The organism is Arthrobacter sp. 9V, assembly GCF_902506065.1.
Taxonomy (GTDB): Bacteria; Actinomycetota; Actinomycetes; order Actinomycetales; family Micrococcaceae; genus Arthrobacter.
Genome location: NZ_LR732912.1, coordinates 3,558,717 through 3,673,804, shown reverse-complemented (window position 1 = coordinate 3,673,804; position 115,088 = coordinate 3,558,717). Strand labels below are relative to the sequence as shown.

At 62.3% G+C, this 115,088-nt stretch carries 104 protein-coding genes, 1 tRNA gene, 2 pseudogenes and 5 riboswitches (1 of these 112 only partly in view); of the genes and pseudogenes, 65 read left to right on the top strand and 42 right to left on the bottom strand.

Annotated features, from left to right (window positions below; all coding sequences use genetic code 11):
- Positions 1–4: 4 nt before the first annotated feature.
- Together BACI9J_RS16825 and BACI9J_RS16820 are read right to left on the bottom strand one after the other, a co-directional pair.
- Positions 5–310, bottom strand: a complete 306-nt coding sequence (locus tag BACI9J_RS16825; RefSeq protein ID WP_159735380.1) for a pore-forming ESAT-6 family protein — start codon at positions 308–310, stop codon at positions 5–7.
- A gap of 4 nt (positions 311–314) precedes the next feature.
- Positions 315–653: a hypothetical protein gene (locus BACI9J_RS16820; RefSeq protein ID WP_159735379.1), complete on the bottom strand. Its 339-nt coding sequence runs from the start codon at positions 651–653 to the stop codon at positions 315–317.
- A 465-nt stretch (positions 654–1,118) separates the two neighbouring features.
- On the opposite strand from BACI9J_RS16820, the gene BACI9J_RS16815 reads away from it, so the two are divergent.
- From BACI9J_RS16815 to BACI9J_RS16790, 6 genes are all read left to right on the top strand, one after another.
- Positions 1,119–1,382 carry a hypothetical protein gene (locus tag BACI9J_RS16815; protein ID WP_159735378.1) on the top strand — a complete coding sequence of 88 codons (264 nt, stop codon included), beginning with the start codon at positions 1,119–1,121 and terminating at the stop codon, positions 1,380–1,382.
- Positions 1,379–2,728, top strand: a complete 1,350-nt coding sequence (locus BACI9J_RS16810) for an EsaB/YukD family protein (RefSeq protein ID WP_159735377.1) — start codon at positions 1,379–1,381, stop codon at positions 2,726–2,728. The genes BACI9J_RS16815 and BACI9J_RS16810 overlap by 4 nt, the downstream gene beginning before the upstream one ends.
- 265 nt (positions 2,729–2,993) lie before the next feature.
- Positions 2,994–3,767 (top strand): hypothetical protein, encoded by a 774-nt coding sequence (locus tag BACI9J_RS16805; protein WP_159735376.1) that lies wholly within the window; start codon positions 2,994–2,996, stop codon positions 3,765–3,767.
- 4 nt (positions 3,768–3,771) lie between these two features.
- The gene (gene eccCa / locus BACI9J_RS16800; RefSeq protein ID WP_159735375.1) at positions 3,772–7,746 is read left to right on the top strand and encodes a type VII secretion protein EccCa; all 3,975 of its coding nucleotides are present in this window, start codon (positions 3,772–3,774) and stop codon (positions 7,744–7,746) included.
- Positions 7,736–8,116: a hypothetical protein gene (locus BACI9J_RS16795; RefSeq protein ID WP_159735374.1), complete on the top strand. Its 381-nt coding sequence runs from the start codon at positions 7,736–7,738 to the stop codon at positions 8,114–8,116. Before eccCa ends, BACI9J_RS16795 begins: the two co-directional genes overlap by 11 nt.
- Positions 8,113–9,048 carry a DUF6177 family protein gene (locus BACI9J_RS16790; RefSeq protein ID WP_159735373.1) on the top strand — a complete coding sequence of 312 codons (936 nt, stop codon included), beginning with the start codon at positions 8,113–8,115 and terminating at the stop codon, positions 9,046–9,048. Before BACI9J_RS16795 ends, BACI9J_RS16790 begins: the two co-directional genes overlap by 4 nt.
- Before the next feature lie 14 nt (positions 9,049–9,062).
- Here the strand turns inward: BACI9J_RS16790 and BACI9J_RS16785 are convergent, their stop codons facing one another.
- The 5 genes from BACI9J_RS16785 to BACI9J_RS16770 all read right to left on the bottom strand — a co-directional run bounded on the left by BACI9J_RS16785 (position 9,063) and on the right by BACI9J_RS16770 (position 12,212).
- Positions 9,063–10,340 carry a MinD/ParA family ATP-binding protein gene (locus tag BACI9J_RS16785; RefSeq protein ID WP_236558736.1) on the bottom strand — a complete coding sequence of 426 codons (1,278 nt, stop codon included), beginning with the start codon at positions 10,338–10,340 and terminating at the stop codon, positions 9,063–9,065.
- A gap of 77 nt (positions 10,341–10,417) precedes the next feature.
- Positions 10,418–10,801, bottom strand: a complete 384-nt coding sequence (locus BACI9J_RS24440; RefSeq protein ID WP_236558735.1) for a hypothetical protein — start codon at positions 10,799–10,801, stop codon at positions 10,418–10,420.
- Positions 10,798–11,190, bottom strand: a complete 393-nt coding sequence (locus BACI9J_RS24435) for a glycosyltransferase family 2 protein (RefSeq protein WP_236558734.1) — start codon at positions 11,188–11,190, stop codon at positions 10,798–10,800. Before BACI9J_RS24435 ends, BACI9J_RS24440 begins: the two co-directional genes overlap by 4 nt.
- Positions 11,191–11,402: 212 nt before the next feature.
- Complete coding sequence (locus BACI9J_RS16775; protein WP_159735372.1) at positions 11,403–11,621, bottom strand: hypothetical protein; 219 nt, start codon at positions 11,619–11,621, stop codon at positions 11,403–11,405.
- 132 nt (positions 11,622–11,753) lie between these two features.
- A complete protein-coding gene (locus BACI9J_RS16770; RefSeq protein ID WP_159735371.1) occupies positions 11,754–12,212 on the bottom strand; it encodes a MarR family winged helix-turn-helix transcriptional regulator in 459 nt (152 codons plus the stop codon).
- Between the two features lie 139 nt (positions 12,213–12,351).
- On the opposite strand from BACI9J_RS16770, the gene BACI9J_RS16765 reads away from it, so the two are divergent.
- The 12 genes from BACI9J_RS16765 to BACI9J_RS16710 all read left to right on the top strand — a co-directional run bounded on the left by BACI9J_RS16765 (position 12,352) and on the right by BACI9J_RS16710 (position 22,846).
- Positions 12,352–13,290 carry an SDR family NAD(P)-dependent oxidoreductase gene (locus tag BACI9J_RS16765; RefSeq protein WP_159735370.1) on the top strand — a complete coding sequence of 313 codons (939 nt, stop codon included), beginning with the start codon at positions 12,352–12,354 and terminating at the stop codon, positions 13,288–13,290.
- A gap of 2 nt (positions 13,291–13,292) precedes the next feature.
- A complete protein-coding gene (locus BACI9J_RS16760; protein WP_159735369.1) occupies positions 13,293–14,183 on the top strand; it encodes an amidohydrolase family protein in 891 nt (296 codons plus the stop codon).
- Position 14,184: 1 nt separating this feature from the next.
- Positions 14,185–15,402 (top strand): acyl-CoA dehydrogenase family protein, encoded by a 1,218-nt coding sequence (locus BACI9J_RS16755; protein ID WP_159735368.1) that lies wholly within the window; start codon positions 14,185–14,187, stop codon positions 15,400–15,402.
- A 33-nt stretch (positions 15,403–15,435) separates the two neighbouring features.
- Complete coding sequence (locus BACI9J_RS16750) at positions 15,436–15,891, top strand: MaoC family dehydratase (protein WP_159735367.1); 456 nt, start codon at positions 15,436–15,438, stop codon at positions 15,889–15,891.
- A 55-nt stretch (positions 15,892–15,946) separates the two neighbouring features.
- Positions 15,947–17,272, top strand: coding sequence for an MFS transporter (locus BACI9J_RS16745; protein WP_159735366.1), 1,326 nt, complete (start codon positions 15,947–15,949; stop codon positions 17,270–17,272).
- 12 nt (positions 17,273–17,284) lie between these two features.
- A complete protein-coding gene (menE, locus tag BACI9J_RS16740) occupies positions 17,285–18,835 on the top strand; it encodes an o-succinylbenzoate--CoA ligase (RefSeq protein WP_159735365.1) in 1,551 nt (516 codons plus the stop codon).
- Positions 18,832–19,302, top strand: coding sequence for a DUF3237 domain-containing protein (locus BACI9J_RS16735; RefSeq protein ID WP_159735364.1), 471 nt, complete (start codon positions 18,832–18,834; stop codon positions 19,300–19,302). The genes menE and BACI9J_RS16735 overlap by 4 nt, the downstream gene beginning before the upstream one ends.
- Positions 19,303–19,484: 182 nt before the next feature.
- Positions 19,485–19,979, top strand: a complete 495-nt coding sequence (locus BACI9J_RS16730) for a DUF805 domain-containing protein (RefSeq protein WP_159735363.1) — start codon at positions 19,485–19,487, stop codon at positions 19,977–19,979.
- 170 nt (positions 19,980–20,149) lie between these two features.
- Positions 20,150–21,364 carry an L-2-hydroxyglutarate oxidase gene (lhgO, locus tag BACI9J_RS16725; RefSeq protein ID WP_159735362.1) on the top strand — a complete coding sequence of 405 codons (1,215 nt, stop codon included), beginning with the start codon at positions 20,150–20,152 and terminating at the stop codon, positions 21,362–21,364.
- A gap of 64 nt (positions 21,365–21,428) precedes the next feature.
- Entirely contained in the window at positions 21,429–21,656 is a 228-nt protein-coding gene (locus tag BACI9J_RS16720) for a hypothetical protein (RefSeq protein ID WP_159735361.1), read from the top strand.
- Positions 21,657–21,781: 125 nt separating this feature from the next.
- Positions 21,782–22,084: a DUF4193 domain-containing protein gene (locus tag BACI9J_RS16715; protein WP_024819766.1), complete on the top strand. Its 303-nt coding sequence runs from the start codon at positions 21,782–21,784 to the stop codon at positions 22,082–22,084.
- A 216-nt stretch (positions 22,085–22,300) separates the two neighbouring features.
- Positions 22,301–22,846, top strand: coding sequence for an AMIN-like domain-containing (lipo)protein (locus tag BACI9J_RS16710; RefSeq protein ID WP_159735360.1), 546 nt, complete (start codon positions 22,301–22,303; stop codon positions 22,844–22,846).
- A gap of 102 nt (positions 22,847–22,948) precedes the next feature.
- Here the strand turns inward: BACI9J_RS16710 and BACI9J_RS16705 are convergent, their stop codons facing one another.
- From BACI9J_RS16705 to map, 3 genes and pseudogenes are all read right to left on the bottom strand, one after another.
- Positions 22,949–24,487, bottom strand: a complete 1,539-nt coding sequence (locus BACI9J_RS16705; RefSeq protein ID WP_159735359.1) for an APC family permease — start codon at positions 24,485–24,487, stop codon at positions 22,949–22,951.
- Between the two features lie 11 nt (positions 24,488–24,498).
- Positions 24,499–24,603 (bottom strand): annotated as a pseudogene (locus BACI9J_RS16700) (agmatine deiminase family protein); the annotation flags it as partial.
- Between the two features lie 474 nt (positions 24,604–25,077).
- On the bottom strand, positions 25,078–25,851 hold the full coding sequence (gene map / locus BACI9J_RS16695; protein WP_159735358.1) for a type I methionyl aminopeptidase: 774 nt from the start codon (positions 25,849–25,851) through the stop codon (positions 25,078–25,080).
- A gap of 66 nt (positions 25,852–25,917) precedes the next feature.
- On the opposite strand from map, the gene BACI9J_RS16690 reads away from it, so the two are divergent.
- Entirely contained in the window at positions 25,918–26,220 is a 303-nt protein-coding gene (locus tag BACI9J_RS16690) for a helix-turn-helix domain-containing protein (protein WP_159735357.1), read from the top strand.
- A gap of 10 nt (positions 26,221–26,230) precedes the next feature.
- On the opposite strand, the gene BACI9J_RS16685 is transcribed toward BACI9J_RS16690, so the two are convergent.
- Positions 26,231–26,812, bottom strand: coding sequence for a helix-turn-helix domain-containing protein (locus BACI9J_RS16685; RefSeq protein WP_201296600.1), 582 nt, complete (start codon positions 26,810–26,812; stop codon positions 26,231–26,233).
- Between the two features lie 102 nt (positions 26,813–26,914).
- On the opposite strand from BACI9J_RS16685, the gene BACI9J_RS16680 reads away from it, so the two are divergent.
- Both BACI9J_RS16680 and BACI9J_RS16675 read left to right on the top strand, forming a co-directional pair.
- Positions 26,915–27,919 carry an NAD(P)/FAD-dependent oxidoreductase gene (locus BACI9J_RS16680; RefSeq protein ID WP_236558733.1) on the top strand — a complete coding sequence of 335 codons (1,005 nt, stop codon included), beginning with the start codon at positions 26,915–26,917 and terminating at the stop codon, positions 27,917–27,919.
- Between the two features lie 85 nt (positions 27,920–28,004).
- Complete coding sequence (locus BACI9J_RS16675; RefSeq protein WP_159735354.1) at positions 28,005–28,217, top strand: hypothetical protein; 213 nt, start codon at positions 28,005–28,007, stop codon at positions 28,215–28,217.
- 90 nt (positions 28,218–28,307) lie between these two features.
- On the opposite strand, the gene BACI9J_RS16670 is transcribed toward BACI9J_RS16675, so the two are convergent.
- Positions 28,308–29,531, bottom strand: coding sequence for an amidohydrolase (locus BACI9J_RS16670; protein ID WP_159735353.1), 1,224 nt, complete (start codon positions 29,529–29,531; stop codon positions 28,308–28,310).
- A gap of 90 nt (positions 29,532–29,621) precedes the next feature.
- Here BACI9J_RS16670 and BACI9J_RS16665 point away from each other — a divergent pair, with 90 nt between their 5' ends.
- Positions 29,622–30,281, top strand: coding sequence for a cyclodeaminase/cyclohydrolase family protein (locus BACI9J_RS16665; protein WP_159735352.1), 660 nt, complete (start codon positions 29,622–29,624; stop codon positions 30,279–30,281).
- An 84-nt stretch (positions 30,282–30,365) separates the two neighbouring features.
- Here the strand turns inward: BACI9J_RS16665 and BACI9J_RS16660 are convergent, their stop codons facing one another.
- Positions 30,366–31,916, bottom strand: coding sequence for an MFS transporter (locus tag BACI9J_RS16660; protein ID WP_159735351.1), 1,551 nt, complete (start codon positions 31,914–31,916; stop codon positions 30,366–30,368).
- A 71-nt stretch (positions 31,917–31,987) separates the two neighbouring features.
- Between BACI9J_RS16660 and BACI9J_RS16655 the strand changes: the two genes are divergently transcribed.
- The 9 genes and pseudogenes from BACI9J_RS16655 (at position 31,988) to BACI9J_RS16615 (ending at position 44,323) form a co-directional block, all read left to right on the top strand.
- Positions 31,988–32,527 (top strand): TetR/AcrR family transcriptional regulator, encoded by a 540-nt coding sequence (locus BACI9J_RS16655; RefSeq protein ID WP_159735350.1) that lies wholly within the window; start codon positions 31,988–31,990, stop codon positions 32,525–32,527.
- Positions 32,528–32,620: 93 nt separating this feature from the next.
- Positions 32,621–32,718, top strand: a riboswitch (glycine riboswitch).
- A 1-nt stretch (position 32,719) separates the two neighbouring features.
- Positions 32,720–32,847, top strand: a riboswitch (glycine riboswitch).
- A gap of 52 nt (positions 32,848–32,899) precedes the next feature.
- A complete protein-coding gene (gene gcvP / locus BACI9J_RS16650) occupies positions 32,900–35,746 on the top strand; it encodes an aminomethyl-transferring glycine dehydrogenase (protein WP_159735349.1) in 2,847 nt (948 codons plus the stop codon).
- A 14-nt stretch (positions 35,747–35,760) separates the two neighbouring features.
- Positions 35,761–36,894: a glycine cleavage system aminomethyltransferase GcvT gene (gcvT, locus tag BACI9J_RS16645; RefSeq protein ID WP_159735348.1), complete on the top strand. Its 1,134-nt coding sequence runs from the start codon at positions 35,761–35,763 to the stop codon at positions 36,892–36,894.
- A 206-nt stretch (positions 36,895–37,100) separates the two neighbouring features.
- A complete protein-coding gene (gene gcvH, locus BACI9J_RS16640) occupies positions 37,101–37,487 on the top strand; it encodes a glycine cleavage system protein GcvH (RefSeq protein ID WP_026542540.1) in 387 nt (128 codons plus the stop codon).
- Between the two features lie 411 nt (positions 37,488–37,898).
- Positions 37,899–39,311 (top strand): L-serine ammonia-lyase, encoded by a 1,413-nt coding sequence (locus BACI9J_RS16635; protein ID WP_159735347.1) that lies wholly within the window; start codon positions 37,899–37,901, stop codon positions 39,309–39,311.
- 38 nt (positions 39,312–39,349) lie between these two features.
- A pseudogene (locus BACI9J_RS16630) lies at positions 39,350–40,171 on the top strand (DNA/RNA non-specific endonuclease).
- Positions 40,172–40,289: 118 nt separating this feature from the next.
- Positions 40,290–41,378 carry a lipid II:glycine glycyltransferase FemX gene (locus BACI9J_RS16625; RefSeq protein WP_159735346.1) on the top strand — a complete coding sequence of 363 codons (1,089 nt, stop codon included), beginning with the start codon at positions 40,290–40,292 and terminating at the stop codon, positions 41,376–41,378.
- 113 nt (positions 41,379–41,491) lie between these two features.
- A complete protein-coding gene (locus BACI9J_RS16620) occupies positions 41,492–42,808 on the top strand; it encodes a peptidoglycan bridge formation glycyltransferase FemA/FemB family protein (protein ID WP_159735345.1) in 1,317 nt (438 codons plus the stop codon).
- Positions 42,809–42,835: 27 nt separating this feature from the next.
- On the top strand, positions 42,836–44,323 hold the full coding sequence (locus BACI9J_RS16615; RefSeq protein ID WP_159735344.1) for a threonine/serine ThrE exporter family protein: 1,488 nt from the start codon (positions 42,836–42,838) through the stop codon (positions 44,321–44,323).
- A 122-nt stretch (positions 44,324–44,445) separates the two neighbouring features.
- Here BACI9J_RS16615 and BACI9J_RS16610 read toward each other — a convergent pair whose 3' ends face one another.
- Positions 44,446–45,285: a siderophore-interacting protein gene (locus tag BACI9J_RS16610; RefSeq protein WP_159735343.1), complete on the bottom strand. Its 840-nt coding sequence runs from the start codon at positions 45,283–45,285 to the stop codon at positions 44,446–44,448.
- Between the two features lie 152 nt (positions 45,286–45,437).
- The gene (locus BACI9J_RS16605; RefSeq protein WP_159735342.1) at positions 45,438–46,208 is read right to left on the bottom strand and encodes a uracil-DNA glycosylase; all 771 of its coding nucleotides are present in this window, start codon (positions 46,206–46,208) and stop codon (positions 45,438–45,440) included.
- 106 nt (positions 46,209–46,314) lie between these two features.
- Here BACI9J_RS16605 and BACI9J_RS16600 point away from each other — a divergent pair, with 106 nt between their 5' ends.
- From BACI9J_RS16600 to BACI9J_RS16580, 5 genes are all read left to right on the top strand, one after another.
- Complete coding sequence (locus BACI9J_RS16600) at positions 46,315–46,650, top strand: DUF3263 domain-containing protein (RefSeq protein ID WP_159735341.1); 336 nt, start codon at positions 46,315–46,317, stop codon at positions 46,648–46,650.
- Between the two features lie 49 nt (positions 46,651–46,699).
- Positions 46,700–47,332, top strand: coding sequence for a LytR C-terminal domain-containing protein (locus BACI9J_RS16595; protein ID WP_159735340.1), 633 nt, complete (start codon positions 46,700–46,702; stop codon positions 47,330–47,332).
- 173 nt (positions 47,333–47,505) lie between these two features.
- Positions 47,506–47,709 carry a cold-shock protein gene (locus tag BACI9J_RS16590; RefSeq protein ID WP_011773737.1) on the top strand — a complete coding sequence of 68 codons (204 nt, stop codon included), beginning with the start codon at positions 47,506–47,508 and terminating at the stop codon, positions 47,707–47,709.
- A 313-nt stretch (positions 47,710–48,022) separates the two neighbouring features.
- Entirely contained in the window at positions 48,023–49,648 is a 1,626-nt protein-coding gene (gene groL / locus BACI9J_RS16585; protein ID WP_089593895.1) for a chaperonin GroEL, read from the top strand.
- A 214-nt stretch (positions 49,649–49,862) separates the two neighbouring features.
- Positions 49,863–50,912 (top strand): ribonuclease HI family protein, encoded by a 1,050-nt coding sequence (locus BACI9J_RS16580; protein ID WP_159735339.1) that lies wholly within the window; start codon positions 49,863–49,865, stop codon positions 50,910–50,912.
- Between the two features lie 173 nt (positions 50,913–51,085).
- Here BACI9J_RS16580 and BACI9J_RS16575 read toward each other — a convergent pair whose 3' ends face one another.
- The 3 genes from BACI9J_RS16575 to BACI9J_RS16565 form a co-directional block, all read right to left on the bottom strand.
- Positions 51,086–51,376, bottom strand: coding sequence for a WXG100 family type VII secretion target (locus tag BACI9J_RS16575; protein ID WP_159735338.1), 291 nt, complete (start codon positions 51,374–51,376; stop codon positions 51,086–51,088).
- 154 nt (positions 51,377–51,530) lie between these two features.
- On the bottom strand, positions 51,531–52,994 hold the full coding sequence (locus tag BACI9J_RS16570; protein ID WP_159735337.1) for a sensor histidine kinase: 1,464 nt from the start codon (positions 52,992–52,994) through the stop codon (positions 51,531–51,533).
- Between the two features lie 3 nt (positions 52,995–52,997).
- Entirely contained in the window at positions 52,998–53,708 is a 711-nt protein-coding gene (locus BACI9J_RS16565) for a response regulator transcription factor (RefSeq protein ID WP_159735336.1), read from the bottom strand.
- Between the two features lie 146 nt (positions 53,709–53,854).
- Between BACI9J_RS16565 and BACI9J_RS16560 the strand changes: the two genes are divergently transcribed.
- Entirely contained in the window at positions 53,855–54,076 is a 222-nt protein-coding gene (locus tag BACI9J_RS16560) for a hypothetical protein (protein ID WP_159735335.1), read from the top strand.
- 35 nt (positions 54,077–54,111) lie between these two features.
- Here BACI9J_RS16560 and BACI9J_RS16555 read toward each other — a convergent pair whose 3' ends face one another.
- From BACI9J_RS16555 to BACI9J_RS16535, 5 genes are all read right to left on the bottom strand, one after another.
- Positions 54,112–56,160, bottom strand: coding sequence for a multicopper oxidase family protein (locus tag BACI9J_RS16555; RefSeq protein WP_159735334.1), 2,049 nt, complete (start codon positions 56,158–56,160; stop codon positions 54,112–54,114).
- A 12-nt stretch (positions 56,161–56,172) separates the two neighbouring features.
- Complete coding sequence (locus BACI9J_RS16550; RefSeq protein ID WP_159735333.1) at positions 56,173–56,646, bottom strand: hypothetical protein; 474 nt, start codon at positions 56,644–56,646, stop codon at positions 56,173–56,175.
- A 211-nt stretch (positions 56,647–56,857) separates the two neighbouring features.
- The gene (locus BACI9J_RS16545) at positions 56,858–58,516 is read right to left on the bottom strand and encodes a DNA repair helicase XPB (protein WP_159735332.1); all 1,659 of its coding nucleotides are present in this window, start codon (positions 58,514–58,516) and stop codon (positions 56,858–56,860) included.
- A gap of 13 nt (positions 58,517–58,529) precedes the next feature.
- The gene (locus tag BACI9J_RS16540) at positions 58,530–60,995 is read right to left on the bottom strand and encodes a helicase-associated domain-containing protein (RefSeq protein ID WP_159735331.1); all 2,466 of its coding nucleotides are present in this window, start codon (positions 60,993–60,995) and stop codon (positions 58,530–58,532) included.
- 52 nt (positions 60,996–61,047) lie between these two features.
- The gene (locus tag BACI9J_RS16535; RefSeq protein ID WP_159735330.1) at positions 61,048–61,263 is read right to left on the bottom strand and encodes a hypothetical protein; all 216 of its coding nucleotides are present in this window, start codon (positions 61,261–61,263) and stop codon (positions 61,048–61,050) included.
- A gap of 237 nt (positions 61,264–61,500) precedes the next feature.
- On the opposite strand from BACI9J_RS16535, the gene BACI9J_RS16530 reads away from it, so the two are divergent.
- From BACI9J_RS16530 to BACI9J_RS16520, 3 genes are read left to right on the top strand one after another with little or no spacing between them, the layout of a single operon-like run.
- Positions 61,501–61,884, top strand: coding sequence for a cold-shock protein (locus BACI9J_RS16530; RefSeq protein WP_026543217.1), 384 nt, complete (start codon positions 61,501–61,503; stop codon positions 61,882–61,884).
- 8 nt (positions 61,885–61,892) lie between these two features.
- On the top strand, positions 61,893–62,504 hold the full coding sequence (locus BACI9J_RS16525) for a DUF3027 domain-containing protein (RefSeq protein ID WP_159735329.1): 612 nt from the start codon (positions 61,893–61,895) through the stop codon (positions 62,502–62,504).
- Positions 62,505–62,547: 43 nt separating this feature from the next.
- Positions 62,548–63,855: an MFS transporter gene (locus tag BACI9J_RS16520; protein ID WP_159735328.1), complete on the top strand. Its 1,308-nt coding sequence runs from the start codon at positions 62,548–62,550 to the stop codon at positions 63,853–63,855.
- A gap of 83 nt (positions 63,856–63,938) precedes the next feature.
- On the opposite strand, the gene serC is transcribed toward BACI9J_RS16520, so the two are convergent.
- Complete coding sequence (gene serC / locus BACI9J_RS16515) at positions 63,939–65,069, bottom strand: phosphoserine transaminase (protein ID WP_159735327.1); 1,131 nt, start codon at positions 65,067–65,069, stop codon at positions 63,939–63,941.
- A gap of 293 nt (positions 65,070–65,362) precedes the next feature.
- Here serC and BACI9J_RS16510 point away from each other — a divergent pair, with 293 nt between their 5' ends.
- The 10 genes from BACI9J_RS16510 (at position 65,363) to BACI9J_RS16465 (ending at position 78,784) form a co-directional block, all read left to right on the top strand.
- The gene (locus tag BACI9J_RS16510) at positions 65,363–66,058 is read left to right on the top strand and encodes a metal-dependent transcriptional regulator (RefSeq protein WP_159735326.1); all 696 of its coding nucleotides are present in this window, start codon (positions 65,363–65,365) and stop codon (positions 66,056–66,058) included.
- Between the two features lie 212 nt (positions 66,059–66,270).
- A riboswitch (cyclic di-AMP (ydaO/yuaA leader) is annotated at positions 66,271–66,483 on the top strand.
- Between the two features lie 4 nt (positions 66,484–66,487).
- Positions 66,488–67,324 carry a M23 family metallopeptidase gene (locus BACI9J_RS16505; protein ID WP_159735325.1) on the top strand — a complete coding sequence of 279 codons (837 nt, stop codon included), beginning with the start codon at positions 66,488–66,490 and terminating at the stop codon, positions 67,322–67,324.
- 145 nt (positions 67,325–67,469) lie between these two features.
- Positions 67,470–67,631: riboswitch (cyclic di-AMP (ydaO/yuaA leader) on the top strand.
- A gap of 52 nt (positions 67,632–67,683) precedes the next feature.
- Positions 67,684–68,379: a C40 family peptidase gene (locus tag BACI9J_RS16500; protein ID WP_268891976.1), complete on the top strand. Its 696-nt coding sequence runs from the start codon at positions 67,684–67,686 to the stop codon at positions 68,377–68,379.
- 98 nt (positions 68,380–68,477) lie between these two features.
- Positions 68,478–69,275 carry an NlpC/P60 family protein gene (locus BACI9J_RS16495; protein WP_159735323.1) on the top strand — a complete coding sequence of 266 codons (798 nt, stop codon included), beginning with the start codon at positions 68,478–68,480 and terminating at the stop codon, positions 69,273–69,275.
- A gap of 217 nt (positions 69,276–69,492) precedes the next feature.
- On the top strand, positions 69,493–69,993 hold the full coding sequence (locus BACI9J_RS16490; RefSeq protein ID WP_159735322.1) for an HNH endonuclease: 501 nt from the start codon (positions 69,493–69,495) through the stop codon (positions 69,991–69,993).
- 43 nt (positions 69,994–70,036) lie between these two features.
- Entirely contained in the window at positions 70,037–70,981 is a 945-nt protein-coding gene (locus tag BACI9J_RS16485; protein WP_159735321.1) for an NTP transferase domain-containing protein, read from the top strand.
- Positions 70,978–72,336 (top strand): molybdopterin molybdotransferase MoeA, encoded by a 1,359-nt coding sequence (locus BACI9J_RS16480; RefSeq protein WP_159735320.1) that lies wholly within the window; start codon positions 70,978–70,980, stop codon positions 72,334–72,336. The genes BACI9J_RS16485 and BACI9J_RS16480 overlap by 4 nt, the downstream gene beginning before the upstream one ends.
- A gap of 51 nt (positions 72,337–72,387) precedes the next feature.
- Positions 72,388–74,694 (top strand): FdhF/YdeP family oxidoreductase, encoded by a 2,307-nt coding sequence (locus tag BACI9J_RS16475; protein WP_201296599.1) that lies wholly within the window; start codon positions 72,388–72,390, stop codon positions 74,692–74,694.
- A gap of 1 nt (position 74,695) precedes the next feature.
- Positions 74,696–75,607 carry a formate dehydrogenase accessory sulfurtransferase FdhD gene (fdhD, locus tag BACI9J_RS16470; RefSeq protein ID WP_159735318.1) on the top strand — a complete coding sequence of 304 codons (912 nt, stop codon included), beginning with the start codon at positions 74,696–74,698 and terminating at the stop codon, positions 75,605–75,607.
- A 129-nt stretch (positions 75,608–75,736) separates the two neighbouring features.
- Positions 75,737–78,784: an alpha-mannosidase gene (locus BACI9J_RS16465; RefSeq protein WP_159735317.1), complete on the top strand. Its 3,048-nt coding sequence runs from the start codon at positions 75,737–75,739 to the stop codon at positions 78,782–78,784.
- Positions 78,785–78,819: 35 nt separating this feature from the next.
- Here BACI9J_RS16465 and BACI9J_RS16460 read toward each other — a convergent pair whose 3' ends face one another.
- From BACI9J_RS16460 to BACI9J_RS16430, 7 genes are all read right to left on the bottom strand, one after another.
- On the bottom strand, positions 78,820–79,830 hold the full coding sequence (locus BACI9J_RS16460) for a hypothetical protein (RefSeq protein WP_159735316.1): 1,011 nt from the start codon (positions 79,828–79,830) through the stop codon (positions 78,820–78,822).
- A gap of 2 nt (positions 79,831–79,832) precedes the next feature.
- Entirely contained in the window at positions 79,833–80,729 is an 897-nt protein-coding gene (locus BACI9J_RS16455) for a hypothetical protein (RefSeq protein ID WP_201296598.1), read from the bottom strand.
- An 81-nt stretch (positions 80,730–80,810) separates the two neighbouring features.
- Positions 80,811–81,617 carry an amino acid ABC transporter ATP-binding protein gene (locus BACI9J_RS16450; protein ID WP_159735314.1) on the bottom strand — a complete coding sequence of 269 codons (807 nt, stop codon included), beginning with the start codon at positions 81,615–81,617 and terminating at the stop codon, positions 80,811–80,813.
- On the bottom strand, positions 81,604–82,263 hold the full coding sequence (locus BACI9J_RS16445) for an amino acid ABC transporter permease (RefSeq protein WP_159735313.1): 660 nt from the start codon (positions 82,261–82,263) through the stop codon (positions 81,604–81,606). Before BACI9J_RS16445 ends, BACI9J_RS16450 begins: the two co-directional genes overlap by 14 nt.
- Complete coding sequence (locus BACI9J_RS16440; protein ID WP_159735312.1) at positions 82,264–83,079, bottom strand: amino acid ABC transporter substrate-binding protein; 816 nt, start codon at positions 83,077–83,079, stop codon at positions 82,264–82,266.
- A 228-nt stretch (positions 83,080–83,307) separates the two neighbouring features.
- Positions 83,308–84,015 carry a hypothetical protein gene (locus tag BACI9J_RS16435; protein ID WP_159735311.1) on the bottom strand — a complete coding sequence of 236 codons (708 nt, stop codon included), beginning with the start codon at positions 84,013–84,015 and terminating at the stop codon, positions 83,308–83,310.
- The gene (locus tag BACI9J_RS16430; protein WP_159735310.1) at positions 84,012–84,734 is read right to left on the bottom strand and encodes a hypothetical protein; all 723 of its coding nucleotides are present in this window, start codon (positions 84,732–84,734) and stop codon (positions 84,012–84,014) included. The genes BACI9J_RS16435 and BACI9J_RS16430 overlap by 4 nt, the downstream gene beginning before the upstream one ends.
- Before the next feature lie 210 nt (positions 84,735–84,944).
- Between BACI9J_RS16430 and BACI9J_RS16425 the strand changes: the two genes are divergently transcribed.
- Together BACI9J_RS16425 and BACI9J_RS16420 are read left to right on the top strand one after the other, a co-directional pair.
- The gene (locus BACI9J_RS16425; RefSeq protein WP_159735309.1) at positions 84,945–86,612 is read left to right on the top strand and encodes an ABC-F family ATP-binding cassette domain-containing protein; all 1,668 of its coding nucleotides are present in this window, start codon (positions 84,945–84,947) and stop codon (positions 86,610–86,612) included.
- On the top strand, positions 86,609–88,522 hold the full coding sequence (locus BACI9J_RS16420; RefSeq protein ID WP_159735308.1) for an ABC transporter ATP-binding protein: 1,914 nt from the start codon (positions 86,609–86,611) through the stop codon (positions 88,520–88,522). The genes BACI9J_RS16425 and BACI9J_RS16420 overlap by 4 nt, the downstream gene beginning before the upstream one ends.
- An 11-nt stretch (positions 88,523–88,533) precedes the next feature.
- Here the strand turns inward: BACI9J_RS16420 and BACI9J_RS16415 are convergent, their stop codons facing one another.
- The 3 genes from BACI9J_RS16415 to BACI9J_RS16405 all read right to left on the bottom strand — a co-directional run bounded on the left by BACI9J_RS16415 (position 88,534) and on the right by BACI9J_RS16405 (position 89,476).
- Entirely contained in the window at positions 88,534–88,947 is a 414-nt protein-coding gene (locus BACI9J_RS16415; RefSeq protein WP_159735307.1) for an NUDIX hydrolase, read from the bottom strand.
- Positions 88,944–89,402 (bottom strand): DUF6314 family protein, encoded by a 459-nt coding sequence (locus BACI9J_RS16410; RefSeq protein WP_159735306.1) that lies wholly within the window; start codon positions 89,400–89,402, stop codon positions 88,944–88,946. Before BACI9J_RS16410 ends, BACI9J_RS16415 begins: the two co-directional genes overlap by 4 nt.
- A gap of 1 nt (position 89,403) precedes the next feature.
- Positions 89,404–89,476 (bottom strand) — tRNA-Arg (locus BACI9J_RS16405).
- A gap of 109 nt (positions 89,477–89,585) precedes the next feature.
- Here BACI9J_RS16405 and BACI9J_RS16400 point away from each other — a divergent pair.
- Positions 89,586–90,389, top strand: a complete 804-nt coding sequence (locus tag BACI9J_RS16400; RefSeq protein WP_159735305.1) for a DUF998 domain-containing protein — start codon at positions 89,586–89,588, stop codon at positions 90,387–90,389.
- 138 nt (positions 90,390–90,527) lie between these two features.
- Here BACI9J_RS16400 and BACI9J_RS16395 read toward each other — a convergent pair whose 3' ends face one another.
- Positions 90,528–91,154 (bottom strand): hypothetical protein, encoded by a 627-nt coding sequence (locus BACI9J_RS16395; RefSeq protein WP_159735304.1) that lies wholly within the window; start codon positions 91,152–91,154, stop codon positions 90,528–90,530.
- Positions 91,155–91,366: 212 nt separating this feature from the next.
- On the opposite strand from BACI9J_RS16395, the gene BACI9J_RS16390 reads away from it, so the two are divergent.
- The 5 genes from BACI9J_RS16390 to sucD all read left to right on the top strand — a co-directional run bounded on the left by BACI9J_RS16390 (position 91,367) and on the right by sucD (position 97,887).
- Complete coding sequence (locus BACI9J_RS16390) at positions 91,367–92,212, top strand: inositol monophosphatase family protein (RefSeq protein ID WP_159735303.1); 846 nt, start codon at positions 91,367–91,369, stop codon at positions 92,210–92,212.
- A gap of 75 nt (positions 92,213–92,287) precedes the next feature.
- Positions 92,288–94,825: a DNA helicase PcrA gene (pcrA, locus tag BACI9J_RS16385; RefSeq protein ID WP_159735302.1), complete on the top strand. Its 2,538-nt coding sequence runs from the start codon at positions 92,288–92,290 to the stop codon at positions 94,823–94,825.
- 23 nt (positions 94,826–94,848) lie between these two features.
- Entirely contained in the window at positions 94,849–95,529 is a 681-nt protein-coding gene (locus BACI9J_RS16380; protein ID WP_159735301.1) for a hypothetical protein, read from the top strand.
- A gap of 273 nt (positions 95,530–95,802) precedes the next feature.
- Positions 95,803–96,972: an ADP-forming succinate--CoA ligase subunit beta gene (sucC, locus tag BACI9J_RS16375; RefSeq protein ID WP_089593935.1), complete on the top strand. Its 1,170-nt coding sequence runs from the start codon at positions 95,803–95,805 to the stop codon at positions 96,970–96,972.
- 12 nt (positions 96,973–96,984) lie between these two features.
- A complete protein-coding gene (gene sucD, locus BACI9J_RS16370; protein ID WP_159703364.1) occupies positions 96,985–97,887 on the top strand; it encodes a succinate--CoA ligase subunit alpha in 903 nt (300 codons plus the stop codon).
- A 150-nt stretch (positions 97,888–98,037) separates the two neighbouring features.
- Here sucD and BACI9J_RS16365 read toward each other — a convergent pair whose 3' ends face one another.
- On the bottom strand, positions 98,038–100,977 hold the full coding sequence (locus tag BACI9J_RS16365; RefSeq protein WP_159735300.1) for a DUF7402 domain-containing protein: 2,940 nt from the start codon (positions 100,975–100,977) through the stop codon (positions 98,038–98,040).
- Between the two features lie 192 nt (positions 100,978–101,169).
- On the opposite strand from BACI9J_RS16365, the gene BACI9J_RS16360 reads away from it, so the two are divergent.
- Entirely contained in the window at positions 101,170–102,303 is a 1,134-nt protein-coding gene (locus BACI9J_RS16360; protein WP_201296597.1) for an LOG family protein, read from the top strand.
- A 3-nt stretch (positions 102,304–102,306) separates the two neighbouring features.
- Here the strand turns inward: BACI9J_RS16360 and BACI9J_RS16355 are convergent, their stop codons facing one another.
- The 3 genes from BACI9J_RS16355 to BACI9J_RS16345 all read right to left on the bottom strand — a co-directional run bounded on the left by BACI9J_RS16355 (position 102,307) and on the right by BACI9J_RS16345 (position 105,535).
- Positions 102,307–103,308, bottom strand: a complete 1,002-nt coding sequence (locus tag BACI9J_RS16355) for a matrixin family metalloprotease (RefSeq protein ID WP_159736518.1) — start codon at positions 103,306–103,308, stop codon at positions 102,307–102,309.
- 54 nt (positions 103,309–103,362) lie between these two features.
- Positions 103,363–104,199, bottom strand: coding sequence for a matrixin family metalloprotease (locus tag BACI9J_RS16350; RefSeq protein WP_159736517.1), 837 nt, complete (start codon positions 104,197–104,199; stop codon positions 103,363–103,365).
- 142 nt (positions 104,200–104,341) lie between these two features.
- Entirely contained in the window at positions 104,342–105,535 is a 1,194-nt protein-coding gene (locus tag BACI9J_RS16345) for a VIT1/CCC1 transporter family protein (protein WP_159736516.1), read from the bottom strand.
- A 268-nt stretch (positions 105,536–105,803) separates the two neighbouring features.
- Between BACI9J_RS16345 and BACI9J_RS16340 the strand changes: the two genes are divergently transcribed.
- Positions 105,804–105,995 carry a hypothetical protein gene (locus BACI9J_RS16340; RefSeq protein ID WP_159735299.1) on the top strand — a complete coding sequence of 64 codons (192 nt, stop codon included), beginning with the start codon at positions 105,804–105,806 and terminating at the stop codon, positions 105,993–105,995.
- Positions 105,996–106,030: 35 nt separating this feature from the next.
- On the opposite strand, the gene BACI9J_RS16335 is transcribed toward BACI9J_RS16340, so the two are convergent.
- On the bottom strand, positions 106,031–106,408 hold the full coding sequence (locus tag BACI9J_RS16335) for a hypothetical protein (protein WP_159735298.1): 378 nt from the start codon (positions 106,406–106,408) through the stop codon (positions 106,031–106,033).
- A 15-nt stretch (positions 106,409–106,423) separates the two neighbouring features.
- A riboswitch (SAM riboswitch) is annotated at positions 106,424–106,543 on the bottom strand.
- A 234-nt stretch (positions 106,544–106,777) separates the two neighbouring features.
- The gene (locus BACI9J_RS16330; protein WP_201296596.1) at positions 106,778–108,313 is read right to left on the bottom strand and encodes a sodium:solute symporter; all 1,536 of its coding nucleotides are present in this window, start codon (positions 108,311–108,313) and stop codon (positions 106,778–106,780) included.
- Positions 108,314–108,579: 266 nt separating this feature from the next.
- Here BACI9J_RS16330 and BACI9J_RS16325 point away from each other — a divergent pair, with 266 nt between their 5' ends.
- Positions 108,580–109,155, top strand: a complete 576-nt coding sequence (locus BACI9J_RS16325; RefSeq protein WP_159735296.1) for a helix-turn-helix domain-containing protein — start codon at positions 108,580–108,582, stop codon at positions 109,153–109,155.
- A 120-nt stretch (positions 109,156–109,275) separates the two neighbouring features.
- On the opposite strand, the gene BACI9J_RS16320 is transcribed toward BACI9J_RS16325, so the two are convergent.
- Positions 109,276–111,249 (bottom strand): amino acid transporter, encoded by a 1,974-nt coding sequence (locus BACI9J_RS16320; RefSeq protein ID WP_159735295.1) that lies wholly within the window; start codon positions 111,247–111,249, stop codon positions 109,276–109,278.
- Positions 111,250–111,478: 229 nt separating this feature from the next.
- On the opposite strand from BACI9J_RS16320, the gene speB reads away from it, so the two are divergent.
- From speB to BACI9J_RS16300, 4 genes are all read left to right on the top strand, one after another.
- Entirely contained in the window at positions 111,479–112,549 is a 1,071-nt protein-coding gene (gene speB / locus BACI9J_RS16315) for an agmatinase (protein ID WP_159735294.1), read from the top strand.
- The gene (locus BACI9J_RS16310) at positions 112,546–114,246 is read left to right on the top strand and encodes a thiamine pyrophosphate-binding protein (protein ID WP_159735293.1); all 1,701 of its coding nucleotides are present in this window, start codon (positions 112,546–112,548) and stop codon (positions 114,244–114,246) included. Before speB ends, BACI9J_RS16310 begins: the two co-directional genes overlap by 4 nt.
- Before the next feature lie 208 nt (positions 114,247–114,454).
- Positions 114,455–114,937 carry a MarR family winged helix-turn-helix transcriptional regulator gene (locus BACI9J_RS16305; protein ID WP_159735292.1) on the top strand — a complete coding sequence of 161 codons (483 nt, stop codon included), beginning with the start codon at positions 114,455–114,457 and terminating at the stop codon, positions 114,935–114,937.
- Between the two features lie 8 nt (positions 114,938–114,945).
- A protein-coding gene (locus tag BACI9J_RS16300) for an MFS transporter (RefSeq protein ID WP_159735291.1) crosses the window boundary here: on the top strand, positions 114,946–115,088 show its beginning. It continues 1,996 nt past the right edge of the window; only the first 143 of its 2,139 coding nucleotides appear in the window; its start codon is at positions 114,946–114,948; its stop codon lies beyond the right edge, outside the window.

Here is a 115,088-nt window from a genome sequence, read left to right as displayed (position 1 = left end):
CGGGTTAGCCGATGCTCTGCACGGCGTTGCGGGCAGAGGTGGTGGCGGTGGTGGCGGTGTCGTCGTTGGTGGCCAGGGTGGTGCGGACCAGGGCGATGATGGCTTTGACTTCGTCGGCTGCTGAGCTCCAGCGGGTTTCGACTGCCTGGTATTCGGTGTCGACGCCGTCGGCGCGGAAGTCGGCCATGGCCTGGTTCACGTCGGCTTGGCGGGCGGCGATGAGGGTTTCGAGGTGCGCGGCGAGGGCTTGGATGTCGGATTGGACTTGGGCGGAGACGTTGGTGTCGTAGGCGATGCGGTTGGTGGTCATGGTGTTATGCCCGTCCTTGGAATCGTGCGGCGTCGAAGTTCGCGGCGCCTTCGGAGCGGCGTGCGTTATCCGAGGCGGTCTGGTCGCCTTGGGTGAAGGCGGTGTTCATGCCGGATTGGCCGGTCACGATCGCGGCGAGGGCGGTGTTCAGTTCGGAGGCGACGAGGTCGGAGCGGTTTTTGAAGGAGTCGAACGCGGCTTTGCCGGCGCCGCTGAATTTTCCTTCGAGCGGGGTGACGGCGTCCACGAAGCGCCGGACGAGGGCGCCGAGGTCCTGGTGGGATGCGTCGGTTTGTTTGCTCAGGTGCCCGAGTGTTTCGGCGCCCATGTCAAAGATGGCCATTGGTTCCCCCAAAAAGTAAGTGGTTCGGTGGTGCCTGAGTACTTTAACAGCATGCTGAACACGGCTTGTTATGTCCAGTCGATGCACTAACAAGAAACGAGGTCTCCTGTGACGGCTTAGTCACAAACCCGAAAAGGTTACGGAACGAAGCCCCACAGGCTTCACCTTGCACCACCGCAGGGGACACCTAGGGTCGGAAAGGCCCATCTAGGTACCGTTTCGAGGCCTTCTAGGTGCTGAAAACACCAAAAATGAGTGCTCCCCACCACCACCTAGGTGCTCCGGTGTCAAAAACAAGGACCTGGCCTTCGCGCAAGTGCGAGTGCCGCAGCCATTGCACGAGAAGTCCTGGAGCAAACATTGTCACGGGCAGATGCTAGGGTCTGGACCGTATTGAAACCGGCCCATGGAATAGGGTTGATGGCACTATGACGCCGTACAGGAGCCTGATGGGGGAGGCCGCACATGGCTGAAGATTATGATTCCCGGCTGCTTGAGTCCGCCCGGGTAAGGAAGCATAGACTCGACGATTCACTGCTGTTCGGCCAGAACCCGCAGGAACGAAACTATAAGACGGCAACTGCGCGGCTCATGCAATCACTACTGATCGCAGCGCTCATCGCCGCCATTTGCGTTGGTTTCAGCTTTGTCCAGCATCTGCTCAGTGAACAGGCGGCCAAACAAGCCGTGACGTCAGCATCAGCAACTCTCATCGAAGGAACCCTATGAGCATGGCCTTGAGCCGGGTCACCGTCATCGCGGCGCACCGGCACCTCGATGTGAGGCTCCCTTCCGATGAACCCATTGCATCGCTGATGCCGCAGATCCTGAGTCTGATGAACGAGCCCAGCGCCAGGACATCCGCCGGTGCCACCACCGCGCTCCTTACTACATCTGTGCTGACCACCAGCGTAGGCATCACGTTGGAAAGTTCACTGACGCTGCGTCAGGCGGGCATCCCTGATGGCTCCATGCTCTATCTTCGCGAGGAACGCGATGTCCCGGCAGCGCCTGACGTTTACGATGTCCCCTCCTTCGCGGCCGAATCAACAGAGCGACTCCCGGCTCTGTGGGCCGGGCCGCTGAGGACCGAAGGCCTCGCGTCCATTGCCGGTTTGTTGATGGCTGCTGCCTGTTCGTCGTTCGTGGTGCTTCTGCGTGGAACCGGAAACAGGGATGCAGCCTTCATCGGCATCACGATCGCTGCCACCTTGATGTTGCTCGGTGCCATAGCCGGACGCGTTCGCACCGTCCCGGGTGGACTGGCTTTCGTAGCCGCCGGGCTGGCCACTGCCGGTGCCACAGCTTTCATAGTGACGCCTTTCGCGACTGGAGCTTTGCTCTTGTCCGGCGCTCTGGTCCTCGCCGCGGTTGCGGCCGGCGTGGCAACCGGTAAGTACATACCCTTCCTTTCAAGTGCCGGGCTGCTCCTGGTTCTGGAGGGAACGTGGGCAGTGCTGGGCTTCAGCACGCGGGACCAGCCACTCTCGGCAGGAATCACAGGCATTGTGGCCATCTTTGCGCTGGGTGTTGCGCCCCGGCTGGCTACAGTACTGACCGGCCTTAGTGGTTTGGACGACGACCAACGCCAAGGCAAACGGATCACTCGCAGCACAACGCTGGACGCCGTCCATGCAGCACACGCCACACTGACGGGCTGGACGCTCATCGCAGCTTTGGTGGCCGGTACTGCGGTGGTGGTGGCTGCGACGGCGAAGAACCGGCCTGTTTGGGCGGTGCTGCTTGCGGTGGCGTTGTTGGGTGCCTTGACGTTCAGGGGGCTGGCGCTGCCGTTGCTCGCACAGCGTGCCGGAGTTTATGTGGCAGCAGCGGGCGCTTGCTGGGGTGCCACCCAGGTCTTTGCCTTGGCCACTAAACAGCCTCTCTGGCTTGCTGTGGCAGCAGCCTTTGCTGTCTTGGTGCTGCTTGCCTGTGTGGTCACGGTCAGGGAACAGACTGCCGCCAGGCTCCGAGTAATCGCCTCACGGCTGGAGCTCTTGTGCGTCCTCGCCACGATTCCCTTGGTACTCGGACTTTCCGGGGCCTACACACAGCTAGGACAGACTTTTGGCTGAGACAACGCGTTCAGGATTTCCCATAGGCCAGCCGGCGACGCCGGTGGGCGGCTTTCCGGGTATGGGTGGCACTGCGACACCAGCCCCAGCCCCTTCCGATGCCACCATGCCGGCGGCCCCTACCGATGAACCGAAGACAGCGCCAGTTGAGGTGCCGCCGTCGAGCCCTTCCGTCCCTGCGCCACACGCCACAAGCGGTGCTGTTTCACGCCGTAAAAGTGGTGACACCTGGTGGGAACGCGTCCGCTTCGAGGTGACCGACGCCGTGACTTCCGGATCCCTTTCCGAGCGCCTCATCAGGGCGAGCTCAGCGGTCGAAGCCCCCATCACCACGGGTCGGCGGATAGTAATTTTGGGGACGGCAGGCGGCGCGGCCTCTACTACCGTTGCAGCGCTCATGGCCAAGTTGCTGGGCGGCATCCGCCAGGAGCCAGTCATAGCCGTGGATGCCACTGATCGCAGCGGCAACCTCCTGCGCTACCTTGGAGCCTCGCAAACCGCCCTATTAACTGACCTTATGCAGCAGTTCCGTACACAACCGGTCCGTACGTTGCCCGATTCCGTCAAGAACGCTGCCGCCTGCGGCAACCACGTCTTCGCGGCGGGGAGGGCTGACGTTCCCGCCTTGGCGGACGCGCCGATCGGTTTGCAGGAGTGGACAGACGTTTCATCCACGTTGTCGCGCTTTATGGCGGTAACAGTCGTCGACGGCGGTGCCTCACCTTTGTCCCGGCATGCGGCCGCGCTGCTGGGAACCGCGCACGCCGTGGTCCTGGTTTCACCGCCCGGAAACCCGGAGGCGGCCAAACTCGCGTCACTCCAGGAGTCGCTGGGCACTTCATTCCCGGACGTTCACCAAGTGGCAGTGGTGGTACGGTCCCGCCAGAATCATGAGGCAGCACTGAGCGATGGTGTGTTGCCCTATGATCGGCATTTGGCCAGTGGCAGCAGCCTTCAGCTCAGCCGGCTGGGCTCCCGAACCAGGATCGCGGCTACGGAACTCACCGGCAAGGCCCTGATGGCCGCGAACAGAGCCTAGCCGCATGACAACACGGATTGTCCATCGTCCTGCACGGACCACACTTCCTGAGAAGACGCCTGAAGCTGCCCTGTTGGATGCCCCTCCGCAGCTGGCCGGGGGCGCAGGCGGGATGAACCTCCTTGCCCTGGTACCCATGCTCGGAGCCGCCACATCGGTAACGGTTATGATGCTCTTCCGGGGGTCATCCCTGGCCGGCATCGGCGCGATCATGATGGTGGCCACTGTTTTGGCTTCGGTTGTGCTCATGTTCTCCCAGCGCGGCAAGGCTACGCGACAAAGGGCGACCAAACGCCGCCTGTATATGGACTACCTCAGGCGCCGCCGCTCAGACTTTGAGGCAGAAGAACAACGTGCCCGGGCTCGTGCAAATGCGGCCCATCCGCCGGTGAACCGCTTGGTGCAGAGCGTAGTCAACGATCCCCACCGGCTCTGGGAGCGCCGCCGGACAAGTCCTGACTTCCTGGTTACCCGATTCGGCACCGGCAGTGTTCCGCGCAGGCCTATCACCATTCAGGACAGCGGGGATGCTGTTGAACGTCCTGACGCCTTCATGCTCTCTGAAGCTGAACAGCTGCGCCGACGCTTTGGCAGCAATCCTGATATGCCGCTGACGCTGCCTCTGGGTGCAGTGTCCGACGTATCAATCGTGGGGGACCGGGAAACGGCACTGACGGTGTGCCGCAGCCTCGTCTGCCAGCTCACGTCGGCACAGTCTCCCGAGGACGTGGAGCTGGCGATCGTTGTTGGTGAAGCCGAGCTGGAGAACTGGGAGTGGACCAAATGGCTGCCACATCTGCAGGACCGCGGAACACTTCGCAGGGCGGGTTCCTTGACCGAACTGGCCGGCCTGCTGGAAAACTCCTTGGGCGCGCGGCTCACAGCCGTCAACAGCGCCGCCCGAAACTTCCAACAAGTCCCCGCGGACGCCCTTCCGCGACTGATTATTGTCACGGACCTCCCGGGGCAAAACGCTGCTGCGCTCCCCGGAGTGCCGGCTGACCTTCCGTTGTCCCGGCTTGCGGTGACTCGAATCCATGTTTTGACTGAACAGCAGCAAGAGCCGGAACGCGTTGATCTCCGTCTGATGGTCTCGCCTGACGCGTTGAGCTTGGAAGCTACCGCCACCGGCCAAACCATGCAAGGCGTTGCTGATGACGTGCCTGAGGTGGTTGCCGAATCCGTAGCCAGGGCGTTGGCGCCGCTGCGTCTTTCGGAGTTGTCCCACGAATTCGGGGAGCACAAGTCTTCGCGCAGCTACGCGGAGGCATTGGGTCTGACCGACTACACAGCCGAGGCCATGCTCCGGCTATGGAAGAGCCAGCGCGGCTCGGACTTCCTGCGGGTTGCCATCGGAGAAGACGAGGACGGAACACCGGTTCACCTGGACCTGAAAGAACCGGCCCAACAAGGCATGGGTCCGCACGGGCTATGCGTCGGCGCAACTGGTTCGGGCAAGTCCGAGCTCCTGCGAACAATTGTGCTGTCGTTGATCGCCACCCATTCACCTGGGGACCTCAACATGGTCCTGGTGGACTACAAAGGCGGCGCAACGTTCGCCCCGTTCGAGGCCGCCCCTCATGTTTCAGGGTTGGTCACAAACCTGGTCAGCGACGCCAGCTTGGTGGACAGAATCTACTCCAGCCTTGCGGGAGAGGTTAAACGCAGGCAGGAGTTGCTGAAGAACGGTGGCGACTTTGCCCACATCAACGATTATCGAAGCGCCCGCAGCAGGCACCCTGACAACCCGGCACTTGCTGAGCCGCTTCCTTACCTGTTCGTGTGCATCGACGAATTCGGGGAGTTGCTGACTGCACGGGCAGATTTCATCGACCTCTTGTTGTCCATCGGCAGGATCGGCCGCTCAATCGGCATTCACCTGCTCTTGGCATCCCAGAAAGTGGAGCAAGGCATGCTCCGCGGGCTCGATACCTATCTGGCCTACCGGATAGCGCTCCACACCAATTCGGAGAGCGAAAGCAGGACCATCATCGATGTCCCCGATGCCTATCACCTGCCAAGTACCCCCGGCCACGGCATCCTCAAAGTGGACACCACCGTGTTCAAACGATTCCGTGCGGCGTACGTCTCCGGTGCGTTGCCGTCGCCGGAGGACGACGCCGTAGATACAGTTGCGGAGTCCGTCCCCGTGCAGTCCTTCCGCCTGGCAGAAGATTCGATCACCGAGGTCTCTGATGACGCCTTGATGAGCAGCACGATGATGAGGGGCGGTTCCGTAGGAGGCAAGCGCTCCCAGGAAGAGACAGAAAGCGCAACCATCCTCTCCGCCGTCGTGGGTTTCGCCGCCGAACAGCCGCGCCTAACCCAACCCGTATGGCTTCCGCCTTTGCCGGTTGCCGTGTCCCTGGCGGGAACCGGTGCCTCACTGGACCTCACCTCCATAGGGCCCAGGCTCGCCCAACCGCAATACCTCAGCCCCGCCGTCGGGATCCTGGACGACCCCGCCCGTCAGTGGCAAGGGCCATGGCACCTGGATCTCACCGCCCGCGGCGGCAACCTCGCGATCATCGGCGCCCCGCAGAGCGGAAAATCCACTGCGCTGCGAACCATCGCGGCATCGCTGGCCTTGAGCCATGGGGTGGATGACATCAATATCTACGCGGTGGACCTCCTTGGAAATGCCCTCACAGGGCTGGCCGGGCTTCCGCACTGCAGCGGGGTGGCCGGCCGCGGCAACCGGGAACTGCTCCGGAGAACCATTGAGGAGGTCCAAGGGCTGCTTAACGTCCGGCAGTCCGTGTTCGATCACCACAAACTGGATTCACTACAAGCCATGCGTGCGCTTCGATCGCGGGGAGGGCTGGGAGAGCTGTCGTGCACCGACGCTTTCCTTGTAATCGACGGCTTCGGAAGCCTGACCTCCGAATTCCCCGAACTGGAGGAAGCAGTACATGACGTCATGACACGCGGCAGCACCTTGGGCGTTCACGTGCTGGTCAGCCTGCGGAATTGGTCCGACGTCCGGATGTCCAGGCAGTCGCTCCTGGGAACAAGGATTGAGCTGCACCTTGCTGATCCCACGGATTCACTGGACCGCCGCCTGGCAACAACTCTTGGGGCAAACCGGCCAGGACGTGCCCTGACAATGGACAAGACCATTGGGCACTTCGCCCTTCCATCGCTGTCCCCAACCCCGGATCAGGACAATGCCGGGCAGGAACTGGCTGAGCTGGGTGCGGTCCTGCACCAGTACAGTGCTTTGACCGCTCCTCCGGTGCGCATCCTGCCCGCCATCACGCGGCTTACACGGGACCACCGTCCTGTGCGCGGCAGCATTGCGCTGGGGGTCCGGGAGCACGACGCCGGCACTGAGAACCTTGATTTGTTGGGCGCGGACAGGGGAGCCGTGGTGGTTGGGGACCCTGAAACCGGCCGGACCAACCTGCTGCGGACGGCAGCCTCTCAGCTGATGGCCTCGCACCAACCGGGTGAGCTGGCCTTTGCGGTGTTCGATCCTCGACAGCAGCTGCAGGACTTCATTCCTGATGAGTACCTGGGTGAGTACGCGTCCAACGCACAAAAGGCATCCCAGCTGGCGGAATTCGTTGCAGGCCAGGCGCGGGACCGGTTAGGCGATGGAAGCAGCGCACCCGTCCGTAGCCCCAAGATCGTGCTCTTGGTAGACGACTATGACATTTTGGCGGCCACGGGAAACCAGCCGCTGCGGGCCCTTGCAAGTTACCTTCCCTCAGGGGCAGATGTTGGTCTTTTCGCCATGGTCACCAGCAGGACCACCGGTAGCGGCATGATGATGCACGACCACTTCATTGCCGGTCTCCGGGCCGCTGGCGCTCCCGTGATCATGTTTTCCGGAGACCGCTCAGAAGGAGTGATCGCCAACGGGGAGCGCCCTGTTCCTCTACCTGTTGGTAGGGCAAGAATTCTTCGTACCAGCCGCTCACCCGTGACGGTCCAGACCTTCTACCAGGATCACGAGGTTGTTCACCATGAGCTATGACTTTCACCTGATTTGCGATGAGGATCCGCGCGAAGGCCGGTTCGCCTATGCCTGCGGCGAGTTCGAAAACAAGTTCTTTGTCAACGCTGTGGAGGGCTCCGAGAACCTTGTAGTGAATCTCGCGGGGGAAGATCTGGGGCTCATCAGCGTTCCCCTGAACGTGCCGAATTCTGAAGTGGGCCGGGTCTTTGGTGAGGAGGTAGCCCACCAGCTTGCCGGTGACGCCTGGGTCTCTGAGGTCAACTGCCCTTATGACAAAGACACTGCTGAGGCCGTGCGCGCCTTCCTCATGATCACGGTGATCGGAACCAAAGGACTTCTCATTGATCCGCAGTCCAACGAGGTCATCAACGCGGAATGGGGAGCATGAGTTCAATACCGTTGGTGCCCGTTCCCACCCCAGCGGGCCGTCCATGGCTTAGCAGCACGCTGCGTATAGATCTTCAGCAGGCTGCGGCTGCCTCGTCGGGGAGCGGCATCGTCGCACTTCAGACACAAGCCGAAGCGGCCGTCAGTTACCCGCTGCTGGCATTTCTCAAAGCCGCACTAATCCCTTGGGTGGTGGAAGGATCCGACGGCGAGGTGCGCGATGCCCTACTGGCCAACGAGGACTCTGCGGCGACCGAAGCCTTAACGGCGACCGACGCGCCAGAGGTGAGCCCCGCCGTCGTGATGTTCGGCAGTGTGCTGCACGCTGCCACGGGCGACCTGATGCTGGGAGCCTTCACGTCCGCGATGTTGGCTGCTGCCGGATGCACTCTGGAGTACATGGGTCCCGCAGAGCCTCTTCATGAAGCATGGGACCCGGCCGTGTTGACTGCAGGGCTTCGGGAGGACATGCCGTTGGGGATCCGGCTGTTTTCCGGTCAAGGATTCGCCGGTGCAGTGACTGCGTACCGTACGGAGGCAGGCGTGGTGGAGGCATTCGACGTGCTGATCACCGCTCCCGGCATCGATGCGCTGGCAGATCCGGCTGCCCTGGAGCAGGCCGCGGTGCGGGCCAACGTGCAGGAGTTTGGCGTGGAACTGCATGTCGGGGCCTCAGGTCTCAGCGTCCGCGTGGGACAGGATTCCTTGAGGGTGCCGCAATTGCTGGTACTGGGGCCGCAGTTGCACCCGGGCGTACCTGAATCCCTCTTGAAGGAGTCCGCCGGGATCTCCGCCGAGGTCTTGGGCCACGCACCTTTCCAGCATCTGGCCATCCGGTACCCGGCGGCATCCGCCTGGGACGGGGGCGTTGCCGGCCGCACCCAGCAACAGATACTCGGTGCGGCGCACGCGATGGCACAGGGTAGCCCGTAGGGGCTGTAGCCGGCCTAGACGTAGCCGTCCACGATCGCTGCGGCGATCTCCTTGTAGGCCCGCCGGGTCCCGCCCGAAATCTTGTCCAAAGAGATGCGATCGCCGTCTGCGACGCCGCGGTCGTGAGGCACAGTGATGAGCTGCCGGCAGAAACCGGCAAGGTGCTCTTCAATGGCACGTTTATTGACTCGGCTGGATACTTGGTCCTTGTCCGTGACCACCACAATGGCGTTTCTTGCCAGATTCTCATACCCATGGTCGGCCAGCCATTGGAGCGTATTGCGGGCACGCTTGGCACCACTCACGGCGTAGCCGGAGGCGATGACCAAGTTGGTTGCTTCCGGGAGCACCCCGGCCATGGCCGGGTGTGACACGCCTGTGCCGCAGTCAGTGAGAGTCACTGAGTAGTACTGGGAAACCAAGTGCTTGATCTTCAGATACTCAGCGGCCGTGAGGGCATCGGACAACGCGGGATCCTGCTCGCCTGCCACCAGGTGCAGCCTGTTGGCGTGATGCATGTAATCGGTGAGCATGGTCAGGGACGTGATCTGGTCGATGTCCCGGACGATGTCCGTAATGGTGCGCGGCTTGACCTTTTGGTAAAGCATTTCACCGAGTGCACGCTCGGCCAGGTCCCCGCTGTCAGGGTTGGCGTCGATCGCGCAGGGGTGGTCACCGCGGTATTCGGCAAGGATCATTCCTACACCCACGGTGGTGGATGTTTTGCCGATGCCGCCCTTGAGGCTGAGGATCGCTGTGTTGAAGCTGCCGGACAGGGGACGGGCGATCCGGCGCTCCAGTTCGGCCTCGTCTTGGTCCTTGGCGCTGGGGCCCAGGTTGACGAAACCTCCCGTAGCCGAATACAGAGCGCCGCGGATTCCAGTGGTGGGGCGTGGCCTGTCCGGCCTGACGAACTGGGTCTCAAGGTGCGCGGATCCGTAGCTTGGGTTCATCGGAGAGGCGTTTGGCTTTGCCGTAGCAGCTTCGGTGTCAGCCTGGGCGCCTTGGGCAACAGGCTGGGCTGCTTCGGCAGGCGACGTGTCCACGGCGCCGGGGAATCCTGTCACCGCTTCCGCCCGCCCGTCCGGATGCACGTGGAACCGGCCTTCCTGCCCCTTGGCATGGTCGATCGCATCCGCCAAAACCGGCGCTCCGGACGACTTGGCGTAGTCCGCAAGTACCGCAATTGCAGCCGAGTAGGGGTCAATTCCCTCGGGTGGAGAAATGGCTTCTCCGCCTACAGTTACCCTGCCGTCGGCAAACACTTCGACGCGTGTGGCCCCCAGTTCCATCGCTGTACCCTTCGATATTCCGCTATGCATCTTGGTGACGCTCCAACCAGTGATACTAGTCGGGGAGAGAGGGCCGGTCATGTCACGCGTGTCGGATTGATGTCCAACACCACCTCGTAAGCTTCAACGCGTCGATCAATTACGGTGGTGGGCGATTCGAGGTGGACAGCGCCTGAAGGCAGGATTCCGGCACCTCCGTACTTTTCCATGACCTGCCATTGCGCCACCACATCCTCGCCCGCATGGTTGGCGGGAAGAACCGGCCAGAAGGAGAAACCGCCGGCATCAATCAAGGCCTGCCTGTTATAAAGCACGCATCCGCCCAGCCAAGCTACCCGGTACGGAACCCATCCTTCCGGGGGCAGTGGGACTTCGACGCTCAGGTGGCTCACATTGGCCGCGTTGTGAAGCGGCCACCGGTTGAAGGCAGTGGTACCGGGTTGAATGCGTTCAGGCGTCACTGGCCCTTGCCATGTTTCAAAGGCTGCAGTTTCCTCGGGTCTCCTGTCCTCAAGGTAGGAGAGCCCTTGGGGGCCATGCCCACAAAGCCGCAGCCTAGATCGTCCAAAGCCCGGCTCAGCTGCATAAGAGCGCCTGGTTCCAGCCAGATATCATCATCCAGGAAAAGGCATTGTGCTGCGCTGGACTGCTCCAGTAGAAATTGCCGGTGTTCTGCGAGTCCTCGTCGAGGAAGATGGCGGAACAAGGCAACCGTCCGTCCCTGCGCCTCCAGTAGCCGGAGCATGGCGGCAACTGCGGGATGTTCCCAGTCAGGGCTACCGTCCGATTGGTCGCTCATCACAAGCCTGAACGACGGCTCGGACTGCGCAGCCAAACCAGCTAAAGTCACCGCCGCTTCCGCGGGGCGGTTGCAGGTGGGGATGAGTACATCCAGTACCGCAGATTCGGGAGAGCTCTTAGGCTCCGCCCATCGCTTGGAAGTCTTCCAGCTCACTGCACACCTCCGGCCGTCACGAGTGGCATAGATTGCGAGGGGTTTCCCCTACCTATACCCACTTAGGGCGGATCTACACCTTTAGAAGCTAGCCTCCAGCTTGGGATTCAGCGCTTTATGGCAGCCTGTTCCATGAGGGCACGAAGGTCTTCGGCAACCCCGGCTACCTCGCGCTGTCTGAGGTTTCGTGACTGTTCGGGTCGATGGCTTGTGGACCGTGAGGGCCGGCTGTTCAGGCGGGGTTGGCGGTGGATTTGAGGATCGCGAACGGGGGCGTCAACGGTGACGGCGCCCTGCAGGGGATCGTGAAAGAGAGGGAAGCTCATAGTTCTCGATCCTGACAGAAGGGCGCCGACGCCGATATGGACAGGTGCATACGGCTGCCAATGGCTGCTGTGCAGATGTCCATCCGACGCCATCAGCTCAGGAGGGGAGCCTTCCGGCGCTCGCAGGGAAGCTTAGCCCCACAGGGCTTTCTTGAGCAGTGCCCTCAGCTGCGCGTTCTCGTCCTCCGTCAGGGCGGCGAGTTGGGTCCGCTCACACTCTTCCAGCCCTGCCCGCGCCTTGGTGTGGATGCGGCGGCCCTCAGCAGTGGCGACGATGATCTTGGCACGACGGTCCTGCTTGCCCTGGGCTCGCTTGACCAGCCCGCGGTGCTCCAGATCGTCCACAAGACTGACTACCTGACTGGGATCCAAGCTGAGGAAGTCCGCGAGTTCACGTTGGGTGGGTTCCAACCCGCTGCATGCGAGCGTCAGCACGGAGAAGGACCGTTCCCGGAGGCCGTAGTCGGCCAGGGCCTTGTTGTTCAGGAGGGAACCGGTGGCATGCAGTTTGGCCAACAACAGGCCCACATCACTGCCTATTTTTGCTGCGGCGAGGCGCGGGGTTTCCACTTCGGTGCTTTGCGGGCCCATGACAACTCCAATAGTAATGAAAAACAATCGTTGACTTTTTCAATGATCCGTATTCTCATTGATCATGACAAGGATCTCACGAGGCAGTGGGATCGGCCTCACCGGCTTCGGCCGGTTACTGCATGCGAAGGAGCACGCCATGAGCTTGAACGGCAAGGTTGCAATCGTTACCGGGAGTGGACAGGGTCTTGGACTCGCTTACGCGAGGGAACTCGCCCGCCAGGGTGCCGCAGTCGTCATTAACGACGTGAATGCTGAGACTGCTGCCCAGGCCGTTGCGCAGATAGAAACCGACGGCGGCCGGGCCACGGCCGTGGTGGTTCCGGTGGGGTCGACCGATGCTGCGAAGGCTTTGGTGGCGGGTGCTGTTGAGGCGTTCGGCCGTTTGGACATCCTGGTCACCAACGCAGGGATTTTGCGGGATAAGAGCTTGCTGAAGATGACTGACGAGGATTTTGACCTGGTCATCAATGTGCATCTGAAGGGCACGTTCACGTGTGTTCGTGAGGCGTTCGCGTACTTCAAGGAAAACAACGTCGCGGGCAGGATCATCACCATCGGTTCGCCCACTGGCCAGCGCGGCAACTTCGGGCAGAGCAACTACGCGGCGGCGAAGGCCGGAATTGTGGGCATGGTCCGGACGTGGGCTTTGGAGATGAAGAAGGCCGGTGTGACGGTGAACTCGGTGATTCCGGTGGCGGCAACGGCCATGACAAAGACCGTTCCTTACTTCCAGAAAGCCGTAGAAGCCGAAGAGCGTGGCGAGGCGATGCCTGCGTTCTTCCGCCACGATCTGGGTTTTGGAACGGCCGACGACGTCGCCGGGCTGATTGCCTTCCTCGCCTCTGATGAGGCTGCCGGGATTACGGGCCAGGCGATCGGTGCCGGTGGTGACCGTTTGCAGGTGTGGACGCACCCGACGGCGGCGAGCACCGAGTACCGCGAGGGTGGCTGGAGCTACGAAGCCTTGCAGGAAAACGCCGGCTCCCTGTTCGGGCCTGAAGCGTTGCAGAGTTTCGGTGAGGAATTCCTGCCGTTGCCCGCAGAGCTGCAGCCGGAACCTGTCGAGGTGCGCTGATCATGGCTGACCGCTATGAACTTGGCATCGACGCGGCTGCGTTGGATGCGATCGACATGCACGTCCATCTTGAGGTGGACAGCTGCGGGCATGGTTCGCTTCCGGAGGCGTTGACTGAGGCATCGGCGAAGTATTTCAAGTCCGAGGACCGGTCGCCGTCGCTGGACAGGATCGCGGAGGTGTACCGGGAGCTGAACATGGCCGCCGTCGTTTTCACCGTGGATGCCAGGACGCAGCTCAAGCATGAGCCGAACAGCATCCCGGAATTGATTGCCGGAGCTGCCCGCAACAATGATGTGCTGATCCCGTTCGGCAGCGTTGACCCCCGCACGGGGGAAGACGCGATCGCCGGAGCCAAGCACCAGGCAGTCGAACTGGGCGCCCGGGGGTTCAAGTTCCACCCTTCGTTGCAGGGTTTCGACCCGTCCAACGAGACGTTCTATCCGCTCTGGGAGACTCTTCAGGAGTTGGGGCTGCCGTGTATTTTCCACACCGGCCAAAACGGCATGGGGGCTGGCCTTCCGGGCGGGTACGGGATCAAATTGGCGTTCTCTAACCCGTTGCTGCTCGACGCTGTGGCCGCGGATTTCCCGGGGTTGCAGATCATCATGGCCCACCCTTCGGTGCCGTGGCAGGACGAGGCGAACTCCATCGCAACGCACAAGTCCAACGTGTTCATTGACTTGTCCGGCTGGTCACCGAAGTACTTCCCGGAATCCCTGGTGAGGGCATCAAATTCGGTGCTGCAGGACAAGGTCCTGTTCGGCACGGACTTCCCGCTGATCACCCCGCAGAAATGGTTGGGTGCTTTCGCTGACCTCCCGTTGAAAGACGAAGTCCGGCCGAAGATCCTCAAGGACAACGCCGTCCGGCTGCTGGGTTTAGGTGCTTGAGATGACCACCACCACAGCACCAAGTACGGATCAGCGGCTGTATTCGGTAGCCGACTGGTACGACGCCGAAGCGCTCCTCACCACTGAGGAACGCCAGGTGTTGGGCCGCTTGCGCAGCTTCCTTGACGCTGAGGCGAAGCCGTTGCTGGCGGAGTACTGGGAACGCGGCGAATTCCCGGAGCAGCTGGCCCGGCCGTTGATCGACCTTGACCTGATGGAACCGGCCGATCTCACGGTCGATGCACCGGCGAGGGGGATCTTCCACGGTTTCCGGATCTTCGAACTCGCCCGCACGGACGCATCGTTGGCTACCTGGTACACCGCCCAGGCAGGGTTGTTCCGGACAGCGATCAGGGTGGGGGCCTCGACGGAGCAGCAGCGCGAGTGGATGCCCCAGGTCATCGATTTCTCCCTCAAAGGCGTCTTTTCCCTGACCGAACCGGAGCACGGTTCGGACATAGCGGGCGGGCTTTCCACCACCGCCCGCTTCGAAGAAGACGCCGACGGCGGCAGCTGGGTTCTGGACGGCTCGAAGCGGTGGATCGGGGGCGCCTCCACAGCGGATGTGCTGTGTGTGTTCGCCCGCGACACCGCGGACGGGCAGGTCAAAGCCTTCCTCGTGGACCGGGCCGCCCCCGGCGTGAGCCTGGAGAAGATTCAGGGCAAGACGTCCCTGCGGATGATGCAGAACGCCCACATCACCCTGGAGAATGTTCGCGTCACGGAGGCCATGCGCCTGCATAACGTGAACTCATTCAAGGACGTCGCCGCGATGCTGCGGGCCATGCGATCGGACGTGGCCTGGATCGCCACTGGCATCCAGGCCGGTGCGTTCGAAGCCGCCTTGGCGTATGTGAAGGAACGCCAGCAGTTCGGCCGTTCCTTGGGTTCGTTCCAGCTGGTCCAGGAAAAGCTGGCCCGGATGCTCGGCAACATCACTGCGAGTTTGTCGCTCGTAGTGCGGCTGACCGAGCAGCAGGGCTGGGGAATCTACCGGGACCAGGACTCGGCCCTGGCCAAGATGCAGACGTCCCTGATGATGCGCGAAACCGTCGCCCTCGCCCGAGAAGTGGTGGGCGGTAACGGCATCACCCTGGCCGCCGACGTCGCGCGTTTCCATGCCGACGCGGAAGCCGTCTATTCCTACGAAGGCACCCACGAGATCAACGCCCTCATCATTGGCCGGGCCCTCACCGGCGCCAGTGCATTCACCAACTAAATCTCTTCAACCAACACTCAACAGGAGGCAAAGATGCCCAATCTCGTCGTCGATTTCGACACCCTGCTCACCATGTCCGGAAAGGAACTCGGCACCACCGACTACCGCGAAATCACCCAGCAGCAGATCAACCTGTTCGCCGACGCCACCGACGATCAGCAGTGGATCCACGCTGATCCCGAGCGCGCCAAGGACGGCCCGTTCGGCGCGCCGATCGCGCACGGCTTCCTCACCCTGTCCCTGATCATCCCGTTCTGGGGCGAACTCTTCGACGTTGAGGGCGTGACCACTAAGGTCAACTACGGCCTGGACAAGGTCCGCTTCACCTCACCGGTAAAAGTCGGTTCCAAAGTCCGCATGAACGGCAGCATCGCCGAGGTCACCGAAGTCAAAGGCGGCGCCCAGATCAAGGTCAACGCCACTATCGAAATCGAAGGCCAGGAACGCCCCGCCGTCGTCGCCGAATTCCTTGCCCGCTTCTACAAGTAGAAACCGGTTCTACAAGTAAGAACCAAGCCCGTCCCTCCTCTCCCAAGGAACAGCCATGTCAGGACACACTGCGCTCGTACCGTCGAGCACGGCCGCCAAGCGCAAAGAAGCGCGCACGGTCATCTTGTCCAGCTATCTGGGCAGCACCATCGAGTTCTACGATTTCCTGCTGTACGCGACCGCCGCAGCGGTTGCTTTCCCCAAAGTTTTCTTCGCCGGCACTGATGAGTGGGTGGGCGTTGTGGCCGCCTACGCGACGTTCGCTGCCGGATACGTAGCGCGGCCTCTGGGCGGCATCATTTTCGGACACTTCGGAGACCGCATTGGCCGCAAGGGCATGCTGATCGTGTCCATGGCCATGATGGGTATTGCCTCGACGTTGATTGGCTTGATTCCCGGAGCCAACGTTATTGGTCCATGGGGCGCCGTGCTCCTGGTGGTCTTGCGTGTCTGCCAGGGAATCGCAGTGGGCGGTGAGTGGGGCGGGGCTGCACTCATGGCCCTGGAGCATTCTGATCCTAAGCGGCGCGGCTTTGCGGCGTCATTCGTCAATGCCGGTGCGCCGACGGGCGCAGTCCTGGGCACCGTTGTGATGGGTATATTCTCGGCACTTCCCCAGGATGCGTTCTTGGCCTGGGGTTGGCGGGTTCCGTTCCTGTTGTCCTTCGTGCTCTTAATCGTTGGCATGTTCGTGAGGTTGCGGGTTTCCGAGAGCCCCATCTTCGCCGAAGCCGTAGCCAAGGAAAACGCCCAAGGCACCAAACGCAAGATTCCGTTGCTGGAAGTGCTGAAGCGTCCCAAGGCCCTGATCATGATCATGTTTGCCGGTGCTGCGGGATTCGGTCTCCAGGTAGTGCTGCCCACGTTCTCCGTGACCTATGCGGTGTCCAAGGGCGCACCACAGCAGGGCGTGCTCTATGCCTTTGCTGGGGCCTCGGCCATCTCCATCCTGTTTGTCCTCCTGGGCGGCAGGCTCTCCGATCGCTTCGGCCGCCGCCCCGTCATGGTCATCGCCCTGGCGCTGTTCATTGTGTACCTGTTCCCCATGTTCGGGATGCTCAGCTCCGGCAATATCGCCCTGGTTTTCCTGGCCTTCACGGTGGCGCTGATCCTGCATTCGTCCCTTTACGGCCCGCTTGCAGCGTTCGTTTCCGAGCAGTTCGGCACCACCAACCGCTATACGGGCGCAGCGGTGGGCTACCAGTTGGCAACCCTCATCGGCGCCGGCTTCACGCCCGGCATCGTGGCAGGCCTTTATAAGGACGCCGGCCAGAGCATCGTTCCCGTGGTGGTGTTCCTGTCCGTCATGTCGCTGGTATCGATTGTCTTCATCCTGCTGACGCGGGAGTCTAAGAACAACGACCTCTCTACGGTCAGTTAGGAGCACCGCACCATGGACAACAACGGAGTTGGATCCTGGCTGCACCGGCGCCGGATCAAGTCCGGTCCCAAAACGGCCGTCATTTCCGGTGATCAAACCCTCAGCTACGAAGAACTCGCAGGCAGGGCCGACCGCTTGGCCAATGCACTGAAAAAAAGGGGCGTAGACAAGGGGGACAGGGTTGCTTACCTCGGTGAGAATCACCCGTCCTTCGTGGAGACGTTCTTCGCCTGCGGGCTGCTGGGCGCGATCTTCGTCCCGTTGAACACCCGCCTGGCGGCCCCGGAGCTGCAATATCAGCTACAGGACTCCGGTGCGCGGCTCCTCATCAGCGCCGCCGCACTGGAGGCTGTTGCCGCTGCGTCCTGCCTCGACACCGAGGTAACCCACCGTTTTGCGGTAGTGCCCGACGACGTCACTGGCGGTTCCGCGCTTGAGCTGCCATCCGGCGTCGAGCACTATGACGGGGTGCTGGAGGCGGTGTCCCCGGTGGCGCTGGATGAAAGCGTGACGCTGGACGACGGCGCCATGATCCTCTACACCTCCGGCACTACCGGCAAGCCCAAGGGTGCGCTGCTCACACACGGCAACATCACCTGGAACTGCATCAACACTGTGGTGGATATGGACCTGAACCGCAACGATGTAGCGCTCATGATCTCGCCGCTGTTCCACGTGGCATCCCTGGACATGGGCCTGCTTCCCATGCTGCTTAAGGGCGCAACTGTGGTGCTTGAAGCCAAGTTCGACGCCGGCCGGGTACTGGAACTCGTGGGGCAGCACAAGGTCACCACGCTCAACGGCGTTCCCACCACCTTCCAGATGCTCTGTGATCATCCCGGATGGTCGACGGCGGATCTCAGCTCCCTGGACAAGCTCACCTGCGGCGGTTCCGCGGTTCCGCAGAGGGTGCTGGATGCGTATGAACAGCGCGGTATAGGCTTCACCAGTTGTTACGGCATGACGGAAACTGCACCCGGGGCCACCATGCTGCCGGTATCGCGGTCCGCGGAAAAGGCAGGCTCTGCGGGGCTGCCGCACTTCTTCACGGACGTGCGTATTGCCGATCCGCTCGGTGGCATTGCTGCCCGTGGCGAGGTGGGGGAGATCCAGATTTCCGGCCCCAACGTGATTAAGGAGTACTGGAACCGGCCTGAAGCCACCGCAGAAAGCTATTCCGATTCGTCGTGGTTCCGCTCCGGGGACATGGGCTATCAGGACGGGGAAGGGTTCCTGTTCGTGTCGGACCGCATAAAGGACATGATCATTTCCGGCGGCGAGAACATTTACCCGGCCGAGGTGGAAGCTGCCATCGCAGAGTTGCCCGCGGTGGGAAGCGTGGCCGTGATCGGAGTCGACGATGAGAAATGGGGAGAAGTACCGCGGGCGATCGTCACCTTGCGGGACGGGGAATCCCTGACCGAGGAACAACTGCGCTCGCACCTGGAAGGCCGGTTGGCGCGGTACAAAATCCCCAAATCCGTGGTGTTCGTGGAGGAAATGCCGCGAACAGCCAGCGGAAAGATCCGGAAGATGGATCTTCGGAAGGACTACGCGCAGTGACGCTTATTCCGGAGGCGCCCGCGTTGACGTTCCTCGCCACTTTGAGTGTTGATGTGGGCGAGCCTATTGATGCAGGGATCACCCCGGAGGGGCACCGGCGGATCGTGCCTATTACCGGTGGGACGGTATCCGGGCCGCAGATCCAAGGGCGTGTATTGCCGGCCGGGGCTGACTATCAGATCCTCCGGAGTGCCGAGCTGACGGAACTGGATGCCCGTTACGCCGTGGAACTAGATGGTGGAGCGGTCATCTACGTTCACAACGCGGCTCTCCGATTCGGTGCCGAGAAAGATATCGCCAGGTTAAACCGGGGAGAGGAAGTGGATCCTGCACTGATCTATTTCCGATGCAGCCCGCGCTTTTCCACTGCTTCCCCTGAATGGACTTGGCTCAACCACACCATCATGGTGGGAACGGGACGCCGCGGGCCCGGTTCCGTGGAAATCGACGTGTTCACTGTCAGTTAGCGCCTGGGGAATGTTGTCTCATGGAAAGCCCTCCAAGGCGAAATATTCCGTTACCAAGCTAAATCCGGGTTAATTTCCTCCATCGAACTGCCTAATTCGCCGCCGGGGCATTACGATAAGCACGACTCACAACTGAGCACGATGCTTCATCACGACTCACACCTAACCCGGGGGATATACCAATGAGCACTTACCCGCAACAACCGCAACAAGCCGAGCAGTACGGCGTCCAGGCCGGCGAGCCGCCGCTGTGGGCACCGTACTACGGCGCTCCCATTGGCGCCGCGGTCAAGCGTTTCTTCAAGAAGTACACCGCATTCAGTGGCCGCGCGAGCCGCAGCGAATACTGGTGGGTCGCCCTGGTTCTGGGCGTTGTGGGCTTCGTCCTGCAGATCCTCACCTTGGTTCTCGGCAGTGCCGGGGCAACCGTTTCTGCAAACGGCACCGCCACACCCGGTCCGGGATCGGTTGTAGGCCTTATTCTGGCCCTCGTCTTCTACCTGGCAATCCTCATCCCGTCCATTGCCCTGCTTGTTCGCCGTCTCCATGACGGCAACTTCAGCGGCTGGATCGTCCTGCTTGGTCTTATTCCAGGCTTGGGCGGAATTGCACTGTTCATTTTCGCGCTCCTGCCGTCCAACCCGGCCGGCCAGCGTTTTGATCAGCCGACTGCATAGTCAGCCACGCAGCAAGTAATTCGTTTCACGGAAAAGGGCGGCACCACGTGTGCCGCCCTTTTTTGTGCTGTTTTCGGGCCAACACGTGCCGCGCAAGCAATGCCCGTGTAATGCTGTGACTGACTCAGACCCGGCCCCGGGACGGATCCACGCCAACGACGAGGAGTGCCATGCCCCACCCTCCACAGAGGACCATCAAGCGGTGCGCCGTAGTTGGTGGCGGCATCATAGGAATAGCTGTTGCCAGGGAACTGGCCAACAGACTCGACGACGTCCAGGTCACCGTGTACGAAAAGGAAGACCGGCTCGCAGCCCACCAGACCGGGCACAACTCGGGTGTGGTTCATGCAGGCCTGTACTACGAACCCGGCGGGCTGAAGGCAAAGCTGTGCCGCAGGGGAGTGGAGCTGCTGCAGGAATTCTGCGCCATGAAGGACCTGCCCTACGAAGCCTGCGGCAAGCTGGTCATCGCACAAACACCCGAGGAATCGGCTCGCTTGGACAAGATCTTCGCCCGCGCCACAGCCAACGGCGTCCCCGGCGCCCGAATGCTGCGAAGCGGGCAGATACGCGAGGTGGAGCCGAACGCCGTCGGGCTTTCCGCTTTGCACTCGCCGGAAACGGCGATCGTTGACTACACGGCCATCACCAACGCGCTCGCCGATGACGTCCGCAGCCACGGCGGATCTATTCGGCTCGGGCAGGAAGTCATTGCCCTTGAACAGCAGGATCAGGGTGTGGTGGTCAGTACCAAGGACGGGGGCGAACACTACGACCTCGTGGTGGCCTGCGCCGGTCTTCAGTCGGACCGCGTGGCCGAGTCCACCGGCGAACCTGCCACCCCAAGGATCGTGCCGTTCTTTGGACAGTACTTCCTCCTGGGTAAGGAGGCCCGGGATCACGTGCGGGGCCTCATTTACCCCGTTCCGGACCCCAAGCATCCTTTCCTTGGCGTCCACCTCACCAAACGCATCGACGGCGAAATGATGCTCGGCCCCAACGCGTTCATCTCCTTTGGCCGCGAGTCCTACGCGTGGAATGAGGTGAACGTGCGCGATGTCCTGAATTACACACTCTTTCCAGGCTTTTGGAATTTTGCCCGGCAGAATGTTCCATCAGCCGTTCGGGAATTCCAGACCGTAGTGAGCAAGAAGAAATTCATCCGCGAGGCCATGCGCTCTGTGCCTTCGCTGGAAGGCGCCACCATTCTTCCCGGCACCCGGGGCGTGCGTGCCCAGGCCATGAACGGCGATGGATCCCTGGTGGACGACTTTGTGATCGCACGACGCCGGGACACGGTTTTAGTGCGCAACGCACCTTCTCCGGGGGCTACTTCATCCATGGCCATTGCGGAGTACATTGTGGAGCGGGCCTTGCAGGACTGAGGAGTTAACAAGCCTGTGATCCGCAGGAAACCGCCCCCAAATGCACGCTGGATACCGTTGCCTCATGATCGGATCACTAGCCTCAATCGCCACCTCAATCGGCGCCACTATCGCAAACTGGATCGAGGCAGCCTACGTCCTGGATTGCGCTGGTCCGTCAGCGGAGGAAAACCGTGCAGACGGGCATGGAACCGTGAATGATTTGAGCTGGTTGCCTGCCCTCAGCGGTGTCACAGTGGCCGGCGCCCAGGCCATCCAGTCGCACGCTGTGAAGGTGCAAACAAAACCGTAGAACCAGCCGGGAATGCTGCAGAATGTCGCGTTGGGCACACTATTCGTTGATCACGTGTGATATGCCCTAAACTGCTTCACTGAGGTGCCGGAAGAGGCACCATGCAGCAACGAAAGCGAACCTCAATGGCTACTGATTACGATGCCCCGCGCAAGACAGAAGAAGAGTCTCCCGCCGAATCGCTTGAGGCCCTTCAGGCATCCCGTGGAAACACTGCGCAGACTGCGGTTATCGACGTCGAGGAAAACGATACCGCGGAAGGAATTGACCTGCCCGGCGCAGACCTTTCCGGTGAAGAACTGACCGTTATTGTGGTCCCGGAGCAGTCCGACGAATTCACGTGCGGCTCCTGCTTCCTGGTCCGTCACAGGTCCCAGATTGCACTGGAAAAGAACGGCCTCAAGTTCTGCAAGGACTGCGAAGGCTAAGTAACGCCAAGGTCTCGTTATCTTGGGTTACGAACATGGGTGCGAGGACCCTCTGTGTGGTCATTCGGCGCCCCAAAAACCGCTCTTCAATAACCCTCCTGTGACCGCAGCCAGGTCCACTTAACGGTTCCGCCCCGAAGCGGACACAACCCACCCAAACACCCTCATGCACTCCTACTGTTGAAGTATCAACTTCGCCTGAAGGGGGCACAAAAAATGAGGAAATTTGGAGCGGGTGTGGCAGCGGTCTTGGCAGCTGCCGGGCTCGGTCTGGTGGCGCCGGGGCCAGCCTCGGCAGCAACATATTGCGATATTACGTGGGGTTCCATGGCCAAGGCAGACCTGGACTGGAGCTCCGCCAATGTCACCAACGTCCGCACGGGCCAACAGCCCTGCTACGACCGTCTGGTGATTGACATGACCGGCAAGGTGGCCGGATATGCGGTTCAGTACGTTCCCGTGATCACCCAGGATGCTACCGGCTTCCCCATCCCGGTGCTGGGGGATGCTGATCTGCAAGTCATGGTCACGGCGCCGTCGTACAACCAGTACAACCAGCCAACGTATGAGCCGGCAGCCAAAGCGGAATTGTCCAACGTCTCCGGGTACCAGACGTTCCGGCAGGTGGTTTACGCGGGCAGTTTTGAGGGCACCACAAGCATTGGGCTGGGCGTCCGGGCCCGCCTTCCGTTCAGGGTGTTCACTTTGGACGGGCCCGACGGCGGTTCCCGCCTGGTGGTGGATGTGGCCCACCACTGGTAGGCGGGACGTTGGGGGCTCGCCTATAACGTGGGAAAGCGGCCAGTTCGCGGGAAACTTCCCTGCGAACTGACCGCTTTTCCACGAACTCGGCGGAAGGCGGAGCTACTCCGGGACTACCAGGGCCGGAGTATCCTTCCGAATGGTCTCGCCACGGAAGAACCCGGGCCGGACACGGGACATGATCAGCATGACCACCGCACCCATAGCCAGGATGCCGATGCCAAGGACGAACACAAGCCCCACGCCGAAGATCTCCGATCCACTGCCGAACTCCGGTGCCCAGCTGTCCACGGCTGTCTGCAGGAACACCACGAACAGGCCAACGCCACCCAGCAGCGGGCAGAGAAGCCGCAGGAAGAAGTTCCTGGCACTGGAGAACACGCTGTTCCGGAAGTACCAGACGCACGCGATCGCCGTGAGTCCGTAGTAGAAGCAGATCATCAGGCCCAGGGCCAGGATGGTGTCGTTCAGCACGTTCTCGCTGATCACGTGCATCACCGCGTAGAAGCCCGCGGACAGGACACCGGCAGCAACAGTGGCGAAGCCCGGCGTCGAGAACTTCTTGCTCATGTGGCTGAAGCGCTCCGGCAGGGCGCCGTAGTGCGCCATGGCCAGCAGGCTGCGCGAAGGTGAGGTGAACGTGGACTGCAGGGATGCCGCAGAGCTGGAGAGCACGGCGAGGGACATGAGGATGGCGAACGGGCCCATCACCGGTGATGCGAGGGCGGTGAAGACGTTGGCGTGGTTTTCCTCGTTGTTCAGGCCGATCCCGGTATCGCCGACGCCAGCAAACATCATGGTTGCAATGGTGACCAGGAGGTAGATGCCCAGGACGATCACGGCTGTCAGCGTGCCGGCAAGACCGGCGGTTTTCTTGCCGTTGGCGGTTTCCTCGTTCACGGTGAGGCAGACGTCCCAGCCCCAGTAGACGAAGATCGACAAGGAGATACCGGCTGCGATCTGGCCGAAGGTTTCAATCTTGGTGACATCGAACCAGTCCCAGCTGAAGGGCGCGGCAGTCTCGGAAGTGGACCAGTTGGCGAACGCCATGGCAACGAACAGGCCAAGGACCAGCAACTGGAAACCAACCAGGCCGTACTGGACGATCTTGGTGGTGTGCAGGCCGCGGTAGCTGACCCAGACGGCAAGTGCCACGAAGACGAAGCATGTGGCAACGTTGAGCAGTTTGTTCGACGCCAGGTCCGCGAGCTCCGCTGAGCCGGTGGCCTGTGCAAGGAACAGGTAGAAGAAGTCCACGGCCACGCCGGCCAGGTTGGACAGGACGATGATGTTGGCGGCCAGCAATCCCCAGCCACCCATCCATCCCACCCAGGGGCCGAACGCTTTGGTGACCCAGGTGAAGGTGGTGCCGCTGTCAGGGGAGTCTGCGTTGAGCTCCCTGTAGGCCAGCGAGACCAGGATCATCGGGATGAACCCGATCAGGAAAATGACGGGCAGTTGCAGCCCGGCTTCGTTGACTGTGGGTCCCAGCGCGCTGGTAAGCGTGTACGCCGGGGCGATGGTTGAAATGCCAAGAACGACGACGGCGAGGAGCCCCAGCTGCCCCGTCTTCAGTCCCTTGCCGCTGATCTCGTGCGACTCTGCAGCATCATTGCCGCTGCGGCGGATTGTCTGGCTCATGTGGGCCCTTTCTAGATGGCCGAAGGCTGCTGCTGTGTAGTGCAGGGGATACCGCCGCCCCGGGCGAAGTGCTGGCGCGCATCAACACCGATCACGCGGCGTCCGGGGTAGGCGTCGGGTTCTGCGCCGAGCGGGGCGTTGGGGGCAACTGCTTCGGCCAGCCGCCGGCTAGTAGCCGGGCCGGTAGTCACGGAAGCGGATGCTTCCGAGTGTTTGATTTCAATCATGGGGGTTTAACTCCGTGAGACGACTGTCACTAAATGAATAGCGTTCATTTAGTATGACGGGAGTCACCCTCAAGCGCAAGGCGTGGGTGAAGGCCCTCTTTTTATGACCGCCTTGACGTTGCGCCCGGTGAGTCCCGCACTCGTTCGTTCCACGACCCGTACAGGGGTGTGTCGCGCGAACGAGGGCGGGAGTGGTCAGCCCGGGGACTTCGCGTCGCATCATCCGGCGCCTGGCCCTGGGTGGTCGCGGGCCCCTCTCGTTGGCCCGCGCGCGCTGAGTCCCGCACTCGTTCGTTCCACGACCCGTACAGGGGCGTGTCGCGCGAAGGAGTGCGGGAGAGATCAACGCGCGGCTAGGGACTGTCAGAGCGTGGGCAGAGTCAGGATCTCGGCACCGTCATTGGTGATGGCGATGGTGTGTTCGCTGTGGGCGGTGCGGGAGCCGGTCGCACTTCGGAGGGTCCAGCCGTCGGCGTCGGTGACGAGTTGGGCGGTGTCGGCCATCACCCATGGCTCCAAGGCCAACAGTAGTCCGGGACGGAGTTTGTAGCCTCGGCCCGGCCTGCCCATGTTCGGTACGTGCGGCTCCTGATGCATGGTGGAGCCAATGCCGTGCCCTCCGAACTCTACGTTGACGGGATATCCGGCCTCGCTGAGCACTGAGCCGATTGCGTAGGAGAGGTCGCCGATGCGGGCGCCGGGCCGGGCGGCCGCTATGCCGGCACGCAATGCCCGTTCGGTGGCTTCAATCATGGCTACGCTCTCAGCCGGCTTGGAATCTCCCACGATGAAGCTGATGGCTGAGTCTGCTGCGATTCCGTCCTTCAAAACCGCCAGGTCAAGCGTCAGGAGGTCGCCGTCGGCCAGGTTGTAGTCGGTGGGCAATCCGTGAAGCACTGCATCATTGACCCCCGTGCAGATGTAGTGGCCGAAAGGACCGCGGCCGAAGGAGGGTGCATAGTCAACGTAGCAGGAGACGCCGCCGGCCTCGAGGATCATGCTTTTTGCCCATCGGTCTATGTCCAGAAGATTGGTGCCCACGGTTGAGCGGCCCTTCAGCGTGTGCAGAATGTTGGCCACCACGGCGCCGGCCTCCCTGGCGCGGCCTAGTTCTGTTTGGCTCAGGATCTCAATCATGCGAAACCTTTCATGGGTTACCAATAACTATCCCGGCCATATTATCCCGGTATTACAATTGGAGCCATGGTCAGGTTGCCGCTTACACCCGCAGAGGCCGAGCGCGGACAGCGTCTCGGTGCTCTCTTGCGTCGTGCCCGGGGTGAGCGCTCCATGCTGGAGACGGCCCTGGACGCACGCGTGTCACCCGAAACGCTCCGAAAGATCGAATCAGGCAGGGTAGCTACCCCTGCGTTTCCCACGGTTGCCGCCATCGCGGATGTCCTCGGACTTTCCCTCGATGATGTGTGGGCGGAGATCAATCAGCAAGAGCGTGGGGTTGAGCCGGACAGTCCGCGCCGGAGTGCGCGGGAATGGCTGGCTTCCTAGCTGCAGAGTTTCAGCGCTTCGGTCTCGCACGCACGTGGAGCCGTTCGCCTTGCTGTCCGAAGAGGGTCAGCAGCTCAACGGGCTCTTTGGTGGCGCTGGCAAACCAGTGTGGTGTGCGGGTATCAAATTCCGCAACCTCGCCCGGCTTCAGGACAAAGTCGTTCTCACCCAGCACTAAACGGAGCTTGCCGTTCAGAATGTACATCCAGTCATACCCCTCATGCGATTGGGGCTGGGGAATTTCTTTGCCCGTTCCGCTCTTCAGCACCATCTTGAAGGCCTGAATACCACCAGGGCGACGGGTTAGAGGGACGGCCGTTCCCCATTCGTGAACGTGCGGCTTCAGATGAATGCGAGGATCACCTGTTTCCGGGGCGTCAATGAGTTCTTCCAGTGGGACCTGGTGCAGCCTCGCTATGGGGAGGAGGAGTTCCAAGGTGGGTTTGCGTTGACCCGATTCCAGGCGGGAGAGCGTGCTCACCGAGATGCCTGTACCTTCCGAAGCTTCCGCCAGGGTCACGTTGCGTTGGGTCCGCATGGCACGCAGGCGAGGGCCGACGGCGTCGAGCATTGAGCTGAAATCCGTAGTCATCGCTCCAGTTTGCCATATCGGCAAATTTCCTTGCTGATACAGATGATCCTGACCAACCATGGAAGAAGCGGCGCGGGGCCGCTGAAAACATGGAGGCATTTCGTGAGTACGGAAACTGAGACCAACACTGTGGAGCAGTACGACGTCGTTGTGGTGGGTGGTGGCGCAGCTGGGTTAAGTGCTGCGGTCACGTTGGGCAGGGCCCTCCGGTCCGTCCTCGTCATCGACTCCGGTGAGCCACGTAACGCGCCCGCAGCCGGGGTTCACGGATTCCTGTCGCGGGACGGAATAAGTCCCAAGGAATTGCTGCACCTCGGACGCGCCGAAGCACTCCAGTACGGGGCGGACATCACGTCCGGCATCGCCGTGGCGGCACGCTCGACGGCGGACCCGGCCAACGCTTCCGGGCTTGGCTTTGAGGTGGACCTGGCAGATGGCCAAACGGTCAAAGCGCGCCGTCTGCTGGTCACCACGGGACTGACAGACATCCTGCCCGATATTGACGGGATCCGGGAGCGTTGGGGGCGCGATGTACTGCACTGCCCCTACTGCCACGGATGGGAGGTCCGGAACAAAGCAATCGGGATCCTTGGGTCAATACCCATGGCGCTGCACCAAGCCCTGCTGTTCCGCCAATGGAGCCCCAACATCACCCTGTTCCTCAACGACGTTGTGGAGCCCACAGAAGAACAATGGGAAGAACTGGCTGCCCGCTCCATCAAGGTGGTGGACGGAAGAGTTCGCGCCCTGCAGGTAACAGACGACGCTTTGACCGGGGTGGTCCTGGCCTCAGGAACCACAGTCCCGGTAGACGCTGTTGTGGTGGGACCTCGTTTGGAAGCGCGGAGCGGCGTGTTGGAATCCTTGGGCGCCACAACGGTGGAACATCCGATGGGAGTCGGAACCCATATTGAAGTGACTCCTCCCGGAGGGGCAACGTCCGTGCCAGGAGTGTGGGCCGCCGGTAACGTCACTGACCTGACCGGACAGGTGATGGCCTCCGCGGCCGCCGGCGTGATGGCAGGCGCGGCAATCAATGCCGATCTCATGATGGAGGAAACCCGGGCTGCCGTGGAGGAGGCGCGGCAGGCAGCTCTCGCCCGCTAAGCCAGCTGATCACAACGCACAAAACCATCGACGCAAAGGCAATGTCCGAGGACGATTGAAGGACAGCCGTTGAAGGAGGTTGCGTATGTGCTACGCGTACTACGACGACTTCGAGCGGCGCACGAAGAAGGACTCCGCGCGCAAGCCTGAAGCACGCACATCAGAAACACCCAAGGACCAGGAACCAGCAGAGAGCCGTCCACGGACGGAAGGAACGCTGTGGACATTCCTGGCCCGCCGTCGCAGGGAATCCGAGGTCATCGAACCGAGGATCGACCGCATCCGCGAGAAGGTCTAGGAAATCCTGGGCCGGATCGAACACATGAGGTAAGGGAAAGGCGCTGCGCTCGCAGCGCCTTTCCTCTGCGGCTGAAGGAAGAGCAGCGGTTTAGGACCTGGTGGCCAGGAACTCCCGGGCAGCCGTCACCAGCGCTTCCGTTCCGCGCGCAAGTGTTGGCTGGATAACCGGAGCAAAGTACGGCGAGTGATTGGACGGAATGTCTTCCGGGAGGCGGCCCGTTGTGGCGAACTCCTTGAACAAGGCAGGCTCGGCACCGCCCAGGAACCAGAAAACCAGGGGAGCGCCAGCGGCTTTCGCCAAGGCTCCTACGTCTTCGCTTCCGGACACGGGGCCGGGGTCAATGATCTGTGTTTCGCCGAACTTGGCTGTAAAGGCAGCGGACACCCTGCCGGTTGCATCGGAATCGTTGACGGTTAGCGGGAAGTGCTCTTCGAACTGAATTTCGGGGTCCTTGGGTGCGCCCGAGGACGTGGATTCCCCCTTGGCTATCCGTTCGATGGAACCAAGGATCTTGTCCCTGGTTGTATCGCTGAAAGTGCGGACGCTCAGGCCCAACGTTGCTGTCTCGGGAATGATGTTGTTCTTGGTTCCCGAGTGAATCTGCCCGACGGTCACCACTGCGGAGTCACTGGCGGCGAGCTCGCGGGAGACGATTCCCTGCAATCGCACCGTAGTTGCAGCTGCCATCAGAACCGGGTCAACCGTCGTCTCCGGGCGGGACCCGTGCCCACCTCGTCCGTGCAAGGTGATGTTGAGGGAATCGGCGGACGCCATGGTGACTCCGGGCCGAATGCCAAACCAACCAGCGGGGAAGGGAGCCACATGTTGGCCCAGGACGATATCGGGTTTCGGGACGACGTCATACAGCCCGTCGCCCACCATGGTTTCTGCCCCGCCGCCCCATTCTTCGGCCGGCTGGAAGAGTGCGATCAAGGTTCCCTGCCACTCATCACGCTGCGCAGCCAGCACCTCCACCGCGCCAACAAGGCAACTCACATGCACGTCATGGCCGCAAGCGTGCATAACCGGCATGTCCTTGCCCTCATGATCAACACCCATGGCCGTGCTTGCATACTCCAAGCCCGTTGCTTCCTTGACCGGCAACGCATCCATGTCCGCCCTGAGCATCACCACGGGTCCCGGCCCGTTGTCCAGAACACCAACAACCCCGGTCTTTCCAATATTGCGATGAACAGCGAAGCCAAGGTCTTCGAGATAACCCGCGGCAATTCCCGCAGTACGGGTCTCTTGGAAGGACAACTCGGGATGGGCGTGAAGGTCCTTGTAAAGCTCTTCGAGGTCAATGGTCATGAGTCTGCCCTTTTCATTCGACGCCTAGGTCTGGCCAGTGTATCCAGCCCGAGGCTGCAAAGCTTGGGAAGCCCGGGCACACTGGAAGGCATGAACGATTCTGAATCAGCCACCACACAGCTATCCACTGTTGAGGAGTGGACCAAGGCGCTGGCCGAATCCAGCGGATCCCCGGGAGGCGGCGCCGGAACAGGGGTGATGCTCTCCATCGCGGCCTCGCTGACGTCCATGGTGGCTGGCTATACCGAGGCGGAGGAATCTCAGAGCGAGCAGCTCGCCGGTATCCACTCCCGGGCCAAGGAACTCCGACAAACCGCCCTGCAATTAGCCGACGACGACGCTTCCGCCTCCAACGCTTTCGGCGCTGCTTTTCGGCTGGACCCCGGACCTGAGCGCGAGGACGCCATCCACCAGGCATCCGTAGATGCCGCCAAAGCATCAGCGGTCCTCGGGGAGCGGGCCATCGAGGCCATTGAAGACCTCGGCTGGCTGGCTTCCAACGGCAACCCTGCCTTGATCGCCGACGTCGTGGTGGGCTTCGGAGCCCTCCGTGCAGCCATCGCCGGAGCCCGAACCAACGTGAGCTTCGACCTCGCCTCCCTGACCTCCGCCGGGGCCACTCTCGAAGAAGTGAAGGATCAACACCCGAAGCTATGGAACACAGTGAGCCGGCTCAGCGAAGCCCTCCACAGAATCGACCAACTGACCGCCGACGTCGATAAGAAAGCGGCGCCGACCGAAGCCTTGTGAGGCCCGCTATGCGTGCTAAATCCTCGCAGAACCCCGCAGAGCGGGCCCCACAACGGCTTTACCGCGCCTTCGGGCCTGCGTTCTTTACTGCGCCTTCGGCACGCGCCGGAGTACGACGGCGGCGAGCACTGCCGCGCCGGCCATCAGTACCAGCCCGATCGCCGCAGTGATGTGGACGCCGGATTCGAAAGCCGTCCGTGCGGCGACTGTCAAAGCCTCCGACAACGGGGCCGGAAGGGCAGTAGCCGCATCAACAGCGCCGGCAAGGGTTTCACTGGACTTGCCGGCAGCCTGCGTGGAGACACCATCCGGTATGACGAGGTTGTGCTGGTACGAGGCCGTGAGGATCGAGCCCAGCACCGCCGTTCCCAGGAGTGATCCAAGTTCGTAGCCGGTCTCGGAGATAGCCGAGGCAGCGCCGGACTTGTCGGCAGGAACGGAGGCGAGGATGAGGTCATTGGAAATGGTCTCGGCAGCACCCACGCCCACAGCCAAAACTGTCAGGGCCGACAACAAGAACACCGGTCCGCTGCCATGATCGCCCACCACCACAATCAGGTAACCGACGCCGCTAAGTGTCAGGCCGGCGGCCACAACAAACCCGGGCCGTACGCGCTTGACCAGCGGCACCACCAGCAGGCCTGCGATGACTGTTGCCAGAAGGGCGGGAATCATCGCGATCCCGGCCTCCATGGGGGACTGGCCCTCAACAAGTTGCAAATGCTGGGCGAAGAAATAGATGAAGCCTGTCATGGAGAACAGGGACAGGACGTTCGCCACGATTGCCGTGCTGAACACCTTGTTCTTAAACAGGGCAACATCCAGCATGGGGTTTTGGATCCGCTGCTGACGACGCACGAACAGAATGCCCATCACCAGTCCGAAGCCCATGAAGGCAGCCGCGGTGGGGGCGAAACCATGCACCGCGAATTCCTTGATGCCGTAGACGAACGGTGCCATGGTGACCACGGAGAGGACAATGCTGCGCACGTCTACGCGTCCGGGGTTGGCGTCCTTTGACTCGGGAATCAGGACGCGGCCGAAAGCGAGCAGGGGCAAAAGCAGGAAAGCTGCAACCAGGAACACGGCACCCCACCAGAAGTGCTCCACCAGCCAGCCGCCAAAGATAGGGCCAAGGGCGGCGCCACCGGAGAACCCGGCGGCCCACACGGCGATGGCAAGACGGCGCCGGTTGGGATCGCTGAAGATGTTCCGGATCAGGGACAGGGTGGAGGGCATCAGCATGGCGCCGAAGATGCCAAGGCCGGCGCGGCCGGCTATCAGCCATTCAGCGGAAGGCGCGAATGCCGTAGCAGCCGAAACCGCTGCGAAACCTGTGCTGCCGATCAGAAGCAGCCGCCGTCGTCCGATCCTGTCGCCCAAGTTGCCCATGGAGACGAGCAGCGCGGCCAGGACCAGCGGATACGCGTCAACAATCCAGAGCAATTGGACGCCGCCCACGTCCAGGGAGCGGGCAATTTGGGGCAGGGCAAAGGTGAGCGCGGTGTTGTCGACGGCCACCAGCAGCACCGGAAACATCAGGAGTGCCAGAGCCGTCCAGTCGCGCCACGGTGCTGCCTGGCCCTTAACGGGGCGGGCGGAACGGGGTGCTTGGGTTGAGGACGGCGAGAACATTCCTCTACTGTACCGTCCGGACGGTACAGTTTCAAATAAAACCCCATGAACCTTTAGGGAATGATGGACACATGCCACGAAAACCGATTGCCCGGGACGCCGTCCTGGACGCCTTTGAAGCTCTCCTTATAGAAGTAGGGGAGAGGGCTGCCACACTCGACGCCGTTGCCAAGCGGGCAGGGGTGTCCAAAGGCGGGCTGCTCTACCACTTCCCCAACAAGGAAGCGCTGATCACGGCACTTTTGGGGCGCCTGGACCTGCTGGCCGATGAAGACACCGAGCTGATGAAAGCGGCGCCGGATGGTTCGGCCGCCTACTTCATCCGGTCATCGCTCTGGGCGGATACCCCCATGGACCGGGCCTTCGTGGCGGCCACCCGGCTGGCTGAGGTGGCACATGAAGAAACCCGCCGCAGGTTTGCCGCCATCCAGCAGCGGTGGCTGGACGTACTGGCAGAGGACGTGGGGCCGGAAGTTGCCAAAGCCGTCAGCTATATGGGCGACGGCCTCTATTTCAACGCCATCTTTGAAGGCGGCCAGGAAGGCGGCAACGCCGGGCGGGAGGCCGACGTCGAAATCCTGCTGGGAGTCCTGGAGCGGCTGCGGAAGTAGCAGTTCATCCATTTGCTGCAGAGCCCGTCGCGTAGGACAATTAACTCTTGTGGCGTGCCCAACAAGGCGCTCACATACAACTGAACATGCCTTTGATCTGCGGCGGGAGAGTCCTGCAAGCAAGTGATGCAGGCGCCGTAGGAGCAAACCCTCCCCAGGAATCTCTCAGGCCCACGCACCGCCGCGGCAAGGCAACTCTGGAAAGCAGCAGGCACTCAAGCCCACCTCAGGGTGGACGAATGCTGTGCTCACCGACGGTGCAAGCGATTGTTGTTCACGCAACGCGCGGAAACTCTCAGGTCCAATACAGAGCGGGGAGGAACCCAGCCGCTGCGGCGTACCCAAACGCCGCCCAAGTAATGGAGTTCCTTCGTGACGGTTAGTTCTGCCTCCACCACCTTCGTCGATCGGCACATCGGCGCCCGCCGCCAGGCCGATATTGAGACCATGCTCAAGTCCGTCGGCTATGACACCGTCGATTCTCTGGTGGACACCGCCGTCCCGAACGACATCCGCCAGGACGTTGCACTGACCCTGCAGAACGCACTGAGCGAAGTTGAAGTTCTGGCTGAGCTGCGCAAGCTTGCCTCGAAGAACAAGACCGCCGTCCAGATGATCGGCCAGGGCTACTTCGACACCGTGACGCCGCCGGTGATCCGACGCAACATCCTTGAGTCCCCGGCCTGGTACACCGCGTACACGCCGTACCAGCCTGAAATCTCGCAGGGTCGCCTTGAAGCACTCCTCAACTTCCAGACGATGGTCCAGGACCTTGTAGGCCTGCCGATCGCCAACGCCTCACTGCTGGATGAAGCAACCGCTGTTGCCGAGGCCGTGCTGATGATGCGCCGTGCCAACAAGAACAAAGCCGTCCAGGACGGCAAGACGGTCCTCGACGCCGACTGCCTCCCGCAGACCATCGCAATCGTCAAGGGCCGTGCAGAGGCTCTCGGCTTCGAAGTTGAGGTGGCTGACCTCTCCCTCGGACTTCCCGAAGGTGCCATCAACGGAGTCGTCCTCCAGCAGCCCGGCGTGTCCGGCCGCGTTTTCGACCACTCCGCCGTGATCGCCGATGCCAAGGAACGCGGCGCGCTGGTCACCGTAGCTGCCGACCTCCTCTCGCTGACCCTCATCACCCCTCCGGGCGAGCAGGGTGCGGACATTGCCGTTGGTTCGGCGCAGCGCCTGGGCGTTCCGCTGTTCTTCGGCGGCCCGCACGCGGCCTACATGGCCGTCCAGAAGGGACTGGAGCGTTCCATGCCCGGCCGTCTGGTGGGCGTTTCCAAGGACGACGCCGGTGTCCCCGCCTACCGCCTGGCGCTGCAGACCCGAGAGCAGCACATCCGCCGCGAGAAGGCCACGTCCAACATCTGCACCGCGCAGGCGCTCCTGGCAATTGTGGCCTCCATGTACGCCGTCTACCACGGTCCCGAGGGCTTGAAGGCGATTGCAGAAACCGCCCACAGCCACGCCCGCACGCTCGCAGCGTCACTGAAGGCCGCCGACGTCGAGGTCCTTCACGATTCCTTCTTTGACACCATCACCGTCCGCGTCCCTGGCAAGGCTGCTGGGATCGTCGCCGCCGCCGAGGCCAAGGGCATTAACCTGCGCAGCGTTGACGCTGACACGGTTGGCATCTCGGTTGATGAAACCACTACTCCCGAGGTTGTGGCCGACGTCGCGTCCGTCTTCGGCGCCTCGGTGCTTGAGTCCGTTGAAGGCTTCGCGCTTGACGGTTCCGTTGAGCGCAGCAGCGACTTCATGCAGCACCCTGTGTTCAACACCCACCGATCCGAAACCCAGCTCCTGCGCTACATCCGCAAGCTCTCGGACCGCGACCTCGCGCTGGACCGCACCATGATCCCGCTGGGTTCGTGCACCATGAAGCTCAACGCCACCGCTGAGATGGAAGCAATCTCGTGGCCGGAGTTCGCCTCCATCCACCCATTCGCCCCGGATTCCCAGACCGAGGGCTGGCGTGAACTCATCACCGACCTCGAAGCCCAGCTGACCGAGATCACCGGCTACGACCAAGTGTCCATTCAGCCCAACGCCGGTTCCCAGGGCGAGCTCGCGGGCCTGCTGGCTATCCGCGGCTACCACCGCTCCAACGGTGATGACCAGCGCAACGTGTGCCTCATCCCCGCTTCCGCCCACGGCACCAACGCGGCCTCCGCGGTTCTCGCCGGCATGAAGGTGGTTGTGGTGGCCACCGCACCCGATGGCACCATCGACCACGTTGACCTCAAGAACAAGATCGAGGCCAACCGGGACGCCCTCTCGGCCATTATGATCACCTACCCGTCCACGCACGGTGTGTACGACGCCGACGTCCGCGAAGTCTGCGACGCCATTCACGAGGCCGGCGGCCAGGTCTACATCGACGGTGCCAACCTCAACGCACTCGTTGGCCTTGCCCAGCCGGGCAAGTTCGGCGGCGACGTGTCCCACCTGAACCTGCACAAGACCTTCTGCATCCCGCACGGCGGTGGCGGACCCGGCGTTGGTCCCGTTGCCGCGAAGGCTCACCTTGCACCGTTCATGCCTGGCGATGCCGCTTCCTGGACCGAAGGCAACGATGTCCCGATCTCCGCATCACGGTTCGGTTCCGCCGGCGTGCTGCCGATTTCCTGGGCGTATGTGAAGCTCATGGGCGGCCAGGGGCTGACCGAAGCAACCAAGTCCGCGCTGCTGGCGGCGAACTACATCGCTTCCCGCCTCAACGAGCACTTCCCGGTCCTCTACACCGGCGAAGGCGGACTCGTAGCGCACGAGTGCATCCTTGACCTCCGCGAACTGACGGCCAAGACCGGCGTCACCGCTGAGGATGTGGCCAAGCGCCTCATCGACTTCGGCTTCCATGCCCCCACACTGGCGTTCCCGGTTGCCGGAACCCTGATGGTGGAGCCCACCGAATCCGAGGACCTGGCCGAGATCGACCGCTTCATCGAAGCCATGATCACCATCCGTGCCGAGATCGAGCAGGTGGCTCACGGCGACTTCTCCGTGCAGGATTCCCCGCTTCGCCGCGCACCCCACACGGCAGCCGCCGTCGTAACCTCTGATTGGGACCGCGCCTACCCGCGTGAGCAGGCCGCCTTCCCGGTCCACCACCTCAAGCAGGACAAGTACTTCCCGCCCGTAGGCCGCATTGACGGCGCAGCCGGAGACCGCAATTTGGTGTGCTCCTGCCCGCCGATCGAAGACTTCGAAAACTAAGGGGTTCCGGAAAAATGACTGAGAACTACACAGCTCTCTACGAAGAGCACAAGAAGCTCGGCGCTTCCTTCACCGACTTCGGCGGCTGGCAGATGCCGCTCAAGTACTCCTCGGAGTTGGCTGAGCACCACGCCGTCCGCAAGTCCGCCGGCCTGTTCGACCTCTCCCACATGGGCGAAGTCTGGGTCACCGGTCCCGAGGCCGCGGCGTTCCTGGACTACGCCCTGGTGGGCAAGATCTCCGCCATGGCAGTGGGCAAGGCCAAGTACTCGCTGATCTGCCAGGAAGACGGCGGCATCATCGATGACCTCATCACCTACCGTCGTGGGGACGAGAAGTTCCTGGTGGTTCCGAACGCCGGCAACGCTGCGGTTGTAGCTGCGGCTCTTCTGGAGCGCGCGGCCGGCTTCGACGTCGTCGTTGAGGACGCATCCGCTGACACCTCGCTGATTGCAGTTCAGGGGCCGCTCGCTGAAGCGATCCTGCTTCGTCTTGTGCCCACGGAACAGCACGCACTGGTCACTGACCTCAAGTACTACGCGGCGGTTGATGTTCCGTTCATGTTCGACGGCGGCACCCACGAGTTGCTGTTGGCCCGCACCGGGTACACCGGCGAAGACGGCTTCGAGATCTTCGTGCCCAACGAGTCCGCTGCTGCGTTGTGGCAGGCAATCGCCGGCGTCGCGGAAGAAGGTGAGCTGGTTCCGGCCGGCCTCGCCTCACGTGACTCCCTCCGCCTCGAAGCCGGCATGCCCCTCTACGGCAACGAACTCTCCCGCGAAGGCAACCCCTTCGCAGCAGGACTGGGACCCGTGGTGGCATTGTCCAAAGAAGGCGACTTCGTGGGCAAAGAGGCACTCGCTGCCCTTAAGTCCGACGGCGCCGGCTCCACCAGCGGACGCAAACTGGTTGGCCTCAAGGGCCTGGGACGTCGCGCCGGACGCGGACACTACCCGGTCCTCAAAGACGGCGCAGTGATTGGTGAAGTCACGTCCGGTCAGCCCAGCCCCACGCTCGGCTACCCGGTAGCGTTGGCGTATGTCGACGTTGCTTTTGCTGAGACAGGCACCGCCCTGGACATTGACCTCCGCGGGAAGAGCGAGCCGTTCGAAGTCGTCGCACTGCCGTTCTACAAGCGCCAAAAGTAAGCCGGAGCCGTACCCGACGGGTCGTCCAAAAGCCCGTCGGGTCCGGCATCCTCCGCGTGCTCGGTCGCGGGAACGCCCGCTGAGCGGACGCGACGCTCCCTTGGACGCACGCGGAGGAGTTCGGTGCCCCACGCCCGCGAATCCGCCACGCTCACGGCCCAGACACGACACAATTAGATGTAGCCACTACACGTAAAGGAAACAGAATGCCCAAAGTAGCGCCCGAACTTCAGTACTCCGACGAGCACGAGTGGGTCTCCCGCGGCGAAGGGAACTCGGTGTCCGTTGGTATCTCCGAGGTTGCCACCGACGCCCTGGGCGACATCGTTTACGTTGACCTGCCCGAGGTTGGCTCCACCGTTACCGCCGGAGAGACCTGCGGTGAGGTTGAGTCCACCAAGTCCGTCTCGGACCTGTACTCGCCCGTCACCGGTGAGGTTACCGAGATCAACGATGCCGTTGTCTCGGATCCGGCCCTGATCAACAACGATCCCTACGGCGCAGGTTGGCTGTTCAAGGTTGCCGCCGAGTCCGACGGCCCGCTGCTCTCCGCGGAGGAATACGCCTCCAAGAATGGCGGAGACCTCTCCTAACGTCCTCCCTACCGAGTCCGATTCGGGGGTTCGCTGCTGGATGTGCCGTGCGCGCGGCATGTTCTGCAGCTAGACCCCGAATCGGGCGCCGGGATGGCCCTCGCCAGGGCCCCTTTGGGCTGGCGTCCGGAAGCGGGCGTCCAAGGGAGCTTCGCGTCCGCCCAGCGGGCGCTTCTGCGACCGAGCCCGCGGAGGACGTCGGCCCAACGGGCCAGAACCCTTTGGCCTCCACCACCGGCCCACTGTGGCGTAGCGTGGGACCGTAGAACTGAATAAAATTGCGACGCCGGGTTGCCGCCTATGGGGGCCATCCGGCGTCGTGCTTCGGTCGCCTGCTGCCATAAGCGGGGGCGACCCTCCGGCAGGACCATCTGCCGGACCGTTTTCAAGCTTTGTTAAGGAATCCCGACCATGGCTGTTGGCGTTTTCGATCTGTTTACTGTGGGTATTGGCCCGTCGAGTTCCCATACTGTGGGGCCGATGCGGGCGGGCGCGGTGTTTGCCGGCGAGCTCAAGGACGCCGGTGTCCTTGGCTCGGTGGCGTCGCTGCGGGTTGATTTGTATGGTTCGTTGGCTGCGACGGGTCGTGGGCATGGCACCATGACCGCTACTCTGCTGGGCTTGGAGGGGTATCACCCCGAGCTGATCCTGCCTGACGAGGTGGAGGAGCGGCTCGCGAGGATTGCTGAGACGGGTGTGTTGAACCTGGCTGGTGCTTCGGGCGGGGGTGTGGAGTTGCCTTATGCGGTGGAGCACATGATCCTGCATCCGTTGACGGTGTTGCCGCGGCACACGAACGGGATGAAGTTCGCGGTTTCTGATGCTGAGGGGAATGTTCTCAGGGAGGCGACGTTCTTTTCGGTCGGTGGCGGGTTCATTGTCCGTGAGGGTGAGGAGAACGCGGCGCAGCAGGAGTTGGAGGAGTCCAAGAAGGAGTTGCCGTTGCCGTTCCGGACGGCGGCGGAGTTGATGGGCCGGTGCGCTTCGAAGGGTTTGGGGATCAGCGACATCATGTTCATCAATGAGCGGGCGTCCCGGAGTGAGGAGGAGATCCGGGAGGGTCTGCTGCATATCTGGTCGGTGATGGAGGCGTGTGTTGAAACGTCGTTGAAGCGTGAGGGTGTGTTGCCTGGGGGTTTGAAGGTCCGGCGTCGTTCTCCTGATTGGTTGGAGCGGTTGCTGAAGGAGGATAAGGACCGGAACGATCCTAAGTATTGGCAGGAGTGGGTGAATCTGATCGCGTTGGCGGTTAATGAGGAGAACGCTTCGGGTGGCCGGGTGGTGACGGCTCCGACCAATGGTGCTGCGGGGATTATCCCGGCGGTGTTGTATTACGCGTTGAATTATGCGCCGGGCATGGACAAGGCTTCTCAGCGGGATCGGGATGATGTGGTGGTGAAGTTCTTGCTCGCCGCGGGTGCTGTGGGTGTGTTGTATAAGGAGCAGGCGTCCATTTCGGGGGCTGAGGTGGGGTGTCAGGGTGAGGTTGGGTCGGCGTCGTCGATGGCTGCTGCGGGGTTGGCTGAGGTGATGGGTGGTACGCCGGGTCAGGTGGAGAACGCGGCTGAGATCGCGATGGAACATAACCTGGGGTTGACGTGTGATCCGATCGGGGGGTTGGTGCAGATCCCGTGTATTGAGCGGAACGCGATTGCTGCGGCGAAGGCTATCAACGCGGCGAAGATGGCGTTGTGGGGTGATGGGACGCACCGGGTCTCGTTGGATGAGGTGATCGTGACCATGCGTGAAACGGGCAAGGACATGTCCCACAAGTACAAGGAAACAGCCATGGGCGGACTTGCCGTCAACGTCGTCGAATGCTGAGTCCCATTTCTGTCAGTCCCTGATGTCATGCTGTATCCATGAGCGGGGGATACAGCAGGGACTTTTTGCGGACAAGGCTTGAATTGCCCAGTCCGGCGGCAACCACGGTTCTTTTGGACTACACCCACTTCTCCGTGCGGTTCCGGGTTGCCCGGAAGCTCGCGGCAATTGTGGGGGTCAACATCAACGGCAAGGAACTGGTGCCCCTGGCCCGTGAGGGTTCATGGCACCTGGATGACAGAATCCGTCAGGAGCAGCAGGCCGGCCCGGATCTGTACAAGAACAACGCCTTTGATCGCGGCCACCTGGTCCGGCGCCTGGATCCGGTGTGGGGCGATGCGGCAACAGCAAAGAAAGCCAATCAGGACACCTTCAGCTATACAAACGCGGCGCCACAGATCGATGACTTCAACCAAGGCAAGGAATTGTGGGTAGGGCTCGAAGATCACGTTCTGGGACACGCCGACGCCTATGACGCAAAGCTGAGTGTGTTCACGGGGCCGGTCTTCCTAGAAGACGATCCTTTATAGAGGGGCGTTCACATCCCGCGAAAGTTCTGGAAGATCGCCGCATGGACCAACGACGCCAAGCTGGCCGCCGTCGGCTTTGTCCTGGACCAGTCACCCATGCTGGGCAAAGTGGAGTTGAAGAAAGCGGTCAGCCAGCGGCTCCTTGAAGGCGAGCCGCCGCCGCTGGGACCGTTCAGGACGTTCCAAGTTCCCATCGGACAGATCGCCGACCTGGCGGGGCTCAGCCTCAGCAGGCTCATCAATGCGGATCGCTTGGTTAGGGGCCAGCTGGAATCCGGCGTGGCACCGAAGGCCATCAAGCTGGAAAGCACGGAGCAAATCCGTTTGTAGCTAACCGCAACCGCCCTTTTATCCTGGTAAACCAACCGATTTTTCTCAGCCCGATAGACTTGAGGCTGCATGTCCGCATGCGCACTACGCTTTTGAACACTGCACCAAAACCCTGAGATTGGACACGGCCACCTTGCGAGAATTTACCGCCCGCTTTGCCACCGCCGAGGAAATCGATAACTGGGACAAGCACGTCACGGCGAATCCGAACGGCGGCAACATGCTGCAGTCGGACGCCTACGCGGCAGTCAAGGACGGTAACGGCTGGTTGGTCCGGCGGCTCGTCATTGAGACTCAGGAGTACAGCAGCTACAACCTGCTCCTGGAGAAGAAGTTCCCCGTGATGGGTCGGCTCTGGTACCTGATCAAGGGGCCGGACGTGCTGGACGTCGGCGACATCCAGCCTGCCCTGAAAGCTGTAGCCGCCTTGGCCCGTGAGAAGAAGATGAACGTCTTCACCATCAAGATCGAGCCTGACATTGTGGACTCCGCTGACGCTGTGGCACAACTCCGGGCTGCCGGTCTGGTGAAGGCTCCCAATATCCAGTCCAATGACTCCACAGCCGTGCTGGACATTTCAGCACCGGCCAATGAAGTTCTCCGCAGCATCTCTTCGCGCGCCAGGAACGCTGTCCGCCGGGCGGAACGTGAAGGGTGCGAAGTTCTGCAGGCAGAGCCCGGCGAAGACAGCTACCGCAAGCTCTACGCCCTTATGCGGAACACCATGGACGCCAAAGGCGCAATGCCATTGCGAAGCTACGAGTATTACGCAAAATTCTGGGAAGAATTCGGCAGCCGGGGACAGGGTCACTTCTTCTTCGTCCACGAGGACGGCGCACCCAGTGTTGGTGCTTTCGTAATCAATTACGGCTCGAAGGCCACATACAAGGACGGCGGGTCCACCCAGAACCGCAAACAATACGGTGATTCGCACCTGGTTCAATGGTCGGCGATCCAGCGCATGCAGGAACTTGGCTGCGTTGAATACGACTTCTGCGGCACACCCCCGTCTGCCCGTATCAAGGACAAGAGCCACCCGCTGTACGGTCTGGGATCCTTCAAGACAAGCTTCACCAAGACAGTCACGGACTTTGTAGGGTGCTACGACCTTGTGCTTGGCCCGGTCCGCTACAAGCTCTGGCTTAAGGGCGCTGAGCGCGTTTTCCGTCGAATCGAAACCGCGCGTACCGGTGGCCAGTTCTACTGACGGCCACGCAGCAAGCAAGCCAACCAACTTCAGGCCCGCCCCGGCCACCAACGGGTGCAAATCTACTTTTAGGTGAGGTAATTTCTTTGACTCCGATCGAGGCTGGAACCGACATGGAATTCGTGATTCTCAGTGACGCTGATTTCGAGACATTCGCCAAGGGACACGCCCAAGGCAGCTTCATCCAGTCCATGGATCTGACACGCTTTCAGCGCGCCCGCGGGCAGGAAGTGGAACTCTTCGGCGTAACCCGCGGCGGCAGCCTCATAGCTGCGGGAAAACTCGTGTACGCGTCCAACCGCGTCGGGTACAAGACCGTGGACTGCGCCAAGGGACCACTGATGGACTACAGCGACCCCACAGTGGTTCGCTTCGTCGTCGAGCAGTTGAAGAAGCATGCGGCCTCGAAGAAGGCCGCCGAGCTGCGGATCTCGCCCAACATCCGGTACATCGCGCGGGATGTAGAGGGCGCCGAGCACCCGGAAGTTGAGGACAACCGTCCGTTGCTGGGGGAGTTTGAAGGCCTGGGTTTCAAGCACCAGGGTTTTGACATGAACTTCGCCAACATCAACTGGATGTTCATCAAGCAGCTCGATGGAATCGCTGATTCCGAAGAGCTCATCATGGGCATGAACTACCGCACCCGCAAGGCCATCCGTAAAGCCGAGAAGAACGGCGTCTACCTGGAACAGGCCACGCTGGAAACACTGGATGAGTTCTACAACGCCCTCAGCACGGCCGGAGATGAGAAGGGCTTCACGTACCGCGAACGCGAGTACTACGAGCAACTCCTGCGGAACACCTCGGATGAGTTCACCAAGCTCATGATGGCCAAGATCAACATTCCTGAATACCGGGCCTCAATCACCGAGCGCCTGGATGCAGAATCCAAGACCCTTGCCGATCTGAAGCGCGAGGTGGAGGAGACCGGAAGCAAAAAGAAGGCCAATCGCGTCAAAGTGGTCCAGGACCTCGTGGACAGCTACGAGCGCAGCCTCAAGGACATTGAGCGTTTCCCTGACTCTGTTGGTGTGGCCACCGTTGCGGCCATCCACTTCGCGTGCTCGGGTGACGAACTGGTGTGCGTCATCGGCGGCACAGTGCAGGACTACATCTACTTCAACGGGGCCACGTCCCTTTACTGGGGCATGATGCTGCACGCGCTGAACAACGGATACTCCCGCTACAACTTTTACGGCACATTCGGCATCCAGGGGCAGGATGAAACCGGCCACGGCGGATACGAATTCAAGAAGGGCTTCGGCGGCGAGGTAGTGCAGTTGGTGGGCGATTTTGTAGCACCGGTGAACCCGCTCATCTTCCACGGCTACCGCACGGTCAGGAAGCTTGCAGGGGCCGCCCAGACAGTTCTGGGACGATTGCCCCTTGAGAAATTGCCGGTAGTAGGAAAACTTCGGAGGAACCGCTAATCACACAAGCCAAGGGAGGATCACCGCGTGACTGAACGCCCCGACGGGTCCGCCAACAGGCCCCACACAGACGGGTTGCCCAAAACCCAGCCGCTGCGGCCATCCCAGGTCCGGCAGAACGTCAACGCCAAACGCATGCTGATGCGTCTGGTTCAAGGCGACAGCCCACCCACAGCACCCATGAATATTGTGGACAGGCTGGCCGGAAGTCCCTACGCCAACCCCACCATTCAAGTAGTGGGAGTGGACGCTTCGGCCCGCAAGACCATTGACTTCGCTCTTCACCTTGCCGAAGTGATGTTCCGTTACGGTGCAGGCGCCCTCGAGGTAGAGACCAGCATGATTGCGGTCACGGCAGCCCTCGGCCTGAAGAACGTTGAAGTGGACATCACCAACCAGTCGGTGGCCATCAACTACGCGCCGAAGGATCAGACTCCCATTACGCTGCTGCGCGTAGTGCGGTCCTGGACCAACAATTACGCCGGCTTGGCCCAGGTTCATCAGCTGGTCACGGACATCGTGGCCGGGGGAGTGGGCCGCGATGAAGCTGTGCGCAGGCTCAACGAGATCATCCGTAGTGCCAAGCCCTTCCCCCGCTGGATGGTCACCATAGCCTTCGGCATCTTTGCCGCGGTGTTCGTGGGCGTCCTGGGCGGTGGTATCGGTGCGTCCGCGGTGGCTTTCGGCTCGAACATCCTGATCAGCTTGCTCTCCCGGCAACTTGCCAGGTGGCGGACGGCCGACTTCTTCAACACCATGGCCTGCGCGTTCCTTGTCACGTTCATTGCGCTGATGCTTCGGTGGGCAGGGGTGGAAATTGCTCCATCCATTGTGGTGGCGGGAGGGATTCTGCTGTTGCTGCCCACCGGACGCCTCGTCTCATCCGTGCAAGACGCCATCAATGGCTTCCCGGTAACGGCCGCGGGCCGGTTCCTCTCCACGCTGCTCACCTTCGGTGCAATCGTTGCGGGAATCGGCGTGGCCGTCGTCGTCGGAACGCTCATGGGCAGCGCCGTCCTGGACGTCACACAGACCTTCCCCGACGCCTATCCGTTGTGGATCCAGGCAGTCCTTATTGCTGTTGCGGTGGTGGCCATTGGCGTCACCGAACAGACTCAAATGCGGCTGTTATTCCCGACGGCGGCAGTAGGCATAGTGGGCTTCTTCGTCTTGTGGGGGGTTGGCGAAGCCGGCCTCGGGGACCGCTTGTCACCCGCCGTCGCTGCAGTGGTCGTCGGTCTGTTGGGCCGAGTGGTGGCCCTCAAGCTGGGTGCACCGCAGCTTGTTGTGGCTGTTCCGGCCGCATTGATTCTGTTGCCCGGTCTGACCATTTTTCGCTCCATGTACGCCCTCACGGTTGAAGGGGGCAACATTCTGCTCGGTGCCGGCGGCATGCTCAATGCCGGCGCCATAGTGCTCGGAGTCGCGGCGGGCATCGTGCTCGGTGACAACCTGGCCCGGCCGCTCACAAAGGGTCTCTCCAGCAATGAACGGCGCAGGGTACGCAGGCGCTAAAGCACAAAAGCCGAACGGCGCTGCCAAGAGGCGGCGCCGTTCGGCATTTAAGGACCCTGGATTTGCCCTGTGTGGATCTGTCCTGCGTCTGGATCTGTCGTGCGTCTGAGTCTGTCCTGCGTTTAGATCTGGCCTACGGGGAGCTTCTTCTCAGCCTGGAAGACTTCCTCCACACGACCCTGTGCCCAGTATCCGGAGAGTGAGACCTGCGAACGCTCCAGGCCGCGCTGCACAAAGAAGATCTCGCGGAGTCCCTTCATGTACCCCCGCTCTCCGTGGGCGAAGACATCCACGCGTCCGGGTAGCCACTCCGTGCTCCTGAGCGCCTCAAGAAGCAGCTCGCTGGACCCCGCTTGAACGCCCTTGCGAAGCAGCCAATGCAGCTCCACACCTGCGGGTGCGGAAATAGGCAGGATGTCCTCCTCGCTATCCACCTCAAGGAACACGGTGCCGCGGGCATCAGGAGCAAGGGTCTCTACACAGGCCGCAATGGCTGGTATCGCCGCGTCGTCACCGGCGAACAGGTACCAATCGGCGTCAGGTGCGGGGTTGTAGGCACCGCCCGGACCCGTGAAGGTCAGTGTATCTCCCGGCTTTGCTGCCGCAGCCCAGGGGCCGGCCAGTCCTTCGTCGCCGTGGACCACAAAGTCGATTGCCAGTTCCTGGGCTTCCAAGTCCACCCAGCGGATGGTGTAAGTCCGGGTGTGGGGCCACTGTTCGCGGGGCATGGTCTCGCGGATGGCCCACAAGTCCAGCGGAAGTTGGTACTGGACGCCAGGTTGGGGAAAGACAATTTTGACGTAACGGTCCACATATTCGTTGTTCGCATAGTCGCTGAATCCGGGTCCTCCGGCCACGATCCGCACCATGTGCGGTGACAGGCGTTCGTTGCGCAGGACGGTCAGGTTGACCTGCGGGCGGGTTTTGCGTGTGGCGGACGAAGTGACGGGGAGTGCAGTCATGAAGGTAAGCCTAAGCTAATTGCCTGCGCGTGGGCTGGGTATGAGTCGAAGGTTACACACCCTCGTTCACATCCCGCGCGCTTGGGCCTAACCCTCCTGCATATCCCGCGCGCTTGGGGTGGGATGTGAGCGGGCGTTACAGGACGAAGGGGCTATAGAACCGGCAGTTCCCACTCGATGGGGTCAGCGCCCAAGCCAGCCAGAAGTTCGTTGGTCCGGCTGAAGGGCTTGGAACCGAAGAAGCCTCGCGACGCCGAAAGGGGGCTTGGATGGACCGAGACGATCGTCGGCGCTCCGCCCAGCAGCGGCATGACGCTTTCGGCGTCCTTCCCCCACAGGATCGCCACCAGCGGGCTCTGGCGCCCCGCGCCGTCAGTGCGGTTGGCGACGGCGGTGACTGCCGCCGTCGTGACCGCTTCCCATCCTTTGCCCCGGTGCGAGCCGGCGTTCCCCGCTTCGACGCTAAGGACGCGGTTCAGGAGCAGGACGCCTTGTTCGGTCCATGCGCTGAGATCGCCGTGGACCCGTGGTGGCAGGCCGAGGTCCTCGTGGAGTTCGCGGTAGATATTTGCGAGGCTTCTCGGAATGGGGCGCGTTGGGCGGGAAACCGCGAAGGAAAGTCCGATTGCGTGGCCGGGGGTGGGGTAGGGATCCTGGCCCAGGATCAGGACCTTGACGTCGGCCAGCGGTTGCTTGAAGGCCCGCAGCAGATTTTGGGCCGCAGGGAGAACCTGCGCGCCGCGGGAGGATTGGCTGGCAACATAGCGCAGGGCCTCCCGGAGCTGACGTTCCACAGGGCGCAATGCGTCGGCCCAGTCGGGAGCCATCAACTCTTCGAGCGGCAGTTCGCAGAGCGCGGCGAAGCCCGAGTCGGCCGCGTCGGTAGGTTCAAGATCAAAGAGTGCATCCTCGCCAGTCACCACGCCATTGTCTCCTGCGCGGCGCCCGCCCGGCGAATGACAGCGTTGTTATTCGCCCGTAACATGGGGGTAGGACATTTTCCCCCAACAAGCGTCGAAGGAGTGTGCCGTGGCAGAACCAGCACCGGAACCGATGGCGTCTCAAACCACGGGTTTTGCGCTCGAGGACCTCGCAGCCGAGACCCGTAGTGACTCGCCATTAAGCGAGCGGGACCAGCAGATGCTGGCGCTGGAGCGGCAGTGGTGGAAGTACGCCGGGGCAAAAGAACAGGCCATCCGCGAGCTGTTCGACCTCTCCGCCACACACTACTATCAGATCCTGAACGCGCTGATCGATACCGAGGACGCGTTGGCCCACGATCCCATGCTCGTCAAGAGACTGCGTAGACTACGTACGTCCCGCCAGCGTGCGAGGACTGCACGTCGCTTGGGGTCCGACGCGTAAATCGCCAGGCTGATCAGTCAGCAGCAACCAGCAAGGACACAGCTTCACCATGACCAAATATGCCAGGGACGAATTCGATCAGGTCCCGCAGAACACGTCCCGCCAAGGCGTTCACCGCGACGCCCAAGAGACCGCACGGCCCACTCTGTGGCCGGTCCTGACTGTTGGGGCAGTGGCTTTGGTACTCGGACTGGTAGCCTTCCTGATCCTCCCCAACCTTGGGCTGGTGGCACCGGGCGCTGCGTCAAACGTCACGACGGCGGCACCCCAGCAGACCTCGACGGCACCATCCGCGGCGCCCACTGAATCAAGCAGCGCACCGCCAGCGTCCAGCGAGCCCAGCAGTGAACCCAGTGCCGAACCGACGCCGTCTGAATCTGCTTCTGCGACTCCCTCCTCAGCGCCTGTGGACAAGAGCACCCCCGTTGCTGTGTACAACGGTGCCGGAACCGCCGGCCTGGCCGGTCGGGTGGCAGGCCTTGTACAAGGTGACGGTTGGACATTGAGCACCGTAGGCAACTGGGGTGGACTGCCGCAGCAGACATCTGTGATCTTCTACAACGCACCCGGGCAAAAGGCGAACGCCGAGGCATTGGGAACCTTGCTGGGCATTCAAACCATTGTGGAAACGCCTGAGGTTCAACAGCCCTTGGTGGTTGTAGCCGGACCCGGCTTCCAGTAGTCCGCGGAAGCGATTCTGCGGCGTCAAAGCCCCAACTCGGTTAAGCCTCAATAACAAAAGCGGTGCCCTGCCCCTTCACGGCAGCGCGGTGATGGTGACTGTGGTTACAGTGGATTGATTCCGGTACGGAGATCCCGGCAACCGGTCTTGGCTACTGCGAAAGTGTGGGCATCATGGCTTTGGGAACCGTCAAATGGTTCAATGCCGAAAAAGGCTACGGATTCATCACTGTAGATGAATCCGGCGACGACGTCTTTGTGCACTGGTCCGCTATCCAGATGGATGGCTTCCGCGCCCTCGAAGAAGGCCAGCGGGTTGAGTTTGAACTGGGGGAGGGCCAGAAGGGCCCGCAAGCCGAGGGCGTCCGCGTCGCGTAGTTCGTAGGGCGTGTCCGCGTCAGCCCTTGGCTGAAACCCTTCTGTATATAGAGCAAAGTGGCATCTCTGCTTGCACTCTCACCGGTCGAGTGCTAATTATTGATTTAGCACTCCCATGGTTCGACTGCTAAGTCCGGCCCGGTAAACCCGGCGGCGGACACGTAGCGGACCTGCGGAGGATCAAGAAACACCTTGGTGGGGTGAGGTTCGGAGCGCGGGGCATACAGAGGCCGCAAGCAATGGACCGTCCGTCGCGGGCACCCTACCTGACAGGTACCTTCTTAACGACTGTCCCGAAAGGACTACCGCCGTTATGGCCAAGATCATTGCATTTGATGAAGAGGCACGCCGCGGCCTCGAGCGGGGCCTGAACATCCTCGCAGACGCCGTCAAGGTCACCCTCGGCCCGCGTGGACGCAACGTCGTCCTCGAAAAGAAGTGGGGCGCCCCCACGATCACCAACGATGGTGTTTCCATCGCCAAGGAGATCGAGCTGGACGATCCTTACGAGAAGATCGGTGCAGAACTGGTCAAGGAAGTTGCCAAGAAGACGGATGACGTCGCTGGCGACGGTACTACCACTGCAACCGTCCTCGCCCAGGCACTGGTGAAGGAAGGCCTGCGCAACGTTGCCGCCGGCGCCGACCCGCTCTCCCTCAAGCGCGGTATCGAGAAGGCTGTTGAGGCAGTCATCAGCGAACTGCTGGCCTCCGCCAAGGAAATCGAAACCAAGGAAGAGATCGCAGCCACGGCTTCCATCTCCGCCGGCGACCCGGAAATCGGCAGCCTCATCGCCGAAGCCCTGGACAAGGTGGGCAAGGAAGGCGTCATCACGGTCGAGGAATCCAACACCTTCGGCCTGGAGCTCGAACTCACCGAAGGCATGCGCTTCGACAAGGGTTACATCTCCGCTTACTTCGTCACCGACGCTGAGCGCCAGGAAACGGTCCTCGAAGACCCGTACATCCTGATCGTGAACTCCAAGATCTCCAACGTGAAGGAACTCGTCACGGTTCTGGAGAAGGTCATGCAGTCCAACAAGCCGCTGCTGATCATCGCCGAAGACATCGAAGGTGAGGCCCTGGCCACACTGATCGTCAACAAGATCCGTGGCACCTTCAAGTCCGTTGCCGTCAAGGCTCCGGGCTTCGGTGACCGCCGCAAGGCACAGCTGGCCGACATCGCCATCCTCACCGGTGGCCAGGTCATCTCCGAAGAAGTTGGCCTCAAGCTCGAAAACGCTGGCCTGGAACTCCTCGGCACCGCCCGCAAGGTTGTTGTCACCAAGGACGAGACCACCATCGTTGAAGGTGCCGGCGACGCCGAGCAGATCGCCGGCCGCGTGGCCCAGATCCGCGCCGAGATCGAGAACTCCGACTCCGACTACGACCGCGAGAAGCTGCAGGAACGCCTGGCCAAGCTGGCCGGCGGCGTTGCAGTCATCAAGGCTGGTGCCGCAACCGAAGTTGAGCTCAAGGAACGCAAGCACCGCATTGAGGACGCAGTCCGCAACGCAAAGGCTGCCGTTGAAGAAGGCATCGTTGCCGGTGGTGGCGTAGCCCTCATCCAGGCAGGCGCCAAGGCATTCGCCAACCTCACCCTTCAGGGTGATGAGGCTACCGGTGCCAACATCGTCAAGGTTGCCATCGACGCACCGCTGAAGCAGATCGCCTTCAACGCCGGCCTCGAGCCTGGCGTTGTGGTGGACAAGGTTCGCGGACTGCCTTCGGGCCACGGCCTGAACGCTGCCACGGGCGTCTACGAAGACCTTCTGGCTGCCGGCGTCAACGACCCCGTAAAGGTCACCCGCTCGGCTCTCCAGAACGCTGCTTCCATCGCTGGTCTCTTCCTGACCACCGAGGCTGTAGTTGCCGACAAGCCCGAGAAGAACGCCCCGGCTGCCGGCGGCGACGACATGGGTGGCATGGGCGGCTTCTAAGCCCGAAGCTGTAGCGATACAGCGCCAAGCATCACGACGGCGGTCCTCACCTTTTTGGTGGGGGCCGCCGTTTTGCTGTCCGCACCCAAGTTTGCTGTCCGCACCAAGTAGGGGACAGATCCAGCACTTATGAGGGCCCGTAGCGACAGGTGCTGTCCCCTAGTTGGGTGGTAGCACAGTTTAAGTGTCGGTGGGGTCTGGCAGGATTAACCCCATGACGATTATTGCTGCCGCCGATGGGTCCGCCCTCGGTAATCCTGGGCCGGCCGGTTGGGCCTGGTACGTTGATGACTCCTGTTGGCGAGCAGGGGGTTGGCCGCACGGTACCAACAACCAGGGTGAATTGATGGCCGTCCTGGACCTGTTCCGGTCCACAGCCCATGTGCCACAAGAAGAGCTTTTGATCCTTTGCGACAGCCAGTACGTCATTAACTGCATCACTAAGTGGATGTCGGGATGGAAGCGGAAGGGCTGGCGAAAGGCCGACGGCAAGCCTGTGCTGAATGTTGACCTTCTCAAGGAGATCGACCAAGCAATCGTGGGCCGTAAATATACCTTCGAATGGGTCAAGGGCCATGCCGGTCACGACCTCAACGAAGCTGCGGATGAGCGCGCACGAGCCGTTGCTACTGCCTACCAGCAGGGCGTCGCGCACCGTGCAGGTCCAGGGTTCCCTGGTGCCCGGGAAGAGGAACGGAGCCAGGAGCGAGGCAAGGGGCCGGAGCAGGTCCCTGCCAGCGCTGCATCCAGCGTCACGGTAGGCGCCCCCGCCGGCGTTCCTTCCCTTGGATCAGGTGCTGCATCCGTCAAAGCTGACCGAAGCACCCGGCCGCATTTTGAGCCCACCCTTTTCGGTGAAGCCGGCATCTTTGGGCAGGCCGATCTTTTCAGCGAGCTGGAGGATGACGCTTCAACACAGCAGCTGTCAGCGGAGGACACAGTCCTGGCTTTGGAGCGGGAACTGCTCCGCCCGGATGTGAGGGCGGACATTGGCAGGATCGGTGTCCTGCTCCACCCCGACTTCGCGGAGATCGGCAGTTCAGGCAGGTTCTGGACACGGGATGCCATGATGGTGGCTTTGGAAGAGGACCCCGGTGAACCGACCGAACTGGAACTGCTCAGCGCGGACCGTCTGAGTGAGAACACCATATTGCTGAACTACCGCAGCTTCGCGCACACAGGCTCGGTGCTACGCAGTTCTGTCTGGCTGCTGGACCGCGGGCAATGGCGGCTCCGTTTCCACCAGGGGACTGTTGAAGGCTAGACCCTTCGAGTTAGTCCCGCTGGCTGGGCCCGGGGGGCAGGCTTGAACTACTCGGCGCAAGTGAGTGCTTGTTCAGTCTTCAGGCTCCTCATGACCTGCGAGGCGGCTGCACAGGGGGAAGACAGCCGGCCCCGCAGGAGTTTCATGGAGTGCGGAAAGAGCCGGACAGGTAACTAGTAGGTGAAGCGCTGAGTGTTTCCCTGCTCCACTTCCAGATAGCTTGTGGCCGCTGAAGATAGAGCAAGGTTGATGGAAGCCAAGGACGCCTCCACCTTGCTCTGGGTCAGGGACCACTCCATGACCAGTGCCTGGAAATTGGTGGCAGCTGTTCCCCGCCAGGTGGCTTCGAGTTCTTCCAGGCCGCGCCGCATGGTCTGGACATCGGAACTGATGCGATCAACAGTTCCCTTGACGTTGGCTGACTTGAGCTGGAGCAGTTCGGTGTCGACGGAAATGACGCTCATGGGTAATGCCTTTCGACGAAGATGTTCCGCGGTTTGCGGGGGATGCGTGGCTACAACATCGAGCCTAAGCAGCCTCCCGCAACCGCAGAACAGGCATTCGCCGCTATGTGGATAAGGGTGTGATCGGGAGACCGTAACCGGCGGAACAACGGCGCTATGTGGACAACAGTTCAGCAGATTCCTCGTGGAACGGAAGGCTGACCACCAAGGTCGCGCCACCGCCGTCGGTCTCTGCAACCTGGACTGTACCGCCGTGCGAGCCCACTATCGCGGCAACAATCGCCAGGCCGAGGCCGCTACCGCCGGTCTCCCGGGTCCGTGAGGTGTCCGCGCGGTAGAAGCGCTCAAAGATCTTGTTGGTTTCCTCTTCCGGAATGCCCGGTCCATGGTCGCGGATCTCGATCACTGAAACTGACCCTGCCGGTGTTTTTCGAACACCGACAGCGAGTTCTATGGGGCTGCCCTCGGGCGTGTACCTCAGTGCATTGCCCACCAGGTTACCGATCACTTGGCGGAGCTTGGCTTCGTCGCCCTGGACCGGTGCGGCGGTGGGAGAGGCGCCGTCGAGACCCGTGAGCGTGATGGTCCGGTCCCCGCTGGAGGCTCTTGTATCAACCACAGCATCGTGCGCAAGGAGCTGCAGGTCCACGGGTTTGAGCTGCAGCGGCCGCTGCTCATCGAGGCGGGCCAGCATCAACAGGTCCTCCACCATGGAGCCCATGCGCTTGGCTTCGCTTTCGATCCTGCCCATTGCCATGGCGACGTCTTCCTGCGTGGCCAAGGCTCCGTGACGGTACAGCTCGGAGAAGCCTCGAATAGTCACCAAGGGGGTGCGCAGTTCATGTGAGGCGTCGGCTGCGAAGCGGCGCATACGCCCTTCGGAAGCGGCCCGGGCAGCAAAGGAAGCCTCGATGTGGGCAAGCATGGCATTCAGGGAACCGCCCAGCCGGCCGACCTCGGTGTGGGGATTATCCACTTCCACACGGCGGGACAGATCGCCCGCGGCGATGGCCGCGGCGGTCTTCTCCACCTTGGCCAGTGGCCGGAAGGAACGCGCAACAGTCCAGGTGGCGATGAAGAACGCCAAGACCAAGGTCAAGAGGCCAACGCCTACCACCACCAGGACTGCATGCTCCATCACTTTGTCCACGGGAGTGAGCGGCAACCCAATGATCACTACGCCGTTTTGGCCGTTGGCGGTGACCCCAATGGCCACTACGCGCCAATTGCTGCCGGCGGTACCTTTGACCTGAAAGGGGGAGTTGCCGCGGAGCTTGGCTTCAGCTGCGGTGATGTTGGCAATCGCGGGACGATCACTCTGACTGCCGCCGAAGGGGTAGGGCTCAAGACCGGGTACGTACAGCGTCAGCGAGTAGTCCGTGGGCACGGCGGAGTCGGTGGGAGTTGAGGGGTTGGGCTGGGCCAGCTTGTCAAAGGACTGCTGATCCTGGGCCAAGGCGACGGCGGCCTTCAGTTTGTCGTCCACCTGGCCCTGGAGGTAACTCTTGACCAGGGTCAGCGTTCCTGCACCCGTGGCTGCCAAGGCAAGCAGCAGCAGGCCCATGATGATGGCGACGAGCTGGGACCTCAGGGACGCCGATTTCCAGCGAAGCAGCAAGGGTCAGCGCTTCTCTGCCGTTCGCAGCACGTAGCCCACGCCGCGCTTGGTCTGAATGAGCGCTGCGGCATCGGGATCGATGTCCACCTTGCGTCGCAGATAGGAAATGTAGGACTCCACGATCGATGCGTCGCCATTGAAGTCGTATTCCCAGACATGGTCAAGGATCTGGGCCTTGGACAGTACACGGTTGGGATTGAGCATGAGGTAGCGCAGGAGCTTGAATTCGGTGGGCGACAGCTCGATCACCGTGCCACCGCGGCGGACCTCGTGGGCGTCGTCGTCGAGTTCAAGATCGTCAACTCGGATCACGGCGTCGTCGTCCTCCAACGGCTGCGTACGGCGAAGGACAGCGCGGATGCGCGCCACCACTTCGTCAAGGCTGAAGGGTTTGGTGACGTAGTCGTCACCGCCTACGGTGAGGCCGGTGACTTTGTCCTCCGTATCATCCTTGGCAGTGAGGAAGAGGACGGGGAAGTGCTTGCCGGACGCGCGTAGGCGCCGGGTCACGGTGAAGCCGTCCATGTCCGGCAGCATGACGTCCAGGACCGCCAGGTCCGGGGAGTGGAGATCGGCCGCGGCGAGGGCTTCGCGACCATTGGCGGCCGCTACAACCTCGAAGCCTGCAAAACGCAGCGACGTGGACAGCAGCTCGCGGATGTTGGGCTCGTCGTCGACAACGAGAAGCTTCGCTTCAGGACCGTTCTTTTTCATGACACCCATGATGCTCCCAGAAACTGGGAGTTTTCTGGATGCTCCATGGGAGCCCCCTGCGTGGGTAACGACAGCACGTGACGTGAAATCCCAACACGCCTGCGGATGCTTCCAATAATGTCAGTGCCCCGTTCCACACTTAAAACATGGCAAACACAGCAGCTCCCGCAAGCATCCACCAGAACCGCAACAGCGACGTCGAGTTCCACGTGACGTACCTGGACACCGATTCAGGCCGTATCCGGCGCGAGGACTTTGAGGACCTGGCCGCAGCCGAACGGTTCGCCAGTGCCCAACTCCGCGACGAGGACTGCTGGGCTGTGGTGGATCACGTCAAGATCGAGGTCACCAGCCGGATGGTCGCCTGAGGCTGACTCTGTCAGTCCAGCTGGCGGCGCTTCATTCACTCAGGCCGGTTGTGTGAGTGGCCGCCATGGACGAACGGTGAAGATACGCCCTGGTACTTCAGGAGCATCATCATTCCCTCGGCGGCGTGGTCCAGGTTGTGGCAGTGGTCCATCCAGATCCCGGGGTTGTCCGCATGAAGCAGCAGTTCCCACACTTCGCCCGGCAGAACGTCCACGGTGTCCAGGACGAGCGGTGATCCGCTGGGGACTACCCCGTTCCTGCTCAGTACTTGAACATGGTGACCGTGCGGGTGCATCGGATGCGGCTCGGAGGTCCTGTTCACTATGGTCACCTTCACGGTGTCGCCCTCAGCCACTTCAATGGAGGGAACCAGCGGATAGGCTGCCCCGTTCACAGTGAAGGCATACCGGGGGATTCCGTCAACAAAACGGAACTGCCGGTCCAATACCATCACCTCTTCCCGTGTGACGGCACGTTCCTTGGTGATGGCATGGGCGGGCTCCGAACCATTGCCATCCTCAACCAGCGGTTTGCCATAATCCAAAAGGTCGAGCACGGGAGTTGTGGTAAAAACACCTGCCGGCAGTTTATCGGGAGTGACTTCCTGGGACTCTCCGGCAGCTGATTCCTGCGGTGCTATGACGACGACGGCGCCGGCCGCAGCGTCCGAACGCACGGTCACCGGCGAGGCGGGCATGGTGAAGGCGATGTCCACCCGGCCGCCGGCACCGAGTCGCAGCAGTTTGCCGGTCACTTCCGGGGGTTGGTTCACCTCCGTTCCGTCAACCGCCACGGCCCTGAACGCAGCGCCTTGGATCAGGTACCGCTGCTGCACCGAATCGGTGTTGATGAGCCGCACCCGCACGCTCGAGCCAGGAGTGGCCCTCTGCCAGGTGGCACGGTCTGAGGAGCCCAGCAACCCCAGACCGCTGAGGTCGTGCCCCGCCACCACAACGTCCGTGTCAGCACGGGAAGATGCGGGGTGGTGCACGACGAACGTGCCGTAGAGGCCTTTGCGGACCCCCTCGGCTGAATCTTGATGCGTGTGGTACCAGTAGGTGCCTGCTTGAGCGGCTGTGAAGCGATACGTCATGGACTGTCCCGGCATCACCGCGTCCTGTGTAGCCCCGGCCACCCCATCCATGGCGTTGGGGACGTCGTAACCGTGCCAATGGAGTGTTACGCCAGCAGATACATCCCGATTATTCAGCACCACCTCCATCACTTCGCCCAGTTGGGCCTCCAACGCTGGGCCCGGCAGGCTGCCGAAGGTCCACGCCTCGGTGGTCTGCCCGGACGGCAGCGTCACCTGTTCCACCCGGGCCGTCAGTTCGTAATGCCGGACCACGGCGTCGGCCGAGGTATCACCTACAAGGCTGCTCACCGGCGTCGGATCCTTCACCGTGACGTTCGTACCGCCGTGATGACCGACGGCGGCAGCAATGGTGGCGCCGTCTGCCGATCTGCTCCCAAGCCAAGCAAAGACTCCCGAGCCCAAAGCGGTACAGATCATCAGCCCGGCCAGCGCAGCAACCGCCGTCGGGCGGCTGCCCACCGGAGATGCGCCGCCCCGCGGAGGCGTAAAGAGCGCAAGCTTGGCGATCAATACAGATGCCGCCACCATGAACAGCACCACTGCGAGGCTCCAAGGAGACGGGAATGGCCCCAGGACGAAGGTCAGCGCCAGTGACGCCACGGCTGACGCTGAAGCTGCCACCAAAGCCAGGACCGCCCACTCGCGGGAACGCCCTGGACCAGGTGGGGCAGGTTTGGAGCCGGTGTTCCGCCTCCTCAGCAAGAACGGAACACCGGCCGCCGCGGCCCAAGCCGCGGGGATGATGGTCAGAGGCACGTTGATGGTTGTGCGTTCGCTGGCAAACCACCAACTGCCCGCCACCAAAGCGGGAAGCAAGGCGTACCGTCCCACTGTCACTGCGACGGCTACACCCAATAACAGCAATGCAAGGTCAATCCGGCGGGTCTTGTCCCTCAAAGACGCGGTCATCCATGCCGCGCCGATCCAGGCGCCGGCTGACATGAAGGACAGCAGGAGGTCCACCGCCAGCAGCTGCGACGTATTCACAGCTGCAGGTGCTCAGGCTGTGCTGGGGGATGTGGAAGCATCCGAAGCGGCAGCCTTGGGAGGCAACGGTTGAGGGTTGAGGGCGGCCGCTTGCGCGCGCTTGAACAACCAATAGGACATGAAGATCATCATGGCGCCAACAAGCGGGTGGATGGCCACCACCCACGAGCCCGCAGGGGTGATGAACTCCGGTGAGGAGCCCGTCAGCATGCCGCCCACGATGAAGATGATCAGCTGAAGCCAGGTGAGCAGGAAAATTCCGGCAGCCAGCCAGATGGTGCGTGAGCCCACTTTGGCAATGGCCGCTACGATCGCGGCCAGCAACGCTGAGTACCGCAGCACATATTGGCCGTTGACTGAGTGGTAGACGCCGGCATCACGTTGGGCTTCGATGGTGTTTTGGAAATGGAAATATCCGGCAAAAAACAGCTGTGCGAGTGCTGACAGCAGGACAATCGCGGAAAGGACCAGGAGGGCTTTGCGCATTGGGGAATCCTCTGGTAATCAATTCACAGATTCTTCAAGGCCTTCTAACCGCCGGCTCCCTGGCTGCGGGCTTCCCCCCCCCCGCCGACGGCTGGCCGCCAAGCTGCCTGGACCAGGGGCAACCATTAAGGGCGGAGAGCTTCACTAGGAATCGTAGAGTTGCTGGAGTTCAATAGCAAGAGGGCTGAGGAACATTGTTCCGGCAGGCTTCCTACTGCTCCTGCCCCACGTCCTTGCCCACGTCTTTGGCATCCATGATCCTGTAGGCGTAGCCCTGCTCGGCCAGGAACCTTTGGCGTTTCGCCGCGAAATCCTGGTCCAGTGTGTCCCGGGCTACCAAGGAGTAGAACCGGGCTGCCCGGCCATCCTGTTTGGGTCGCAGGAGGCGTCCCAAGCGTTGGGCCTCTTCCTGCCGTGAGCCAAAGGAGCCTGAGACCTGGATGGCAACCGAGGCTTCGGGGAGGTCGATGGAGAAGTTGGCCACCTTGGATACCACCAGGGTGTGAATCTCACCTTTTCGGAAAGCGTCGAAGAGTTTCTGCCGTGCCTTGACACTGGTTTCGCCCTTGATCAAGGGAGCGTCCAAGCGTTCGGCAATCTCATCAAGTTGGTCGATGTATTGACCGATCACCAACAGTTGTTCACCCTTGTGGACGGCTACAAGTTCTTCCACGAGTTTGGTTTTGGTCTCCGAGGTGGCGCAGAGGCGGTACTTGTCAGCGTCCTCTGCCATGGCGTAGGCCACCCGTTCGTCCCGGGGGAGGTCTACCCGGACTTCAACACAGTCAGCGGGGGCAATGTAGCCCTGCGCTTCAATGTCCTTCCACGGTGCGTCGTAGCGCTTGGGCCCAATAAGGCTGAACACCTCGCCTTCACGTCCGTCCTCCCGCACCAGCGTTGCCGTGAGGCCAAGCCGACGCCGGGCCTGGAGGTCTGCGGTCATCCGGAAGATCGGGGCCGGCAGCAGGTGGACTTCGTCATAGATGATCAGTCCCCAGTCGTGCCCGTCCACGAGTTCCAGGTGCGGGTAGAGCCCGCCGCGCTTGGTGGTAAGGACTTGATAGGTAGCGATGGTGACGGGCCGGACCTCTTTGACGGCACCGGAGTACTCGCCGATCTCGTCTTCGGTCAGCGACGTCCGTTTGAGCAGTTCGTCCTTCCACTGCCGGGCAGAGACGGTATTGGTGACCAGGATGAGGGTTGTGGTGGAGGACGTGGCCATCGCTGCCGCGCCTACCAGCGTCTTTCCGGCACCGCAGGGAAGCACGACGACGCCGCTGCCGCCGGCCCAGAAGTTTTCCGTGGCCAGCTTTTGGTACGGACGCAGCTGCCAGCCGCTTTCGTCCAGCATGATCAGGTGTGGTTGCCCGTCCACGTAGCCGGCAAGGTCTTCGGCCGGCCACCCCAGCTTGAGCAGTAATTGCTTCAACTGCCCGCGCTGGGAGGAATGGACCACCACGGTTTCGCCATCGATCCTGGGCCCCAGCAGAGGAGCGATCTTCTTGGCGCGGATGACTTCCTCCAGCACGGGGTAGTCATCGGTCCGCATCACCAGTCCGTGCTGGGCGTCCTTTTCCAGCCGTAGCCGGCCGTAACGGGACATGGTCTCTTCGATATCAATCAGCAGAGCATGAGGGACAGGGAAGCGGGAGTACTTCAGGAGCGTGTCCAGCACCTGTTCAGCATCCAGCCCTGCAGCCCGGGCGTTCCAGAGGCCCAGCGGCGTGAGCCTGTAGCTGTGCATATGTTCCGGGGCGCGCTCCAGCTCGGCGAAGGCGGCGATTGCATGCCGGGCCTCGGTAGCCAGCTCATGGTCGACCTCAAGCAGGATGGTCTTGTCACTTTGTACGATCAGCGGACCGTCGGTCACTATTGAGTCCTCTTCACGAGCGCAGCTCCTTTGCGGGTTCCACATCGATGATCCGGTGGATGGACAACACGCGTTCGGTGTCCTTGGCGGGGTCGAATACCCTCACGCGCCCACCGGAGACAGATACTGGAACAACGGTTTCAGTGTTGGAATTCCCCAAACTGTCCACCACGTTCATGGTGACGGCCTGTTTGAGCCGGATGGCCGTCTGCAGGGTTTCCAGGCCGAGCTGGGTGGACGCTTCGCCGGTGGTTTCTGCCGGGACGGCGCGGTGTTGCCGCAGGACCGAAAGCTGGGCTTCGACGTCGTCCTCCGGCGGAGCCGTGCGGGGCGCCGTGTAAACCGGGCGGGCGCTGCCGGGGACCGCCTGGGTCCGTTTGAAACGCACGACGGCGGTTTCAGCCTCCTGCACCGCAGGCGAGAGGCCCAGCTCGCGAAGGACACGCGCAGTTTCGCGGGGACTTGCAGAGGACGTGAGCACGGTGGGCGCGATGCGCACCAAGCTCAGCGCCGACGTCCGGGCCTCGCGGAGAAGATCGGTTATGGCTGTTTCGTCGTCGCTCTGGATGAAGCTGGCACTCGTTCCAATGCGGAGGCGGCCGTGCCTGGAAGCCGTGTCCTGGACAAGGTACTCCAAGGGCTGCGGGACGTCCGTGGCCGAGTGCTCACGGAGGAACGCCAACAGCGATTCCGCATCCTGTCCGGCGTCGAGCGCCCTGCGAACGGTGGTGGCCGAGAACCGATAAATCGACGCCGGTCCCTGGCCCTCGGCGTCGGCCATCAACAACAGCGTTTCGCTCAGTTCAGGCGCCAGGTATCCGGGCGCCACAGCCGTGAGATCGGCTTGGAGGAGGATGTGGTTCACGGCGGCGGGCAAGTGCTCGCCAAGGATGGTCATAGCCTTTTCGGGTTGGCCGTCAGCCATGGCAGAACCCAACTGTGTCAACGCTCCGGATCCCATCAAGCCCAGGAGCGTGGCTTCTTCAAGGATGCCGCGGACCAGGGAACTGAACCGGCGGGACATCCGCGGCTGCGCCCACTCGGCCCGCTGCAAAACAGCTCCGGCATCCAAAACGGGAGCTTTGCCATCCGGTGCCGCTGCTTCCGCCGTGAGCTCGTTCAGGATTTCCAGGACCCGACGGCGTACCACCGGAGCGTCGGGTCGTTGCGCCTCTGCGGACAATGCGTTGATGGTGGTGCCGGCCGCTCCCTGGTGCGCGGCCGACGACGACGGGCCGGCGAGGGGTTGCCCCACCAGGGAAGGTGCCCGCTCACTTGCCAGCCAGGCATTGACCAGCCAAAGCCACTGTTCCTGGCGGGGCAGATTAAGCCATTCGAGCGAGGGTGGCTGAACCCACGTGGAACTGTCCACGTCCAACCGGAGCAGTCCGGCCATGGCGCACAACTCCAGGAGCACCGCCGTCTCGTGGACGCCCAGGCGGATGGATTCGGCCAAACGCCGCAGCTCCCGCACACCCACACCACCGCTCCGTAGGGTAGCTAACGGCTGTTCCCGGACTGCGAACAACAGCTCGGCAGTCAGCCGAAGTATTTCGGCGATTGCCCCCATGGCCGCATTGCGTCGCAAGGCTGCACTGGTGTGGCCGAGCTCCGGAACCGGGGGTGCCAGCGTGAAGTCATCCACGATCGCACCCCCGCGCAAGGCAAGCCCCACGCTGTGGGGAAGCTCCACGTGGCCGGCGTCCAAGGGGACCAGCAAGCCGCGGGCCAACAGCCAGTCGATCGGGCCGACGTCGTGACTTTCGTGGGTGACCGAAGCCCGGCGCTGTGCTTGAGGTACTGCGCCCATGGCCCAGCTGCCGAATTTGTCCAGCAAGCCCACAGTCCGGTCCGGGGCCGTTGAAAGGATGGCGCGCAGGCTTTCGGGGGTAGAGGTCCAGCGTTGAAGCGCGAGGGCCGCATCCATGGGTGTGCTGGCGGGGTGGATACCGGCACCGCTTTGATGAAGCTCAGCCACCAACTGAACTACCCGCTGGGCGAAGGCCGGTTGAAGCCGGACAAGTTCGGTGTAACTGCGCCCAAGACCCGCCGGGTAGATTCCTATGACGTCCTTGAGGCTGCCCACCGGAAGGTAAAAGCGCTGACGGGATGAGGATGCAGGAGACCCCGCGGGCGGATCTGCCCTATGGACCAGCGCCAGTTCCTGCAATTTGGCGAGGATGGGATCCAGTGCCGAAAGAGTGGACCCGGCAATGACTTTCTTCAGCCCGGCCGCGGAAATACTGTGGCCGGTATCGGCATTGGTGCACAGGTGCAGTGTTTCCAGGACCTGCATTTCGGGTTTGTTCAACCGCTCCAAAGCCCGCTGAACACTGACCCGGGCACTCGCTCTTGCGGCCAGGGCCGCAAAGTCGGGCGCCATGGGGGAGATGAGGTCCGGCCGCGCGGCAAACAAAGCCCGCAGCGATTTGTCGCTGCGCGCTTCGAGTTCCTTGCTGAGCGCGCGAATAAGGGACATCAATCCAACGTTACCGCCCCGGGGCCGCTGGTGCCGGTCAGCGGGGTGAAGGTTATTGCCGGCGGCGCTGACGAACTGAGTCAAGGAGCAGGATGATGGCAAGTATGAAAGCCACCGGCAGTCCGTAAAGGGCCGTCCACGTCACCCATACCGGCGGTACGCCCCCGTTAAAAGCCACTGCCATCACAGTGCCAACGGCAGTCAGGGAAAGGACTGCAACGACGGCGGCCATGATCATGAGGGGGCGGCGGTAACCCGGGGAAGTCATGGGCACAACGCTAGCAGCAGCCCTTGACGAGGATTCTTCTCCGGACTCTTGCTCCCGCTCTTGTCCCGTTCGCGGACTGCAAGATCGCGGCAAAGCGGGAATAGGAGGTCCGGCAGGATAACCTTGAAGGAACAGACCAACACGGACCGGGCTGTCACCCTCAATCCCGCAGATCCCTGTGGATGCGGTGATCGGCCCGACGTGTCTCCCAAAGCAAGAACGAAGAAGGTTGATTACGTGCCTACCGGCAAGGTCAAGTGGTATGACAAGGAAAAAGGCTTCGGATTCCTCGCAGCTGAAGACGGTCAGGAAGTATTCCTGCCCAAGACGTCCCTGCCCGCAGGCGTAACGGAGCTCAAAGCCGGAACCCGGGTTGAATTCGGTGTCGCTGACGGACGCCGCGGTGCACAGGCGCTGGGACTGCGTGTCCTGGAGAAGACGCCCTCCATTGCCAAAGCCAAGCGCATGAACGCCAAGGACCTCGCACCCATGGTGCAGGACCTGGTTACGGTGCTGGATAACCTCTCCGGCTCCTTGTCTTCAGGCAAGTACCCCGACGGCAACAAGGCCAAGGCCATCAGCCTGGCATTGCGCAAGGTTGCCGACGAGCTGGAAGCTTAGGACCGGCCATGACATCGGAATCCGCACAGGAAACCAAGGCCGGCCCTGAAGCTGCCCAGGCTCCTGGAAACGGGGACGCCCCCGCGCGGAAGTCCGGCGCGGCCAAACCCCGCACCGGTTTACCCGTGTGGCGTACCGGCAAGCCGGACGCGTTCCTGGCTGCCGCCGTCGATGTTGCACGTGGTGCAGTTGAGGGCATTGCCAACCCGGGAGAAATCGGTGCGCACTTGGGCGCCAAGTCGGAGGGCGACCGCGTGGTTACCCACCTGTTCGAATCCCGGCTCGCCGGTTACGGCGGCTGGCAGTGGTACGCCGTGGTGACCCGTAATTCGCGATCCAAGATTGTCACTGTGAGCGAGCTCGGTTTGCTGCCCTCCGAGGATTCCATCCTGGCTCCGGAATGGGTTCCGTGGGCCAAGCGCGTCCGTCCCGAGGACGAGACGCCCTTGGTGGAGGAGACCGTTGAGGACGTCAGCGAAGAGTCCGTGCAGGCCGCTGAAGACGAGGCTGCTGACTCGGCTGCGGATGCCGACGACGCTGAAGACGCTGACGAGCCGGAAGACGCGGATGAAACCGATGGTTCCGACGACTCCGACGACGACGAAGCCGGGGCTGAATAAGCATTGCGGAAACCCGGGGTGACCACAGTAAAGGCGGACGCTGATGTCCACCTTTAGGTCACTGGGAATCCTCAACTACCGCATCTGGTTCTTTGGTGCGCTGATCTCCAACATCGGCACCTGGATGCAGCGGACGGCGCAGGACTGGTTGGTCTTTGACCACTTGACCGCGCACGACGCCGGGGCCATGGGCATTACCTTGGCCCTCCAACTCGGTCCCCAGCTTTTCCTTGCACCGTGGGCAGGGCTGCTGGCCGACCGTTACAGCCGGCGGAAGCTCCTGTTCCTCACCTTGGTGGCCATGGCCCTGCTCAGCACCGGGCTGGGCGTGTTGGTGCTTCTGGGCGTGGCCGAACTCTGGCACGTCTACCTCTTTGCTTTGATGCTTGGAATTGTCACCGCCGTGGACGCCCCTGTCCGGCAGACTTTCGTTTCCGAACTCGTCACCGATGATTATCTGCCCAACGCGGTGGCGCTCAACAGCGCCTCCTTCAATGTGGCTCGGATGATCGGCCCTGCTGTTTCCGGTGTTTTGACGGTGGTGGTGGGTCCGGGCTGGGTGTTCCTCATCAACACCGTGTCCTTCGTGGCCATGCTCTGGGCATTGAAACTCATTCCCGCCTCCTCGCTCCGCAGCCAACCAAGGGCGGCCGCAGGCAAGGGCCGCATCAGGGAGGGTTTGCAGTACGTCCGGAACAGACCCGATATCCAGGTGGTCCTGGTGGCGATCTTCATTGTTGGCACGTTCGGGCTGAACTTCCCCTTGTTCATCGCAGCGATGGTGGGGACCCAATTCGGCATGGACGCCGGGGCATTCGGAGCCTTGAACTCGGTCATGGCAATCGGCTCGGTGACCGGTGCCTTGTTGGCTGCCCGGCGAGGAAGGCCGCGGCTCAGGCTGATCTTCGGGGCCGCCGGTGGATTCGGGGTTGCCAGCGCATTGGCCGCGCTGGCCCCCAACGCCCTGCTTTTTGGGCTCGCCCTGATTCCCTGCGGTCTCTTCGCCCTGACCCTGATCACCAGCGCCAACGGGTACGTGCAATCCACCACGGAGGCAGTCATGCGGGGGAGGGTCATGTCCCTGTACATGGCCATCTTCATGGGCGGCACCCCCATCGGGGCGCCTTTGGTGGGATGGGTGGCCAATGTGGGTGGGCCCAGGTGGGCCGTTGGCGTCGCGGCGGTGGCCGGCGTCAGCACCGCCGTCGTGGGCCTGCTGTGGATTATCCGTGCGAAGCAACTCCGGCTGCGCTTTGACCGGCGCGCCCGGGGGCTGAAGCACTTTCGGGTTGAGTCGTTGTTGGCCCCTCCGGAGACGGACGACGGCGATGCGCGCCGGCAGGGCAGCTAGCACGCCTTAACCGGCCAGCGCGCCTTAAACGCCGGCGGCGCCGTCCGGGAACAACCCGCACGACGCCGACCTCAGCCTTGGTGCTACTTCTTCAGTTCGCCCACCACGTAGTCAATGCTGGCGAGCAGCGCGGAAACGTCGTCCGGCTCGATGGCCACGAACGTGGCGATGCGGAGCTGGTTGCGGCCGAGCTTACGGTATGGCTCGGTGTCCACCACGCCGTTGGCACGCAGGACTTTGGCGATCGCTGCGGCGTCAATGGAGTCGTCGAAGTCGATGGTGGCGATGACGTTGGAGCGGTCTTCGGCGTTGGCAACGAAGGGTGTTGCGTACTCGGAGGCCTCAGCCCAGGAGTAGATGCGGTTGGCGGAGTCTGCCGTGCGCTTGCTGGCGAAGTCCAGGCCGCCGTTGCTGTTGAGCCACTGGACCTGGGCATCCAAGGTCACCAAGGTGGACAGCGACGGGGTGTTGTACGTCTGGTTCAGCTTGGAGTTATCAATGGCTGTCTGCAGGTCCAGGAAGTCAGGGATCCAGCGTCCGCTGGCCTTGACGCGTGCGGCGCGCTCCAGGGCGGCGGGGGAGAAGAGCCCCAGCCAGAGGCCGCCGTCGGAGGCGAAGTTCTTTTGCGGGGCGAAGTAGTAGACGTCCGACTCTGCGACGTCAACGTCAAGCCCGCCTGCCGCAGAAGTAGCGTCCACCAGCACGAGGGAGCCTTCGTCAGCACCCTGGACCCGCTTCACGGGAGCGGCCACACCTGTTGACGTTTCGTTCTGGGGCCAGGCGTAAACGTCAACGCCGGCTTCGGCTTGGGACACCGGACGGGTTCCGGGCTCGGCCTTGATGATGGACGAAGCATCAAGGAAGGGTGCTTTGTTGGTGGCCGCGGCGAACTTGGAACCGAACTCACCGAAGGACAGGTGCTGTGCCTTCTTTTCTACCAAGCCAAAGGCAGCCACATCCCAAAACGCCGTTGAACCGCCAACACCGAGAACAACTTCATAGCCCTCCGGAGCGCGGAAGAACTGGCTGAGTCCCTCACGAACCGAACCCACCAGGTTCTTGACCGGAGCCTGGCGGTGGGAGGTGCCGAGGATGGTGGACGATGCTGCAGACAACGCCTCGATCTGTTCCGGGCGAACCTTGGACGGTCCAGCGCCGAAGCGTCCGTCCTTGGGCAGCAGGTCGGCGGGAATGGTGATGCTGTTGTCGCTCACGTGGCGCTCCAATGGGTGTCGGCTGGTGATGGGAGGTGGCATGGGGCATCAACTGCCCCTTCGACACCCCAATTCTGCCTGACAAGGCCCGGGGGCAGGAACCTGCGGGCTTCATAGTCCGCCACGTGGAATGCGGTCCCGCCGAATGCGACCGGAATTATCCAGAGTAATTCCAAATAAGCTAGGCTGGGGGTTGGCGTTCAAGGGGCGGCGGTGCACACCGTCCGCCCTGGCAAGGGACGCGGTACGGTGGAGATTACGCAAGAAACTGCGTTCGAGGAGAGCTGAGCTGGATGACGGATCTGATCGATACCACTGAGATGTATCTTCGGACCATTTTGGAGCTTGAAGAAGAAAACATTGTGGCTCTCCGGGCCCGCATCGCCGAGCGCCTGCGCCACTCCGGACCCACTGTTTCCCAGACCATCGGCCGCATGGAGCGCGATGGCCTGGTGATTGTGTCCAACGACCGCCATCTGGAACTCACGGAAGCAGGCCGGAAGCGCGCCACCGAAGTCATGCGCAAACACCGCCTCGCGGAGCGCCTGCTGGCTGACGTGATCGGGCTGGACTGGGCTTACGTGCACGACGAAGCGTGCCGCTGGGAGCATGTCATGAGCGAGCGCGTGGAGCGTCGCCTTTACGAGCTGCTGGAGCACCCCACAGAGTCTCCTTACGGGAACCCCATCCCCGGACTTGAAGCACTTGGGGGCCTTGCCAGCCAGCCCTTCCCGCGGCTCGACGTCAACCTGCTGCAGGCCATGGACGGATACGCGGCCGATTCCCGCGTGGTGGTCAGCCGCCTCGCCGAGCCCATCCAGGTGGAGCCGGAGCTTCTGACGCAGTTGGATGAAGGCGGAATCCGGCCGGGCGCGAATGTTTCGCTGGAACGCGTCGGCGAGTACATCTCGGTGCGCGTTCCCGGCATCGAAGGTGCTTTGGAGCTGCCTCCGGAAGTTGCCGCGCACGTCTTCGTTTCCCTCAACTAGGCGTAGTTGGGCATTAGGGTGTCAAACCTCACTTTTGGAGGTTTCCCTCGCGCGTGACCTGCGGTTTTCCGAAAAAGATGATAAGGGCCCTCCTCGCTGAGCGCCTTGTTGTTGATAACGAATTTATTACCAAGGGCCTTAATCCCCTATAGTTATTTACTAGCGCCGATACCAAAGCGTTACCTGATCCGGAGCCGAGCTCTGCCAGCGGATCAGGTGTGTCACCCACCACTGGCAGAGGCGGGGGAACCACAAGCGGCTGTCTAAAGAAGCAGCCTTGGGGTGAAGTCCGCAGCAGAAGTGCCCACGTATACAAGTCCCTCTTGGGATACCTGTGTGCCGTGAGCGCCTCGTGCGGACCGGGTCGTTTGTACTCTCTGACCCGAATCCGACAGCTAACTTCGCAGGCTTTTGAGAGAGGAACAGAGTTTGACATCGCAGAACGTCAGGGGCCGCCGCCGCGCGTCCGGCCCCGCTGCTGAGCTGCGGCCAGCCACCGTCGTAACGGAGATCCGGCCCCGCGACACCGAGCGTCAGGTGCGCCGCCGTAAGAGCCCGTTGCGCCAGGTTGCCGACTTCGCCGCTGCCAGCGGCGTCGGGCAGAAAGCCGGTGTTGCGCTTGCCGCCACCGGACTCGCCCTGACTGTCGGCCTGCCGGCCACCAGCCCTGTCATGGCCACGTCCGAATCGGGCCAGACCGAATCGGCCCTCGCAGTAGCTGCCCCTGCCGGCAGCCAACCCGAGGTTTCCGCTGCCGCGTCGGCCAAGATCGACTTCAGCCGCGCCGCCGTTGCCACTGCCGCTGACCCCGATGGGAAGCTGAAGCAACTGCTCAGCGCCCAGTCGGCCGGAAGCATCCAGCGCGCCTCATCCGTGGGCACCATGGCCAGCCCCCTTGACACGCTCACCACGGCGTCACCGTTCGGTTACCGCGTCAGCCCGCTTACGGGCGGCGCCGGGGACTTCCACCGCGGCCAGGACTTCGTAGCCCAGTGCGGCACCGCTGTGCACGCAGCAGCCACCGGCAAAGTAACTTTCGCCGGATGGCATGAGTACGGTGGAGGCAACCGCGTGGTCATCGACCATGGCAACGGCCTCGAAACCACGTACAACCACCTGTCGTCCTTCACCGTTCAGGTAGGACAGACCGTGAACCGCGGCGACACCGTCGCGCTGAGCGGCACTACGGGCGCTTCCACCGGATGCCACCTCCACTTTGAGGTCCAGGTCAACGGTGAAGTAGTAGACCCCATGGGCTGGCTCTAACCCACTTGATGGTCGCCTCTCGCATTTGCGGAACACCCCGTGACCTGAATGTGACATTTGCGTTCAATTGTTATAGCGTACAGAGCGCATCGGCTTTTTAGGGGGCCGGTGCACTTGAGTGGATTGCCTAGCTCTGCCACCGCTCAAGGTCCGTTCGCATAAATCGTCTGGCAGGGGCGGGGGAACCACTTCTGGTCTTCGTGAGAAGGCCTTGGGGTTAAGTCGCAAAGCTTCTCTTGAAGCAGCGCGGCCGGATGACTCCCATCCGAATCCGACAGCTCACCTCGCAGGCATTGGGAGAGGCTACCTACGTGTCATCACGCACTACCCCTGCGCGCCATCGCGCCCAAACGGTTCGTATGAACCCTTTGAACACGCTTTCCAAGGCTGTTACCACCAATGCTGGAACCGTGGGCCGTCAGGCCGTCGTTCTGGCCGCAGCCTCAGGCCTCGTCCTCACCGTCGGTTTGCCCGCACAGGCAGCCGACGCCGATGCTTCCAAAGCCGAAGTCTCCAGTACCCAACAACTGGTAGTTACGGCCGTGGTCACCGCAGAGCCAACAGCCACAGTTTCCTTCGAGAGCCCCACCGTGGCCACTAAGGAAGCCCCCAAAGTGGTCCAGCCTGCAGCGAAGGATGCCGAGCGCACAGCGGCAACCACTGAAGAAGCTTCTGAAGCCGTTACGGCGAAGTCCGCCGAAGCCAAGGACGCCGCTGCCACAGCAGCTGCCTCCGGCCTGGCGGCTATTGCCTACACCGGTATCGGCTCACCCTACGTCTGGGGCGGAACAACCCCCAACGGTTGGGATTGCTCCGGCTTCACCCAGTGGGTCTATGCCCAGGCAGGCATCAGCATCCCCCGCGTGAATGCCTGGACGGCAATGACGCCCACCAGCACTCCTTCTCCCGGCGACCTCGTCATGCAGAACGGCGGAGCCCACGTGGGCATCTACGTCGGCAACGGCATGATGATCAGCGCTTTGAACCCCGGTCAGGGAACGCTGCTGCACTCCGTGGCTTCCACCGGCACTTCCTCGTTCTACACCCTCCGCTAGAAATTATCCGGTTCGGGGTAGGGCGGCATGCCCACAATGCCGGCCAACCCACTACCCGCGTGCACCCCAACTGCATTCGGATACGAAAAGAGAAAATCATGACCAGTGCAAACAAGCTTGCACGGCACCGCGCTGAGGCCCCCAAGACCAGCTCGCTTGCCGTCATTGCCAAGGCTGTCAGCTCCAACGCCGGTGGCGTTGGCCGCCAGGCAGCAGTCATCGCCGCAGCTTCAGGCCTGGTCCTGACCAGTGGCATCGCGGCAAACGCCGCGGACACCAACGTGGATCGTGAATCCACGTCCGCGTCCACCTTGGACGTTCAGTCGGTGGCCCAGGCCACCATCGCCGCTGACTCCACCGTGGCCATCTCCTACGAGCGCCCTGTGGTCACCACCGTGGAAGCCCCGGCTCCCGTTGTGGTGGAAGAAGCCCCGGCGAAGGCTGAAGCCAAGGTTGAAGCCAAGGAAGCAACCGCGGTTGCAACCACGTCCGCTCCGGCAGCCAACGCAACTCTTGCTGTCAGCAATGTGACCCCTGCACCTGCAGCTCCGGCGGCTTCCAGCGGGCTCGGTGCAGCCATCGCTGCTGCTGCATACGCCCAGCTCGGCGTTACCCAGGACTGCACCATGCTGGTGACCAACTCCCTGGCAGCCGTAGGCATCAACTTCCACGACTGGCCTGCAGGCTACCTTTCCCTGGGCCGCACCGTCAGTGCAGCAGAAGCGCAGCCCGGCGACCTCGCCTACTACGCCAACGGTGGTTTGGCCGGACAGGCCCACATCGCTGTATACGTCGGCAACGGACAGGCAGTCCACGGTGGATGGAACGGATCCACCACGGCACTGTTCAGCGTCAACGTTGGCTCCGGCCCGGTTTTCATCCGCGTCAACGGCTGATTCACATTCCTGAAGAACACCCCGCAGGCTCTGGCCGGCGGGGTGTTCTGCTTTAACCACGCATGAACACTTGCCGACACTGTGAGCGAAACGACAGAAAAATTCGTTGATACGGCATATAAGTGCTTACCCTTGTGTTGTCGATCCACAGCCCGTACATGCAGAGGGCAGCCGGCCCTCGTGCCCCTGACGGGTGCGGCCGTGAAGAGGTACGTGCATGCGCACACTCGTTCTGAATGCTGGATATGAACCGCTGGCGGTAATAACATTCCGCCGGGCGCTGGTTCTTGTGCTGACCGGGAAAGCTAGCGTGGTGGCCGAAGGCGACGAGCCTGTCGTCGGGCCACAGGAGATTCTGGGAAGACCTTCCGTGATCCTCCTCAACCGCTATATCCGTCCCCAGTACAACAAGATCACTGCCGTGAGCAGACGCGGGGTACTTCGCCGCGACGGCCACCGCTGCGCCTACTGCGGGAAAACAGCCCACACCATAGACCACGTCCACCCCAAATCCAGGGGCGGCGCGGATTCCTGGGAAAACCTGGTTGCGGCGTGTTTGAAATGCAACAACGCCAAGAGCGACCACACCCTGGCCGAGATGGGCTGGAAACTCCGTTTCAAACCCGGCGTGCCCCAGGGAACCATGTGGCAGATCAAAGAACTCGAGAAACCTGCGCCGGACTGGGACCCGTTCCTTTTGCCGGAATCCGCTGCCTGATCGATTTCTGCTGACCTCCGGCCGTCCCGGGTAGTCTGGGCGGATGGAGTTCAATGCCGTCATTTTGGCGGGTGGCAGGGCCACCCGCCTCGGTGGCGTGCCCAAGCCAGGCTTGAAGTACGACGGCGAGACCCTCCTTTCGCATGCCCTGGAGGCTGCCCGGGGTGCTTCCGCGGTAGTGGTGGTAGGGCCGGATTTGCCAAGCCCGGAGCACAGTGGTGAGCCGGCAACCACAGGACAGCCCGGCGCCGGAGGAGAGGTCTCCAGCAGTGTCCTGCGGGCGCGCGAGGAACCGGTTTTCGCCGGGCCGGCAGCAGCCATCGCAGCCGGTTTGAAAGCGTTGAAGAAGAACGCCAAACGCAGTCCATGGACTCTGGTGCTGGCCTGCGACATGCCGCATGCATCCCGCGGTGTTGGCCTCCTGTGGGCCGCACTGGAGTCCAATCCCGGAGTGGAAGGAGCCATGGCCGTCTCCAGCGATGGCCGGAAGCAGCCACTTCTGGGGGCCTACAGTACAGCTGCTTTGGAAAGGGAAGTGGCCGTAGCTTCGGAAGGTTCCGGGTTAACGGACTCTCCAGTGTTCCGGCTGCTTGCTAGGCTGAACCTGCTGGATGTTGACGTCCCCGTAGGATCCACCGATGACGTGGATACGTGGGAGGACGCTGCGGCTTTGGGCATTGACTACGAGTTGGAGGCGGACGTGAAGAGCCAGGAAGAGACACTCGAGGAATGGTGCCGGACGCTGCTTCAGGCTTTCGAGCTTGAGGGCGTGGAAGTGGACATCAACGAGGTCCTCGCGGTGGCAGGAGTAGCGGCGCATTCGGTGGTGCGTCCGGCCGCGCCCCTGACAACCTTTATTGCCGGATACGCGGCCGGCATGGCCCGCGGAATCGGTCAGGCCAGCGATGACGCGTCCATGAACGCTGCCCTGGAACTGGCCCGCAAAATTGCCAAAGAGTACTCGGAGACCGGGACCGGCCCGGAATGACGCAGGCCCCCCACGAGGGCCATCACGCGGCACACACATGGCATGAGGCCCGGCAGCGCGCGTTCGATGCAGCTGCTCCCATCCCGTCAGGCCCCGTTCCTCTCAGCTCAGCGCTTGGCCGCACCTTGGCTTCTGATGCCCTGGCTGTGCAGGACATGCCGCACTACGCCTCGTCCGCTATGGATGGGTGGGCAGTCAATGGCAGCGGCCCGTGGATCCTCAGCGAGCCGGGGCAGAGGCTCGCACCGCACCAGGCGAGTCCGATTGTTACGGGTGGGCTGATACCGCCCGGTGCCAAAGCGGTGCTGCGGAGCGAGAGTGGTGTGATAGCCACTGACGACGACGGCCTGCCGGTTCTTGCGCTTGGCGGCAGCGCCAAACCGGGGGAGCCCCGCAACGGTCAACACGTCCGCAAAGCTGCAGAAGAGGCAGCCGAGGGGGACGTCCTGCTCAAGGCCGGGACGGTGCTGAATCCGGCCCACATTGCCTTGGCAGCGCTGGCGGGCCTGGACCACCTGGATGTTCTTGGAAAACCGTTGGTCCGTTTCCTTCTGACGGGTTCGGAAGTGGTATCCCATGGGGTTCCAAGGCCCGGCCAGGTCAGGGACACCTTCGGCCCGCAACTGGGGGCCGTGGTGGAGCTTCTGGGCGGCATCGCCGGGGAACAGCTAAGGGTAGGTGACAGCTACGAAGAGTGGATCGATGCCCTCCAGGACACCGAGCCGACGCTGGATGAGCTGACCCCCGACCAAGGCGCGGTTGAAGCGGAACCGCCTGCCGACGTCGTTATTACTACGGGTGGGACGGGTCGTTCGGGAACGGACCACCTGCGCAAGGCAGTAGCTGAGCTCGGCGGCAGTTTGCTGATAGATGGCATTGCCATGCGCCCCGGACATCCTGCCGTGTTGGCTGAGCTGCCCGATGGCCGTTTTGTGTTGGGACTGCCGGGAAATCCGCTGGCTGCCATGATGGCTTTGTTCACAGTGGGTGCACCCCTGCTGGCTGCTTTGGGTCATGGCCGCTTGGCAGAGGTGGCTGAGGTCGCTTGCGGCACCACCCTTGATGCCGAGCCCGGCCGCACGCGCCTGATGCCATTCAAGCTGGTGTACGGGTTGGCGTCGCCGGCCAACCATGCGGGTCCTGGAATGATGCGTGGCCTGGCCGGCGCGGACGGCGTGATGGTGGTTCCGCCGCACGGAGTCCAGCTGGGTGAGATGGTGCCCGCGTTCCCCCTGCCTTGGGGCAAAGCGCTGCCCGTTCCGAAGGCTCCGGAAGAGAAGACCCGGAAACCGTCACCGCGGCAACAAAGGAAGGCTCCTTCCGGCCCGGTGGACTGGAGCGCGCTGGACAACTGAGAGGTGTCATAAAGAGCTTTGGCTCTGGTGACAAAGTGCAATGATGGAGTCATGAACAGGCATGCTCCCGAACAGGACATCAACGAAGATGACCTGCAGATCCACCCACCCAAACAAGCAGCGGCAGGCGTCAAGGCTGTCACGGTTGCCCTGGAACGCGGTTACGCCCAAGCCGGTGTGGGCCGTACTGTGCGTTCCATGCTCAGGGTCAACCAGCATGACGGCTTCGATTGTCCGGGGTGTGCATGGCCGGAATCAATCACGGGCAAACGCAGTCCCGCAGAGTTTTGCGAAAACGGTGCCAAGGCAATTGCCGAGGAAAGCACCACCAGGACAGTCGGTGCAGGGTTCTGGGCCAAGCATTCCCTGGCGGACCTTGAGGATAAGACCGAATACTGGCTGGGAAGCCAGGGCAGATTGTCCGAGCCCGTGGTGATCCGACCCGGTGACACCCACTATTCGCCCATCAGCTGGTCCGATGCCTTTGCCCTGATCGGTGAACACATCAACGCCACAACCCCGGATAAGTGCGTTTTCTACACCTCCGGCCGGACGGCCAACGAGACCGCATTCATGTATCAGCTGTTTGCGCGCAGCCTGGGAACCAACAACCTTCCTGACTGCTCCAATATGTGCCATGAATCTTCCGGGAGCGCCCTGAACCCGACCATTGGAATCGGAAAAGGCACTGTCTCGCTGGAGGACATCCACCACGCGGAGTTGGTCCTGGTTGTGGGCCAGAATCCCGGAACCAACCACCCCCGCATGCTGTCCGCCCTGCGCGACTGCAAGAACAACGGCGGCAAGATCATCGCCGTCAACCCGCTCCCCGAGGCCGGCCTCTTGAACTTCAAGGACCCCCAGTCCCTCAACGGCGTGATCGGTGGCGGTACCACCATTGCTGATGAGTTCCTGCAGATCAAAGTGGGCGGTGACCTCGCACTGTTCCAGGCACTGGGCCACCTGCTCTTGGAGGAAGAGAAACGGAACCCGGGGACGGTCGTCGATCAATCCTTCATAGATGAGCAGACCGAAGGTTTCGCAGCTTACCAGGAAGCGCGCTCGGTGCTGGACTGGGACGAAACAGAGCGGGCCACAGGGCTCAGCCGGGAAGAAATCACCAAAGCGGCCGGGATGATGGCTGCCTCAAAGGCAACCATCATCTGCTGGGCTCTTGGGTTGACCCAGCAGCCCCACTCGGTGGATACGCTCCGCGAGATCATCAATCTGCTGCTGCTTCAGGGCAACTTCGGCAAGCGCGGAGCCGGCGCCTGTCCCGTCCGCGGCCACTCGAACGTCCAGGGTGACCGCACCATGGGCATCTGGGAAAAGCCCAAGGAATCCTTCCTGGCCGCGCTGGATGCCGAATTCGGCTTCCACATGCCCAGGGATCACGGCTACGACTCCGTGGAAACCCAGCACGCCCTGGAAAAGGGCGAAGTGGATGTTTTCGTCTCCATGGGCGGAAACTTCGCGGCGGCGGGTTCGGACACGGCGGCCCTTGAAGAAGGGTTGAAGAGGGCCGGACTGACAGTCCATATCTCCACCAAGCCCAACCGCGCCCACGTGGTGCACGGCAAGACGTCCCTGATCCTGCCGACGCTCGGCCGGACGGATACAGATGACAAGCATCCCAAGGGCAAACAGTTCCTCTCGGTGGAAGACTCCATGTCCGTCATCCATAAAACACAGGGACGGCTGGAACCGGTATCGGAGCATCTGTTGAGCGAACCGGTAATCGTTGCGCGTATGGCCCAAGCAACGCTGGGAGATAACCACAGCGTGGACTGGCGAGCCATGGCCGAGGATTACGACGTCATTCGGGACCATATCTCCCGCGTCATTCCCGGCTTTGAGGACTTCAATGCCAGGGTCCGCACCAAGAACGGTTTTGTGCTCCCCAACCCGCCCCGGGATACCCGTACCTTCGCCACGGACATCGGCAAGGGACGTTTCTCCGTGCGACCGCTGGAGTACCTTGAAGCACCAACAGGCCACCTGATTCTGCAGACGGTCCGCAGCCACGATCAATACAACACCACGTTCTACGGTTTGGATGACCGGTATCGAGGTGTCTCGGAAGGGCGCCGAGTGGTCCTGGTCCACCCGGAGGACCTGGCGGAACTGGGCTTCGAGGACCGCGACCTGGTGGATGTCATCTCCACCTTCGCCGGAACGGAACGGCGTGCCAACAAGTTCCGGCTTGTGGGCTACCCCACGGCCAGGGGATGTGCTGCGGCGTACTTCCCGGAGGCCAACGCGCTGGTACACCGCGAACTGGTGGCACGGGAATCCAACACCCCCGGCTACAAAGCCATGACGGTGCGCTTTATCAGGCATGAGGAGGACGGCTCCTGATATGGGACGTGTAACCCAGCGCCGCAAGGTGCACAAGTTTGTCCTGGACGGCTCGCCCCAGGCGTTGGAGCATCCCGTCCGGTTCAAGGAAGACGTCCTGGCTGTGGAGGAGCCGTTGGAGATCCGCCTGGGTGAGATGTCGTTCTCCGTAACCATGCGGACCCCCGGAGACGACTTCGACCTCGTCGCGGGGTTCCTGGTTTCGGAAGGGATTATCTGGGAGCCGGGACAGCTGGTTTCGGAGCGGTTCTGCTCCGGGGAAGACGAAAACGGGGTGCAGACCTTCAACGTGGTGGATGCGCAGCTTCGGCCGGACGTGGAACGGCCCGATACCGGCCGCAACGTCTACACTTCCAGCTCCTGTGGAATCTGCGGCACGGACTCGATCGAGGCTGTCCGCAAGTCCTCCCATCACAGCCCGCGCGAGGACGACGTCACGGTCCCGGTCCCGGCCTTGGCCGCCCTGCCGGACCGTCTCCGTGAGGCGCAGGCAGTCTTTGACAAAACCGGTGGTGTGCACGCTGCCGGACTCTTCAGGATCCACGACGACGGCAGCACCGAGCTGCTGTGCCTCCGGGAGGACGTGGGCAGGCACAACGCGGTGGACAAGGTGGTGGGCTGGGCCTTGCGAGCCGGCATGCTGCCCTTGAAGGGGACGGTGCTTCAGGTATCCGGCAGGGCTTCGTTCGAGCTCGTCCAGAAAGCAGCCATGGCAGGGATTCCCGTGCTGGCCGCCGTGAGCGCGCCGTCCAGCCTCGCGGCGGAACTGGCGGACGAAACGGGGATCACGTTGGCGGGGTTTAGCCGCGGGCACAGCCTCAATGTGTATGCCGGGCGGGACAGGGTTATTGCGGACGTGCCGGATGCAGAGGCTCAGGCCGTGGGTGATAGCCGACAGTCACTTGGCTATTAAGCTGGAACAACGTAGATTTTATCCATCGATTGGAAGCGTGGCGATCCCGCAGTCGCCGTCTGCAACCCGGCACGTCAGGGTTGCGGTAAAAGAGCCTTGTCACCCAGCGAACGCCCAAAGGGGAACTCATTGCACGACGACCGCCGGATCACTGAACAGCGTCTCGACCGGTTTGTTCGGGAACGCATTCTTCCGGCAATATACGGCAGGGCGATCCCGCTTCAGCTGAGTAGTTGGGACGTGCCGGGCGAACCCGTGCCCGCGGCCGAAGCCCTGCGCCAAATCTTTACGCCGCAGGAACCCGGCACCGCGTGGGGCAAGGCATGGAGCACCAAATGGCTGCGCCTCCAAGGCGAGGTACCGCAGGACTGGGGCATGACTGATTCCACCACGGTGGAAATCATCGTTGATCTTGGCTTCAACAGTGATGTTCCCGGGTTCCAGTGCGAAGGCACGGCATGGCGTTCTGATGGAAGCATCATCAAGGCCATTTCGCCGCGGAACTACCACGTGCCCCTCAAGCTTCTGGGCGGAGGCCAGTCCGTGGACTTCTATGTGGAGGCAGCAGCCAACCCGGACGTCGCGCAGGGGTGGTCGTTCGCCCCCACTCCGCTGGGGGATAAGGCCACTTCCGGCGATGAGCCCCGGTACAGGCTGGGCCGCATCGCCGTGGCTGAACTGAACGAAACAGTGTGGGAACTGAACCAGGACATCTGGACCCTGAGCGGGTTGATGCACGAACTTCCCGTGGAAATGCCCAGGCGCCATGAGATCCTGCGTGCGCTTGAACGCATGCTGGACGTCATGGACCCGGACGACGTCGCTGGAACGGCTGCCGCAGGCAGGGCAGAGCTGGCGCAGGTCCTCAGCCGTCCCGCGTACGCCTCTGCCCATGAACTGCTGGCTACCGGCCATGCGCACATCGACTCCGCCTGGCTGTGGCCCGTCCGCGAAACCATCCGGAAGTGCGCCCGCACTTTCTCCAACGTGGTGGCGTTGATGGATGAAGACCCCGACTTCGTGTTCTCCTGTTCTTCGGCACAGCAGATGGCCTGGATGAAGGAGTTCTTCCCTGAGCTCTTTGTACGCATCAGGGAAAAGGTGAAGGCCGGGCAGTTCGTTCCCGTGGGTGGCATGTGGGTGGAATCGGACACCAATATGCCAGGCGGCGAGGCCATGGCCCGCCAGTTCGTGGAAGGGAAGAGTTTCTTCCTGAACGAGTTCGGCATCGAGTGCCAGGAAGCGTGGCTGCCCGATTCGTTTGGCTACTCAGGTGCCATCCCGCAGATCGTTAAGGAAGCCGGCTCGCGGTGGTTCCTCACCCAGAAAATTTCCTGGAACAAAGTCAACCGGATGCCCCACCACACCTTCGCCTGGGAGGGCATTGACGGTACCCGGCTGTTCACGCATTTCCCGCCGGTGGACACATACAACGCTGAGCTGCACGGACGCGAATTGGCCCACGCCGAGCGCAATTACCGCGATCACGGCCGGGGAACAATGTCGCTGGTGCCGTTCGGCTACGGCGACGGCGGCGGCGGACCCACACGCGAAATGGTGGCCGCTGCCCATCGCACGGCGGATCTTGAAGGCTCTCCGAAGGTTCGCCTGGGCACTGCCAAAGAATTCTTCACGAAGGCCGAGGCCGAGTACACAAATCTGCCCGTCTGGGTGGGTGAGATGTACCTGGAAATGCACCGTGGGACCTACACCAGCCAGGCAAAGACCAAGCTCGGCAACCGGCGGAGCGAACACCTCTTGCGTGAAGCGGAGCTGTGGTGTGCCACAGCAGCCGTCCGTCTTGGCGAGGAATACACCTATCCGGCGGACGAACTCAAGCGTCTCTGGCGGCTGGTCCTCCTCCAGCAATTCCACGACATCCTGCCCGGCAGCTCCATCGCCTGGGTCCACCAGGACGCTGAGCGGAACTATGAAGCCATAGCCCGGGACCTCGAGGACATCATCAGCCACGCAGCGCGCGCACTGGTGGGGGAGGGCGATCAGCAATTCCTGCTGAACGCGGCTCCCCATCACCGCAACGGCGTGCCCGCTCTGGGGGCGGCCCGGGCCACCACACCGGAGTCCGGCGATTCGCCCCATCCCGGCGTCCAGGTTGACGAGCTCGACGAAGGCTACGTTTTGGATAACGGCATCATTCGCGCAGTCCTGAACCGTGACGGACTATTGACATCGCTGGTGGACCACGCCAGCGGCCGCGACGCCATAGCCCCCGGGCACACCGGAAACCTGCTGGAGCTCTTCCGCGATACCCCGAACGAATGGGACGCCTGGGACATCGAAGAATTCTACCGACGCAACGTCACCCCCTTGACCCGCGCTGATGCGATCGATGTTGAGCGCTCGCCAGGGGCCGTCGTCGTAGTGGTCAAACGCAAGGTGGGTGCCTCCACCATTGCGCAACGTCTGACTCTCGACGCCGGTGCGGAGTCGCTGCGTATCAGCACCACGGTGGACTGGCAGGAACGCGAAAAGATGCTCAAAATTGCCTTCCCTCTTGACGTCAGGGCGGACCGTTCGGCGTCCGAGACCCAATTTGGCCATGTCTTCCGCCCCACGCACACCAACACGTCCTGGGAGGCCGCCAAGTTCGAGATCTGCGCCCACCGTTGGATCCACGTTGCCGAGCCCGGCTACGGCGTAGCAGTGAGCAACTCCTCCAGCTACGGGCACGACGTCACCAGGGCGGTCCGTGCCGATGGCGGAACCACGACGACGATCCGCACCTCGCTGCTGCGCTCGGCCCGGTTCCCGGACCCGGAAGCGGACCGGGGTGAGCACACACTCGAATTGACCATCAGGCCCGGCGCTGAGATTGCTGATGCCGTGGAAGAGGGCTACCGAACCAACCTGAAGCCGAGGTTCATCACCGGCGGACAGGCCGTTGAGCCGCTGCTTTCCGTGTCCAACCCCGCAATTGTGGTGGAGGCGGTAAAGCTGGCTGAGGATGGCTCAGGCGATGTGATTGTGCGGCTCTACGAATCCTTGGGAGAGCGCTCAACGGGCACGCTGAAGGCCAATTTTGAGTGCGCTGATGCGGTGTCTACGGATCTGCTGGAGCGCCCCACGGAAGCCCCGGGTGTGACAGTTGAGGAGGGCTCCGTGGTGACCCTGGTGCTCCGGCCCTTCCAGTTGGTCACTTTGAGGCTTATGCGCTGAGCTACTCTGCTGGCTGGCCTCCTCCGCTGGCTGGGTTACTCCGCCAGTTCGGCGTCGACGGCATCCTTCACCACTTGGACCCGAAGGGGAATCACGGTGTCGTGGTGTTTGATCTGGTCTGCAACGTTCTTGGAGAAGACTTCGTCAACCAGGGTGGGCATGTTCTTCACACCGTTCAGGTAGCGCTTGGCGGCAAAGTCGAACTCTGACCTGTTGTTCTTGATCCGGCTGTTGAGAGCCTTGAGTTCGTCGGCAAGCTTGAGGTATTCCGCGTCCGGGGCGTTCCGGGCCGTGGCATCATCAATCTTCTTGACGTACTCGTCCTTGATCCGGACAAATTCGTTGTAGTTCTCCTCGGACTTCGCAGTTGTCTCTGCATGCGATTCCAGCTGCGCGATCTCGTTGTCCAAGGTGCGGGCAAACTCAACATAGGAGACGTTTTTGGATTCCTTGAGTTGGTTGACGGCTTCCCTGCACGGGACGGCCGCCTGTGCAAGGAGTGTTTGGCGTTCCCGAAGGGTGGCTGCCTTGGAACCTACAAAGAGTCCGCTGCATCCGGCACCGTCTTCCCTGAAGAGGCCTTCGAACCGGGGGTATGACTCCACGAGTCCCTCCATGGAGTCGAGGTAGGCCTGGTATGAATCACCCAGCTGGGCTACGGCCACAGCGGTGGTCCCTGCCTCGCCCCCGGTATCCTTGCCGGCCTGCACGTCGCTCAAGGCGGTCCGTGCGGAGTCCATGGCCTGCTGGAATCCCTCCCGCTCCTTGGCGGAGTTCTTCTCAGCCTCCTCTTGTGTTGCGGGGAGGTTGCGTGCCTTCTTATACGCGGCCAGATAGGCGTTGACAGCGGGCTGGATCTTGCCCCTTGCCTCAACTAATGCCGTCAGACGATCCTCCTTGAGGAGGGACAGGCTTTCCCTGCGCTGCTGGCCGGCAAAGTTGGTCAAGGCGATCACCACTGCCGCGGCAACCACCGCCAGCACAACTGCAATGGCAACAGCAATGAGGATGGGGCGGCGCTTACTGCGAACAGGCTCAACGGTCATGGCTATTTCCCCTCACCGGACGCGGCATCAAACTGTTCAAGGCTTTTCTTGAGGACGCCTTCGAATTCGGAGTTTGAGCTGTTGGCGCTTTCAATGATCTTTGAGTACTTATCCTTGGTGGCAGCTTCATACGTTGTTTGCGCCTTGGCGAACGCATCATTGATATCCAACAGTGCAACGCCGGCAAGGGTGCTCTTGCTGAGGCGCTCAAGGGCGTCCTTGCTGTTGAGCACTTCCTGCTGCTTGTCCCGCTGCCCCCGGATGACGGTCTCCACGTCCGTGAGCAGGATAGTGGTCTCGGCGTCGGCGCCCTCCTTGGCCGTGCCCAGCGCAGCCAGACACTCATCGGCGCTCTTGACGTAGTCCTGGGCATAGGACTCACTGGCGACGTTCAGGGATGAATGCAGGGCCGCGCACGGTCCGCCCACGGAGCGGTAGATGTTGGAGGTGTTGATCACCAGTTGGTCGTTGTAGGCAATCACCGCACTGTACTGATCCTTGAACCGGTTGAAGGCCTGGGCGAGTTCCTGATCCTGCAGTGCCGGCGAGTCCGCCATGTCTTCCAGGCGGTCACGATTTGCCTGTGACTCACGCACAATGCGCTCACGGTCCTGGCTCAGGACTTTTTCCTCCTCCGCCTGCCCCGCTTTTTCGGAAATGGCGTTCGAATACCGTCCGGAAAACTGTTGGACCAAGGGATCATAGAGGTTCATCGAGTTGTCCACTATGACGCGGTGCTTGTCCAGGCGCACAACGTCAGCGCGGCTTGTTCCGGCCGGACGCGAGAGGGCAAACCAGGTGCCAAGCCCGGCGGCCACCAAAGCCGCAACGAGGGCAATGACAATGATTGCCGTGCGTCCGGAGCGACCCCTGCCGGGCGCGCTGGCTGTCTCTTCCAAGGATTTTCCCCCATATTTATGAACTGCTTGTTCCTGCAAAACTCTTAAAGCGTGCAAAAGAGCCAAAAGTCTGTCAACGGCTTAGACGTCGTGCTGGAGCCTCTTCACGAAGAGCTTGGTCCGTTCCTGGCGCGGTGCCCGCAAGACTTCCGCAGCCGGTCCCCGCTCCACAACTACGCCGCCATCCATGAAAATCACTTCGTCTGCCACGTGCTGGGCAAAGGCGAGCTCATGGGTGACGATCACCATGGTCCACCCTTCCTCGGCGAGTTCCTTGATGACGCCCAGGACCTCGCCCACCAGCTCCGGGTCAAGCGCGGACGTGGGCTCGTCGAAGAGCAGCAGTTGGGGCTTGAGCGCCAACGCCCGGACGATTCCAACACGCTGCTGCTGGCCGCCGGAGAGCTCAAAAGGGTAGGCATCGCGTTTGTCCGCCAGGCCAACCCGTTCCAGTAAACGTTCCGCCTCGGCAATGGCCTCTGCTCGAGGCCGTTTTTGGACCTGGACGGGGCCTTCGATGATGTTCTTCAGCACGGTCATGTGAGGAAACAGGTTGTAATGCTGGAAGACCATGGCGCTGCGGTCCCGGAGGGCAGCCACCTCCTTCTTCCCAACTTTCGCGCCGAAGTCTATGGCGAGCTCGGCTGAGGAATCGCCGCTTCCAAAGGTGACCGTTCCGGCGTCGGGAATTTCCAGGCCATTCAACGAACGCAAGACCGTGGTCTTGCCCGAGCCCGATGGCCCGATCAGGGCCACTACCTGGCCGCGTCGGATATCAATGTCGATGTCGCGCAAAACGACGTTGCTTCCGAAAGCCTTGGCCAGGTTCCGCGCCTTCAGCACCGAGGCGGCGCCCGGCTGTTGTGTGGATTCGTCAGTGGGCAACATAGCGGTCCAATCTCTTTTCCACCGCGGATTGAGCAGTGGAAAGGACCAGGCAAATTACCCAGTAAACCAGGGCTGCCTGGAGGTAAAGGGCCATGAACTCCTGGCTGAACGCTGCGATTTGCTGGGCGTTGCGGAACAGTTCTGTGACCAGGATGAGCGAGGCGAGTGAGGTGTCTTTAACCAGCGAAATGAAGGTGTTGGACAACGGCGGAACGGACACCCGTGCGGCCTGGGGAAGGATGATGCGCAACAGCGCCTGCGGGCGGGACATGCCGATGGTGTGGCCGGCCTCCCATTGGCCTTTCGGCACGGAAAGGATGGCCGCACGAATGATCTCCGCCGCGTACCCGCCCACGTTCAATGAGAAGGCGATGATGGCGCTGGGCCAAGGGTCAAGCCGAATGCCGACGCTGGGCAGGCCGAAGAAGATCACAAAGAGCTGCACCAGCAGGGGCGTCCCGCGGATGACCGAGACGTAGAAGCGGCCGATTCCTGAGAGCAACCAGTTGGGGCTCAGGCGCATCAGGGCAACCACCAGCGCGAGCACCAGGCCGAAGGCGAAGGACGCAAGCGTCAGCGGTATGGTCCCGGTGACGGCACCGGTGATCAGAGGACCGAAGGAACTCCAGATGAGGTCCCAGTTCATCTATTTGGTGACGTCCGCGCCGAAGTACTTCTCCGAGATTTTAGCCAGGGTGCCATCTGCCTGGAGGTCGGCCAGTGCCTTGCTCACAGCTGATGCGAGCTCTGTGGAGCCTTTGCGGAACACCATGGCGCTCTCGGTTTTCTCCGGTGCCTCGGCAGCCACCTTCAGGCCCGAGTCGGGAGTGTTCTTGGCGTAGTCCAAGTACGTGAGTTTGTCATTGACCGTGGCATCCACTCGTCCCTGCTGAACCAGTGTGGCGGACTGTGCCCAGCCCTCCACGGCCTGGACGTTGGCGCCGGCTTCAACTGCCATCTTGTAGAAGTTGCTGGTCAACGACTGGGCGGTGGTCTTGCCCTTGAGGTCTGCGAAGCTGTTGATGCTGCTGTTGTCCGATTTGGTGACCACCACGCCGGTGGAAATGGTGTACGGCGTGGAGAACTCGTACTTGGCCTTGCGCTCGTCATTGATGGAGATCTGGTTGGCAATGGTGTCAAAGCGCTTGGATTCCAGGCCGGCAAAGATGCCGTCAAACTGGGTCTCCTGGAAGGTTGCCTTCACGCCGAGTTTCCCGGCCACTGCCTGGGCGATCTCGACGTCGAACCCGGTCAGCTCTCCCGCGCCTTCGGCGTGGAAGCTGAAGGGGCGGTAGGTGCCTTCAGTGGCGATGATGAGCTCACCTTTGGATTTGACGTCGGAAAGGGATGTATCACCGCCGGACTGGGCGGGCGTCGATCCTCCGCCGCATGCGGAAAGTGCAAGGGCGGCCGCGGCCACGGTTGCTGCGAGGACAGAGCGGCGGGTACGAAGGCTGTTCATGGAGCCATCTTAGTCACCGCCCCGGCCAGGCTTGGTGGTGACGTGCAAAGTGCCGTTAAAAAGGCTGAGTGGGGGCGGTCCCCAACAGCCCGCCACCACTCATCCCCCCAATTGTGATCACGTGGGCGCCACATCCACCGGAAACCCGTTCTCTGATTCCGGAGTCAGGCTGCAAGCCGCGTTCACACATTCATGATTGTGCCACGATCTAATGGTTTTGTGAAAGTCTTACGCCGAGAGTCTTTGCTTTCGGCGCGCAAAAGACTTGGACACCCAGATGCCGGCAAGCCCAACCGCTGTGAAAGTGGCCGCTGAGTAGTTGATAAGGACCCGCAGCCAGGCTTCCGAGAACGGGATGAGCGGGAACAGCTGGGACACCAGAAGAAGTGACAGGCCCAGCAGCAGCACTGCCGAAGCGATGCGCAGGAGCACAGGGGCAGTGCTCACCACAGTGCGCCAAATCGCAGGGACCAGGCAGGCCGCAACAAAGCCGGGATAAAGGCGGCCCATGAAGGCGTAGGCCTCCAAGGAAGGTCCCCAATGCAGGCCGCTCATACCGGCGGAAGAACCCTGCGTGTCCGTGATGACGAAGAAGAAAATAGTCAAAGCACCCACAAGTACCGCGGCGGCGATCCCCAAGGGTCCTCTGATGGCGCGCACGGCGGAGGCTGAACCGAATGCAGTGGCGATCTTGATGCCCATGAAATAGAAAGTGCCGTACAGCAGGAAGCGGAGAATCAGGTTGGCGATGTTCATCCCGCCGAGCCACCCGTCGATCACCAAGTAGGGGGCTTCAATGCTGATGAAGATGCTCAACGAGATCAGCGCGAAAATATAGAAAACCTCACGATTCTCTCCGCGCAAAGCGCTGGGAACCCTGGCGAGGGTGATTGCCAGGCACACCGCCAGCGAGACCCAGGGCAGGACAGCCGTCATCCGAGGTTCTCCCAAATTCGTTCAGTTCGTTCGTGGTCTTGTTCCTGGCGGCGGAGTGTTTTGCCCAGCGCCAACAGTCGTTCACCGGCCAATGTCACCAGTCTTCCCTGCGATAACCTGTCCAGAGCTTCCTGCCGGGCGTTGGGCGGCCAGCCGGCTTCAGCCTCCGTAATCAGCCCACCCGCCACCAAGCCACCCGCCGGCCCCACCCCTGCAGCGCGCGAAGTAGCGATTGCCAGTTCAGGCGGGAGCCTGTTGGCCGTCAAGTGGGCCGAGAAGTTCTGCGGTGCAATCCCGGTGGTTTCGCTGACCCGGTGCCTCAACTCGCCGTCGTCGATCGCGTCCACCCAGTTCCGCACGGAGGTGGGATGCGGTGGCTCCGAAAGACGCGGAGCGGGTGTGGAGCCCGGTTCGCTGCGGTCAACCACCGCACGCAGAAGGTCTATGGTGGCGATCTGGCTGACGAGTTCACAGGACGTGGGCGGAACGGGGTCGCCCCGGAGCTCGGCGTAAAGATCAAAAGTGGCGAGGGCTTCAACAGGATTGACGGCGAAGCCGCGGCTGATACTCACCAAAGTGGACTCGGCAACCTTGCCGCGGACCAACTGCTGGGCCAACGTTGTCCTCTTGATGCCCGCGATCCGGCAGACGTCAGCAGTGCTGGCCTCGGGCGCAACACCATGAAGCCAGCGCTGGAACGCCTTGGATGGTAAGGGCATGTGGAACTTTCCTGGATGGGCCGCTAAGGCAGAGACAAGCTGAGGACCTAAGTGGTAGTACGAAACGATTTTACGCCGACGCCACATTGAATTATGCTTGATGATTGAACCCGCTGGTCCGTACACCCCCCAAGTCCGGACCAGCGGGTTTTTCCATGCCCGCGGGAATCGCGGCCTGAATTTCTGCGTTCCCTTGCTGGAGGATAGACAATGACTGCAACTTTGGTGGCCAAGGATCTTGCCGGTGGTCATGGCCATCGCACGCTTTTCTCGGACCTTTCCCTGACCGTCGCGCCGGGCGACGTTGTAGGCGTGGTGGGAGCAAACGGTGCCGGAAAGTCCACGTTGCTGCGCATCCTTGCCGGAGTGGACCAGCCCCAGGCGGGGAATGTCAGCCTTGCGCCCTCGGATGCCTTTGTAGGCTGGTTGCCGCAGGAACACGAGCGCACCGCCGGGGAAACCATCGGGGCCTACATTGCCCGCCGAACCGGCTGCGCCCAAGCAACAAGCGAGATGGAATCCACGGCCGAAGCTCTCGGCTCCGGGGCTCCGGGAGCTGATGACGCGTACTCGCTGGCCTTCGATCGCTGGATGGCCTCCGGTGCAGCCGATCTGGAGGATCGCGTTCCGGCAGTCCTGGCAGACCTCGGCCTGGAACTGGGGGTCGATGCCCTGATGACCGGACTTTCCGGCGGGCAAGCTGCGCGCGTGGCGTTGGCCGCGTTGCTGCTCAGCCGCTTCGACGTAGTCCTTCTGGATGAGCCCACCAACGATCTTGACCTTGATGGACTTGCCCGGCTTGAGGCCTTCGTCCAGGGCCTTCGCGGCGGTGTGGTGCTGGTCTCGCACGACCGCGAATTCCTGGCCCGCTGCGTTACCACCGTGGTGGAACTGGATCTCGCCCAAAACTCAGTGGCCGTTTACGACGGCGGGTATGAGGCTTTCCTCGAAGAACGCGCTGTGGCCAAGCGCCACGCCCGGGAACGCTACGAGGAGTTCGCCAATACCAAGGCGGACCTCGTGTCCCGGGCACGTACCCAGCGTGAGTGGAGCTCCCAAGGCGTCCGGAACGCCATGAAAAAGAACCCGGACAATGACAAAATCCGCCGCGCCGCGAGCAGCGAATCGTCCGAGAAGCAGGCCCAAAAAGTCCGCCAGATGGAGTCCCGCATTGCCCGGCTGACCGAGGTGGAGGAACCCCGCAAAGAGTGGCAGCTCCAGTTCAGTATTGGCCAGGCACCCCGCTCAAGTGCCGTCGTCGCCACCTTGCGCAACGTCGTCGCCCGTCAGGGTGACTTCACCCTGGGTCCGGTGAACCTGCAACTCAACGGCGGCGAGCGCATTGGCATCACCGGACCGAACGGTGCCGGGAAGTCCACGCTTTTGCGTTTGTTGCTGGGGACCCAGGAACCCGACGACGGCGATGCCTCCAGGGGTGCCTCCGTGGCCATCGGCGAAATCGACCAGGCCCGTGGACTGCTCGACGGCGGGCGGCCGCTTGGTGACGCTGTTGAAGCTGTGCTGGTGGAGTGGAACAGCGCCGATGTCCGCACTCTGCTGGCCAAGTTCGGCTTGAAGGCCGATCACACTTCGCGGACCGTGGATTCGTTGTCACCGGGGGAGCGGACCCGCGCTGCGCTGGCGTTGCTGCAGGCCCGCGGCGTGAACCTGCTGGTGCTCGATGAGCCCACCAACCATTTGGATCTTCCGGCCATTGAGCAATTGGAGGAGGCGCTGGAAAGCTACGAGGGCGCGCTCCTGCTGGTCACGCACGACCGCCGGTTGTTGGAAAACGTTCGGCTCGATTCGCGTTGGCACTTGGAAAACGGCCAAGTGCAGGAACTTCATCACACCCCAAGCCAGGAGAAGCAAGCATGAGCATGGACCGCGTTGCCTGGAGTTCGCTGTACAACATCACTACTGCCAAGAGCGGCTCCAAACCGTTTTCCAAGGAAACCCTGAAAAGGGTCATGGCTTTCGCCGTGCCGCACAAGGGCAAGCTCATAGCGTTTGTGATTGCCTCCATCGCCGGTGCTTTCCTGGCTGTGGCTACTCCTGTGCTGGCCGGTCAGGTGGTGGACGCCATCATCGCGAACGCAGGCGTGGAAACGGTCATCCGGCTGGCCGTCCTGATTGCGATCGTCGCTGTAGGTGAGGCGGGTGTGGGCTTGGTGACGCGCTGGTTGTCCTCCACCATCGGCGAGGGCGTCATTGTTGACCTTCGCACCCGGGTGTTCGATCACGTGCAGCGCATGCCCATCGCGTTCTTCACCCGAACACGGACCGGTGCCTTGGTCAGCCGCCTGAACAATGACGTCATTGGGGCGCAGTCGGCTTTCGCGGGCACGCTTTCCGGGGTGGTCAGCAATGTGGTGGCTTTGGTCCTGACGCTTGCCGTCATGCTCAATACGTCTTGGCTTGTAACGGTGCTGGCCATGGTGTTGCTTCCCATCTTCCTGATTCCGGCCCGGCGCATGGGCTCGAAGTTGGCGGACCTGCGCCGCGAAGCCGCTGCACATAACGCCGCCATGGGCACGCAGATGACGGAGCGGTTTTCCGCCCCGGGTGCCACGTTGGTGAAGTTGTTCGGCCGCCCGGATGAGGAATCCCGTGAGTTTGCGGCACGTGCCGGCAGGGTACGGGACATAGGGATCCGGACTGCCATGCTGCAGTTCACCTTTGTAACGGCCTTGACCTTGGTCTCGGCGCTGGCATTGGCCTTGGTTTATGGTTTGGGCGGTTGGCTGGCAATAGGCGGGCAGCTTGCGCCCGGCGACGTAGTGGTGCTCGCGCTACTTCTGACCCGGCTCTACGCTCCACTGACGGCGCTGTCCAATGCCCGTGTGGAAATCATGAGTGCATTGGTCAGCTTTGAGCGGGTCTTTGAAATCCTGGACCTGAAGCCACTGATAACCGAGAAGCCGGATGCCGTGGAAGTTCCGGCCGGCCCGGTTGCAGTGGAGTTCGACGACGTCCGGTTCTCCTACCCTTCGGCCGAGAAAGTTTCGCTGGCTTCCCTTGAGGACGTTGCCACATTGGATACCCGGGGCGGGGAGGAAGTCCTGCACGGGGTCAGTTTCAGGGTTGAGCCGGGTCGGACTGTTGCCTTGGTGGGTTCCTCCGGTGCGGGCAAGTCCACTGTGGCCCAGCTGCTGTCGCGTTTGTACGACGTGGACTCCGGCGCCGTGCGCCTTGGTGGGCAAATGCCCGGATCAGGCGTGGACGTGCGTGATCTCAGTTTTGATTCCCTGCGGGACACCATGGGCATGGTGACCCAGGACGGACACCTCTTCCACGAAACCATTGCCTCCAACCTGCGTCTCGCCCGGCCGGACGCCACCGAGGAGGACATGTGGGATGTGCTGCGTCGGGCACGCCTGGAGCCGATGATCCGGTCCCTGCCTGATGGCTTGGAAACTGTGGTGGGGGAGCGCGGCTACCGGCTTTCCGGCGGCGAGCGCCAACGGCTCACCATTGCACGGCTCCTGATCAAGCAGCCCCGCGTTGTGATCCTGGACGAAGCCACGGCTGCCTTGGACTCCACTAACGAGGCCGCCGTCCAGGCGGCTTTGGGCGAGGCACTTGAGGGGCGTACCGCCGTCGTGATTGCGCACCGCTTGTCCACCATCCGTGCTGCAGATGCCATTCTGGTGGTTGAGGACGGCAGGATCGTGGAGCGTGGCACCCACACGGAGTTGCTTGCTGCGGATGGACGCTACGCGGAGCTCTACCAGACCCAGTTCGCGGAAGCTACGGCCGTGGCTCAGGAAGCGGTCCCGGAGCTGTAACCCACTGCTACCTACTTGGGCGTGGTCAACAGAGGGATGACGTGGTCGGTCAGCAAAGGCGCCAAGTCCGTGGGAAGCGGCGCGTGTAAATCCAGCCAGCGAATCTCGGCGATCTCCGCCGAGGGGTGCGCTTCCCAGATGCCGGGGGCGGTGAAGACGGTGGCTTCGATGGTGGTGGCTGCCTCATTGGCCGCTACCGCCAGCCACACACCGAACGGCTCCAGAAGGCCCGGTGTCACCTCGATTCCGACTTCCTCAAAGAGCTCCCGGGACGCAGCCTCGGCAGGAGTTTCGCCGGCTTCGGGCTTGCCGCCCGGGTGCATGAACTTGTCCGTGCCGCGCTTACGGACGGTCAGCAGATGGCCTTCTTGGTTGTAGACGCAGACCGCGCTCACAATGATCAGGTCGGTGCCGGTTTCACTCACAGTTGCCTCCCGGCGTCGATCCTCACCAGGTGCGATTCAAGGAGCAGATCCTTGGCGGGCCCCTGGACATCCCAGGTGAAACTGAACGAGTCCGGTCCCTCACGGACGTACTGGACACGGTAATCGTCCGGATCGCACCAGTGCTTATCCTGGTTGCCCTCTTCGGAGAAGCTCATCACGTGGAACGGCCGGCCGTCGGGGAAAAACACGTCCATTGACTCCGGCCCGGTGCCCGGTTTCAGGAGGTATTCGCGGAATGCCGGCCCTGAATGGCCAGGCCAATGCATGGTTCCGTCTTCGCGGTAGTCCAGGCCGCCGTCGGGGTTCCGGACATAGCGCACGACGCCGGTAAAGGTTCCGTGGGTGCCGGACGACCGGTCCAGGAGGGTCCGCTCCACGCGCCAGCGGCCGGCCAGGTAGGCCTGCAAATCCTGGGTGGGCTGCTGGTGGTTCAAGTGCCCTCGATTGGAATCGAACCAACGACACCGGCTTTAGGAGAGCCGTGCTCTATCCACTGAGCTACGAGGGCCTGTGTGTCCATGACTCCAAAATCCCACTGCTGGAGCTCGAGGGCCCGGACACGACTACAAGCATACAAGCTGCCGGGGCGCTGCCCGAACACCGCTAGGCTGACCATCATGAAAGGCCATGTCAGAGCACCGGCAACAGCTGGATCCTTCCTTCCGGACACCCGTAGCATCAGGGCGAATATTGGCGGGTGGGCGCAACTGAGCGTGGTCCAATACTTCGTGGCCGAGGCCGCCGTGATCGAAGCCTGGGCGGGCCCGGAGCCGTACAGCAGGGCTACCGGATTCATCAGCGACCTCGGGGCAGTCTCGTGCGGCATCTACGAAGACAGGGCGGTCTGTTCGCCGCTGCACCTGCTGATGAATGCCTCCTTCGTGGTGCAGGGACTGGCACTGGTCCTCGGTGCACTCTTTCTGACGGCCGGCCTGTTGAGCGTGGCGGCGCGGCCCGGTGTGCAGGCCCGGCGTTTCCGGGCTGTTGCAGGCGAACCCCCTCAGACAAGCGTCCTGACCGTGCCGTGGATACTGGCTGTCACCATCCGCATCCTCACCGGTGTTGCCGGGTTGGGAACGGTGATTGTGGGCCTGGTGCCCGAAGATCTGGGCTCTCCCTGGCATTTTGCGGGCGCCCTGATGTTCTTCATCGCCGGCGGCATTGCCCTGCTGCTCCTGGGAATGCTGTGGTGGCAGCAGACACCCGTGAGTTGGTTCCTCGCTGCGTGCGGGCTGATCTGTATCGGGTCGCTGGTCATCGGCGCCATCACCGGGATGGAAGTGCCGCAGCCGGGATTGCTGGAACGGTTTATGGGCTACCCGGTGACCATAGGCCTGGCAACTGCCGGCTTGGTGATCGCCCAGCGTGTGCAGACGGAACGGAAAGCCCACCGTCAGCGGACAGCGCTCAGGGCAGGCTGAGGTTGACGCACCCTTTGCCGCCGGATGCGCCCGTAAGCTCTGGTGCGCCGGGCGGGTAGGGGTGCGGCGCCCGCGAACAAGGGGTGCGCCGGGCGGGTAGGGGTGCGGCGCCCGCGAAGGTGTGGTGCAGAAAAGCGGTCAGGCGGGCGTGGGTTTCTTTTTCCCCAGGAACACGGCCAGCACGCCGCACAGGAGGCTGACCAGGAACAGTACCCAGGACGCAACCGTGACGGCTGAGGCCAAGGCCACCGAACCGGCGTCGGGCGCTTCGGCAGCCAGCATCGAATCAATGGCCACGTTGGACCACAGGTGAGCCACCGCGAACAGCAGGGGAGCGGCCCACAATGCCCAGCGCCATGACTTGCGCGCCACATTGGTGCCGATCAGCAGGAGCCAGCTGAAGCCGAAGATCAGCGGAAACAGCGTGCCTGCGGTCTTGTGGACGTAGTTGAGCTGGCCGCGGGCGGACTCGTCCATGGCCTCCCTCAGCTGGGCCACATATTCAGGAGAGAAACCGCCAATCAACGAATCGGGCATGGCCAGTCCACCGGAGAGCTGGGTCATCTGGTTCAGGGTGAGCAGGTGCAGGTACCAGAACAGGAACAGGCTGGCCACCACGCCGGCGATCACAATGAGCTTGGAATTGCTCTGCGCCTCTTGCGGGGTGCGCTGAGTTGTGGTGTTGATCACGGGCGGCAGCGAGTGATCGGGAACCACTGCCTTTGCTCCGTGCTTCTTGATGCGCTGGGCGGGTGTCTTGGCCATGTCATTCATTATCCCGCCACGCCGCGCCTCTCCCCGCCATGCGCACCACTTCTTCGCCGACGCCGCACCCTTTCGCGCCATCCGCACCAGAGGTTACGGGCGCATTCGGCGGGAAAGGGTGCGCTGGGCCTTTGTCGCTGGGCCTTTGTCGCTGGAGCCTTTGTCGCTGCTCCGGACCCACGGACCACCCAACCGCCACATAAGCTGGAACCATGACCACCGGCAGGCACACAGCAACTGAACTCGATCCTTCACTGGATGACTACCAACTGGCCAGCGCCCTGGTCCGCGAAGCAGGCCAACTGGCGCTGCTCATGCGGATGGGCGGACTCCAAGGCGAACGCAAAACCTCAGTGTCCGACGTCGTCACCGCGGCCGATCACGCAGCCGAAGCTTACGTTCTGGAACAGCTGCGGCGCTGCCGTCCGGAAGACGGCATCCTGGGCGAAGAAGGGGCCTCTGTTGCCGGTACAAGCGGCCGGACCTGGGTGATCGACCCCGTGGACGGCACCTACAACTTCCTGCACGGCTCCACCTACTGGTGCTCGGCCATTGCCCTTAAATGCGACGATTCAGACCACGGCGGCAAGCCTGTGGCCGATCCCGAGGTGCTCCTCGGGGCCATCTACCAGCCCGAACTGGACAAGCTCTGGCTGGGCGGCCAAGATCGAGCGTCCACCCTGAACGACGAACCGATCTCCGGTTTCGGCGACCTCCCCGTGAACCAGATCTCCGCGGCCACCTACATCCATCCCACCTGGTTGGCGGACCCCCGGGCGGCCATGCCCTGGCATGCGGCTGCAGTTTCCGCAGCATCGCTGCGCATGTTCGGCTCAGGCTCCTGCGACCTCGGCCGGGTGGCTGACGGTGAGCTCGGCTGCTGGTTCCAGCACAGCTGCCCGGAATGGGACTGGCTTCCGGGCAAGGCGATCGTCCGCGCTGCCGGCGGGGACACCGCCGTCGTGCAGGTCAACGGACTGAACTGGTTCGTGGCGGGAGGCCCGACGGCGGTGCGGGAGTTGAGCGCTGCCCTCACCTCCGTCCCCCAATTCGCGTAGAACCGCGCTGCCCGTCGGCCTAATCATCCGGAGCGCCTTAGAGTGTCAGAGGCACCGCCTAGACTGGTAGGCACCATGGATATGTTGTTTGACCCCTACGCCGCCGGACCCTTCAAAGCAGGCACCAAAGCCGCACTCAAGGCTGCCCCGGAGCTTTCGCCTTCAAGTGGAGGCGCTTCCGGACCCCGCCTCCAAGGGGGGACGGGTAGCGGCCCCCAGGATCCTGCCCAAGGCGGCTGGGGCAACCAGGGAGCCCACGGCTTGCCCACCGCTGACGCCCTTCTCCAGGGACTGAATCCGCAGCAGGAAGAGGCGGTAAAACATGCAGGGAGCCCCCTGCTGATCGTTGCAGGCGCGGGCTCCGGAAAAACCCGCGTACTCAGTAACCGGATCGCCTACCTCATCGCCACCAAGCGTGCACATCACGGCGAAATCCTGGCCATCACCTTTACCAACAAGGCAGCGGCCGAAATGCGGGAACGCATCGAAGCCTTGGTGGGCCCCCGTGCCAAGGGCATGTGGATCTCCACGTTCCACTCCTCCTGCGTGCGTATCCTCCGCCGGGAAGCGGCCAACGTGGGCCTGAATTCGAACTTCTCCATCTACGACTCCGCCGATTCCCTGCGCTTGATCACCCTGGTGGCCAAGAACCTGGACCTTGATCCGAAGAAGTTCGCGCCAAAGGCCATCCAGCACAAGATTTCCGCGCTCAAGAATGAGCTCATTGATGCTGACTCCTACATCTCCTCGGCAAACCACAACGACCCCTTTGAACAAGCCGTGGCCGAGGTGTTCAAGGGCTATACGCAGCGCCTCCGGCAAGCCAACGCGATGGACTTCGATGACCTCATTGCCGAGACCGTGTACATGTTCAGGGCCTTCCCGGCGCTCGCGGAATCCTACCGACGCCGCTTCCGGCACGTCTTGGTTGACGAGTACCAGGACACCAACCACGCCCAGTACGCACTGGTCAGGGAGATCGTGGGTGTGGGGACAGCTACTGACGTAGCACCGAGTGAACTGACGGTGGTGGGCGATTCCGATCAGTCCATTTATGCCTTCCGTGGCGCGGACATCCGCAACATTGTGGAGTTCGAGGCAGACTACCCGAATGCCCGCACCATCAAGCTCGAGCAGAACTACCGCTCCACCCAGAACATTCTCAGCGCCGCAAACTCGGTGATTTCGCGTAACCCCAACCGCCAGGAAAAGCGCCTGTGGACCGCGGAGGGCGATGGCGAGAAGATTGTTGGCTATGTGGGGGAGAACGAGCATGACGAAGCCCAGTTCATTGCCAAGGAAATCGACCGCCTGCAGGACGAGGATGGCTTGCGTCCCGGTGACGTCGCCATCTTCTACCGCACCAACGCGCAGTCCCGTTCCATTGAAGACGTCCTGGTCCGTGTGGGCCTGCCGTACAAAGTGGTGGGCGGTACCCGCTTCTATGAGCGCAAGGAAATCAAGGACGCTCTGGCGTACCTTCGCGTCCTGGTAAACCCGGATGACGACGTCAACCTTCGCCGGGTGCTGAACGAACCCAAACGCGGAATCGGTGACCGCGCTGAGGGTGCAGTTGCAGCTTTGGCCGAGCGGGAACGTACATCGTTCATGTCCGCTGCGCGCCGTGCCGATCAAGCGCCCGGCATGGCCACGCGCTCGGTCAACGCCGTGCTGGGCTTTGTGAAGCTGCTGGACGATCTCGCCGAGGTGGCTTCCGGTTCCGGAGCTGCGGCCGCTTTGGAAGCCGTCCTTGAACAGACCGGGTATTTGGCAGGGCTGCGCGCCAGCAACGATCCCCAGGACGAATCCCGGGTGGAGAACCTTGCGGAACTGGTGGCGGTGGTCCGGGAGTATGAGCGCGATAACCCGGACGGTTCCCTCGGCGAGTTCCTGGAACAGGTCTCCTTGGTGGCCGACGCAGATCAGATCCCCGACGCCCCGGGTGCCGACATCGATGCTGCCGTGGCTGAGGCAAAGAGGATGGGTGTTGTCACACTCATGACGCTCCACACCGCCAAAGGTTTGGAGTTCCCGGTGGTTTTCCTCACCGGTATGGAGCACGGTATCTTCCCGCATCAGCGCTCGGCCACGGATCCGAAGGAACTGGCGGAAGAACGCCGGCTGGCCTACGTGGGGCTTACCCGCGCGCGCAAGCGCCTTTACGTCACGCGCTCGGAAGTCCGCAGCATGTGGGGCCAGAGCCAATACAACCCCGCCAGCCAGTTCCTGGAAGAAATCCCCTCGGAACTGGTGGAGTGGAAGCGCGAAGGAATGAGCCGTCAGGCCGCAGGTGGCTGGGGGAGCGCTCCCATCGGCTCCAACCGCTACGGTGGTTCTTTCTGGGGTGCAGGCACGTCCCGCGGTGCTGCCGCGAGTCCCACCGCAGGGTTCGACGCCGACGTCCCGGCCGCCGTCGTACGCAACAGGGTCCAGCCGCAGAAGGAAGTCATTTCCGTCGTGGCGGGGGACAAAGTCAATCACACAAGCTTCGGTAACGGAGTGGTGCTGGGCATCGAGGGCTCGGGCGACAAGACCGTGGCGAAGGTGAAGTTCGACGTCGGCGAGAAGCGCCTGCTGTTGCGGTATGCACCGCTGACCAAGTTGGATGCGTGAAACCGCACGGCATAATAAGGGGCATGCGACGGACTCTTTGGGCGATCCTGGCCGCTTTGATCATGGTGCTGGCGGCGGGGTGCTCCTTCGCCACCAAAGATCCTGACTATGTCACTCCGGCCCCGTTGCCGCCGCTTGAACAACTGCAACAGGTTCCTGTCACCGGGCAGACCACCCTGTCCGCCGGCGAGGATGTCACCGCGTTCCTCACGGCTGATAAGAACATTGTGTGCGCCATGACGTCCTCGCGGGGCGGGCACCTCAATCTGCCCTATGAGGCCAACTCCTACTCGGATGCCGCCAACAACAAGTTTGCCGTTGTTCCTGTGGTTCATTGTGAGCTGGCGAAGTACGCCGCCCCTGATCCCGGCGACATCGCTGATGACTGCGCTGGAACCGGCCTTGGATACCTTGGCGGGACTGTGCTCCTGACTCCGGAGAAGGCAGTCTACGGCTCGTGTCGTTCCGGCGTAACACAAATGGAGTCGGAGTTCGGGCCGAAGGGCAGCCGGGAAGGTCCGGTCTCCAAGCTCCGTGAGTTGCCCGAAGGGCAGAACATTGAGCGCAACGGTCTGCGGTGTTCGGCCTACAACGGCGGCGTTGCTTGCGGAAATGTCTCCGGTGGCGTGGCATTCTTCGTCACCCGCGAGGGTTACCAGTTGATTTCCGACGGCGGAAAAACAGTCACGGGGAACCTCAAATAAGCGTCTCGAAGGCCCTTGAACAGCTGGTCAACGGCCCAAAAACCGCGTCTTTCTGCGGGTTTTCTACAGCCCATAGAAGTGTAAGGTTACTCACTTAACAGGTAGTGTGTAGCTGGCGGGACTCCTCAAAGGGCTAAAGTTCCGAGAGGACCTTACGCAATGTGACCGGCTTCAATCCTGGTTGTTACCGCGTACTCTCCGCAGCTGGCTATCGCGGTCATCGCGGTTCCCGGCTGAACAGAAAACTACTTCGACGTAGAAGGACACTAAACCGTGGACCTGTTTGAATATCAGGCGCGCGATATGTTCGAGGCGCACGGTGTACCCGTGCTCGCTGGCATCGTGGCGCACACTCCTGAAGAAGCAAAGGCAGCTGCCGAGAAGATCGGCGGCGTAACTGTCGTCAAGGCACAGGTTAAGGTTGGTGGCCGCGGCAAGGCTGGCGGCGTCAAGGTTGCCAAGACTGCCGAAGAGGCACTTGAGCACTCCACCAACATCCTGGGCATGGACATCAAGGGCCACACCGTCAACAAGGTGATGATCGCCCAGGGTGCAGACATCGCCGAGGAATTCTACTTCTCGGTCCTCCTGGACCGCGCCAACCGCAACTACCTGGCTATGTGCTCGGTTGAAGGCGGCATGGAAATCGAACAGCTTGCCGTTGAGCGTCCCGAGGCCCTGGCCAAGATCGCCATCGACCCCGCCGTGGGCATCGATCAGGCAAAGGCTGACGAGATCGTTGCAGCTGCAGGTTTCGCTGAAGAACTGCGCGGCAAAGTGGCCGATGTCATTCTGAAGCTCTGGGACGTCTTCAAGAAGGAAGACGCAACCCTGGTTGAGGTCAACCCGCTGGTACGCACCGGCGCCGGCGAGATTGTTGCCCTCGACGGCAAGGTTTCCCTGGACGAGAACGCTGACTTCCGCCACGTGCACCACGCCACGCTGGAAGACAAGGACGCAGCTGACCCGCTGGAAGCCAAGGCCAAGGCGCAGGACCTCAACTACGTCAAGCTTGACGGCGAAGTAGGCATCATCGGCAACGGCGCCGGTCTTGTGATGTCCACTTTGGACGTTGTTGCTTACGCCGGCGAAAACCACGGCAACGTGAAGCCCGCCAACTTCCTGGACATCGGCGGTGGAGCTTCCGCTGAGGTCATGGCCAACGGTCTGGACGTCATCCTGGGTGACTCCCAGGTCAAGAGCGTGTTCGTGAACGTCTTCGGTGGCATCACCGCTTGTGACGCAGTTGCCAAGGGCATCGTCGGGGCACTGGCTGAGCTCGGTTCCTCCGCGAACAAGCCGCTGGTAGTTCGCCTCGACGGCAACAACGTTGAGGAAGGCCGCCGCATCCTGACCGAGGCCAACCACCCGCTGGTTACACTGGCCGCCACCATGGACGAGGGCGCCGACAAGGCCGCCGAGCTCGCCAACGCAGCTAAGTAAAGGGACGCGACAATGTCTATCTACCTCAACAAGGACTCCAAAGTCATCGTTCAGGGCATCACCGGCGGCGAGGGCACCAAGCACACCGCCCTGATGCTCAAGGCCGGCACCAACATTGTTGGTGGCGTCAACGCCCGCAAGGCCGGCACCACGGTCCTGCACGGCGACAAGGAAATCAACGTCTTCGGCACCGTCAAGGAAGCCATCGCTGAAACCGGCGCCGACGTCTCCATCGTCTTCGTTCCGCCGGCATTCACCAAGGATGCTGTTGTTGAAGCAATCGAAGCCGGCATCGGCCTCGTTGTTGTCATCACCGAAGGCGTTCCGGTTCAGGACTCCGCCGAATTCTGGGCACTCGCCCAGTCCAAGGTGGACGCTGACGGCAAGCAGATCACCCGCATCATCGGACCGAACTGCCCCGGCATCATCACCCCGGGCGAAGCCCTGGTTGGCATCACCCCGGCGAACATCACGGGCAAGGGCCCTATCGGCCTTGTTTCCAAGTCCGGTACCTTGACCTACCAGATGATGTATGAACTTCGCGACCTCGGCTTCTCCACCGCGATCGGCATCGGTGGCGACCCCGTCATCGGCACCACGCACATCGACGCCCTGGCTGCGTTCGAAGCTGACCCCGAAACCAAGGCAATCGTCATGATTGGTGAAATCGGTGGCGACGCTGAAGAGCGTGCAGCTGATTACATCAAGGCCAACGTCACCAAGCCTGTTGTAGGTTACGTTGCCGGCTTCACGGCTCCCGAGGGCAAGACCATGGGCCACGCAGGCGCCATCGTGTCCGGCTCCGCAGGCACCGCACAGGCCAAGAAGGAAGCTCTCGAAGCCGCAGGCGTGAAGGTCGGCAAGACGCCGTCCGAAACCGCCAAGCTGCTGCGCGAAGTTTTCGCAACGCTCTAGGTTCCAATAAAAGCAACGCGGGGTCACTTACAGCCCGTTCCAACCAACGGAACGGGCCCAAAGTGACCCCGCGTTGTTGTTTTAACGTGGCTGACGCGGGCCGAAGAGTCTGGGGGAAAACTCCGACCCGCGCCAGGTCCATGGGGCTGGCTAGGCGATGATCTTCAACGCCTGCCAACCGGTGCCGAGGCTGATGGGAGGTGCGGTGCCGAACGCTCCGCTTCCCGTGCCCGGGTACAGCCACAGGGTGTCTCCGATGCGGCCTATGACGTCGTTGCTGCCATCGCCGTTGAGGTCACGGGGACCGGCTATCGATGTTCTGTTGTCCCAACCCGTGGAGATCTGCTTCCACTGGAGCCATCCGCGGGTGCCATCTCCCGGGTAGAGCCAGAGGGCGCCAGTGTCAGTGCGTCGCGCCAGCACGTCTGCCTTTCCATCTCCATTAAAGTCCCCTGTGCTGAGAATTGCATTCATCACATTCCAACCGGTTCCTATTGTGGTTGGTGTCCTCTGGCCGCCGGTGCCGTTTCCTTCGTAGAGCCTCAGGTCGCCGGTGCTGCGCCGGGCGATGATATCCGGGATGCCATCGCCGCTGAAGTCTCCGGGGGAGAATACCTGGCTCATGGTGCTCCAGCCCGTGCTCACTTGGACCCTGGCCCCGAAACTTCCGCCGCCGTCGCCCGGGTAGAACCACAGGACGTCGCCGGCACGGGCCAGCAGGTCCGGTTTGCCATCCTTGTTGAAGTCGCCGGGAGTAATGGTTTCATTGACGGTGGACCACGCCGGTGCCGCCAGGGCCAGCTGCCGTTCCAGGAGGCCGCCTGTGCCGTCGCCCGGGTACAGATACAGGTTTCCGGCGGTATCGGAGGCCAGGACATCGGCTTTGCCGTCGCCGTTGAAGTCATGGGCCGACGGCGGTCCGGCTGCGGGGACGGTGTACGTCTGGTTACCCACAGCCGAGGTGTTGCCGGCGGCGTCAACCCCGATGTACTTCAGGTTCAGGGTTGAGGTTCCCATGGCAATCGGTGCCGAGTACTTGATATTCGTGGCCGATTCCGTTGCCGTGGGCGTGTTGCCATTGGTGGTGTAGTAGATGGCTGCCCCCGGCTCATTGGCGGAGAGGGTGATGGTTGCTCCGCTGGCCAGCGCACGGCTGGTGGGGTTGGCCGTGATCACGGGAGCCGTAGTATCCGGCGGCACGGTGTACGTCTGAGTGACGACCTCCGAGGCGTTTCCGGCCGGATCCGTGGCGAAGTACTTCAGGCTCATTGGGTCCGGGCCATCAAAGGTGATCGGAGATGCTGAGGAGTACACCACGCCAGCGGTAGTTGGGTCGGATCCGTCCTTGGTGTACTTGATCACGGCGTTGGCTTCGTTAACTGCCAGGGTGATGCTGGTGCCCGGGGCGTAGGCGCCGCCCACGGGGTTGACGGTCACCACGGGCTTGGTCACGTCAGGGCCTGTGGAGTAGGCCTGGGTGACAACGGCGGACGGGTTGTTCGCTGTGTCAACCGCGAAGTACTTCAAGGTCTTCGGCCCGTCCAAAGTGATGGTTGCCGTAGCCGGATACGTCACCTTCGTGGACGTCGCCGTGGTGGGCGTAGACCCGTCCACGGTGTAGTAGATGGTGGCGGGCTCGTTCACGGCAAGCGTGACCTTCTGACCGACGTCGTACGTTCCGGCCCCAGGCGTGGGCGTCACGATCGGGGCAACAACGTCGGCGGTGATGTGTGCCTCGAATTCAGCCAGCCCCACGTTGGTAGTGGTACCGCTGACAGAGCTGATGGTGAAACGGACGGAGCTGACCGTCTTGGCAGGGAAGTTCACTGTAAGACCTGAGCCGTTGTTGGGCAGGGCTGGAACCGGGACAGTGCTGCCATCGGAGAATGTGAGATTTCCGCCGGTTACCTGGTCACCGGGCAGCGGGCGGTCAAAAAGTGTTGCAGCATTGATGGTTCGTGCGGGGGAGAAGTTGTATTGAATCCAGCTGCCTGCTTTGCCGCCGTTGGTGACCCACTCGCGGTTGGCGTCCATGGGAGTGCCCCAGGCGTAGCCATCCCGTGCCTTCTCCGGACCTTGTGCCGAGGCCTTTTGAGAAGACGCCGACACCGTGGTTCCCGCGGATTTCGCTGCGTTGCCGGTCCATTCGATCGCAGTGATGTATTGCCGTTTGAGCCAATCGCTGTAGGGCGTATCCGGGCAGATGTTGCCGCAGAGGTACTCATCAAACTCAGCGAAGCGCCTGAACGTGTTCACCTTGCTGGTCAGTTCTGCCCCTGTGACGTTCTGGGCGTATTCGTCAATCACGTACGCGTCGTAAGCGGAGGAGGTGTGCGGACCGGTGTAGGCGCGGGTGGCAAGCTGTCCGAATTTTGCTGCCGCCCAGTGGTCGCTGTGGTCATAGGGAGTGGTGAAATTGCCGGTCCAGTCCTGGGTACGGAACGTTGTGGGTTTGAAGTTGGCCACGAACCGGTTCAGCACGCTTTGGAGTTGCGCCTTTGTGTACGTGGCAGATCCATCAACGGGGCGGATGGTGGAAATGCGGCCGTCCCACAGTTTGAGGATGCTCTGGCCGTTGTAGCGGCTGCTCCCGTTCCCGTTGGGAAAGCCGTCCGGAAGCCGCAGGAAAACCACGGAAACATTGGGAGCGGCATTGAGTGTGTAAACGGTCAGTGCCCGCTCAGGAACGCCGGCGTCCGAAGCTGTCCAAGCGTTGGCTACCCCGGCCATCATGGCATAACTGGACCTGATGCCGTCCTCCAGGCCGCCCCAGTAGGATTGCCCTTCGCCGGCTTCCCCTGCTGTGACGTAGATGGTCTGGACGCAGCGCTTGGCCTGGATGTCCCGCATGAAGTCCGGGCTGATGAAGATCAGGTCATCATCGGTGTGAGCCACAATCTGCTGCGCACCGCCGGTCCCGGAACAAGGAGGTACGGCTGCCGAGGCGGGCGCGGCAAAACCGAAGACGAGAGAGGAAAGGGCAACAGAGAAACCCAGCAGGAATCCGAGGATCCGCCGGGTGAGTGAACGGGTGCTGATAAATGTGAGTCGAGTATGACGACTGGCGTATTTTGGACGGTCCACAACCATGCTCCTTGAGCAGATGTTGGGCCCCCCAGCCGGCAAACTTACGACGCCCCCAGGACGTCATTTCGAATTGAGTTATTCGCAGCTTCCACCTGAATCCGGCGTGAAAGCGATGCAGTGAGCGCTACTGTACTCCCGCGGCCGGCCCGTGGGTAGTGTTCCGGCAAATTTTCACGGCACCACTACGCTGAAACCATGAATCGCTCCGGAGCTTTGAACCCGAGTCCCCGAACGCTGGATGTTGAAAGCGTGGCGCATTTCAGCCGTTTAGTCGGGGCAGGGGCCGCGTCCATGCAAGGTTGGCATGCGCAGTCGCTGGACTTGCGAGGCCACTCACAGGAGCTCAAAGCGCTGGACCCACAAGGAGCGATCTTCCTGGGGTGTACGTTCGATGACGGCGTGGAGGAAAGCCTCCGCAGCCGCGGGGCGCTGATCTTCCCCAAGCTCCACAATGTTCCGTTCAATCCCTACCGCAGCAGCGTTTACACAGCCGCTGAACTGTACGCGGACATTTCCTCCACAGAATACGAATCCACCCTGGACGCCCGTGTATACCAATGGAGCATCCTGCCCGGGCAACGCGGAAGCCTGGACACCACGCTCGCCGCAGCCCTGCATGACCACGCAATCGGCGATGCCCTGGATGAGTTGCTGGAGCACGGCGCATTCTCCGGTACCAAACTGGTGGGTGTGATGGGCGGGCATGCGGCGCAACGAGGCACCGAGGAGTTCGCCGACGCCGCCCAGCTGGGACGGTTGCTGGCCCAAGCCGGTTTTACGGTAGCCACGGGTGGAGGCCCCGGGGCCATGGAAGCGGCCAACCTGGGAGCCTACTTGAGCGGACTGCCCGACGCCGATACTGCCGCCGTGCTTGAAACGCTCGCCGGGGTGCCGGGGTTCAGGCCCTCGGTCACGGCTTGGGCGCGGCAAGCAGCCGCCGTCGTCGAACGCTATCCGGACGGTACCCCGACGCTCGGCATTCCCACGTGGTTCTACGGCCACGAGCCGCCCAACCTGTTCGCCACCCACATTGCCAAGTACTTTGCCAACGCCATCCGGGAGGCCATCCTTTTGGAGCTTTGCAACGGCGGAATCGTGTTCCTCCCGGGCGCCGCAGGAACAGTCCAGGAGATCTTCCAGGATGCGTGCGAGAACTTTTACGGGGCCCCGGAGACCATCACGCCCATGGTGCTGGTGGGGCGTGAACACTGGGAACGGACATATCCTGCTTGGCCCATGTTGCAGAGCCTGGCGGCCGGGAAGCCGATGGCGGAGAAGATCTTCCTGGTGGACACGGTGGAGGATGCCCTCGAGGTGATTGCCGTATAGGACTCAGAAGTCCTTGCTGCAAGGGCCTGTGCCCAGCTGGGCGAGCCCGGTCAGATCACCGGCAGCGTATCCACGCACCCAGGAAGCTTGATCGAACATGAGCTGGCCGGGGTCTTTCACGTGATCCAGGCCAAGGAGATGCCCCAGCTCGTGCATGATCACGGCTACTCCGATCTCTTGGCCGTTGAGAGTGTTCACGATCTCAGCGAACTGTGGAGCATCCAAGGACACAGTGCCGGTGACGTACGCCTTGTAACCGTTGCTGAGGCCAATGGAAGAGCTTCCGCCAAGCCCCACCGTCTGCCCCGTCAAGCGGGGGACCTGCTCCGGGGTGCTCCACGCGATAAGGACAGGCGCCCAACGGTCGCCATACCTTTCCGGCTGGTATCCGGACCTGTTGGGAGAGGGAACTTCGGAACTGGGGCCGTCATAAATGAACCTCAAGCCCGTGGCAGCCGCGGCCTGTGCCACGGCCTCCTCCACCAAGGGCTGCCAGGAGGCCGGCGCGAGGTCCGAGTTGACCACGTAATGGATGGGTCTGCACGGCGAGTAGGTCAAAGGCGTCCCGTCTTCCTTGACGGCGAGGAACTTGTAGGAGGAACTGGTGCGGACCAGCGGTGCAGGCGTCCCAAGGGGCGCATCCGCTTCCTCGAGCCCCGGGACAGGGTCCTGACGCTGGCCGAACGGAATCAGCCCCGGCCGCGGCGCCTGGCTTTGTGTGGAGGAAGAGCCGTACACGAACTGGCGGAGTTCACCACTGAAGTATGCTCCGGCGCACACCAATGCCAGGACGCCGAAAAGGAAAAGGATGGCCACAATGCTGCTGTGCTTAATCGGCGGCCGGACCGGGGGAGGATCGGGCGGGCGCAGGGAATGCGGAAGGTAGCCGGGACGAGGGGGATCGGGGTCCGGCCACTGGGGCGACCCGAAAGGTTCCATGGAACCCCCTGTCGTGGTGGCCGCGACGGAAGGTGGGGCGCCGCCGTCGGCCGTAGTGGCCAGCATAAGTCTCACTTCGCCGTGAGTCCATGGCGAAACTGCGCCGGGCGTGAGTAGCGCCTAGATGTCCTTGCGACAGGGTGCCGAGGCAAGAAGATGCAGGCCGTTCAGGTCGCCCGCCGCGAGTCCGTCCGGGGCTCCGATTTCCGGGTACATCAGCTGGATCGGATCATCCACATGGTCCAAACCCACCACATGGCCCAATTCATGTTGCATCACGGCCAGGACGTAATCGGCCCCGCCGGGACTGGCCAGCAGCTCCATTACCTGAGGAGTGTCCAACTCCAAACTCCCGGTAATGTAGCTTTTAGGGCCCTTGTTCAGGGAGTACATGGTGCTGCCACCGGTGCCGATGACATTCTCGGCCAGCGCCGGCGCCGCCTCCGGTGTGGTCCAGGAGATCAGCAGCGGAGCCCAACGGTCGCCGTACTTGGCAGGTTGATACGGTTCGCGCTTGTCCACGGGCAACTCGTCCGTGGTGCCGTCGTTGATGAACTGGATGCCCGACGCCGCTGAAATATTTGCCAGGGCGGTGGTCAGCAGGGCATCGGAGCCAGCGGGGGCGGTGGCGTTATTTACCACGTAATGAAGCGGGCGGCAGGGCGAATAACCTACCGGAGTGCCGTCGTCGTTGGTGGCCAGGAACTTGTACGAATCGTTGGTGGTGCCGGGCGCCGGCGGGGAGGCCAGCGGGGTGTCCGCCTCCTCAAGCCCAGGCGGCGGCGCATCAAGCGGGTGCACCGGTTCGGTATCACCGGGTCCCTTCTGTGGAGCGCCCGGAACGCTCACGCCCGGGAACAGGGCGGTGATGCGGGGATCACCCTGAAGGTATCCGCTCACCAGAATCGCCACCACAGCGGCGATTCCGGCCATGAGGACTCCGCGGAGAACGCGCAGGGCTGTTCCATTGCGTCGGTGTTTGGGCGCACGCGTTGCTTCCCGCTCCGGGTCCACGGTTCTCCATTCCTGATGCCCTGGTCACGCGGGGCAGCGCGGAGGACGAACCAACATTACGGTCTGAGGACCGAGCCGTCCAAACTTAGATGATGGTTGCCCCGAACAGCAGGCCGAGCCCGTAAGTGGCAGCCGCCGCGCCAAGACCGATAGCCAGTTGCCGCAGCCCGCGGCTCAGTGGCGACGTTCCGGACAGCAAGCCGACGACGGCGCCCGTGGCCAGGAGCGCGATGCCCACCAGAACTCCGGCCACCATCAGGGCTGCGATGCCCGTCATGCCGAAAATGAAGGGCAGGATAGGCACGATGGCGCCCGAGGCGAAGAAGCAGAAGCTGGACATCGCAGCGCCCCATGCCGAGCCAACCGATTCATGCTCATCAGCGGGCGGATTTTCAGGCTGCAAGGACAGGCTTGGATCGCAGTCACAGCTGAACAATCCCATGCGCTCGGCAGCGCGGTGCTCGGCAGCCTCGCGCGTCATGCCCCTGGCAAGGTAGACCAGGACCAGCTCGTTGTGCTCAATGTCCAACGACGGCGCCGCAGTCAGTGTTGCCTGCGTGGGCAGAGTGGCGTTGAGGAGTTCCCGCTGGGAGCGGACCGACACGTATTCGCCCGCGCCCATGGACAACGCACCGGCCAGGAGCCCCGCTACGCCGCTCATGAGGACCACCGGGCTGGGCACGCCGGTTGCGGCCATGCCCATCACCAAGGAAAGGTTGCTGACCAGGCCGTCGTTGGCGCCAAAAACGGCGGCGCGGAAGGTTCCGGAGAGCCGGTTGCGTCCGCGTGTAGCCAGGCCGCGTACTACTTCTTCGTGGATTTGTTCATCGGCCACCATGGCAGGAGTCGCGGCAGGTTCGGTCCCGTAGGGGGAACGGCCTTCCGCGCGCTGGGCCAACGCCAGCACAAAAACGGAGCCGAAGTTGCGGGCCAGGAAGCCCAGGAACTGGCTGCGGCTGGACGCTGCCTTGGGCATGCCGGCGTGCTCGCCAAGAAGCTTGAGCCAGTGCGCTTCATGCCGGCCTTCTGCCTCGGCCAAGGCGAGCAGGATTTGGCGCTCCTCACCGTCACGCCGTTGGGCAAGTTCACGGTACACGGCGGCCTCTGCCCGCTCATCGGCCAGGTACTGGCGCCAGCGGCGGATGTCCGCGTTCGACGGCGGAGCGGGTTGGGTTGCTGCTGCTTCGGGAGCTGCTGATTCAGGAGCTGCTTCGGCAGCTGCTGATTCGGGGGCGGGGTCCGGAGCGGGGCTCGACGAACTGTGGGATTCCTGGTGCATCTGCACTTTGTCTCCTGTGCTGGGTGGGGTTGGTTGCGGCCCCATTGCACGCCCAACACTACCGCGTATTCACGGGGATTTTTGGCTGGTATTCCTTACTCGGAATGTTCGGTGCGCCTTAAATTTCCACAGGTTTCTTGACCCTTGCCTGTGCCGGTGCTCAGATGGAAGGACAGGGGACCGGGGCTCTTCCAGCCTTGGATTCCGCATTCGGGTCACCGGGCTTAACCCGCCTACGCGAACCGGCCCACGAGACGGAGGTTGCGCCATGAACACCACCGAATCACACGCCAACTACCCGGAACGGACCACCATCGAGTCCGACCCGGCCTACGATTACGCCGAGGACCAGGAAGTGGACCAACCCTGGGTTGAGGAAGTTGACGCCCCCGAGGACGACGAACGAGTGGTCCCCATCGACGAAACCGAAGAATTCCGCGAGGAGGACGAGGAAATCTAGCCCGGTTCCTTCTTTGCTAGGCCGATTCCTTCTTGCTAGGCCGGATGATCTTGCTTAGCCGGATGTGCGTGCTCAACCGGCTGTGCGTGCTTGTCCGGATGTGCACCGTTGAGGGCGAAGTGTCGTTGCGCACCCTCGCGTTTCCCGACGGCGGCTACGGTCACTGTGAGCGTCTTTGACACCTCACACCAGCGCGTCGGCCGGACTGCTTGGGCCAGCGCTTCCGCGATCAGTTGCGGTTGGGGATAGGCGAAGTGCCGGGTTCCCGCTTTCCCCATGATGGTCACGGTCCCCAGGAAGAGGTCGACGGCGGGAATCACCATCACCGTGTTGGCGCGTGTTGTGGCTGGGGTGCCGGGCGTAGTTGGCGCTGAGTTGCTTGCGTTTGGGGTGGTATCGCCTTGGTACGGCAAGGGACTGCTCCTTGGGGAGTGCTCTTGCCCGCTCGGTTGTCTCTGGTCCGGGGCGGGCCGCTTCCTCATCCGAACCACCCGTGAACATGGGGTTGGTGTGTGGCCAGTCGGAGCTTGGCACCACATCTCTTGAAGCTGGGACCACCCTATCCGATGGCTGCCATCCCACCCGTTGTGGGGCCTGGTTTGCGTTGTTGGGTGGGGTTTTGGGGCGCAGAGTGGGCCTGGCAACGCAGGACTCCGCGGCGGGCGTTACCCCGGGAGCGAAACACACGGGGACAAGACACCCGGGAACAAGACAACGGCGGCGCCGCCCCGAAAAGGGGAGGCGCCGCCGTCGAACGTTGCTCTTTTACGCGAAGTGCGCTGCTACTTGTGGCTGCTGACCGGGTGGACTTCCGGCGGCAATTCGTCTGAAACTGCACCGGCAACCCGCTTGTCCCACGCAGCGCGAACTGCAGGATCGGTAGGCGGAGTGAGCAGCGAAATCACCACGTAGGTGAGGAATGAGGCTGCCAGGCCGAAGTAGATCGGCTCGTTGGCGTAGACGCCGTCCGCGCTGGGGATCGCTCCCACTGCGAAGAGGATCAGCAGTGCCAACGTCAGCACCGAGCCCACTGCCATGGACCATGCGGCGGCAATGCCCGTGCCGCGCTTCCAGAGCAGGCCGCCCAGAATGGCGACCAGGAGGCCACCTACCAGGATGTCGTAGGCGATGGTGAGGGCAACCACTACGTCCTGCGCTGCCATGGAAATCAGCACGGCCACGATCCCGAGTCCAAGGACCCAGTAGCGGTTGGCTTTGACGTCATGCTCAGGGTTTTCGGTGTCGTCAGTGTTGATGGTCTTTCCGAACCAGCTGGCCACGAAAGGAACAACGTCGGCACGTGCCACCGTTGCGGCTGCAATCAGGGCTCCGGACGCCGTGGACATCATGGCTGCTACGGCCGCGGCCATGACCAGGCCGCCGATGCCGACAGGCAGGATGTTGGTTGCTACCTCTGCGTAGACCACGTCCTTGCCGAGGTTGGCGACGTCGATGTCCGGGAGGGCCACCCGGGCAGCCAAACCGATCAGGGCGCCGGCGATGCCGTAGAGGATGCAGTAGACGCCGGCGGTGGCGCCGCCCCAGCGGGCCACGGTGGGGGTCTTGGCGGTGAAGACGCGCTGCCAGATGTCCTGACCGATGAGCAGGCCGAGAGTGTAGACCACGAAATAGGTGATGATGGTCTGGATGCCGATGCCATCAATCTGGAAGAAGCTATCGTCCAGGCGCTCACGGATGCCGTCCATGCCGCCCGCCGCGTTCATGACGAACGGGAGCATCAGGAAGAAGATGCCAACAGTCTTGATGATGAACTGCACCTGGTCGGCCAGGGTGATGGACCACATGCCGCCGATGGTGGAGTAAACCAGCACGATTGCGCCGCCAACGGCGATGGCCAACCAGCGTTCCCAGTCGAACAGCACCACGAAGATGGTGGCGTAGGCGCCGGTGGAGGTGGCGCACAGCATCAGCGTGTACGCCAGCATGACGATGCCGGAGGTCTGCGTGGCTTTGCTGCCGTAGCGAAGGCTCAGCATCTGGGAGACCGTGTAGATCTTTAGGCGCTGGATGGTGCCGGCGAACAGGAGGCTGAGCAGCAGCACGCCCGAGCCAATAGCCACAACGAGCCACATGCCGGAGATGCCGAACTTGTAACCAAGGCCCACGCCGCCCACGGTGGATGCGCCACCAAGGACCACTGCAGCCATGGTGCCGGTATAGAGGAAGGGTCCCAAGCGGCGGCCGGCCACCAGGAAGTCGCTGTTGTTCTTGGTGCGGGACTTGCCCCACCAGCCGAATGCCAGCATGGCGAGCAGGTACACCACCACGATTGCGATGTTTATAGCCGAAGATTCCATGAACGGTCCTTGGAGCTGATGCACAGAGGTTGGGGTTTTCGACGATACTCCTGCGAAGCGACGAAGTCTCTGTGCTGACGATTGGAGATTGGGGATGTGTTGTGTGCCTCACAGGCAACACTTGTTGCCTCTGAGGATATGTTGTGATGGGAGTAACAGTCAAGATCCTTTGGTCATGCTTCCGCGTATTCTGGCGCTCTTGGTCTGTCTCCCGGCTACTATTGCTCCAATGACAGGGCCACATGACAGGCCTGAAAGGTTCGTGAATGAAGGCTCTCCCCGTTGAACCGAGCAATGTTCCCGTTGCCATCGGTTCCAGAATCCGCGCAGCCCGGCAAGCGCAGCGCCTCACCATTGAGCAAGTGGCCGATGCCACCGGACTGACGAAGGGCTTCCTGAGTCGTGTGGAGCGGGACCTGACATCGCCGTCGGTGGCTTCCTTGGTGACCCTGTGCCAAGTGCTGTCCGTATCCGTGGGCGATCTATTCGCCGCTCCGGAGACCCACCTGACAAAACGCGACGACGGCCCCCGCATCTCCCTGGGTGGCCAGGGCATTGTGGAGCGCCTGTTGACCGCCCGCTCCGAGCGCCGGCTCCAAATCCTGCAGGCAACCATCGAGCCACGGGGCCGGGGTGAAAACGAGCTTTACGCCGTTGACTGCGACGTCGATGTCCTGCACGTGGTCAAGGGCCGGATCAAGCTCATTCTGACCAACGAGGAGTATGACCTCGAAGAAGGGGACACGCTATCCTTCCCCGGCCGTGAACCCCACACGTGGATCAACCCCACGGACCAAACCGTTGAGGTGCTGTGGGTGCTGGTGCCGGCGGCAAGCCGCTAGCTCTTCGCGCCGCGCGAGATGACGCCGCGCGAGATGACGCCGCGCGAGATGACAGTTAATGCCCATGTTGGCGACAAACATGGGCATCAACTGGCATCTCGCGCGGGGAGTCCGGGGTGGTTAGCCCACGTGTACCCACGGCCGGCGGGTGATATCCGGCTCGGCTTCCCTCAGGACCTCGCGGGTCACCGGGGCGATCTCTCCTTCGCCGAAGAACAGGAACTTACTGAGGTTGGAGATCGGGTTGCCCTCGGTCCAGCGGAAGTAGATGTGCGGCATGAGCCCGGTGACGTCCCGGATGTGGAGGAGAACTGCGGCCACGGTGTTGGGCACGTTGTTGCTGTGCACTTCCAGGATTTTGAAGCCGTGGCGGAGCTTGCCCACAACCTGAAGCTCCTGCTCGAAGTCGGAGCTGTCGTCCACAATGACCTCGATGAAGACGGCGTCGCAGTCAACAGGCAGGTGGCTGGCCTGCTGGGCGTGCTGGAGCTTGTCCCTGTATCGGCTGGCGCTGAGGTGCTTGGGCTCGTGGGCGATGATCCGGACAGGTCCCTCAGTGGCATTGGCCGTGAATTCGAGGGCTTTTTCGTCCATTTTGATGTGGGTGGCGCGGAGTTCAAAAGCGCGCCGCATGCGGGAGATGAAACTGACAACCATGATGGCCAGGATGAAGAGCGCTGCGATTTTCAGGCCGTCGGGGCGCTCGATTGAGTTGACCACCGTGGTGTAGACGAAGACGAGGGAGATCAGTCCGAAACCAATGACCTGTGCCCGCTGCTTCTTTCGCCGCGCGGAAAGGGTGACGGCTATGGATGCCGAGGTGATCAGCACGAGCACCCCGGTGGCGTAGGCGCCGCCTTGGGCGTTGACATCTGCCTTGAAGATGATGGTGACAAAGAAGGCGATGACGGTGAACACCAGGACCAGCGGGCGGAGGGCCCGCGCCCATGCTGGTGCCATGCCGTAGCGGGGAAGATAGCGGGGGACGAGGTTCAAGAGCCCGGCCATGGCGGACGCACCTGCGAACCAGAGGATGGCAATGGTGCTGACGTCATATACGGTTCCGAAGCCGTCGCCGAGGAATTTATGGGCGAGATAGGCCAGTGCGCGGCCTTCGGCCTTACCCCCTTCTTGAAATTCGGCGGCGGGGATCAGCATGACGGTGGTGAAGCTGGAGGTGATGAGGAACGAGCTCATGATGATGGCTGCGGTGGTGAGGAGCTTGTGGGCACCCTTGATCCTGCCTGTGGGCTTGGCGTCGGTGTCCGTGGCGTGGCCCTTGATTTGGGGCATAACGGCCACGCCGGTTTCGAATCCGGAGAGTCCAAGTGCCAGGCGCGGGAACACCAAAAGTGCCAGGGCGATCATCATGATGGGGTCGCCATGGGAGGTGGTGAGCGCGGTCCACCAGTCGGTAATGACGCCGGATTCTGTGAAGAGATGGGTCATGGATACGGCGATTACCACCAGGTTCAGCGCGAGGAAGGCTGCCACCAGGACTACTGCCACGTTGATGGCTTCCTTGAATCCGCGCAGGAAGACAACGCCCAGGCCGGCGATCAAAGCCAGCGTGATGACCACTTGTTGGCCTTCGAGGAAGTGCGGGGCGAAGGGGTTTTCGATCAGGTGGGCGGTGGCGTCCGCTGCGGAGAGGGTGATGGTGATCATGAAGTCCGTCGCGGCGAAACCAAGAAGGGCCAGGACGAACAGCTTGCCTCCCCATCGTGGAAGCAGGCGTTCAAGCATGGCGATGGATCCTTCACCGCGGGGGCTTTCCTTTGCCACGCGCCGGTATACGGGGAGGGCACCGGCCAGGGTCGCCAGCACCAGGAGCATGGTGGCGAGCGGGGACAGGAGCCCTGCGGCCAGGGCGGCGATGGCGGGCTGGTAGCCGAGGGTGGAGAAGTAGTCCAGGCCGGTGAGGCACATGACCTTCCACCAGGCTTGCGGTTTGTGGGTATCCGACGGGCGGCCGTGGGGGCCTTGCCGCTTGCCTGAGGTGTCCGGCATTCCTTCGAGCAGCCAGGATTTGAGCTTGTAGGAATTCTTTGGCCGATTGGCCGGGTCGGCCGGAGGCCTGGTCAGGGTGGTCACGGTGTCCTTTCGTGCAGCAGGATGCTGCTTCCGCTAGGAGCGTATGGCCGCGTTCGACGCCGGTACCCCGGTTTTTATGGAATCTTTACGCTCGCTGTGACCGGCATCTCATGCCGGGAACCCGGTAATCCAATTTGTAAACATGTGATGCATATTAGACAACTTCGAGTGTATGATGGGTGTCACAGTGAACGACTTAACCCCTATCTACTTAAGGAGTGGGCACACTTTGGAAGAGCTCCGCATTGAGGCCAACGGGAACCTCGGTCCCATCGATTCGTCCCGCATCCCGCGCTACGCCGGTGCCGCCACCTACGCTCGTCTGCCCCGCCTGGATCAGGTCTCCAAAGCTGACGTCACCGTAGTTGGCGTTCCCTTTGACTCCGGCGTCTCCTACCGCCCCGGCGCGCGCTTCGGTGCCAACCACGTGCGCGAGGCCAGCCGTCTGCTGCGTCCGTACAACCCTGCGTGGGACGTCAGTCCGTTCGAGAACATCCAGGTTGCCGACGCCGGCGACATGGCGGTGAACCCGTTCAACATCAACGAGGCCATCGAGACCATCCAGCAGAACGCCCTGGACCTCACGGCCAACGGCAGCAAGCTGGTCACTCTTGGTGGCGACCACACCATCGCCCTTCCCCTCCTCCGCGCAGCAGCCGAAAGGGCCGGCGAGCCCATCGCCATGCTCCACTTCGACGCCCACTTGGACACCTGGGACACCTACTTCGGGGCCGAGTACACGCACGGCACCCCCTTCCGCCGCGCGGTCGAAGAAGGAATCCTGGACACCGAGGCCATCAGCCATGTGGGTACCCGCGGCCCGCTGTACGGCAAGAAGGACCTCGACGACGACCACCGCTTCGGCTTCGGAATCGTCACCTCGGCCGACGTCTACTACCAGGGCGTCCTGGAGACCGTGGCGAAGATCCGTGACCGCATCGGCAACCGTCCGCTGTACATCTCTGTGGACATCGATGTCCTGGACCCCGCCCACGCACCCGGCACCGGCACTCCCGAAGCAGGGGGCATCACCAGCCGCGAACTCCTGGAAATCATCCGTGGCTTCCGCGGCATGAACCTCGTTGGCGCGGACATTGTGGAAGTTGCCCCGGCCTACGACCACGCGGAAATCACCGGAGTTGCCGGCAGCCACGTAGCCTACGAGCTCGTGACCCTCATGGCGGATAACGCCGTGGAAGGTGACCGCCAGGGTGCCCCGAACGGCTATGCACAGCAGGCGCTCGGCGCCCGCATCGCGGAGCTCGCCAAGGCAACCGGAGCGGCCGGGGACCAGCGATGATCGATTTCGATCCGGGCACAGCAGCCCCAACCAAGGGCACCAACCAGCGCAACGGCGGGGACCTCGTCGTCGAGACCCTCGAAGCGCTGGGTGCGAAGACCGTTTTCGGTATCCCGGGCCAGCACGCATTGGGTCTTTTTGACGCCATGGGCCGCGGCAACCTGCACTTCGTGTCCTCCCGTGTGGAGAACAACTCGGCGTTCGCAGCAGACGGCTATTCCCGCGCTACCGGCGAGGTGGGTGTGTTGTTCCTGTCCACGGGACCGGGCGCGCTGACCTCCCTGGCCGGTTTGCAGGAGGCTTACGCCACGGGTGTTCCCATGGTGGTTGTGGCCAGCCAGATTCCGCTTGATGGCTTGGGTGCTCGCCGCAAGGGCATGCTGCACCAGCTTGATGACCAGAAGGCTTCGGCGGCGAATGTCACCAAGAGCCAGCGGCTGATCCAGCACGCTTCCGGAATCCCTTCGGCCATTCAGGACGCGTGGACCGAAGCGATTTCCTCGCCGCAGGGTCCGGTCTGGATCGAAATCCCGCAGAACGTCCTGCTGGATCCGATCATGGTTCCACCGGTGGAGGACGCGCTTGCCGAGGCATTCGATAACCCGCCGCGCGTTGAGCTGATCCGTGAAGCCGTGAAGTGGCTTTCGACGGCGGAACGCCCGGCGATCATCGCAGGCGGCGGTACGCGTCGTGGCCGGGCTGAGAAGTCGCTGCTCTCGATTGCCGAACAGCTGCGGGCGCCCGTGATCTGCACGCCCGGCGGCAATGGTGCGTTCCCGTGGACCCACGAGCTGTCTTTGCAGTCCTGGATCGAGGACCGGTACATGACCGATGTTCTGGAAGACGCCGACGTGCTCATTGTGATCGGCTCGTCCCTGGGTGAGGTGACCTCGAACTACTTCACGTTCGAACCCCGCGGCCGCATCATCCAGATCGACGCCGAACCCCGGGTCCTCGAATCCAACCGGCCAGGACTGGGCATCCGTGCCGACGCCGGCCAGGCACTCGCCGCGTTGGACGAAGCCCTCGCCGCAGCAGGTGCCGCGGACGCAACAAAGCGTGACTGGCACGGGACCAGCCCCGAAGACGTAGTCAAGGAATCCCTGGCAAAGGTCAAGGCCCGCCTTGAATCACAGGACCTGGCCAAGGAACTGAAGTTCATGGCAGACATCCGCGAGGCCGTTCCCGCTGACATGCAGACGTTTTGGGATATGACCATCTCCGCGTACTGGGGTTGGAGCTGCTGGGACGCCCGCCAAGGCCAGTTCCACTCCGCCCAGGGCGCAGGCGGCCTCGGCTACGGTTTCCCCGCAGCAATCGGCGGGGCCGTGGGTTTGGAAACCGCAGGCAAACCAAGCCGGGTGCTGGCCGTTTCCGGTGATGGTTCCTCCATGTATTCCATCTCCGAACTTGCCACTGCCAAGCAGCACAACGTCCCGGTCACGTGGTTGATCGTGGACGACGGCGGCTACGGCATCTTGCGCGAATACATGGTGGGTGCCTTCGGTCAGGCCACCGCCACCGAGCTAGCCCGCCCGGACTTCGTCAAGCTTGCCGAGTCCTTCGGTGTCCCGGCCCGCCGGGTGGCTCCGGAGGAAGTGGGGGACGCCCTCAAGGCCTCCTTCGAAGCGGACGGACCCAACGTCGTCGTGGTTGAGACGCTGTTGAAGATGTTCGGCCCCACCCACTTGGATTAGACAGACGCGACTAACCCCAAACAGCCAGCCCCCGCACGGAACCTCGTGCGGGGGCTGCTTGCGTTGTGGGGCCCGCTCTGCGCTCCATTTGAGGAAAATGGGGCGCAGAGCGGGCCTCGCAACGGCAAGGCACCCTCATCTTTAGTTTCCCAAAGCAATCAATCTAGGTTATAGTTGCTTTAGGCAAACAAAAAGAGGGGTGTTTTCCATGTCCGTCGGTTCTGCCACAGCAACCGATCTTGTGCATCAAATCTTCGATCTCCAGCGCACGCTGCGCTGTGTGGTCACCGCCCACATGGCCCGCGTTCCCGACGTCGGAATGGCCGTGCAGGGGGTGATGCGCTTCATTGGCGAGGGGGAGACCCGCGCTACGCATCTGGCTACGCGGCTCGGTGTCAGCGCGCCCGTGCTCAGCCGGCACGTCAGCGAACTGGAGGAACTCGGTTTTGTTGTCAGGAGACCGGATCCTGCGGACGGCAGGGCCCAACTCCTCGCCCTGACAGAGAGCGGTGCGGCAAAGCTGCGCGAATTCGAAGAACAACGCAGCGTGAGACTGCGGGATTACCTGGCGGATTGGAGCGAGGCAGATGCCCTCGAGGCCTCCCAGGTCATCAACAAACTCACAGAGTCCCTCAAAGACTCAATCCGGGCAACGGCGGCCGGCTCCATCAATACTCACCAGACAGCTTAGGAGCCACCATGGCCACACCAGCAGTTCAGAACACCAAGGCGGCGGACGCCTCAGTTAGCTCCGCGGCCAACAAAGCCGCAGCACCTATGACGCACCGGCAGATCATGGAAGCCCTCACCGGGCTCCTTGCAGCCTTCTTCACAGCGATCCT

Coding starts and splice junctions, on each gene's coding strand:
- BACI9J_RS16825 (WP_159735380.1), bottom strand. CDS start 310: ATGACCACCAACCGCATCGCCTACGACACCAACGTCTCCGCCCAAGTC.
- BACI9J_RS16820 (WP_159735379.1), bottom strand. CDS start 653: ATGGCCATCTTTGACATGGGCGCCGAAACACTCGGGCACCTGAGCAAA.
- BACI9J_RS16815 (WP_159735378.1), top strand. CDS start 1,119: ATGGCTGAAGATTATGATTCCCGGCTGCTTGAGTCCGCCCGGGTAAGG.
- BACI9J_RS16810 (WP_159735377.1), top strand. CDS start 1,379: ATGAGCATGGCCTTGAGCCGGGTCACCGTCATCGCGGCGCACCGGCAC.
- eccCa (WP_159735375.1), top strand. CDS start 3,772: ATGACAACACGGATTGTCCATCGTCCTGCACGGACCACACTTCCTGAG.
- BACI9J_RS16795 (WP_159735374.1), top strand. CDS start 7,736: ATGAGCTATGACTTTCACCTGATTTGCGATGAGGATCCGCGCGAAGGC.
- BACI9J_RS16790 (WP_159735373.1), top strand. CDS start 8,113: ATGAGTTCAATACCGTTGGTGCCCGTTCCCACCCCAGCGGGCCGTCCA.
- BACI9J_RS16785 (WP_236558736.1), bottom strand. CDS start 10,340: ATGGAACTGGGGGCCACACGCGTCGAAGTGTTTGCCGACGGCAGGGTA.
- BACI9J_RS16775 (WP_159735372.1), bottom strand. CDS start 11,621: ATGAGCTTCCCTCTCTTTCACGATCCCCTGCAGGGCGCCGTCACCGTT.
- BACI9J_RS16770 (WP_159735371.1), bottom strand. CDS start 12,212: ATGGGCCCGCAAAGCACCGAAGTGGAAACCCCGCGCCTCGCCGCAGCA.
- BACI9J_RS16765 (WP_159735370.1), top strand. CDS start 12,352: ATGAGCTTGAACGGCAAGGTTGCAATCGTTACCGGGAGTGGACAGGGT.
- BACI9J_RS16760 (WP_159735369.1), top strand. CDS start 13,293: ATGGCTGACCGCTATGAACTTGGCATCGACGCGGCTGCGTTGGATGCG.
- BACI9J_RS16755 (WP_159735368.1), top strand. CDS start 14,185: ATGACCACCACCACAGCACCAAGTACGGATCAGCGGCTGTATTCGGTA.
- BACI9J_RS16750 (WP_159735367.1), top strand. CDS start 15,436: ATGCCCAATCTCGTCGTCGATTTCGACACCCTGCTCACCATGTCCGGA.
- BACI9J_RS16745 (WP_159735366.1), top strand. CDS start 15,947: ATGTCAGGACACACTGCGCTCGTACCGTCGAGCACGGCCGCCAAGCGC.
- menE (WP_159735365.1), top strand. CDS start 17,285: ATGGACAACAACGGAGTTGGATCCTGGCTGCACCGGCGCCGGATCAAG.
- BACI9J_RS16730 (WP_159735363.1), top strand. CDS start 19,485: ATGAGCACTTACCCGCAACAACCGCAACAAGCCGAGCAGTACGGCGTC.
- lhgO (WP_159735362.1), top strand. CDS start 20,150: ATGCCCCACCCTCCACAGAGGACCATCAAGCGGTGCGCCGTAGTTGGT.
- BACI9J_RS16720 (WP_159735361.1), top strand. CDS start 21,429: ATGATCGGATCACTAGCCTCAATCGCCACCTCAATCGGCGCCACTATC.
- BACI9J_RS16715 (WP_024819766.1), top strand. CDS start 21,782: ATGGCTACTGATTACGATGCCCCGCGCAAGACAGAAGAAGAGTCTCCC.
- BACI9J_RS16710 (WP_159735360.1), top strand. CDS start 22,301: ATGAGGAAATTTGGAGCGGGTGTGGCAGCGGTCTTGGCAGCTGCCGGG.
- BACI9J_RS16705 (WP_159735359.1), bottom strand. CDS start 24,487: ATGAGCCAGACAATCCGCCGCAGCGGCAATGATGCTGCAGAGTCGCAC.
- map (WP_159735358.1), bottom strand. CDS start 25,851: ATGATTGAGATCCTGAGCCAAACAGAACTAGGCCGCGCCAGGGAGGCC.
- BACI9J_RS16690 (WP_159735357.1), top strand. CDS start 25,918: ATGGTCAGGTTGCCGCTTACACCCGCAGAGGCCGAGCGCGGACAGCGT.
- BACI9J_RS16685 (WP_201296600.1), bottom strand. CDS start 26,812: ATGACTACGGATTTCAGCTCAATGCTCGACGCCGTCGGCCCTCGCCTG.
- BACI9J_RS16675 (WP_159735354.1), top strand. CDS start 28,005: ATGTGCTACGCGTACTACGACGACTTCGAGCGGCGCACGAAGAAGGAC.
- BACI9J_RS16670 (WP_159735353.1), bottom strand. CDS start 29,531: ATGACCATTGACCTCGAAGAGCTTTACAAGGACCTTCACGCCCATCCC.
- BACI9J_RS16665 (WP_159735352.1), top strand. CDS start 29,622: ATGAACGATTCTGAATCAGCCACCACACAGCTATCCACTGTTGAGGAG.
- BACI9J_RS16660 (WP_159735351.1), bottom strand. CDS start 31,916: ATGTTCTCGCCGTCCTCAACCCAAGCACCCCGTTCCGCCCGCCCCGTT.
- BACI9J_RS16655 (WP_159735350.1), top strand. CDS start 31,988: ATGCCACGAAAACCGATTGCCCGGGACGCCGTCCTGGACGCCTTTGAA.
- gcvT (WP_159735348.1), top strand. CDS start 35,761: ATGACTGAGAACTACACAGCTCTCTACGAAGAGCACAAGAAGCTCGGC.
- gcvH (WP_026542540.1), top strand. CDS start 37,101: ATGCCCAAAGTAGCGCCCGAACTTCAGTACTCCGACGAGCACGAGTGG.
- BACI9J_RS16635 (WP_159735347.1), top strand. CDS start 37,899: ATGGCTGTTGGCGTTTTCGATCTGTTTACTGTGGGTATTGGCCCGTCG.
- BACI9J_RS16620 (WP_159735345.1), top strand. CDS start 41,492: ATGGAATTCGTGATTCTCAGTGACGCTGATTTCGAGACATTCGCCAAG.
- BACI9J_RS16610 (WP_159735343.1), bottom strand. CDS start 45,285: ATGACTGCACTCCCCGTCACTTCGTCCGCCACACGCAAAACCCGCCCG.
- BACI9J_RS16595 (WP_159735340.1), top strand. CDS start 46,700: ATGACCAAATATGCCAGGGACGAATTCGATCAGGTCCCGCAGAACACG.
- BACI9J_RS16590 (WP_011773737.1), top strand. CDS start 47,506: ATGGCTTTGGGAACCGTCAAATGGTTCAATGCCGAAAAAGGCTACGGA.
- groL (WP_089593895.1), top strand. CDS start 48,023: ATGGCCAAGATCATTGCATTTGATGAAGAGGCACGCCGCGGCCTCGAG.
- BACI9J_RS16580 (WP_159735339.1), top strand. CDS start 49,863: ATGACGATTATTGCTGCCGCCGATGGGTCCGCCCTCGGTAATCCTGGG.
- BACI9J_RS16575 (WP_159735338.1), bottom strand. CDS start 51,376: ATGAGCGTCATTTCCGTCGACACCGAACTGCTCCAGCTCAAGTCAGCC.
- BACI9J_RS16565 (WP_159735336.1), bottom strand. CDS start 53,708: ATGAAAAAGAACGGTCCTGAAGCGAAGCTTCTCGTTGTCGACGACGAG.
- BACI9J_RS16560 (WP_159735335.1), top strand. CDS start 53,855: ATGGCAAACACAGCAGCTCCCGCAAGCATCCACCAGAACCGCAACAGC.
- BACI9J_RS16550 (WP_159735333.1), bottom strand. CDS start 56,646: ATGCGCAAAGCCCTCCTGGTCCTTTCCGCGATTGTCCTGCTGTCAGCA.
- BACI9J_RS16540 (WP_159735331.1), bottom strand. CDS start 60,995: ATGTCCCTTATTCGCGCGCTCAGCAAGGAACTCGAAGCGCGCAGCGAC.
- BACI9J_RS16535 (WP_159735330.1), bottom strand. CDS start 61,263: ATGACTTCCCCGGGTTACCGCCGCCCCCTCATGATCATGGCCGCCGTC.
- BACI9J_RS16525 (WP_159735329.1), top strand. CDS start 61,893: ATGACATCGGAATCCGCACAGGAAACCAAGGCCGGCCCTGAAGCTGCC.
- BACI9J_RS16520 (WP_159735328.1), top strand. CDS start 62,548: ATGTCCACCTTTAGGTCACTGGGAATCCTCAACTACCGCATCTGGTTC.
- BACI9J_RS16510 (WP_159735326.1), top strand. CDS start 65,363: ATGACGGATCTGATCGATACCACTGAGATGTATCTTCGGACCATTTTG.
- BACI9J_RS16500 (WP_268891976.1), top strand. CDS start 67,684: ATGAACCCTTTGAACACGCTTTCCAAGGCTGTTACCACCAATGCTGGA.
- BACI9J_RS16495 (WP_159735323.1), top strand. CDS start 68,478: ATGACCAGTGCAAACAAGCTTGCACGGCACCGCGCTGAGGCCCCCAAG.
- BACI9J_RS16490 (WP_159735322.1), top strand. CDS start 69,493: ATGCGCACACTCGTTCTGAATGCTGGATATGAACCGCTGGCGGTAATA.
- BACI9J_RS16485 (WP_159735321.1), top strand. CDS start 70,037: ATGGAGTTCAATGCCGTCATTTTGGCGGGTGGCAGGGCCACCCGCCTC.
- BACI9J_RS16480 (WP_159735320.1), top strand. CDS start 70,978: ATGACGCAGGCCCCCCACGAGGGCCATCACGCGGCACACACATGGCAT.
- BACI9J_RS16475 (WP_201296599.1), top strand. CDS start 72,388: ATGAACAGGCATGCTCCCGAACAGGACATCAACGAAGATGACCTGCAG.
- fdhD (WP_159735318.1), top strand. CDS start 74,696: ATGGGACGTGTAACCCAGCGCCGCAAGGTGCACAAGTTTGTCCTGGAC.
- BACI9J_RS16460 (WP_159735316.1), bottom strand. CDS start 79,830: ATGACCGTTGAGCCTGTTCGCAGTAAGCGCCGCCCCATCCTCATTGCT.
- BACI9J_RS16450 (WP_159735314.1), bottom strand. CDS start 81,617: ATGTTGCCCACTGACGAATCCACACAACAGCCGGGCGCCGCCTCGGTG.
- BACI9J_RS16445 (WP_159735313.1), bottom strand. CDS start 82,263: ATGAACTGGGACCTCATCTGGAGTTCCTTCGGTCCTCTGATCACCGGT.
- BACI9J_RS16440 (WP_159735312.1), bottom strand. CDS start 83,079: ATGAACAGCCTTCGTACCCGCCGCTCTGTCCTCGCAGCAACCGTGGCC.
- BACI9J_RS16435 (WP_159735311.1), bottom strand. CDS start 84,015: ATGACGGCTGTCCTGCCCTGGGTCTCGCTGGCGGTGTGCCTGGCAATC.
- BACI9J_RS16430 (WP_159735310.1), bottom strand. CDS start 84,734: ATGCCCTTACCATCCAAGGCGTTCCAGCGCTGGCTTCATGGTGTTGCG.
- BACI9J_RS16425 (WP_159735309.1), top strand. CDS start 84,945: ATGACTGCAACTTTGGTGGCCAAGGATCTTGCCGGTGGTCATGGCCAT.
- BACI9J_RS16420 (WP_159735308.1), top strand. CDS start 86,609: ATGAGCATGGACCGCGTTGCCTGGAGTTCGCTGTACAACATCACTACT.
- BACI9J_RS16400 (WP_159735305.1), top strand. CDS start 89,586: ATGAAAGGCCATGTCAGAGCACCGGCAACAGCTGGATCCTTCCTTCCG.
- BACI9J_RS16395 (WP_159735304.1), bottom strand. CDS start 91,154: ATGGCCAAGACACCCGCCCAGCGCATCAAGAAGCACGGAGCAAAGGCA.
- BACI9J_RS16390 (WP_159735303.1), top strand. CDS start 91,367: ATGACCACCGGCAGGCACACAGCAACTGAACTCGATCCTTCACTGGAT.
- pcrA (WP_159735302.1), top strand. CDS start 92,288: ATGGATATGTTGTTTGACCCCTACGCCGCCGGACCCTTCAAAGCAGGC.
- BACI9J_RS16380 (WP_159735301.1), top strand. CDS start 94,849: ATGCGACGGACTCTTTGGGCGATCCTGGCCGCTTTGATCATGGTGCTG.
- sucD (WP_159703364.1), top strand. CDS start 96,985: ATGTCTATCTACCTCAACAAGGACTCCAAAGTCATCGTTCAGGGCATC.
- BACI9J_RS16365 (WP_159735300.1), bottom strand. CDS start 100,977: ATGGTTGTGGACCGTCCAAAATACGCCAGTCGTCATACTCGACTCACA.
- BACI9J_RS16360 (WP_201296597.1), top strand. CDS start 101,170: ATGAATCGCTCCGGAGCTTTGAACCCGAGTCCCCGAACGCTGGATGTT.
- BACI9J_RS16355 (WP_159736518.1), bottom strand. CDS start 103,308: ATGCTGGCCACTACGGCCGACGGCGGCGCCCCACCTTCCGTCGCGGCC.
- BACI9J_RS16345 (WP_159736516.1), bottom strand. CDS start 105,535: ATGCACCAGGAATCCCACAGTTCGTCGAGCCCCGCTCCGGACCCCGCC.
- BACI9J_RS16340 (WP_159735299.1), top strand. CDS start 105,804: ATGAACACCACCGAATCACACGCCAACTACCCGGAACGGACCACCATC.
- BACI9J_RS16330 (WP_201296596.1), bottom strand. CDS start 108,313: ATGGAATCTTCGGCTATAAACATCGCAATCGTGGTGGTGTACCTGCTC.
- BACI9J_RS16325 (WP_159735296.1), top strand. CDS start 108,580: ATGAAGGCTCTCCCCGTTGAACCGAGCAATGTTCCCGTTGCCATCGGT.
- BACI9J_RS16310 (WP_159735293.1), top strand. CDS start 112,546: ATGATCGATTTCGATCCGGGCACAGCAGCCCCAACCAAGGGCACCAAC.
- BACI9J_RS16305 (WP_159735292.1), top strand. CDS start 114,455: ATGTCCGTCGGTTCTGCCACAGCAACCGATCTTGTGCATCAAATCTTC.